Source organism: uncultured Paraglaciecola sp. (assembly GCF_943787955.1).
Taxonomy (GTDB): domain Bacteria; phylum Pseudomonadota; class Gammaproteobacteria; order Enterobacterales; family Alteromonadaceae; genus Paraglaciecola.
Window position 1 is genome coordinate 1 of the sequence record NZ_CALSOK010000013.1, and the last position, 115,343, is coordinate 115,343.

Consider the following 115,343-nt stretch of genomic DNA (forward strand, 5'->3'; position numbering starts at 1 on the left):
TACAAACAAAATACACATATACCAATATCACCTCAAAATGACGGATTACGAATACCCCTCCATGTTATTCACCATAGGCCAAACTACGGTTATTAATATGTGTTCCACACATATTTTTCAGCGGGAGTTTAAAGGAATTTAAGCGGGCCTTCCCAGGAAATTCGACTACTTAAAGGTTTTAGTCATCTTAGTCAAAAGTAGTCGATGCATCGCATGGTTCCCGTATTTAATGGCTTTTAAAATTTGCCTTAAAGCTAAGCGTTTATTTAACTTTAAGCTTATCGACTTGAGTGAATAAACTGTTTGGCGTGAACAATGAATTTATCCGTTTGTGACGCAGACGTTATATTGTAAGTGGGTGGTAATAGTAACGGGTTGTAGTGAGGTCGAGGACTAAATTCATCGGTGTTTAAAAATCCCAAAGCATAAATAGGTGCGAGTATCATGAAGGTAATCGAACATGCGATGATGTTACGCCTATGATTGGTTTGATGAAATGCAATAAATAGACTCAACCAGATGAAACTAGCAACAAGGGTGGCAAATATAACCAATTCAATCCACGTAAACCATGTCCCAGGATTGATATTAAAGATGGCTATCTTCTGTAATAAAATGAGCCCGTTGACGAGTAGAATAACCAATAACGTTAGACTGAATTGGCTAACAATATGGCTCTCTTTTTTGACGACTTTGGCTAAAATTGCAAAGGTTAATGGCCATAAACAAAAAACGGCCAATTGCCCTAGCTCAGAGGGAAGTGATTTAATCAAACTAAACTCTTGCACACTGCCCAAGTGTTTTGATAGTAATAAAAAGCTCAAACAAAAAAACGACAGACAAATAGCTAAAAAGCTTTGGTTTAACCAGCTAAGGTTGTCTTCCAATTCGCTTAAAGGTATAGCCTCAGCTAAAGGCACTTTAGTATCGATTATTCTTAAACGCGTGCGGCCAATTTTTATGATGTCGTGTGAGTTAAGTGTGGCTTGCCTGACAAATTTATTGTTCACTTTGATGCCATTGGTTGACTGACAGTCATTGACCATCAGCTTGCCCGTTTCAGGATCAATGGCTACCAACATGTGACTAGGACAAACATAAGGGTCGTCTAAACGTAAGTCATTATTAAAATCACGACCTACACACACATAGTCTTGCTCAAATTTGTAATGTTTAAGTGGAATGTTTTTTCGAGAAAGCAGTTCTAAAACTATTGCCATGCTATTGCGTCCATAAATTTCTGAGTGAATACCAAAGCAGACTCTTTGCTAACGCCAGCCAGCGTGAAATGGCTAATCAAACCTTGTTGGCTATGATCAAGTGTGGCTGCAACAAAAAGCACATCATAGAGTTTTTCAAAATCCTTGTAAGCCCTTAAACACATTACTGTTTTATTGGTCACAACATTGATGTTGGTCACTTTATCTTGTTCACAAATAAAATTGGTGACATCTGTTTTAGTCGCATTGTTGCCCGCACCAGCACCTGTGATGCTTTGTGAATAAAAATTATAGAAACGATGTTCGCCCAAGGATTTACCATCTAACCATTCAAATTCTACTTCAACCCCGCCAGTGCGTAACTCATGGTGCAAATATATTTGTTCATCTAACTGACAACGGTTTTCTACCGACAAATATAACGCCTCCTTATCGCTGGTATTAGAGCCACCCCAACATGAGATAAAGTCGGTTATCTTCGACGGGATTATCGCGTCACCTAATTCAGTTGTCTGCCAAGTCTGGTTATTTAACAAGGAAAATAGCTTATTCTGATTAGCTAGTAATTGTGTCTGGATGCGAGGTTTAAACTGCTCACTTTTTAACACTTGTGCATCTTGGCTTTTTAATAGCGCTTGAATTTTTTCCAATGGAATAAGGAAACCAATTTGGTTGCCTGCTGTTGCTACATTAACCCCCATCACCTCACCATTTTTATTAACCACTGGCCCACCACTCATTCCTGGATTAATTGAACCTGTAAAATGGATACGTTGATAAAAGCTACTTTTCTTCAATCCATTAAATGTACCTGGCACTACTATCATGCCTAAGTCATGAGGATTACCGAGAGAATAAATATCACTGCCTTGCAATGGGAGAGTCTGTGCAATAGGGAAAGCATTTTCTTGTTCAGATAGGTCAACTTTTCTGACTAAGGCTAAGTCATTCACTACATCTACATCGACGAGTTGCAATTGTCCTTGGGAACCATCATGTGCCAAATATTCAATTCTGAACTTATCAGGGTTATACACATATTTAGATACTACATGGTAATTTGTGACTATATTTCCTGATATGTCGATCTGAAAACCGGATCCAATAGATGATTTATTACCAGACTCTAGTTCTATTATTTTAATTTGATACAGGGCGGTACGATATTGTCCAAATAGGTTTTGGGCAATTTGTTGGCTATGCGCAAGCGAGCAGAACATAGAAAACACAACTAGTAAAATTCTCAAGGTTTTATTCCAGTCACAATTAAGATTAGTGGAGCCAAATTGGCGGGGCTACCTTGGTGAGGTTAGCGTAATCATTTAGAGAGTTAACATTTTGTTTACCCTCGACAAAATAGTCTACATGAGCGACCATTTGCCTAGTTTAAATTGCAAAAGCTAATAATGAAATGCTTGATAACGTAAATACTCCTATTCTTTGCGAACAAGTGCCCAGAATAGGTAATAAATTTAGCCAATGGTTGGGTACAACGGTATTAAAATTGATGGGATGGTCTTACAGCGGGACTTTTCCCTGTTGTTCAAAGATGATCCTTGCAGTTGCACCGCATACTTCTAACTGGGACTTTGTGCTGGGATTAGCTGTGGCTTTTAACTTGCGTTTAAAAATTTCTTTTTTTGGCAAACACAGTATTTTTATACCACCTTTTGAACGCATTTTGCATCGATTGGGTGGCATTCCTATTGAGCGAAGTACAAAACATGGTTTGGTTGATGCTATGGCAAGTAAAATGCGAGAAGCCGAAAGTATGGTTTTGTGCCTTTCTCCAGAAGGCACTCGCAGTCCGATATCACCTTGGAAAACCGGTTTTCTACATATTGCACACAAAGCCAACGTGCCCGTATTTTTGGTAGCTTTTAATTATAAGAAAAAACTTATCGAGTTTGGTCCTTTGCACGATATAGGCGACAATACCCAACATGAATTAAATAAGATTTATCTGCATTTCAAATATATACAAGGTAAGTATCCTGAAAAGATGATCACTAAAATTGTCCCCCTTGTGGAGAGAGAGATTGAAAAATAAAGGTTTTACTACCCGTTTGGTTCACGCAGACCGGTTGTTGAATACACCTGAAAGTGGTGCGGTGCATCAAGCCACAAATAACTCAGTGCTTTTTGAATATAAAGATGCACAATGTTTAGTGGATGTTTTTCAGGGAAAAAAAGCAGGGCATGTCTATTCTCGCTCGTCTTCAGGCTCCAATACTGCGCTGCAAAATATTCTTACACATTTAGAAGGGGGAATAGGCGCCATCACTTTTTCGACTGGCATGGCGGCCATCACTGCCACTATGTTGAGCTTGTTTAAAACGGGTGATCATCTGATTGTTAGCCATTTTTTGTTTGGTAATACCCGTAGTTTTGCCGAAACCTTACAATCTTTAGGCATTGAATTAAGTTTTGTTGATGTGACTGATGTTCAAAAAGTAAAAGCCGCTTTTAAACATAATACTAAAGCGGTTTACTTAGAAACGATTGCCAATCCGGTTACCCAAGTAGCAGATTTACGGGCAATTGGCCAACTATGTCAGTCTAAAAACACGCTGTTTTTGGTCGATAACACTATGACCCCAGCTAATATTTTTGATGCTAATTCAGTTTTGGCCTCACTAACGATTAGTTCTTTAACTAAATACATTGCAGGGCATGGCAACGTCTTAGGCGGAGCAGTAGTGGACACCGGACTGTTTGATTGGCGTGGCTTCGAGAACATTTTGCCTATTTACCGCGGCCCAGATGCAACACAATGGGGGCTCACACAGATTCGTAAAAGAGGCCTAAGAGATATGGGCGGGACGTTATCACCAGATTCTGCTCATGCTATTTCAATTGGCTTAGAGACCTTAGTGCTGCGAACTGACAAAGTATGTGAAAATGCGATGCGTTTGGCTTCTTATCTTCATAATCATGTCAAAGTATCGGCGGTTTATTATCCAGGCTTGGTGGATCATCCTCAGCACTTTTTAGCCAGAGAACATTTTACGGGTTATGGAGGGATATTGAGTTTAGATTTAGTGGATGATATCGACCCCATTCAATTTTTAAATACATTAAACTTAGTGATCTGCGCCACTCATTTAGGCGATACTCGCACCTTAGCTTTACCTGTGGCTTCGACCATCTATTTTGAGAGTACTGCCAAAGAAAGACAAGAGATGGGTGTAAATGACAATATGATCAGAATGTCGATTGGTATCGAAGATATAGACGATATAGTGGCGGATTTTGAACAGGCGTTTGCGAAGTTTTAGACATTTAATTATATAAGAACAGCATGCTCGAAAGCTTTCATAGGCTAACGTTGAACGCGGCGTTTTTTTAGCAGATAAAAACAAAATCATATGGATATCATGTTAATTTTTATTCAAGAAAAAACCTGAGTGTGACAGATGAATTATAGCTGCTTTGAAGCTTTTGTATTGCGGTTAAATTAGTATTGTTGGCTAGACAACAGTTTGTCTTTTTCTAGCCAGCGGTTGTTCAACCAGGTGTCCATGTCATCAATCTCTGCAAGGTTGTAATGTTCAAGGGTAATAGTGATTTTTGCAGGCTCAGCCCGAAGGCAATGCCAAATATGCACATTTTTTTGGTGATAGTCGATAGTAATATCGACTAAGTTGGTCTCTGCATTTGCGTGTTGCTTAATCATTTTTAACCCCCCTGTTTTGGGTTTCAAAAGGTGATGATAGGGCACTTTCTGATTTGCTTTTTTCGTCTCAGTGAAGCGGGTTCCTTCTGGAAAAATGAGCAATGCGCCAGATTCATTACCGTGGCCTTTTGATGCCTTTTGGATAATTGAAAAATCACTTTCGCCCGCGCCGTTGTTTTTACCCCGGCGTAACCGTGGAAAATTGAGCACCAAGCATATCCAACCAATAATAGGTATCCACACTATTTCTCGTTTAACTAAAAATTTTATTTTGGGCCCATTGCCAGTAATAACATGCTGTACCAGTGGAATGTCGAACCAGGATTGATGATTGCAGATCACCACAGGTGTTTGTTGAGTATTGACTTTACCTTTGATCACCAGCTCGATGCCTATTACCTGCTGCATCCAAAAAGTATCTAACTTTACGGCAATACGATAAATATGATCTGCTATAAAGGTGCAGCAGCGAGTAACTGCGGGCAAAGGGATTAGCCAACTGATTATTGAAATCGGGAGCAGTAAAGCAAAACCGAGCAAAAGATTGGTCGTTACCCACAGTGCAGACGAGAAGCTGATGAAATTTTTCATCATAATATTTGTGATAGGGTTAGACGCACTTTACTCAACTCCAAATTTTATCAATACCCACGATTAATAGACCAAGACCCGCTGTCCAGATCCCACAGGCCAGCAAGTCGTAAGCTGAGTATCTTAATCGTGTCATACCACTGACACCTGTTAATAGCGGCACAATACTGCGTATTGCAGTGATTAGCCTGCCAAATAATATTGCGAAGTTGCCGTATTTTAATATTCGTTTTTCAGTTTTTTCTAAGAACTCAATACGATTTTGTGCAAAGCGGGAGTGGTAGAATCGGGGGCCTAACCAGCGTCCTAAATAATAGCCGCTATGGTCGCCAAGTACAGCGCCGCAAAAAGCCAGCGATAGTATTTGAAATAAGGTAGCAATTTGTTCAACATACAAAATGGTACAGACTGATAAAAGGATCACGCCAGAAACAAACAAACCTACCCCAACACTGGCTTCCAGGAAAGCTATCAAAGGCACGATTATCAACGCATATTGCTGATGTTTGAGTAACCACGATGTTATGAATTGTTCGATTTTATTTACCTGTTATCTATATAGTATTGTCTATAGTTATCACCAAGTGTCTAAAAAATCTGATGCTCTAGCCAAGCCAATGCCTACTTTGCGCCTTGCGTTTAATGCCGAACTAGATACATAGACAGTTTGAGTGAAGGTGGCGTTATTTATTGACAGTCAACACAACTCACAAAAACACTGTGCAGCTCGAAGCTTAAGCTAACTCATAACTTGTGGTGATTTCAACGTTTCCTGTCATCATCAACATAACAGAACAATATTTATCAGCTGATAACTGTACTGCTTTGGCCACATCTTGTTCAGTTAAATCTTTACCTTTCACAATATAGTGAGCATGAATTGACGTAAAAATTCGCAGCGCCTCATCTGCTCTTTCTACATCAAGTCGACACACACAGTTATGCGCTGTTTTTGTCGACTTTTCAAGGATATATACCACATCAATAGACTAACAAGCCCCAACAGACAGTTAAACTAATTCCATAGGAGTCATAGTTTCACCATTACCGTCTAAGCCTAAGGTATGCTGTTTTACAGGTAAATCGTAGGTTATGTTACCAGCTAACAGTTGCTTTCATCGTTTCCGTTCTTTCTATTATTTCTTTCTCTTATCTTTCTATTATTTCTTTCTCTTATCTTTTTATTTTTTAACAAGCGTTATTTTAGTTTTGTCTAATAATATACGTTTTTGTCTAAATAAATTGCCAATGGCTTTTTTATAAACATTTTTGCTTACTTTAAAACGTTTTGAAATCTCATCTGGTGGGCTTTTATCGGTTAAAGTCGACAGGCCATCATGTGCAATTAAATCTTCCATTATCTGTTCTTCCAAGGAGTTGCGGGCAGTAGGATCATGAAACTGAAAACATAAATCAATTTTCCCATCTTCCCTAATGCGTTTGATGTAGGCCTTTAATGAGTGACCAATTTTTATTGGCTGGAAAACTTCATCTCTAAATATTAAGCCAAGGTGTGAGCCATTGATAATGGCTTTATAGCCCATGTCAGTCTGTCCACATATCAGCACTTCAACTTCTTGCTTAGCTTCGAACGTACCGCCTTCTTCACTCGACTCTTCATATAAGAAATCTTTGAGCTTGGTGGATGCGGCAAGTCGGCCCGTTTCTTCATCACAGAATACATAGAGCACATAAGATACGCCTTCAGACATCGGGTAGTCTTGTTCACTGAATGGCACTAATAAGTCTTTTTCTAATCCCCAGTCTACAAACACCCCCACTTTTGTGACACTGACCACTTTTAAATAGGCACAATGATCAACAAACACCTTGGGACGTTTGATGGTGGCGATAAGGCGATCATCGCTATCATGATAAATAAACGCATTCACCATATCTCCGAGCTTACAGCCCAAGGGCGCATTTTTAGTAGGGAGTAAAATTTGACCTTTATCGCCTGCGTCTAGGTAGAATCCAAAGGGCACTTGATTGACGACTTCTAGATTATTAAACTTTCCAACTTGCGACATGTTTTACAGATTATCTTTAACGAAATTATGCAGATATTGTAACTGACCAATACATTAAGAAATATAAAAACAATTTTTTTTTGCTTAATGGTTCGGCTATTCATGACATAATTAGAGTATTAGATAACCGTTTTTAATTTGGTACATCATGGCAGACGCTAACAATATTGTATTTTTAGATGGGCAGTTTATGCCTATGTCTGAAGCTAAAATATCGCCTATGGATCGCGGATTTCTGTTTGGGGACGGTATATATGAGGTGGTGCCATCTTATCAAGCCAAGTTAGTGGGTTTTGAGTTACATATTCAGCGCATGCAAATTGGCCTTGATGCAATTGGTATTGAATTAAAGATGGGCGTTAATGATTGGCGTGATATCGCCCAAAACTTAATTGAAAAAAATGGCAAGGGTGATCTTGGTTTGTATTTTCATGTTAGTCGTGGTGCTGATATGAAAAGATTTCATGCTTTCCCTGAAAATATCCAACCTACAGTGTTTGCTTATGCTTTCTCCATTCCAGCGGCAACTCTCGCCGATAAACAGAAGGTTAAACAATATCGGGTTACTAGCACCGAAGATTTGCGTTGGAAACGTTGCCAGATTAAATCCACCTCACTGTTAGGCAATGTGATGCATTTCCAACAAGGTCAGGAAGCGGGTGTTGATGAAACCATTTTGTATAATCAGCACAACGAGTTGACAGAAGCCAGCGCCTGCAATGTGTTTATTGTTAAAAATGAAGTGGTGTTAACCCCACCGCTAGATAACCAATTACTACCAGGCATTACCCGTAATATGTTGTTAGATATTTTACGTAAAGATGGCACCTTGCAAATACAAGAAAGAGTGATCAGTATGGCCGAAGTCCATGCTGCGGATGAGCTTTGGTTAACCAGCTCAAGCAAAGATATTGCACCTGTGGTTGAGCTAGACGGACAGCCAATAGGTGCCGGAAGCGTTGGTGATATTTGGCTGCTTGCCCAAACATTATATTGCGCCAATAAACACAATTATTAAACACACTTATTAAACACACTTTGACTAACAATAGCGGGAACTAAAATAAGCCATATGTCTAGACCTGCCAAAATCATTATTGACTTAGCTGCTATTCAGGCTAATTGCCGTTTAGCACAAACTTTCGCGCCTTATTCTAAAACAGTGGCCGTGATAAAAGCCGATGCCTATGGTCATGGAGCGGTAGAGGTGGCTCAAGCATTGGAGCCACTAGTGGAAATGTTCACTGTATCTTGTCTTGAAGAAGCCTTGGTTATGCGAGTAAACGGTTTAAGTAAACCGATTTTATTGCTTGAGGGATGTTTTGATGAAACCGAATTAGAGGTTGCAACAGACAATCAATGTGAGCTTGTTGTCCATAGTCGTTTGCAACTAGAACAACTGCTTAACACGACAATTGCAAGACCGCTAAATATTTGGCTGAAAATCGATACGGGTATGCACCGATTAGGCATTTTGCCCGAAGAGGTTGCAACGATATATGCCACGTTAGCTGCATCATCAAATGTTAATAATATCATTTTGATGACACACTTTGCCCATGCTGATGATGTGGGTGGGGCGCACACCGTCATGCAAATTAGTCGATTTGAAACCTGTATTGCGCCCATTGTTGACAATGCCAATCAAAAAGTGGAGCTGAGTATGGCGAATTCTGCTGCGATATTAGCTTGGCATCAAACTAGAGTGGATTGGCATCGTCCGGGTATTTTGTTGTATGGTTTGAGTCCTTTTGCTAAACCTATTGATGAAGCCTCAAAGCTTATCCCAGCCATGAACTTTGAGTCGCAGGTGATAGCCTTGCGTAAGATTTTAACTGGGGAGTCCGTAGGTTATGGTTGCACATGGACGGCACAGCGGCCCTCTGTAATCGCCACCATTGCAGTCGGTTACGGCGATGGTTATCCACGCAGCGCAAAGTCAGGTACACCTGTTCTCATAAATGGGCATCGGGCACCACTGGCGGGCAGAGTGTCGATGGATCTTATTTCGGTTGATGTGACTGATCTGGCTAATGTCCAAATTGGTGATAACGCTTTATTATGGGGTAAGGCATTGTCCGCAAACGAAGTGGCTGTATGGGCTGACACCATAGGGTACGAATTGGTCACTCGCATGCCAAAACGAGTCACCAGAGTTTTTGTGAATTAAACATTTTTATGCACCTTTTGTATATTTTTTTAGTTTTTTATATTGCATGTATTATACTATAAAATGTTTTTTATAAGTCCACTTCAAACCATTTCAATCGGAATGTTATGAAATATTAGCAGTTGTAAACATAAACAGTAATAAAGTGCGCATGTCTTTGTGAGCATTAATGGTGATGTAAGTTATAACCACTCGTGGGCGACCAGTATTTTATAAAGCAGGAAATTAGCAGTATGATTATAAACAACAGATTCCCTGTTTCTAAATTTAAACTGGTGAGCACAAAAAATTACAACAACCGCAAAAACCGGTTCATGCAATTCAAACGTATCGTTATAGTTTTTTTGTTAAGTACAATCGTGTCTGCTTGTGGCGCTGATAGCCAAAACCAACCGACCCTAGAACCAACACCCAATCCGACGTCGCCGACTGCGACTGCACCAAAAATCGTTGCTTTTGACTATGTACAAAAGGCCAAAAACAAGGCTTATAAGGCCACTCAAGTTCAATCAGCTTCGTTTTCCAACGCCACAGGCGTGTTTCGTTTACCTTTGGCTGACCAATCATTAACCGGTAATGTGACTATTTCAGTAGATTTAGAAGATCCAGACGGTATCAATAACGTTTATGTTGGGTTTGCAGGGGGCACTAAGGCACTGGAACTTTGCGCCACTGATTGTGGGGTAGCCTATCGCCGCACGGTCACCGGCATTAATCCGCTGGATTATGGCCAAAGCTCCGGACCACAACAACTACAGTTGTGGGTGCAAGACACGCAAGGCAACAAAACATTTTTGACTAACGTTAGTTTTATCTGGAACAAAACAGTTGTCACAGGGCTGAATGCGAAGCGTACTGTGGGCAATATCGAACTTTCTTGGAATGCCCTTAATAATTATTTGCGTTACAACGTTTATATTGCTTCGCAGGCCGGGGTAACTCACGAGAATTATCAAGCACTGGCAGATGGACAAGCATTTTTGGCACTTAGGGATCCACAAAAGGTTTTAAGCGGCAAAGAAGATGATAAGGCTTTTTTTACTGCGGTCACCGCAATAGACGGCTCTGGTGAAAGTGCTTTTAGCGAAACGTTGAAAGTTTCGGCGCTTAGTGGTGCAGAAGATTTTGCGCCAACCGCAGGCAACGATAACTACTTTATGGACGAAGATACTACCCTCATAGAAAACGTACTCACCAACGACAGCGATTTAGAAAGCCAAACACTGACCATTAGTACCGCCCCAATACGCCAACCTGAAAACGGCACCTTGACCATAAATGCTGATGGCACCATCAATTATATCCCAACCGCTGACTTTGTCGGACGCGATAATTTTAGCTATCGCATTAGTGACGGTCTGGGGCAAACAGCTGAGGCAGTGGTGATCATCACGGTCAACCAAGTCAATGATCCACCAGAGGCTTCTTTTAATAATTTTAACTTAATTGACCAGGCACGAGGCAAAAATCATAATGCCCCTGTTGGCTTATCAAATTCTCATACTCTTGCCCGGGCTCAAGCTCAAGCTCAAGCTCTGTTAGCGGTGGCTGCGCCGGGTTTGCTGATCAACGATTTGGACATCGACGGTAACAGCATCAGTGTCGTGACCACGCCAGTGGTTGAGCCAACTCAGGGCACTGTCACACTTAATGCCGATGGTAGCTTTGAATACACCAACAATCCCGGCAGTTCAGGCGAAGATAGCTTTTCGTACCACATCACCGATGGCACCACGGTATCTGATCCACCAACAGTTGTGCGAATTACCATCAACGGCGCGAGCTTTTTTCCTGTTGCCGCCAACGACCACTATACCCTCATCGAAAATCAGACTTTTGTCGCCGACAACAGCGCAGTAGGGCGCATGTCAATCCTTAACAACGACAGTGATTTAGACACTGGTGATGAGCTGAGCATCATCACCAATTTTGTCAGGTCTGTCGCCCACGGCACGCTCAATATGGGTGCTGATGGTACTTTTACCTACATCCCCACGCCCGGTTATTACGGCACCGACTCTTTCATTTACCAAATTACTGACTTGCAGGGCAATACCGCTCAGGCTGGTGGCACTTTCACTATTACTCGAAGCAATGAAGTCCCTATTGCTATTACCGATGACTATGCACTCACCGAAGACAGCCTATTTTCAGCGGATACAGCCAACGGCCTTTTGGGCAATGACTCTGATGTAGATTTAGATCCCATCACGGTAGATTCCACGCCCGCGCAGGCCCCAATTAATGGTCAATTAACGCTGGAGACTGACGGCAGCTTTGTTTATATTCCCAATGCCAATTTCGCTGGGAGCGACAGTTTTAGCTATCTGGTCAGTGATGATAGGGGGGGAGTATCCACCGGCACTGTGACCCTCACCATCATTAATGTTAACGACATTCCCATAGCTAATGACGACACCGTACAAACCATTTTAAATACCCCAATCACCATTAACGTTTTAAGCAACGACAGTGATATTGAAAATCAAGCATTAACCGTCACCAATGCCATCGTAACTGCGGGCACAGTGGCCATCAATGTCGACAATACTCTAACATACACCCCTACCACCGGCTTTTTAGGCAAAGCTGAAATTGATTACGCCATCACAGACGGCGCAGGTGGCAACACCACAGCCAAGGTGTTTGTTTCGGTAGATAACGTCAATCTAGCCCCGGTTGCAGCCAACGACGATTATGCTTTAAATGAAGATCAGGCGCTGAATGTCAACGGTAACAACCTGCCTTTGTTAACCGCCAATGACACAGATCCAAACGGCGATACATTAACGGTAAATACCACGGCGCAAACCAATCCAGCCAACGGCTCGGTGACACTGGCAGCCGATGGTACGTTTAGTTATCAACCCAACGCCAATTTTTTCGGCAGCGACAGTTTTACTTATCAAATATTGGATGGTCGGGGCGGTAGTGCCACCGCCACGGTTAATTTAACCATAGCATCGGTCAATGATGCGCCGCTCGCCAACCCTGACTCAATTGCAACCTCAGAAGAAACCCTGATCAACATTAACCCGCTGAGGAACGATAGCGATGTTGAAAACGACACCCTGACCCTAATCAATGCGGTCACAAACAACGGCACCGCCACGGTGCAAAGCAATAACACCCTGAATTACACACCAGTAATGAATTTTGTTGGCGTGGCGCAGGTCAGCTACTTGGTATCAGACAACAACGGCGGCACTGCCACTGGCATAATTAGTGTTACCGTGCTGAACATTAACGTTGCACCTGTAGCTCTTGATGACACTGCCAACACTCAAGAAAATACCGCCGTTAACATCAACGTGCTAGCCAACGACAGCGATATTGATGGCGATACATTGGTGGTGCTAAACGCCACGGTCAGTAACCCAACCAACGGAACGGTTTCGGCTAACGCCGACAACACTTTGCTGTTTACCCCCACCACTAATTTCAATGGCAATGCGTCAGTTAACTACACCATTAGCGATAACAATGGCGGCATAGCTTCGGCGACAGTCACTGTTAACGTTATTTCAGTCAACTCCACCCCGGTTGCTGTTAATGATTACGCCACCACAGACGAAGACACGCTAGTCACCATTAATGTGCTAGCCAACGACAGCGATGTAGATGGCGATGCTTTAATGGTTACCGATCCAACCGCCACCAACGGCACAGTCAGCGTCAGTCTCGACAGCTCGATCGACTACCTGCCAAACGCCAACTTTAATGGCAGTGATACCATCAGCTACAACGTTAACGATGGCAACGGCGCAACAGACTCCGCCACGGTTACAGTCACCATAACCGCAGTTAACGATGCCCCTATTGGAGTTGCAGACACTGCGGTAACCAACGAAGATAACGCTATTAATATCATCGTATTAGCCAACGACACCGATATCGACACCAATGCCACCGCGCTAACCGTCACAGCAGTTTTGGCAACCAATGGCACAACCACGGTACTGCCCAACCAAACCATCGACTATAACCCCACACTCAATTTCAACGGCGTCGATACCATCAGTTATACCGTCAATGACGACCTTGGCGGTTCTTCTTCAACCACAGTTTCTCTGACCATAGTCGCTCAAAATGATGCGCCAGTAGCGGTAGATGACACTAGCAGCACCGACGAAGATACTTTAGTCGCCATAAATGTGCTGGCCAACGATTCAGATATAGATGGCGATACACTATCAATCGACGCTGCACAGGCAAACAGCGGCACAGTTACCGTCAATGCCGACAATAGCCTGAGTTATACTCCAATCAGTAATTTCAACGGCGCCGACACCATCAGTTATACACTCATCGATGTTGGTGGATTAACCGTTTCGGCAAGCGTTGCAGTCACTGTCAACCCCGTTAATGACTCACCCATTGCATTATCAAGCACCGCCACCACAACAGAAGATGTCGCCATCAGCATCGTTGTGCTGGCCAATGATAGCGATATCGACGGTGATGCACTGACCGTCTCCACTGCTTCAGCTAACAATGGTAGTGTCACCGTAAATTCTGTTGATCAAAGCCTTAATTACAGCCCTAAGGCAAACTTTAACGGTGAGGATACCATCAACTACAGCATTGATGATGGCAATGGTGGTTCCGCCTCAGCATCAGTGTTGGTGACAGTCTTAGTGGTTAACGACGCACCGGTGATTAGTGGCACTCCGGCCACCGAGGTGGCAGAAGATGCTGGCTATAGTTTCACCCCGACCGTAAGCGATATCGATGCAATGGATACCGCGACGTTTAAGATTGTGAACCAACCCAGCTGGGCTAGTTTTGACACCGCAACGGGGGCCTTAACGGGTTCGCCAGAGAATAAAAATGTGGGCGCCACCTCTGATATTGTGATCACGGTGAGCGATAGTGCTGATGCAGAAGCCAGCTTGGCGGCCTTTAGCATCACGGTTAGCAATACTAACGATGCTCCAGTGGCAGTGGCTGATGCTTACAGTGTTGATGAAGGTAACACTCTTAATGTTAATGCCACTGCCAGTGTGCTTAATAACGATAGCGACATCGATGCTGATAGCGTGATAACCACAGTATTGGTTAATAATGTCAATAATGGCACTTTAACTCTTAATCTTGACGGCTCATTTGATTATATTCACGATGGCAGTGAAACCATCACCGATAGCTTTACTTACAAAGCCAATGATACCTTTCTAGACTCTAATGCGGTGACGGTTACTTTGACCATTAACCCCAAAAACGATGCGCCGCAAGCGAATGATGACGTGGTGATTGTTGATGAAGATGCCACAGTGCCAATAGATGTATTGGCCAACGACTTTGACAGCGAAGACTTTTTGTTACCCTCGAGCACCAGTGTAGTGACTGCTCCAAGCAATGGCGCGACCAGTATTAACACCAATAACGGTGTCATTACTTATACCCCAAGCGTCAACTTCAATGGCCCTGACAGCTTTACCTATCAGGTCAGTGACAGCCAGGATGGTACCTCAAATATCGCCACGGTAAGCATTAACGTGGAATCTGTGAACGATGCCCCTGTGATGGTTAATGATATACAAACCATCAACGAAGATGTTGCCATTTTAATTGATATATTAGCCAATGATACGGATGTCGACACGGACGACAAGGTAAGCACGATTAGCATTGATACCCAGCCAAGCAATGGTAGGGTGACGATAGTCGATGATAAAGTAAGGTACGAACCTACTAGTGATTTTAATGGCACTGATAACTTTACTTATCATGCCCAGGACAGCACGGGCACAATCGGCAATACTGCTACTGTGACTATCAACATCACCGGTGAAAACGACTTACCGTTTGCCGTTAACGATAGTGCCAACACGGATGAAGATACCCCGGTGACCATTGATGTGCTGGTTAACGACAGCGACGTTGACGGCGAAGATGACATCGACAGAGCCACCGTGAGTATGATGAGCGCGCCGGCTAAAGGTAGTTTAAGTATAGATAGTGACAATGGCGCAATCACCTACACGCCCAATGCTAATATCAACGGCGAAGACAGCTTCACTTATGTGGTAAAGGACACAGATGATGGTACTTCGAATGAGGCCACGGTTAACATCACTATTAATCCTATAAACGATGCCCCCGTGGCCAACAATGATATCGTCAGCAACGTGGTTGAAGACATTACCTATCCTATCAACGTGTTAGGTAACGACAGCGATATTGAAAACAGTATTAACAGTGCCACAGTGAGCATTGCCAGCGCTCCTGGTCAAGGTACGGTCAGCGTTGACCCAGCTACCGGAGTGATAAGTTACACGCCAGGAACGAACTACTTTGGTAACGACAGCTTCACCTATAGCGTCAGCGATAACGAAGGTGGTAGCAGCAACCCAGCGACCGTGACCATAACCGTGAGTAACGTCAACGATGCGCCCACCATAGACTCAAGTGCTATAAGCACTGTCGAGGAAGATGCCCTCTATGAATATCAAGTTGCCGCCAGCGATATAGACAATGGGGATAGCCTCACTATCAATAGTTCAACACCCTTACCAAGTTGGTTAATCCTAAGTGATAATGGAGATGGCAGTGCCAACCTAGTGGGAACGCCAGATAATGATGCAGTGGGCGAGTATGATATAAATTTAACGGTAACAGACGGCAGTGGCGCAAGTGATACGCAAGCCTTTACCCTTACAGTCATCAATGTTAACGATGTGCCCATCATCAACTCAAGTGTTATCAGCACAGTTGAGGAAGATACCCTCTATGAATATCAAGTTGCCGCTAGCGATATAGACAATGGGGATAGCCTCACTATCAGTAGTTCAACACCCTTACCAAGTTGGTTAATCCTAAGTGATAATGGAGATGGCAGCGCCAGCCTGATGGGGACGCCAGATAATAATGCAGTGGGCGAGTATGATATTAATTTAACGGTAACAGACGACAGTAGCGCAAGCGATTCGCAAGCCTTTACCCTTACAGTTATCAATGTTAACGATGCACCTATAGCGGAGAATGACAACGCCACCGCAACAGAAGACACACAACTGGTTTTTACTGTGCTAAACAATGACAGCGATCCTGATGGTGATACCTTGACCATTGCCACCGTTTCAGCCAACAATGGCACTGTTACCGTAAATTCTGCTGACCAAAGCCTAAACTACTCACCGAATGCTAATTTTAACGGCTCTGATACCATCAACTATACTATCAGTGACGGCAATGGTGGCACTGCGACAGCTTTAGTAATGGTTACCGTCAACGGGATTAATGATGCACCGGTTGCCAACGATGATAATGCTAGTGTCAATGAAGATAGCAACATCAATATTAGTGTCTTGGAAAACGATAATGATGTTGATGGCGATACGTTAACCATCACCACGGCGACTGCCACCAGTGGAGCCGTGACAATTGACAATGGTATTTCCCTTACCTATACGCCAAATGTTAATTTTAGTGGTACTGATACCATCAATTACACCATCAGTGATGGTCAAGGCGCCAGTGCCAGTAGCAGCGTTTCTGTCACCATCAGCGCAGTCAATGATATACCCATTGCTAACGCGGATATCGCCAGCACTAATGAAGACACGTCAGTCAATATCGATGTACTGGCTAATGACATTGATGTTGATGGCGATACGTTAACCATCACCACGGCGACTGCCACCAGTGGAGCCGTGACAATTGACAATGGTATTTCCCTTACCTATACGCCAAATGTTAATTTTAGTGGTACTGATACCATCAATTACACCATCAGTGATGGTCAAGGCGCCAGTGCCAGTAGCAGCGTTTCTGTCACCATCAGCGCAGTCAATGATATACCCATTGCTAACGCGGATATCGCCAGCACTAATGAAGACACGTCAGTCAATATCGATGTACTGGCTAATGACATTGATGTTGATGGCGATACGTTAACCATCACCACGGCGACTGCCACCAGTGGAGCCGTGACAATTGACAATGGTATTTCCCTTACCTATACGCCAAATGTTAATTTTAGTGGTACTGATACCGTCAGTTACACCATCAGTGATGGTCAAGGCGCCAGTGCCAGTAGCAGCGTTTCTGTCACCATCAGCGCAGTCAATGATATACCCATTGCTAACGCGGATATCGCCAGCACCAATGAAGACACGTCAGTCAATATCGATGTACTGGCTAATGACATTGATGTTGATGGCGATACGTTAACCATCACCGCGGCGACTGCCACCAGTGGAGCCGTGACAATTGACAATGGTATTTCCCTTACCTATACGCCAAATGTTAATTTTAGTGGTACTGATACCGTCAGTTACACCATCAGTGATGGTCAAGGCGCCAGTGCCAGTAGCAGCGTTTCTGTCACCATCAGCGCAGTCAATGATATACCCATTGCTAACGCGGATATCGCCAGCACCAATGAAGACACGTCAGTCAATATCGATGTACTGGCTAATGACATTGATGTTGATGGCGATACGTTAACCATCACCGCGGCGACTGCCACCAGTGGAGCCGTGACAATTGACAATGGTATTTCCCTTACCTATACGCCAAATGTTAACTTTAACGGCTCTGATACTATCGACTATACAATGAGTGATGACAATGGTGGCACCGCGACAGCGATAGTCACAGTCAGTGTGGTCAGTGTTAATGATGCCCCGACTTATACTGACGGCATCGCTTCAATTGCTGAAAACGTAGCCAACAACACTACCGTGTTGAGTATTTCAGCTGCAGACATTGATGGCGATAACCTGACATACAGCATTCAAAGTGGTAATACTGACGGAATTTTTGCCATAGAGCCCAACACTGGTGACGTTATCATCGCTGATAATTTACTATTGAATTACGAATTAGCCACTGAGCATGTAGTGACCTTTAAAGTTACCGATGACGGAGTTGGCAGTCTCTCTGCCACGGCAACCGGCACAATAACGGTCACCAATGTAGAAGAAAATGTCACCCCCACCTTGGATACTGCTTTCGGGACTTCGGGCACCGCTGGCTCCAACGCTTTTGCCGCAGGTCGGTTTGATCTCCCCAAGGCCAGCGTCATCGACGCCTCCGGCAAATTAGTAGTGGTCGGCAGAAATAACTATTCAGGCCCCTTAACCGAATTCTTTATTACCCGTTTTAACACCGATGGCACCTTGGACCGCAGCTTTGGTCATCAAGGTCTGGTTACCGAAGACTTTGGATTTCAAGTACAGCAAATGGAAGCTATTGGGGTGACCATTGATAGCTTTGGCAATATCATCATCATTGGCAACATCATCTTCGTAGCTAACGATTCCAGGAATCTGGTCTTTACTGCCCGTTATACCCATGCAGGTGTGCTGGATACCACCTTTCATAGCGGTTTCGGTTACCATTATTACAGCGAAATTACCGTGGAAACCACAGCCACCGATGCGGTACTTGATGCCGATAACAATATTCTCATCGCAGGGCATAACACCTTGGGTGATTTCAGCCTGATCAAGTTCTCCGCAGACGGCAACACTCATGTGGATACTACGCTTGATTTTTTTAACGGCACCGATATCGCTCATGCCATTGTGTTACAAAGCGATGGCAAGGCCTTGATTGTTGGCACTGTGAGAGAGCCTGCCTGTCAGGAAGGCTCTACGTTAGACGATTTTGGCATCGCCCGCTTCGATGTATCCTCTACACCTTTCCTCGATACATCTTATAATGCCACTGGAATGGCGTCCTTTGATTTTGGTAATAGTCAAGACGACTCCGCATTTGACGCTTATATCAATAATGCCGATGAAGTCGTCATGACAGGTGCTTCGGTGCATCCAACAGGCAACCAGACTGACTTTGCTGCCTTAAAAATTGATAGCAGTGGAACTCTGATAACCGGTTTTGGCACCAACGGTTTACTGGTGGTAGATATTGATGGTGATGGCACAGGCACCAGCAACCAGTCCACCGGCACAACCGTGGCCAGTGATAGCTCCAATAATTTGTATTTTGGCATCTACACAGGTATTTCCAATTTTGATACCGTAATTTACAAGACTGACGCCAATGGCAGCGTCGACAATACTTATGGTACCTCCGGTCAAGCCACCTTTGGTCTTAGCGACCAAGAGAATACAGCCGAAGACTTGCAGATTGATTCAAGTAACCGGGCAGTATTGCTCACCACCACAACCACCGTTGTCGAGCCTGACGTGGTGGTCGCCCGTTATACCAGTGCAGGTATATTGGATAGCAGCTTTAGTGTTGATGGTTTCAACACCCTAGATGCCACGTTTAGTGTTGATACCTTATCTGAGCTGATTGAGTTGTCCGTCGCACCACACGCTGGCAAATTCGTCGCAGTAGGCACCACTGTTGGAAGTAGTGGCAGTGTACTGATTGTCGCCCGCTACAACGCAGATGGCTCACAGGATGAAACCTTCGGTATCAACGGTTATTACGTGCATGTCAGTGTAGAATCCAACATTGTCGGTCAAGACATTGTAGAACTGAGTGACGGCAAACTGGTGGTCGTGGGCTCTTTTGATGAACAGGGGCTGGTAGTGATGCTCAAAACCGACGGCACCTTAGAGACCAGTTTCAACGAGACCAGTTTCAACCACCAGGGTTCTAAGCTATTGTCCAGTGGTTCCCAATTGTCGTTTAATGCCGTGGCAGTTGATTCTAACAATAAAATCGTTGTCGCTGGTACTGATGGCTACGATATCTACATAGCCAGAATGAGCGTTAGTGGCATACTAGACAGCAATTTTGGTGACAGTGGAGAGTTTAAATCAGACTTAAATGCTAATGAAACCGTCGAAGATATTGCAATTCAAAGCAACAATGCCATCGTAGCTGTCGGTCAAAAAGACAACAATGGCTTGGTATTTAGAGTACTCGATAATGGCACTTTGGATACTGAAAATTTTGCCTCTCCCAACAACGGTTATGCCACAATTGATTTAGACTCAGAGATTAATGGCGATGTTCATACACTGAGACGGATAAAAATCAAAAGTGACGGTAAAATCGTCACTGCTGGTAATTATACAATCGAGGCTCAACCTGCCAGCTTATTGGTACAATTAAATAGCGATGGTATTGTTACTACTAGCTATACTTATGGTGAAAGCGAGGCAAAAGCACTCGGTTTGGCTTTGGATGCCAGCGGCCGGATTTTAATCACCGGCTTCAATAGCAACGATACTAATCAAGATATTTTCATTGCCCGCATTGAAGCAACAGGGGTCTTAGACCAAATGTTTAATGGTACAGGTGGCATATTATTTGACTATAGTAGCAGCTCCGAGTCGGCCCAAGCAATACTGGTAAGGGACGATGGTAGCATCGTGATCGCAGGAGCAGATAAGCTCAACCTGTTCCCCACCAGTTTCTTTTTTATTCAGAAATTCATCTTGGTTGAACCTTAGATTTGAGTTGCGTCATAAGGGTTAATTATTATTTATGTAACTGATGGATTAAACAATTAAAACCCTCACAACAAGCAAGCATAAGCCAGCTTGTTGTGGTATTGATGGTGATTTATATAATCTATATTACACTACATTGTATATCATCTGGATGCTGATGCTCGGCAACGAGTTCGGTTTGGCCATAACATTATTGAGCAGAGCTATTACCCTTTAAAACTGATTTTTGTGGTGCCTAGACGCTAGAGTGTTTCGAGTGGGTAGCAGATTTTACAGCAAGTCGTTATTGCTAAGTTTTTTCTGAAACCCAAAAGCGCTGGATACTGATATTAACGCCTGCAAATTAGCCACTTTAGACTTTTATTTTACGACGGCTAACTGGTTTTTTATTGCGTCCATCGTTAAGTCGATAAGTTGCAGCGCTACCTTTACTCCTTGTAACTTGATATTTTAATTATTGCTTTACCAGAATATTGCTGGTGCATACAGAGTTTTATATTTGTAACGTCATTTAACATGGGCCGGTCATTAAAGAGGTCTTAGAAATAGTGCTTTTGCGTCTTGGAAAAGTGTAAAGGCAAAGTAGGGCTGGGTTTGTTCAGTTTTATATGCAGTAAACGTCAATTTGTTTGTCATTTCTTTACCATTCGAATACTTTTTCGCGTACCTTCCAAAACTTATGAACGAGTCTCGCGATGACAAATTTTGGCTTAGCAAATAGCATCTGGCATAAATAGACTTGCTCTAAAGATTGCACATCAAATGTTGGGCCGGCATTTTTGATATGTGAGCGAACAAAGTTGTGATAGAACGCTTGGCGTTTTGAATAACTGTTGAAATAAAAATACTCATTAAGAAACTCACCGTCAACATCATAATAGCGGACTTCTAGTCGCTCATTTCCTTTCTTATCCCAGTCTTTTTCAAATGTCATCGAATCGCAACGCAAGATATGTGCATCCTTTAAGCTCATCGCTTCTTTAAGCATCATATCAGGGTCTACTAGCAATTGATCGCAGGTAGCACAAACCCGTTTGGATATATCGTTTTCAGTTTGACAGCCTGGGCAGCGTTTAAATCGAAACAGAAAACCACACTTAACCATTTCTTTAGAATCGAGATCTTCATGTGCCCCTAAACATTTTCGGCCATAGTGCTCAATCACTTGGCCATCTGGATCTTTAATCCCCCAATATTCGTTCATATGGCCGCACTGAGGACAAGCCACTTCAACAGCGACGCTGTCTTTGTTTGGTTTTTTTTCCCCGATCTCCGGGGAAAACAAATCGTGGCCAAGTCCGGTATAGTCGAGAATAAGACAGTCCTTTTTGCCCTCTGAAATCCTAAGTCCACGACCAACGATTTGCTGATATAACGATACTGACTCTGTTGGTCGAAGCAATGCAATCAGATCCACATGTGGTGCATCGAATCCTGTTGTTAAAACCGAGACATTAACCAGATATTTTATTTTCCGCTTTTTAAACCGAGCAATAATGTCATCACGCTGAGCGCTGGGCGTGTCTCCAGTCACTAACATTGAGAACTCGCTTGGCAAGTAGGATAGTACTTCTCTAGCGTGTCTTACTGTTGATGTAAAAACCATCACACCCGCACGACCCTCAGATAAATCAACGATATGAGCAACAATCGACGGAGTAATTCTGGATTGATCTTGCAAAATGTTATCGATTTCAGGCGCAGAATGTTGCCCTTTATCGTTAAGCTCTAGGGAAGAGAAGTCATAACAAGCGACCGGTGAATCAATTAATACTGGGGGGGTTAAATACCCATTACTGATCATAAATCCTATCGGTAATTCATAGATACAATGAGAAAAAAAACGCTCATCATCTGTGCGCAATAACCCTTTATCGTGGTACTCGTAAATCCAGCCCATACCCACTCGGTATGGTGTGGCGGTTAAACCGAGTATACAAACGCCGTCATTACGTTCTTTGAGTATACTCAGTACTTGCTGGTACTGAGAGGATTCTTCTTGTGACACCCTATGACATTCATCGATAACGACAAGCGAAAAATCATCAAAAAAATCTTTCTCGGCTCTGGCAATGGATTGAATGCTACCAAAAATAACCTTGTGGTTAATATCCTTTCGATCAAGACCAGCTGAATATATACCTGCATTTAGGTCGTAGCTTTCAAATTTTTCATGATTTTGCTCTACCAACTCTTTGACATGTGCAAGCACAAGTACGCGACCATTAGCGATACGCGCTAATTCGGCAATCACCAAAGACTTTCCAGCCCCTGTAGGTAACACGATACAGGCAGGCTTTTTATGGTTTCGAAAATATCGAACCGTCGCATCAACAGCTTCTTGCTGGTAGGGCCTTAGGGAATACATGATTTACAATTTTTGCCGTCTGAATGCTTATAGGAAAGACCATCAATTAAGTGACTTAGTCTTTTTTAAAGAGACTACCAACAGGTCACCCAAAGGACTACCTATATTTTACATCTCTTTCTGACACATGCATATTACCTTTGAAACAAACCAAAATGAATGTACCGTAATTTTGCCGATGTCTGGGATGTGCTAATAGTTGAACCTGAAGAGCCTGCAAAAAAAATGCGCTGATAGAAGAGACGCATTGCAAATAACTGTCACTTTCAAAAAGAAAACTCTTTAACAAAGCCACCTGGATGAGATGAAGTATTGCAGGATGAAAGCGTCGAACCACGCCTTTCTACATCCAAGCTTACAAAGTATAGAATGACAATATATGCTCTCTCATATTTTACATGTTTAACTTTTTATTATGGCCTTGGGGGAGTGAAATTCGGCTATCCTACCATCAGCAATGATTATCGAATTACTGACTGTTTTCGCAGTATTAAATTATCAAGCAATAATGCCTAGGTATTATCTAGATTTATTTTTTTGGCTCTCATACTCTGCTTGCTTGATATTTAGCGCTATCAGCTTATCTCGTAGATATGGATTTTCTGCAACCGTTTTCTCTACATAAGCAAGCGACTCAGCTCGCTCCTCTTGAACAACAAAATTGATATCATCCCATGAAGGAAATGGTGCACCCGTCTGAAGCGCAGCCTGAGTTTCTTGTGCCATACGATCAAGTACAAACTGAGGATGGCAAACCTTGTGGCTAATATTACTTCCGGTAGTTTTTACACGGCGACACTGTACTTTAAATTTATTGTCATCAGCTAGTGCATTAAAAGCATCGTAAAAATCAAGCTCTGCCTTTTTCATTTGTCGAATAAAATAAATCAATGAGTATTTACCTACCACATTAATCACTTCGACATCATCAACTGGGGTAGTTGAGGTTTTATTGACTAGGCTTGTAGACATAAGAGTTTGTTCTTGATGGTCTGCAGGTATCGTTACTTCGGTCATTGCCCAGGACACGTTTACGGTTAAAATTGCCGAAAATAGCATTAATGCTTTCGTAAAGTGAGTTGATTTACTTTTCATGATTTCCACTTAGTTAAGGCTGAATTATCAGAAATAAAAGCATGTAATTACATTTTTCCATCGACTTTATAAAATTATTTCAAATCTGTTGTCAAAAGGATAGTAAGTTTAAAAAATTTTAATAAAAATCACGGTTATTAACATTTAAAGATCGTCTTGGGCATCGCAAAGGTATCTTATTATTTTCACTATTTAAGAACGTGTTAAAGACATTGATGCGTTATAAAATGAAAGGGTCGAGAATAAAAATTAAAGGGGGCACAGAGGCTGAGGTATCCCCACGAAATAAACGGTAAGTAATTTTAAAAGAGTTTGGAACATTCACGGTATTTGGTGATCAGATCAATCGCCAAACATCTCTAACCGGTAAATACCATGAATGCAATTGTTATTTTGAAGAAGTTCCTTACAACTGTCACGCCTAAAATGCATAAAGTTAGACGTGCGTCATTAACCAGCTGTGTGAGCAGTTTGCTAAATGGAGCCAAAGCCACTGTAACTGGTATAGGACGCGGCATATCATCTTCAGCATATGAAAAGCATCGCATCAAACAAGCCGACCGATTGTTGTCTAATAAACATATTATTAACGAACAATTACCTATCTATCAAGCAATCTACACGCAATATGCGAATGCTTCGTTACGTCCTATTATTCTGATTGACTGGTCGGATTTAGATACGCATAAAGGCTGCTTTTTGCTAAGGGCTTCAGTGGCTTTTAATGGTCGAGGAGTGGCTATTTATCAAGAAGTTCATGGTATGAACACGAAAGAGAAACGGTGTACACATAAGGCGTTCTTAGCAAAATTAAAGACGATTATCGATGACGATGCTAAACCGATAATTGTGACAGATGCCGGCTATAAAACGACCTGGTTTAGAGAAGTCATCGCATCTGGGGTGGGACTTTGCAGGAAGAGTCCGAAAGCCGATGATGTATGTTAATCAGAAAGAGGACTGGGAGCATACCTCTGAGCTATATAAACGAGCTACCAGTCAACCTATAGGGTTTACTAGCCATATTTGTCGCAGCCAACCTTTAGCATGCACCTTGGTGTTATTTAAAGGCAAAAACAAAGGGCGACATAGTTTAACGCGACACAACCTTACCCGACAATCTAAGTGTTCAAAGGTCCATGCAAGAGGCGCTACAGACCCTTGGTTGATTGCTACTTCACTTCCTCGAACCAAGAGTTTAGGTAAAAAGATAGTCGCTATTTATCGGCTGCGCATGCAAATTGAAGAAGAGTTTAGAGATATCAAAAGTAGCTTATTTGGGTTGGGGTTTGAACATCATAAAAGCCGATGTGTACACCGCATTGCAGTACTTATCCTCATCGCCACACTTGCCAGTATTCTAGCTAACATTATAGGTTTGGCCATGTTCATGGGCGGTTTGCACCGTCGTTATCAAGCAAACACAGTTAAGGTTAGACGAGTATTATCGTTTCACTATTTAGGATTGCGGGGCTTCGTAGATAAGCGTTTCAAATTGCTCTGCGAGCAATTTGAAACAGCGGTATTAAATCTAAGAACTATGATTGCAGGCAATTCTAATGATTGAATATTCGTGGGGCTCCCTCAGGCACAGAGGTTAAAAATGGATGTCGCTTATATTAACTATTAGGCAATTTTTGTCGTTAATCAATGCAATTAAGCTGTTTTGATAAACACCATATTTTAAACAGAATTACTATGATTTTAAATCTGCAAGTACAGATTTAATGACCAGTATTTTAGTGATTTAACACTCAGCCACTAAGACAGCCCGAAGCGGAGCAGGGTATCCCTCAATGGTTTTTGTTGGATTGTTCGGATCGAGAAAGTCTGCTAACGATTGGCTGTCCATCCATTCGGTTGCTCTTTGTTCTTGTAATGATGTGGGGGCAACATCCACAACACGTATGTGTTTAAAACCTACTTTTTGCATCCAAACAGTTAATGCGGCGGTACTCGGTAAATACCAAACATTACGCATTTGAGCATAACGTTCACCGGGCATAAAGACTGTTTGTTCGTCGCCTTCTACCACTAAGGTTTCAAGTACTAATTCCCCCCCTTTACGCAGCTGGTTTTTTAACTGGTATAAAAAGTCGATGGGGTTGCGTCTGTGATACAACACACCCATGGAAAATACGGTATCAAACGTTTTAAGTTCTGGTAATTGTTCCACACCTACAGGCAATAAATGAATGCGGGGGTCAGGATTGAAGTGTTTAATCGCTTGGAATTGCATTAAAAATAGTTGCGATGGATCAGCACCTACCACCATCTTTGCTTCTTCGCCAAGCATCCGCCACATATGATAACCACTGCCACAACCCACATCTAAAACATAACGATCTTTAAGGGGGTGTATATGCGGCTGTACTCTGTCCCATTTCCAGTCGGAGCGCCACTCGGTATCGATATGAATACCATGTAAATGAAACGGCCCTTTGCGCCAAGGCATAAATTGTTTGAGTAATCCAACTATCTGTTTTTGGGTGTAGTCATCGATATCACTTTTGTGACCAACCTCCACTCTGTCTAACAGGTTTATATCGCAGGGTGATGTTTTGGGCAGTTTATTGAGTAATTTTATCCACTTATTAAAATCACCGTGTAGTTGGTCTTTTTGCCAAGAAGCAATTTGAGCAGGCAGTACCTCTAACCAATGACTAAGAGGTGAGTCAGCGATAAATTTGTAAAAATCATTAAACCAAGTAACAGCCAAGTGGCCTCCTATAATAAAATTAGCTTCGCACTTCTAGCTTGACGAAAAAGATATCAAATCTGCACCCTTTTCAATAAAAAGCGCTGTTTTGAGTTGTGAGTAAAACTTACTCTGTATAAATATTTTGTAGATAGTCGCTTTTAGCCTTTTATCGCTACCATCGACGTAAAGTTATAACAAGTAAACCAGCGCACTAGATCTGTAAAGCCAACTTGTTCTAATCTATTTTTATGTTGTTCGAAGGTTTCAGTGCGCATGACATCTTCTAGGGCAGTGCGCTTTTGACTTATTTCTAGTTCGCTGTAACCGTTTCTGCGCTTAAATTCGTGGTGCAGGTCAATCAGTAAATCATTACCTTGTTGAGTATTATGGCTAAGCTTTTCAGATAACAGTAAAACACCACCTGAATTTAATCCTGCATAGATTTTATGCATGATATCGATACGCTGTTCAGGAGGTATAAATTGCAACGTGAAATTCATCACCACACAAGATGCATTTTTAATATCAATATTTTGTATATCATCACAAATAACACTTATAGGTGTGGCTGCCTTGAAAGCCTTCACATGTAACTCGCAACGTTGCGCCATGGCATGAGAGTTATCAATAGCTAGAATGTGGCAATTTTCAGTTTTTATGTATTTGCTAGCGGCTAAACTGACTGCTCCTAGTGAGCAACCTAAATCGTATATATTGCTTTGTGGTTGTGCATACCTAGCGCATATCTGACCCATTGTATCCACTATTGTGCTGTATCCGGGAACAGAGCGCTGGATCATGTCAGGAAAGACTTCCGCCACTGATTGGTCAAATCGAAAATCACTGACTTGTTGTGGTTGAGAATAAATCGTATCTTTGACGTCTTGCATAGTGGCGTGTTGACCTCAATAAAAATATTCTATAATTCTACATGTGCAAACTCATCCAAGCAATTTCCATTGCTACCAATTTACTAGCAACTGATGGAGAAGAAATACCGCAGGGTATTTCGCAAGCTTGTGACAAACGAATCTCATCAGTAAGGTATTATCAGGATGTGTACAGATAATTGCATAGCCGACTTGTTAATCAAAATTAGCTTAATAAATATACTATTATTCTAAAAAAGTAAATCGTGCTTAAGGATTAAGTTTAAAAGTGAATTATACCTTCATTAGTTGAGACTAAAGTATTAGTCTTCGTTAATTATAGTTAGTTTTGATAAGTGGGTTGTGTTTAGTGGCAAAGTTTTTAATAGCAGACGATCATCCTCTTTACAGAGAAGCATTGGTATCGGCACTGCAGTTATTGTTTGAGAACGTGGATGTGATTCAATCAGATGGCTTAGATTCGACACTCAATGCTTTGCAACAAAATTCAGGTTGTGATTTGGTTTTGCTAGATTTGAATATGCCAGGTTGTGATAATTTTTATGGTTTGATCCGCGTCACTCAAGATTTTCCACAGATACCTGTTGCTGTTGTATCCGCAAGTGACTCAGTTGAAGTCGTATCAAAAGTCATGAGCCTAGGCGCCAAAGGGTTTATACCAAAAGCTACAGCCACTCAAACTATTGCTAATGCTTTGCAACAAATAATGCATGGCAATAATTGGCTACCAGAAGGCATGCAATCGAGAATTGAAAATATTGAAAATATTGAACACATTAAGCCAACCATTGATGTTGCAAGGCGAGTAGGTGAATTAACGCCAAAACAATTCCAAGTATTAAAATTATTACAAAATGGTCTACTTAACAAACAAATCGCTTTTGATTTAAATATTACTGAGGCAACAGTCAAAGCACATATCAGTGGGGTTTTCAGAAAACTCAATGTTAATACTCGTACGCAAGCAGTATTGTTGTTGAAAAATTTGACCATTCCTGAATAGGTTATTTGTGATAGACACCGACTACCCTTTAACTGATTTACATCGACACCTCGATGGTAATATTCGGCCGTCAACCATTTGGCAGTTGGCTCAAGAATTTTCTATTCCACTTCAGCAGCAAAATGTAGAAGAGCTTATCCAAGCAACACAAGTCCAGGTTAAAACGACTGACCTTTTGGCTTTTTTACAGAAAATGGAACTGGGTGTTTCAGTGTTAGCCTCAGAACAAGCCTGCTATAGAGTGGCATATGAAAATGTCGAAGATGCCAAGCAGGCAGGGCTCACTTATGCAGAATTTCGCTTCTCGCCAGTTTTTATGGCACAGGCGCACAATCTAGCTATTGAACAAGTGGTAGATGCCGTGGTTGCTGGCTGCAAAGCAGGCACTAAAGAATACGGTCTGCATATCAATCTCATTGGCATATTAAGTCGCAGTTACGGAGAAGCAATGTGTCATCAAGAACTGCAGGCTTTGCTCAGGGCCAAAGACGATATTGTGGCGCTAGATTTGGCAGGTGACGAAAAAGGCTTTCCTGCCATTAGATTTAAACAACATTTTAAATTAGCCAGAGATATTGGTTGGAAAATTACCGTGCATGCAGGTGAAGCCGACGGGCCACACAGCATTTGGCAAGCAATTGATGCATTAGGCGCAACGCGAATTGGCCATGGTGGTGGCAGCACGTGAAGACGCTAATTTAATGGATTTTATGGCGAACAACGACATCAGCATTGAGTGTTGTTTAACCTCAAATTTTCAAACAGGTGCTTGCACTGATATCATTCAGCACCCCATTAAAACCTTTATTGAAAGAGGCATATTGGTGACCTTGAATACCGACGACCCTGGAGTCTCGGGAATTGAAATTGCTGATGAATATAAGTTGGCAAGGGAAGGTGGTAGGCTTGTCTGCAACGCAGCTTAAGCAGATACAGTTAAATGGGGTTGAGGTGGCGTTTGCGGAGGATAGTGTTAAGAATCAGTTGTTTAAAATCACTTCGCTGATTTTATTTCTTTTTACTATTAAAAACTTATGCTCTAACGAGCACTGACATACCTGAAATTTTTCTCACAGAAATCCTTCTGTGTAACTTACTTTTTCTCTGCAGCTCCAAAAAGTAAGCAAAAAGAGCCGCTCGTCAGTTATGTTCTTCATTCTATTATCAGTTAAGTTTTTACAATGTGCTTATTCTCAACCGATGCAAACACTTTAAATTAGTCAATCACACGTCCTTGATGATCGGCACCCAAGCTCGACGTTCTTGTCGAGTTGTTCAACTGGGCGAAGCTGTGCTTCTAAGGAATCCAGTTTCACCCTACGAAATCTCAAAAATAATTGGCAAACATAGATGCGAGGTTAAGGTAAAAGCACCAGCTATGCCGACAATTGACTTGGTGGTGTCGCCACCTGCTTTTCAGTCTTTAAAGCTTCATTGTGAAAATGGGTGTCCCAATTAGCGTATTTCAACGAACCTGATCCCTCAGGTTTATGATGTGAAAATAACTGTTTGCACATATATTTATAATATAAAAATCCAAATATGCAACCATTTAAATGGGCATAATAAGCCACTCAAAGCTTCAATTCTGCAGAAGCAATATCGTATACCACTGTTTCAGATGTGTTTTGTTTTTACCCCATGTATTTATCCAAACTTTTAAGTCTTGATAAATAGATGGCTTAGTTTGATCATAAAATATCAAATCTACATTATGCTTTTTAAACGTTTAATTTTATGAAATGTTGTAAAAAATTAACCGGAATGTCGAAGTGGATAAGAAAGCTGTATTTGTATTTATCCCGACTTTCGACTAATACACTGTTAGGTGTTCAAAAAGTCTTGCGTCTAGCCTTATTTAATCAAAAGGATATTGGAGAAAAGTGATATGTTAAATTCAATTATTATTGCTGTTGTAGCAGTATCAGCGGTTTGGGTTTACCTTGATGCTACAAAAAACAAAATTGGTAAAATCCCCGATGGGAAAGGCATGTTTAATATGTCTGCCGGTGCTTGGTGTGCCGTAACATTGGGGCTTTGGATAATTGGGTTTCCAGCGTATCTCATAAATCGAGGTGATATGATTGAAAAGACAAAAGAAACTCCAATTGTGGTAAAGGTCGTGGCGGGGAAGCCGCTGTATTGTCAATTATTGGAGGACTTTGGATTCTTATGTCTCTTGGTGGTGTTGCTCTTTCTTCTTTTCCCGGTTGTGATGGTACACATACAAAATCCCTTGTTGGTCAAATTGTCAATGACATACCGTTTTTAATAGCAGCCGGCACTAAATTTGTCTCCGTGGAAAATGTCGCAGAGGAAGGTTTCAATCAAGACGCTCAAATTCGCTAATGCTCTGGAACACTCGTTACTACTGCGGGTGAATATAGCCTTCAATATTTCATCAAATGGGGCAACAAAGATAAAGGTGAATTTTATATTGAAGCACAAATACAATAAAATCGCCTAACAAGACAAATTCACTCGGACGGTTAAAAGCGATGCAGCTTCCACTTCGCTTCAGCTTCATTATATTCACCATCCGGTGATTTGTGGCGTTAGGCATTTAAAGGAGATAGATTCATGAATAGAGTAAAAGCTACAATCTTAGCTAGTTTTTTGGGCATTTTATACGTGTACTTATCAATTTATATCATCGGTTTTGTTACGGCGATTGCCATTCCCACAAGTATTTTGGCTCCTGCTGCAAAAGCAGCCCCAACATTCGCATTTGCTACGGTAGATCTTATTACTATTGGTCTACCATTAATTGTCTCTTAATTCTTGTTTGTGATGGCTATTAAGTATTTCAATTCGAGTAGAAGCTTTTTTCCTTATTTGGCATTATTGCTTCCCTTTTGTATTCATCACATTTTATATTTTTGTAATTACGGGGGAACCTCAAGAGTGGGCATATACATTGGTCACAATAATGCCTAGATACATTGCAATCGTGTTTTTTGCATTATATTCCGTTAAACGGAAGGTTAGTGATGTTAAAGCCTAACAAGGGCTTCGACAGAAAAAATACAGTTGGGCTTTTTTCACTCTGTTCAACATTTTAGCCAACTATATTTTTACGCTTAGCAAGGCGTTATGTTGCTAGAGGATAATTCTGATCATGAGTATATTGATAATTTTTTTTGGGGTCTTAATATTTATGGCTGGAGTAACACTCATTGCTAATTCCGAAACTATATTTAAGGTACTTCGTAATAATTCCCAAAAGCTCTGGTTGCATATTGGTGCTGTTGTTGTGAGACTGTTGCTAGGCGCATTACTTATTTATCAGGCTAGTGTTTCAAAGTTCCCTTTATTAATAGAAGTAATTGGTTGGGATAGCAATTATCGCTGCTATAGTTTTTGCTTTCATAGGGCGTAATAAATTTCAACGCTTAATATCATGGGCATTTACTTTGCTTAAACCATTAGGTCGTTTTGCTGGTGTCCTGGCGATAAGCTTTGGAATTTTCCTAATTTATTCATTTATCTAGAGATTTTTTAGAGCAATATAGTAAGCCATTCAAGTAGGACTTTAAAAGTTGGGCTCCGCTTCCTCTTCATCTTTAATAAGAGAATCTCTTGATATTTATTTGTCTATATTACCAAGCCAGTTCAGTGAGACGCTTTTCGTATTTTTATACTAGGCATAGGTTGATTATCATCGTTATTTTAATTGGGCTCATTGATGACTCGGTCATCATGTTAAGCTTTGCCTTTTGGTGCATCTTTTAGATGTTTAAAACGGTTCCTAATTGTATTTTATGAATATTAACTATATTCACATGATGAACATACAACAGCAACAGCTGGTACTTTTGGTAAAGTGAAGGATGTACTTGATAACCAAAGTTGCTGGCGAAAGGAATACAGGTCAAAATCATCAGAAAGTTGGCGCGAAGGGTGTTTTTGGGTTTTTAATACACTAAAAAGCCCGCATTTAGCGGGCTTCAAATTCTTTAAAAGACTATACGTTAAACCTAAAGTGGATCACATCGCCATCTTTTACTATGTAGTCTTTGCCTTCTAAACGCCATTTACCGGCATCTTTGGCACCTTGTTCACCATTAAACTCAACAAAATTGTCATATCCAATGATTTCGGCACGGATAAAACCCTTTTCGAAATCGGTGTGGATGACGCCTGCGGTTTGTGGTGCGGTAGAGCCTTCTTTATAAGTCCAAGCTCGCACTTCTTGAACCCCAGCGGTAAAATATGTGTTTAGGGCAAGTAATTCATAACCACAACGGATCACGCGGTTTAACCCGGTTCTTCTAATCCCATATCTGCCATGAATTCGGCTTTTTCTTCGTCGTCTAGTTCGCCTATTTCAGATTCGATTTCAGCGCAAACTGGGACTACTACAGCGCCTTCGGCTGCAGCAATTTCGCGTACTTTGTCTAAATATGGATTGTTCTCGAATCCATCATCATTAACGTTAGCGATATACATAGTGGGTTTAAGGGTTAAGAAGTTCATGTAGCTGATTAGTTTTAATTCTTCTTTATCTAGCTCAACTGAACGTAATAATTCTCCTTCATCCAAATGAGGTTTGATTTTTTCTAATACTTTGAGTTCAGATTTCGCGTCAGCATCTCCACTTTTCGCTCTTTTTGCTACTCTGTGCAGTGCTTTTTCTGTTGTTTCTAAATCAGATAATGCCAATTCTGTATTAATAATCTCGATGTCGTCTTGAGGACTAATTTTGCCCGCCACATGTACAATGTTGTCATTATCAAAACAACGAACAACGTGGCCTATCGCATCGGTTTCACGAATATTAGCTAAAAACTTATTGCCTAAACCCTCACCCTTAGATGCACCTTCTACTAAACCTGCGATATCAACAAATTCCATAGTGGTAGGAATAGTGCGTTTAGGATTAACAATTGCAGCAAGTTTATCTAAGCGTAAATCGGGCACTGGAACCACACCCGTATTGGGTTCTATCGTACAAAATGGGAAGTTGCCGCTTCGATACCGGCTTTGGTTAACGCGTTAAAAAGTGTCGATTTGCCGACGTTTGGTAAACCGACTATGCCGCATTTAAAACCCATTTTGTTTTTCCTCTTAATTTTGTATTAATGATTTGACGAAGTCCGTCATGGTTAATTTTTTAATGAAATGTTATTCGGCCTTGAATGAATGCAGGCGGTTCATAGCTTTTTTTAGATCGTCTTTGACTAATATCTCGAGGCAACGTGTTGCTTCATCAATAGCATCTTCGATTTGTTGTTGTTCTTTTTGAGGGGCTTTACCTAACACATGACCCGTAACTCGGTTTTTATCTCCTGGGTGGCCGATGCCAATAGCGCAAGCCTCAGAAAATCCTTTCTGGTTGGCCATACTGCTGACAATATCCCGCACATGCCATTTTGGCTTGAGCTACCACCGGTTTTAAATTTTGACTACACCGGGTGGCAAGATCTAACTCGTCAAAGGCGACTAATAAACTCTGATAAGGGGACGCGGTAGAAAGTTCGCCATCGCTGCAACGGCTTGACCGCTTTTGTTCATAAAGGTGGTAGGAATGAGAAGTCGAACGTCTTGTCCACCAATCGTGACACGACCGGTGTAAGCCATAAAATTTGTTTTCTAGTTTCAACGTGCAGTTGTACGCTTTTGCTAGTGATTCGACGAACCATGCACCCGCATTATGCCGGGTATGCTGATATTCAGGGCCTGGATTACCCAGGCCCACAATTAGGCTAATGCGCGCTAATTGTTTATCAGTCAAGCAACTTATTCCGCAGGTGCTGCTTCTGCAGCATGCGCCTTCACTTTCGCCTTCAGTCTTCCAGCTTTAGGACCTTTAGCTAGTTTAACTGGTTACAACGGCCAAATCGTGCTCTTCGGCGCCTTTGTTTAGTTCTACCAAAGTATACGCCTTTTGGTAATACTAAATCAGTTAAGTGAACAGTTTGGTCTAGTGCAACGTTCAACAAATCAACTTCGATGTACTCTGGCAAGTCACCTGGTAAACAGCTCACTTCAACATCAATCATGTGATGCTCAGCGTGACCACCATTTAATTTAATAGAATCAGCTTTTTCTTCATTATGAAGTGTAAAGGTACATTAGTTTGTAGCGCTTTTTTCGCATCAATACGTAAAAAGTCAACATGCATAACAATGGGTTTAAAAGCATGACGTTGCATGTCTTTAACCAATACTTCTACTTTTTCTTCACCAATGTTCAACGTAAGAACATGAGAATAGAAAGCTTCGAAGCCTTGGGCTTGGAAAAGTTTGTTATGATTAAGCGTTAAAGAAACGGCTTCTTTATTTGCTCCGTATAAGACTGCAGGTACTTTACCAGCGTGACGTAGGCGGCGGCTCGCACCTTTCCCTAAATCAGTACGGATTTCTGCGTCTAGTGTGAAAATTCCATCAGACATGTGGTAACTCCAAATTATAGTAAGTGTGTGTAAATTTTTGCGACCAAAATTTACGTTTGTGTCGTTAGTTCTCTACCCGTAGACAGTGAAACAGCAACATCCCATAAAAAAGGGCGGCGAATGTTAACACCACAAAGAAGGGGAAACAATGAATTTGCGCGTTATTTAACAATAAAAAAGCGGCTGGTAAAAGCCGCTGCTCTAATCTTTAAATGAACCAGTCTTAATATTCAAACATCGCTGAAATAGACTCTTCGTTACTGACTCTTCGAATAGCTTCAGCAAGCATATTAGATAATGTAAGTTGTTTGACTTTAGGTATATTTTTTATCTCATCGCGAAGGGGGATGCTATCTGTAATGATAATTTCATCAATCACAGAGTCTCGTAAATTTTGTGCCGCATTACCCGAAAATATAGCATGTGTAGCGTAGGCATATACATTTCTGGCGCCGTGGGCTTTTAATGCTTCTGCCGCTTTTGCCAACGTACCACCCGTATCAATCATATCATCAACAATTATACAATCTCGGTCTTGAACATCACCGATAATATGCATAACCTGAGCAACATTAGCCTTGGGACGGCGTTTATCGATAATAGCTAAATCAGTATCGTTCATCAGTTTTGCTAATGCTCTGGCACGCACCACGCCACCAATATCCGGAGATACCACCACTGGGTTATGAAAATCACGTTGGCGAATATCTTCTAACAAAATGGGTGTACCAAAAGCGTTATCTACCGGCACATCGAAGAAACCTTGAATTTGTTCGGCGTGTAAGTCGATAGTCAAAACTCGATCAACTCCTACATTGGACAAAAAGTCTGCCACAACTTTAGCCGTGATAGGCACCCTAGCTGAACGCACTCGTCTGTCTTGTCGTGCATATCCAAAATAGGGGATAACCGCAGTAATTCGACCCGCTGATGCACGGCGAAACGCATCAATCATGACAATCAATTCCATTAAATTGTCGTTAGTTGGTGCACACGTAGATTGGATAATAAAGACATCTGAACCACGGACATTCTCGTGAATTTCTACACTGATTTCCCCATCACTAAAACGTCCAACACTTGCATGTCCTAGTTTGGTATAAAGCCTATCAGCTACTTTTTGGGCTAATTCAGGTACTGCATTTCCAGAGAAAATCTTCATATCCGGCACGGTAATATCCTCAGTGCTTATTAAATGGCTGTGGCAGTTTATCTTGCATCAACGAAATGGCGTAGAACAAAACTTACTTTCTCAGCAAGTATTAACAGAAAACTATCAGTTAACTGTTAAAAGAAAATTGGCTGGGGTAGCTGGACTTGAACCGACGATTAGTCGCGGATCAAAACCTGTTATCTCAGCACTTGCTTCTATTAAAATTGGCTGGGGTAGCTGGACTTGAACCAACGATTAGCCGCGGTTCAAAACTTGTTATCTCAGCACTTGCTTCTATTAAAATTGGCTGGGGTAACTGGACCTGAACCAACGATTAGTCGCGGATCAAAACCTGTTATCTCAGCATTTGCTTCTATTAAAACTGGCTGGGGTAGCTGGACCTGAACCAACGATTAGTCGCGGATCAAAACCTGTTATCTCAGCACTTGCTTACACTAAATTGGCTGGGGTAACTGGACTTGAACCAACGATTAGTCGCGGATCAAAACCTGTTATCTCAGCACTTGCATATACTAAATTGGCTGGGGTAGCTGGACCTGAACCAACGATTAGTCTCGGATCAAAACCTGTTATCTCAGCACTTGCTTCTATTAAAACTGGCTGGGGTAGCTGGACCTGAACCAACGATTAGTCTCGGATCAAAACCTGTTATCTCAGCATTTGCTTCTATTAAAACTGGCTGGGGTAACTGGACTTGAACCAACGATTAGTCGCGGATCAAAACCTGTTATCTCAGCACTTGCTTACACTAAATTGGCTGGGGTAACTGGACTTGAACCAACGATTAGTCGCGGATCAAAACTTGTTATCTCAGCACTTGCTTCTATTAAAATTGGCTGGGGTAGCTGGACTTGAACCAACGAATGACGGGATCAAAACCCGTTGCCTTACCACTTGGCTATACCCCATTAAAACTAGTAAATTGTGCTTGTATTTGACTATGTAAAAGGGATGTATTCACACCACTCGCAACAAAACTGCTGCTACCTTGTGGTAATAAAGTTTGAACATTTAACGCTTCCTGACGTTCATCAAACATTGCAAATACACATGAGCCTGTACCAGTCATTCTTGAAGGCGCGTATTCTAACAACCAGTGTAATGCTTTTGCAACATTCGGATCGCGTTCACAAACCAATTCTTGGCAATCATTGTGAGTATTTGTAAAACTATAATCACAAAAGTTAATTTTTGGAGTATTTCTGGGTAGATTTGGCAAGGAAAAGATATCAGCTGTGGATATATGGCTATCGGGAAATAATACTAAATATGTTTTTGTTGGGAGACTCACCTGCTGCAATTTTTCACCTACACCCTCAGCAAAAGCAGTTTTTCCATGAATAAAAATAGGTACATCTGCTCCAAGAGTTAAGCCTAGTGTGGCCAACTTGATCTGAGATAAATGGCAACCCCAAAGTTTATTTAGCACCAGCAGTGTCGTTGCGGCATTCGACGAACCTCCACCTATACCTCCGCCCATGGGCAGACATTTTCTAAGATGGATATTACAACCAAGACCTTTAGCAGCTGGCAAGCTTCGTTTTAATAATCGCGCCGCTTTAATAATTAAATTATCATCATCAGCGACACCGGCTATGGGGTCCGCTAAGGTGATTTTATCAGAGGTATTAATATCGAAGGCTAGCTCATCACCATAGTCGAGGATTTGAAATAAACTTTGTAATTGATGGTAACCATTTTCGTATCGGCCATTGATGTGTAAAAATAAATTAAGTTTTGCTGGGCTTGACCACCAGTTCAAGGAGGGCTTATTCATATAATTCCCATTTATTTACTCGGATTAACAGTTCACTATTGTTGAGTTTATTTTTTAACACCACCTTGTGGGGTAACCGAATATCAACTACCAATTTATAGTCATCATAATTAATTAACCAGTTTTCGCAATTATTGCAGATAGGCTGCAATTGGCTGACCCAGCCTTGTTCACTAGTTAGTACCTTATCGTTTTTCTGATGTTGCCCTTTTATCCAAAAGCGTAATTTTTCTAATGGTATCTGCCAACCGGTGACATGCCAAATTAAATCACTAGGGTTAGAATCTTGATAAGTCTCACCATTTGCTACCAACGTGACGCCCTTTTCATTGCCTTTCATATTCAGCAGTGATGTACCGATGATAGAAGTCATGTTGAGCTGGAATTGTTGTTGCCTTTGTTGCCACCTAAAGTTAGCACTTTGTTTTTTTTCTGGACTCTTAAAACCAAGCTTTCCCTTTATTAACCAATGTTCTTGTTGTTTTAAGGACAACTGGTGAACAGATGAATTCAAACTAAGTATTGGCTTTGGGGGAGTCGCACAACCAGCTAGAAAAAAAATAAGGGTAAGGACAGATAAAGTTTGTTTTCTACAGAGGCGGCTAATTAACACAGTTTGAATAACGCTCTTTAAATCAAAATTAGATTGATGCAATAGGAACATACAAGTGACATTGCTTTCAATAGTTTTACCTTTTGCGTACAATGCTGTCATCAAATAATCCTAACCTTTATTGTAGTTTATCTAATCATTCCATGACCCTAATTGCTTTTGGTATTAATCATAAAACTGCTCCGATTGAATTGCGTGAAAAAATAGCGTTTTCACCTGATGCAATTGTGCAGGCTCTAGCCTCTTTGCGGCAAAAAACTGGCGCGACAGAGTCTGTGATTTTGTCAACCTGCAATAGAACTGAAGTTTATGCGCAGCTTGATGATAAACAGATAAATACAATTTCTACTTGGTTAGCTGATTTTCATGGCGTGCAACCAAAAGAATTACAAGATAACAGTTACCTTCATGCTGAACATCAGGCCGCCATTCACATTATGCGCGTGGCCTGTGGACTAGACTCAATGATGTTAGGCGAGCCACAGATCTTAGGGCAAGTGAAACAAGCCTTTACTGAAGCCAAAAATTCTGGGGTGATTAAGGGAGATTTTGAACGACTGTTTCAGCATACTTTCTCGGTTGCAAAAAGGGTGCGCACTGAAACAGATATTGGTGCTAATGCAGTGTCTGTCGCATATGCTTCGGTGCAATTAGCTAAACATATATTTTCATCGCTGGAACAAAGTAGGGTGCTATTGATTGGTGCTGGCGAGACCATCGAACTAGTGGCTAAACATTTATTTGAACAAAATGTTAAATCATTAACTGTTGCCAACCGCACCATAGCAAGAGCTCAAGCCATCGCAGAACCATTAAATGCAACAGTTTTGACATTGGCGCAAATCCCACAACACTTAAAAGATGCTGATATCGTGATCAGTTCAACTGCCAGTCAATTACCAATTTTAGGCAAAGGCTTAGTACAAAATGCATTAAAGGAACGTAAACATAAGCCAATGTTTTTAGTCGATTTAGCTGTACCTCGTGATATTGAAGCAGAGGTAGGCGAACTGGACGATGCCTATTTATACACAGTGGATGATTTACAACAAATAGTAGAAAAAAACCTAGCCAATCGACAAGATGCAGCAGCTGTTGCAGATGAAATGGTGGTGCAGCAAGTACAACAATTTATGCGTTGGCAACAAAGTCAAACCTCGATTGATGTATTAAAAGGGTTTCGAGATCAAAGTGAGTTACAGCGTGATGCCTTAGTTAGTAAAGCACTAAATCAGCTTGCAGACGGCAAAGAAGCTGAACAAGTAATAATCGAACTCGCCAATAAATTAACCAATAGTCTTATTCATGCACCTACCAAAGCTTTAAAAAATGCGGCAAGTGAACAAAATTCACAGCAGCTTGAATTACTCATGGATGCATTAGATCTAAAAAAATCAGATAATTAGCGGCTAATGTAGTCCGCCTACGGAAATAAAATGAAAGAATCGGTTCAACGAAAACTAGAAGTATTGGATGAGCGGTATGAAGAGGTACAAGCCTTATTGAGTGAAGCTGAAGTCATTGCTGATCAAGATAGATATAGAGGCCTTACTAAAGAATACTCACAATTAGAAGGTGTAGTGAAGTGTTTTCGTGATTATCAGGGGGCTCAGAAAGACTTTGAATCTGCCCAAGAAATGATGCAAGAAGACGACGCAGAAATGCGTGAAATGGCACAAGAAGAATATAAATCAGCCAAACAAAGTATCGAAGAGTTTACTCAAGAATTACAAGTATTATTGCTGCCTAAAGATCCTAACGATGAAAGTAATTGTTTTGTTGAGATACGTGCTGGTGCAGGGGGCGACGAAGCCGCTATTTTTGCTGGTGACTTATTCCGTATGTATAGTCGTTATGCCGAAAAACAAGGCTGGAAAGTTGAACTCGTCACGGCTAACGAAGGTGATCATGGTGGGTACAAAGTCGTGATTGCAAATGTTTTAGGCGGGGGCTCCTATGGTATTATGAAATTTGAGTCAGGCGGGCATCGCGTGCAACGTGTACCTGATACTGAGTCACAAGGGCGCATTCATACTTCAGCTTGTACTGTAGTCGTTATGCCTGAAATACCTGAGTCAGAAGCTATTGAAATCAATAAAGCTGATTTGAAAATTGACACCTTTAGAGCATCTGGTGCAGGTGGTCAGCACGTCAATAAAACTGACTCTGCTATCCGTATTACCCACAATCCTTCGGGTATAGTAGTCGAGTGTCAGGATGAGCGTTCTCAGCACAAAAATCGTGCGAAAGCGATGGCTATATTGCAGTCCAGATTAACTCAATTAGAAGAAGATAAACGCCAAGCGGAAGAAACGTCTACTCGGAGAAACCTTGTAGCCAGTGGTGATCGTTCAGAGCGTATTCGTACTTATAATTTCCCTCAAGGACGTGTTACCGATCATCGTATTAATTTAACCTTATACTGTTTAGACGATGTCATCGCTGGTGAACTCAATGCGGTATTAGAGCCAATTAGACAAGAACATCAAGCCGATTTGTTATCTTCACTTTCTGACGAATAGGTTACATTGGATAATTTTTTATTCACCATTGCCCAAGCATTGTCTTGGGCTAGAGATGAACTTTATTCTCATAATATAAGTGATGACGGCCTGTATGATTCATCTGCGATTGACAGCAAGGTATTGTTATCAGTCTGTTTGCAGCGTGAAGTAGTTTACTTGCACACTTGGCCTGAAAAATTGTTAAATAAATTACAGATGAAATTATTTAAAGAGTACATTTCGCAACGATCTTTAGGCCATCCAGTAGCACATATTATTGGCTATAGAGATTTTTGGTCATTGCGACTCAAAGTTTCTCCCACAACTTTGATCCCGAGACCTGAAACCGAAATTTTGGTTGAAATTGCTCTAAACCTTAACTTAACTGAACATTCTAAAGCATTGGATTTAGGGACTGGCACGGGTGCTATCGCATTGGCGTTAGCAAGTGAAAACCCCAATTGGTTGGTAACAGGTTTAGATAAAAGCTCACCGGCGGTTACGTTAGCCAAAGATAACGCTCTCTTACATAAATTAGAACGGGTCAAATTTATTCAAAGTGATTGGTTTTCTGCTGTAGAGGATAGAAAATTTGATCTTATCGTGACGAATCCGCCTTATATTGAAGACAACAATCGCTATTTACAGCAAGGTGATGTGCGTTTTGAGCCCAAGAGTGCATTAACATCGGGTATCGATGGCCTTGATGACATACGTTCAATTGTTTCTCAAAGTAAGCATTTTCTGACTGATAACGGCTGGTTATTGATTGAACATGGTTATAAGCAAAGTCGTCAAGTGACAGATATTTTGAGAGCGCACAGTTTTAATCAAATCCGAAGCGAACGTGATCTGAATGGCTTACCTCGCGTTACCATGGGATGCAATGCGCTGTAAATTTTGTTTTATATGAGTATTTTTCTGTCATTTGTGTTGTTGTCATCAACAATAGTTAAGTTATCAACCGGTTTTAGCTGACTACTTCAAACTTTATGTTCTTATTAAGTTGTTGTTTTAGAGAGGGGATGTCTGATGAAATTTTATTTGCCGAAGATACAAATGATGAAATTGTGTTGCAAGGCAAGGCAAGGCAAGGCAAGGCAAGGCAAGGCAAGGCAAGAGTATTAATTGTTTATGACGAGCCTGAGGTGCATGCTGTAACCGTGTTAGCACTTAAAGATTTTGTATTCCAAGAAAAACATCTAGAGTTTATTAACACCTTTATCTGACTGCTACAGCATTAAGGGGGTGGTGTTTTAATCAATCATTGTGCAGATGCATGTGTTACTGAATTTATTAGCTTGGGTGATGTATATTCTTACGGTTACCTTAACGTTAAAATTAAGTCGTACTAGTTTCATATGAGGCTTCCGTCTCATTAGTGCGTTAAGTTGGATTGCTTATGCTGGAATCGTTGATGTGAATAAATACCCCATACTATTTAAACTACACTTCAGCCTGATATAAACACTTTTGTTTTAGCTTTTCACCTCTTTAGTGTGAATAAAATAAATATCACTGCATAGTCTGATTAAGCGTCTTCAATCAAATTTTTGAACGTATTGGTAAATTACTGGAACAACAAGTTGTTAGCATTTGACAGTGTCATCTATTGTGTTGACCTCTTTATACAAATCTGAGATTGTACTAATTAACAGCAATTTAGATTTATTTATGATTTTACTGCTCATTACGGTAAAGGTTACCCCACTTAAACCGATAAAAAGAAGTGTGTATATTTATTGGGGTAAAACATGTGAAAGAGATAAAGCAGGCTATCGCTAAGCGGGACTATCTGATGGCCAGTTTACAGTTAGCTAGGGTGTTTCAGCCTGACGTTTTTCAACCAGATGACTACCAACGCAAGGTAGACTTGTGGATTGAAGAAGCAAAAGCATTTATCGGTTCGACCGATACTACTCCATAAATTTTAAACGTTTTATTCATTTTTTTTATGTGAAACTCGCTTTTAGTGGTGATGAAAAAAATTATTTTTCTTGTCAATATAGTTTGCTAAATTATGTTCTTGATTACCGTACTGGGATCCCTGTAAGCCTTGCCATTATTTTTCAATCCATGGGGAAAATCCTGGGTTTTGATATATGTGGTGTAAATTTTCCTGGACATTTTTTGATCAAGTGTCGTTTTAGTTTTTGTCCAGACATTTATATAGATCCCTTAAATGGTAAACAGCTGAGTCGACAAGATTTGGAATCTCTATACTTTTCTATTTTACATAGAATAGAAGATGAAAAAATGCCAAAAGAAGCTTTGCACGAAGCAAGTTGTGATGAAACTATTGTTAGATTACTGCACGCTTTAAAAGCATCGCATATCAATGGTAAATTTTATTCAGAAGCGTTAGCAGCGGTAGAGTTACTCGTGAATTTGTGTCCTAACGATCCTTATGAAAGAAGAGACAGAGGGTTTTTATTACATCAGCTGGACTGCACGCAAGTAGCGATTGCAGACTATCAATATTTTATTCGTAAGTGTCCTAAAGATCCGGCCACACAGCTTCTACAAGCCCAATTACAACAACTGAGTGAACAAACCCCAGACGTTTTTCATTGAATATCATTTATCTAAGGACGTTGTAGATAGCTTGAGTTAATTGGTGAAGCTGCTGATGATCAATGATGTAAAGCAGCATAATATACACAAGCTTGGAACAATGATCTTAGCGGATAAGTTGGTGGCAATGGTGCCTCATCTTTAGACACCGGATACACTAATGCTCATTAATCTATTTTACATTGCAATCGGGTTGGTGCTCGAGCTAAGAACGTAAAAGATTTGCAAATTGCTGCATTGCATTGACAAAGGTTTGATTTGTCATCGCGAGGGCCTTTTCACCCACCACAAACTCCATGGCGCATCTGTTGGGTGATTCGTAATTCCAGAATCGGTCAGATAGCCAAATGCCCTGTTCTGTTGCAATTCTATTTCTTGCGTATGTTGCTTTATCAAAAGAAGTCTCAAGCAATATGTGAAATAAGTTTGTATGAGGAATAACAGGGTCAACTCGTAAATCAGAAATATGTTTAATCGCGCCAGCTATACCTTTTGCTTTTTCAATAAATGCAGGCATTTGTTTAATACGTTTATCAATTAAATGTAATGCATCGTATATGAGTGGCCAAGAACCAACCGAAAACCCACCTAAACGGGTCCGCCATTTTTGCGCTTCATCAATAAACTCCTGAGACCCAGCTAATACAGCACCTCCCATCGCACCAATATCTTTATAGAAGGATACATATACTGAGTCAAAGCCTGCAACAATATCAGCATAAGATCTGTTGTCGTAAAAAGGTCGGCAAGACCATAACCTAGCGCCATCCATGTGCAGCGGTATACCCAGTGTTTTGCAGCGGTTTTTGATCTTTTGCAATTCACTCCAGTTGGGTAATTTCCCACCACTATGACGTTGCGGAAGCTCGACAAAAGCACAGCCAGGATCGCCACTAATATCATCTGATGTGAGTGGCTCTCGCCATTTTCCTATTACCTTAGCAGAACATCCATGGGCATGACCATAGCCATGTTCCTCATGTAACAACAGATGCGAAGAAGGGTGTAGCAACAATTGGTCATTATTCATTTGCTGCCCATGTATTCTAGCAGCAATACCCTGTGCCAAGACCCCAGTGGGGAACCATAAAGCGGCTTCTGTACCTAATAATTTAGCCATTTTATCTTCAAGCAGGCGTGCACCGTGGTCGTTGCCTAATTCAGCGTCAATCTCTGTGCCATTTTCCTTTTGCTCATTCAAAAAAGAAGATAAACACGACAGCGACTGTGCTGGTGTTTTATGTTGATGATAAGGAAAACCTAGATTGATAGAGCAACTTGCTTTGAGTGACATAGGCATAAAGAAATAAGTGCTTTAATGTTTAGGAAAAGAATCATAAATTTTATTATGTATCGAATGTTAGAGCAAGCTCGCATGGAAGACCTGACAATATTTAATTAAATATAATGTGTGTTTATATCTATTTTTGCTCTAGCGAATTACGAACTTCAAAGGTTAGTACTTAAACGTATCATTCAGGCATTTCAATATCAGAAACTAACAGATTAACTGAATGATCATTGGAAGCTTGTTCACCCATATATGCCAGGTTACAGGTGTGGTGAATAATGTATCTTTTAACTTTTCTGAGGGTCAGCAAGCCTTATAGCTCGCAAAAGTTAGTAATTAATAGCCGAAGATTTTAAATTATCATGATATCCATGGTTTACCTGTCAGTACATGTTTTCATTTTCTATAACCCTGAAGAGAACTTGATCTCACACAGCGTCAATATAGTTTTTTCAAACTGCCCCTCTATCAAACTAACTTCTATAAAACAAATAAAAGTTAAAAAGGGATGCTCTATGGCAATACGTTTTGCTCACTTATTTGCCCATTTTAAATGAGATAATGATTTTTCCGACAAACTATTACTCAACCACTAGTTGCCATGGTTTACGCACTCCGATTGACCTACAAAATAAGCTGGTAATTGACGAGCCATGGGGCTAGATAAATCAAGAGAGTGGACTTCGCTTTCTGCGCATCGTCGACTAAAAAAAATAATTAAGTGTTCCAATAATTTGCGGAGCGCTGAAGACGAAAATGACAAAAAAAGCCTGATGGAGGATCAGGCTTAAAACAGAACACACATAAACTATACATTCAGAAGGTAAATAACAGGATAAGTTCAACTTTTTGATCAATATTTTTCGATTATAGTTGTTCAATTGCAGACTGCGCGTTTTAAGCTTATCTGCAGGACATAAGATATTAGGCTTGTTACTAAATTGAAGAGGAAAATTGGCAAAAAAAAAGCCTGATGGAGGATCAGGCTTAAAACAGAACACACATAAACTATATGTTCAGAAGGTAGATAACAGGATAAGTTCAATTTTTTGATCAATATTAATTAATAATAGTTGTTCAATCGCAGACAGAATGTTTTAACTTCAACTGAAGAAGTATATGGGGGGCTCTTAAAGCATTATGATCCAAAAGGGTGAGGGAGTTATCTCATCGCCATAAAATAAATACTGCTTATTTTTTTCAAAAGAAATTATTCCATTATAAGTACCAAAAAATTTAAGGTCCAAGCTTGAGCTCTTTGAACAAGGTAGTCACAAAACACACACGTTATAATCACTCAGTAGTTAGCTTTGATTAACAGGTAGTGGCCACCCAAAAGTCAGACGAGGTTACTGTTGTATTGAAACTTTTTGGGGCGTTCACGTCTGCTTTAAATCAAAACTATTTTCACAGTAAAATTTAATTATCCAAATACCCACTCAAATTTTGATTTGGGTGAATAATGCGTTGTGATGGACCCTCAAACACTACTCCATCCAATTCCCCTTTTAATAGAAGTGAATCACCTTGTAACAACAAAGCTCCCCCCTCACGAATTCCAATCACCGGCATTCCAGGATTTAAAATACAAAATTCCTCAATTCGCTGTGCGCGTGTTTCGCCGTTGTGCCCAGGGGCTTGATAGTCGGTGTAGTGGGGGTTGAGTTGAAATGGAACAAAATTGAGAGCTTCAAAACTAGGTGGTTGTATTATGGGCATGTCGTTGGTGGTGCGGATACTATTACCACAGATGTTTGAGCCTGCGCTCCAACCTACATAAGGTTTGCCTTTGTTGACTTGGTTTTTTATGTTGCCTAGCAAGTCTTGATGATACAATTCATTGAGTAAATTAAAGGTGTTACCGCCTCCAACTAATATAGCTTGTGCGTTTTCTAATGCTTGATGAGGATTTGCGAATTGATGAATACCTTTGACTTGATAATCGGCTAGGGCGTGTTGCACTTTAGTCGTATAATCGTCCCAGCCGAGATTTACGCCTGCAAAAGGAATAAAGAGTAGTTCTTCTATAATGGGTAAATGTTGATCAAGCATGGGTAACGCATGCTGTAGGTAATCTTCATCAGCCACTCTAGAACTGCTAAGCATGAGAACATTCATTTTAAATTAATCCGTATTACCACTAGACGCGCAATTATAGACCGCTAGAATACTTTTCATAGTAAAAATATTAGGAAAACCGATGGTAGGTGACACAACTTCAGTGCTTTTTGTTTGTTTGGGGAATATTTGTAGATCGCCCAGTGCTGAAGCCGTTTTTAAGAAAAAAGCAGCTGACATAGGGTTGATTATCGAAATTGATTCTGCTGGTACGGCTGGATATCACAAAGGAGCTGCGCCTGACAAACGTTCACAATCAGTGGCTATAGACAAAGGTTATGATTTTAAAGGCTTAAAATGCCGAAAAGTGGTGAAGCAAGATTTTAAAAAGTTTGATTATATTTTGGGAATGGATAATCAAAATATCACCAATTTGTTAGAAACTTGCCCTGTAGAGTTTCAACATAAGGTGTCATTACTATTAAGTTTTTGTGAATCTGAAGAACAAGAAGTGCCTGACCCTTATTACGGTGGCAAAGGCGGTTTTGAATATGTTTTAGATCTCATTGAACAAGGATCCGATGGCTTTATTGAGCATCTTACTGCTACTGGGTAATAAGTTAGCTATTTATATTTCATAAATAATTGCGTTTGTGATTGAAGTTTTTGCTCATACCCTCTAAATTCTCGACCCAGTTTGTCGGTTCAGTTTTTAATCGTCTACTTTACATCTATTTTACAAGGAAAAATCGTGAGTCATTGGCAACCAGACAGTTGGCGTTCTAAGCCCATTTTGCAACAACCTACCTATGAAGATAAACAACACCTTAAACAAGTTGAACATACTCTTGGTGGTTATCCTCCTTTAGTGTTTGCAGCTGAAACGCGTGAACTTTATAAACAGTTAGGTAATGTAGCAGAAGGTCACGGTTTCTTATTGCAGGGCGGCGATTGCGCTGAATCTTTTGATGAATTTAACGCACCAAAAATCCGCGACACTTTTAAAGTTATTTTACAAATGGCTATAGTGCTGACCTATGCGGGTCGTTGCCCAGTAATTAAAGTTGCTCGAATGGCTGGGCAGTATGCTAAGCCTCGTTCAGGTGATTTTGAAACCATTAATGGGGTGTCTTTACCTAGCTATCGTGGCGATATTATTAACAGCTTTGAATTTACTGAAGCATCACGTAGGCCCGATCCTCAGAGGATGATTGAAGCTTATCATCGTGGTGCCTCTACGCTAAACTTGCTCCGAGCTTTTGCACAAGGTGGTTTAGCTGATTTACATGAAGTGAATCGCTGGAATATGGCTTTTGTAGAAAATAATCCGTTAAAAAACCGTTATCATGACCTAGCTAAACGTATTCAAGATTCTCTCGAATTTATGAATGTTATGGGGATTAACTCCAGCAATACGCCTACCTTACATGAAACTAGCTTGTATACCTCTCATGAGGCCTTGTTACTTAATTATGAGCAAGCTTTGACTCGTGTCGATACCTTAACGGATAAGTGGTACAACTGTTCGGCACATATGTTGTGGATTGGTGAGCGTACTCGTCAACTCGATCATGCACACATGGAGTTTTTCCGTGGCATTCACAACCCTATAGGTGTGAAAGTTGGGCCGAGTATGCAAGAAGATGAATTAATTCAGCTTATTGATGCACTCAACCCAAATAACGATGCGGGTCGACTTACTTTGATCACCCGTATGGGCGCAGACAAGCTTGAGCATAACTTGCCTAAATTGTTACGCAGAGTTAAACAAGAAGGCCGCAAAGTGGTATGGAGCTCTGATCCTATGCACGGCAATACCTTTAAAGCCTCAAGTGGTTATAAAACTCGTAACTTTGATGCTATTTTGCGTGAAATCCAACAGTTTTTTGCTGCTCACAAAGCTGAAGGTACGCATGCAGGTGGTATTCACTTAGAGATGACAGGACAACATGTGACTGAGTGCACGGGCGGAGCTTACAAAATCAGTGATGACGATTTGGCACAAGCTTATAAAACGCAATGTGATCCTCGATTAAATGCTGACCAAGTATTAGAAATGGCGTTTCTTGTGGCTGACCATTTGCGTGAAGCATAAAAACACTTAAAACTTGCCACTTTGCGATGTGTTTTATTGCAAAGCGGCTGTTACAAGTATTGTAAATAATCATCATTTATATTGCATGCTCAGGTAATCATATGACCCCCTGAGAGATGAGAAAAAGTAACCTGCATTTGTTTTTATGGTTTCAGGCCATTCCCCACAAAGTGGTGATTTACAGTCATAATATTTGGCATTTAAGGCGCGGATGAAATTATAGCAGGATTAGCGCCCATATTCTGCAAGACGGTTTAGCTCTAGTGGCGCATGCATAGGTCTGATGTTGTTGTATCTGGTGGCACTGCAGTGCGTTGCCACAGTTACCACTATTGAAGGTGTAACAGCTAGTGGAAATATAGCCTGGGATTTATTTGCGGGTTACGGATTACTGGCTTACTTCATTGCATGGATTGCAGCCATTTTTATATAAATCATTGTAATAAATCAGACTCAATTTTAAAAAAGTCATCGGCCGCATTCACCAATGAAGAGGCGGTCAGTTGAGGTACGCCATAGACCTGAGTTTTGCAGCCATATTTTTCGCTCACTTTTTTGAGCAATAAATCAAAATCCCCATCACCTGATAATAAAACAATGGTATCTGCCTTTTCTGCGGCTTCTATTACATCTATTGCAATGCCCACATCCCAATCTCCTTTGGCTGAACCATCACTGCGTTGAATGTAAGGTTTTAACTTTATATCAAAGCCAATGTGTTTGAGTGCGCTTTGAAACTTTTGCTGTTGTTCATCACCTTTATCAATAGCATAAGCATTGGCCATGACGATGTCGCCTTGATGGTGAATATGTTGCCAGAATCGACGGTAATTAAATTGGCGAGAGTAAGCTTGGCGAGTGGTGTAATATATATTTTGTACGTCAACAAATATGGCAATTTTTTCCAAGGTAGATCACTCGCAACTAATAAATTGAACTAATGATAGCATCTTTAACAAAGTGAATTATGTGTCACGGGTAGACCATTTAGTCTAATTAGCAGTTGACTAATTGTACAAAAGTAAGTATGTTAAATTTAGGTTTGAATACTTTTATCAATACAAACCCCCAATGTTATGTCTTTCCTTGATCCAGTCAGCCAACATTAAAAACGTAATCTTTAGAAATCGCCAATTAGGTAAAGACCTAAAGAATTACATCATCAAGCTGAATTATCGTACGACGAATTAGTGGGTATTAAACATCGTAGCAAACAATATTTGCAGGTGTCTCATGGAACAGAAACTTAAGGTTTTAGTAGTATCGTCAAAACTGTAATGAGCTTATTTTTAGTTTTAGCTATTTATAGCTTCATTTATTGAAGTAAAAAATAGTCATATTTAATGAGTTTTATTATGTCTTATACATATAACGGAACACAGATTTCGGTAATGTGCCCAGTGCACAATATCTCTGTGAATAAACATAAAGTGGCGTTTGCCGACAAGTGTGGCCAGAAAATGGGCACCTTTTCTAACACCACCGAAGCAAAACAATTTGTCTCTTGGTTACTTAATATTAAGTAAAAAGTAGGCATTCAGAAAAAAACCGGAGAAATCCGGTTTTTTTTATTCTGAAATTTCTAAGTCAGTGGCTATTTTATACCCCTTGACTTGCCAGGTAACTCTCGTAGTCACCTTTGAAATCAATAATGCCACTTGGTTGTATATCGATAATACGCGTAGCTACAGTAGACACAAATTCTCTATCATGACTGACAAAAATCAAGGTACCTTTGTAATTTTCTAAGGCTAAGTTCAAAGACTCGATGGACTCCATATCTAAGTGGTTGGTAGGTTCATCCATCACTAATATATTGGGTTTTTGCAGCATTAACTTGCCAAACAACATTCGCCCTTGTTCACCACCTGAAATGACTTTGACTGATTTATTGATGTCATTTTGCGAGAATAACAATCTACCTAAAGTACCGCGCATAATCTGTTCGTCGTCACCTTCTTGGGCCCATTGGTACATCCAATCCATCAGTGTTTTGTCTTCTTTAAAATCAGCAGCATGATCCTGAGCATAATAACCAATATTGCTATTTTCAGACCATTTTACGCTACCGGCAGTTAAGTCAGTTTCACTCATTAAACATTTTAGTAAGGTTGTTTTACCCACACCGTTTGGACCAATAATAGCCACTCTTTCGCCTACCTCAATCATCAGATCCAAGTTTTTATATAGTTCTGTATCGTATGTCTTGGCTAAACCTTCTACTTCCACAGCCAAACGATGTAACTTTTTAGTTTCTTCAAAACGAATAAATGGGCTTTGACGACTGGAGGGCTTCACTTCATCCAATTGAATTTTATCAATCTGGCGAGCACGGGACGTGGCTTGTTTTGATTTTGATGCGTTTGCTGAGAAACGGCTCACAAACGCCTTGAGCTCAGAAATTTGCGCTTTTTTCTTGGCGTTGTCTGACAACAGTTGGTCACGAGATTGTGTAGCTGCTGTCATGTATTCATCGTAGTTGCCTGGAAATAAACGAATTTCGCCATAATCGATGTCTGCCATATGGCTACAAACTGAATTTAAAAAATGTCTGTCATGAGAAATAATTATCATGGTGCAATTACGTTCGTTCAGTACTGTTTCCAACCAGCGGATAGTATTAATATCCAAGTTGTTGGTAGGCTCATCCAGTAACATAATGTCAGGGTCAGAAAATAATACTTGGGCAAGTAACACCCTGAGTTTCCAACCCGGCGCAATTTCGCTCATAGGACCAAAATGTTGTTCAATGGGAATACCCACACCAATCAGTAACTCACCAGCTCTAGATTCAGCGGTGTAACCATCCATCTCGGCAAATTCAGACTCTAAATCGGCAACTCTGATACCGTCTTCTTCAGTCATATCAGGATTGGCATAAATAGCATCCCGTTCAATTTTAACTTTCCAAAGCTCACCATGCCCCATAACAACAGTATCAATCACGCTGCAATCTTCGTAGGCAAACTGGTCTTGTTTAAGTTTACCAACACGTTCGCCTGGGTCGACAGATACATTGCCACTAGAAGGCTCTAAGTCACCACCAATGATTTTCATAAAGGTTGACTTACCACAACCATTTGCGCCAATCAGGCCATATTTATTGCCATTGCCAAATTTTGCTGAGACATTTTCAAATAAAGGCTTTTCGCCAAATTGGATTGTAATATTTGCAGTTGTTAGCAAAGTCGGTACCCCAGTATTAATATTTAACTATTGCTTGCTACCACGTACCTTAAGTTAGTGAAGTATAAGGTAACAAAAATTCGGCGCGGATTATGCCACAAAAATAGCGGTATCGCTAAGGTGTGAAGGTTCTTTTTGTGGTTTTAAACATTGCTTCACAGCAACTCAGTTTTTAACAGGGCTTAAGGACGACGCATAATACGATGACATTGTTTGGCGCTCAGTAGTAATGTTTTATTATTTTGTTTGTTCTGGTAGGTTAATCGTAAATAGAGTTGGGGTAGTTGAGAAGATGGATCACTGACTTTATTTGAGTATTGTTCACTAATTTGTTGAGTAAAGCAGCTCTTCCTTGCCATTTAGCTCTTTGGGTTCCTACTTTTGCAAAGGCATTCAACGCTTTTCAATACAAACGTTGTGTTGTGCCAAGACGATTTTGTAACCTATGAGGAAGAAAAAATAAGCTCAGTATAAAGCGATAATTAATATTATCCCTACTCTTAAGATAGACAAACGTTCTGGGGTTAACTTGCCTAAAGTAGATTTGAATAGACCGCGTTGTTTTTCACTGTTAAATCCCAGTACTCATCGGCTCCAGTTATAATATATGTCTGCCAAAAGCAGTCTCATATTATTGAGCCAAGCTATATTGGTGAGTCTGGCTAGTGAAAAGGGAGAGCCAGCCAAAAATAACTTTATTCTTGCATCGCATGCTGTAAACCAAATTCTATTCTATCCGAGGATACAAGGTCTGTTGGGTCAATTCGTTGCCAACCTTAATCATCACTTCACGTCTCTCCCCATGCATGAGTATCGTATTGGTAGATACTCGAATAAGGTGATTTTCCAATTTATTCTACTCACTCAGCGCCTTGAAAGCTTTTCACTATGCGGGAGGTATATCACCTAATCTTAGTGCATAGGCTGTCAACAGGGTCTACCGACAGGAGTGCTTTATAGTCATAGCTAATTTGTTTTGTTGAAGAGGTAAAGGTACCCAGAATATTCAATAAATTGTGCGGATCAATATTTTAGCGCAAATTAGGCAAGTTTTTGGTGGTTTAGCTAATACTTGTGCATGAAATGTAATTAATCGATGAATTGATTGCGTCAATACGTATAATATTAGAAATGTGCCCGTTTAAAAAAAATCTCATGAAAAATATACAAATAGAAGAAGATCTTTACCACTTTATTGCTTCACAGACACAAGATATTGGTGAAAGTGCATCAGATATTTTACGTCGATTAGTCATGCCTGAATCGCTTCTTAATACAATGCCAGGAAGCCGTGCTATTAGTTCCAAGCCTATTAGCGTTGTTAATAATGAGGACGTTAAAGTGCAAAGTGCCAATCAAGTTTGTCAGGCATCGGCTGTGTTTAGCGAGCTTGAAGGGCAACATTTGCAAGCTATTCCTAAGATGGTGGAAAGATGGCTATTGGTATTATCGATTATCCACAAATATCATGCCCAACAATTCACTAAAGTGTTGGGAATGAGCGGACGTAATAGAACGTATTTTGCCACTGATAAGGACACACTGTTAGCGACTGGCAGTAGTACTAACCCTAAAAATGTACCTGGTTCAGAATATTGGGTGATAACCAATAATAATACTGTAAAGAAAATCAATATGCTCAAAGAAGTGGCTGAGCAGGTAGGCTTTAACCTATCCGAAATAGAACAACTGATTGCAACATTTTCCCCTGAACACGTTTAATAAAAAATAAGGATCATTATGGCTCTTCATCCGGAAGCAGGAAAACCCGCTAGAAAGGAACAGTTGGTCAACGTTGCTAAGTTGATTAGCGCCTATTATACCCATCAGCCCACAAAAGGTGATAGCACTCAAGCTGTCTCTTTTGGCACGTCAGGACATCGTGGTAGTTCACTTTTAAATACCTTTAACGAAATGCATATCGCTGCTATTTGTCAGGCGCTAGCTGAATTTAGACAGGATCAAAATATTACGGGGCCTCTGTATATGGGCATGGACACCCATGCTTTATCTGAAGCGGCATTTTCAACCGCTGTCGAAGTACTAGCAGCAAACGGGGTTTCTCTTGTAGTCCAAGAAAATCGTGGTTACACCCCTACACCTGTCATTTCCCATGCTATTTTGCAGCATAATGTCGACTCTTCAAAAAAACAAGCTGATGGTGTAGTGATCACTCCATCACATAACCCTCCAGAAGATGGCGGTTTTAAGTATAACCCTCCTCACGGTGGACCCGCTGATAGCGACGTGACTAACCTTATCCAGCAGCGTGCAAATGATATCATCAGTAATGATATGGCTGATGTGCAACGAATGAGTTTGTCTGCCGCCTATGACTCTGCTTATGTAACAGAAATTGATTTTTCTGAAAATTACATTGCGCAGCTTGACCAAGTAATTGATATGCAAGCTATTGCTAAAGCAGGGTTAGTCTTAGGTACTGATCCACTAGGTGGTGCTGGTTTACCTTACTGGGACAAAATTGCAGAGCGTTATGGATTAAATATCGAAGTGGTCAACCGTAATGTTGACCAGCAATTTGGTTTTATGCGCAGAGATAAAGACGGAAAAATCCGTATGGATTGCTCGTCGCCATATGCTATGGCTGGCTTGATCGATTTAAAAGATAAATTTGATGTGGCCTTTGGCAATGATCCTGATTTTGACCGTCACGGCATTGTTACCCCTAATGGTGGTTTAATGAATCCTAATCATTATTTAGCTGTGGCAATCCAATACTTATATCAACATAGAACAGATTGGCCACAAAATATCAAGGTCGGTAAAACTTTAGTGTCCAGTAGTATGATTGACCGTGTGGTGGAAGACCTCGGCCGTGAATTATCTGAAATGCCAGTAGGGTTTAAATGGTTTGTACAAGATTTATTAAATAGTGAAATCGGTTTTGCCGGTGAAGAAAGTGCAGGTGGTATATTTTTGCGTCGAAATGGCAAACCATGGGCAACTGATAAAGATGGGATCATCATGTGTTTGTTGGCCGCTGAAATTATTGCTGTAACAGGCAAAGATCCTAGTGAGCATTATCAAAATCTTACCGAACAGTTTTCATCACCTATTTATACTCGTATTGATGTAGCGGCAAATCATGCACAGAAGCAAGTGTTAAGTAAAATGGATAAAAGTGTCATTCAATCTACCAAGTTGGCAGGAGAAATTATCACTAATATTCAAACACATGCTCCGGGTAACAACGCGGCCATTGGTGGAGTGAAAGTCAGCACCAAAAATGGTTGGTTTGCAGCACGGCCATCTGGCACTGAAGATATCTATAAAATATACGCAGAAAGTTTCAATGGTACTGAACATCTCAATTTATTAGTTAAAGAGGCCAAAATTCTGGTCGAACAAGTATTTAAAACGGCAAGTGTTTAAATAATAAAGCTAATTTGAGGTGTAATATGACAGCAAAAAGGTCAGTTTCTAAAACGTCTTCTTTACCAAAGAAAACTATTAAAGATGCAATTGTTAGACATCTACATTGTTCATTAGGCACTGATGAAAATAAAGCAGACAACCATGCTTGGTGGAAAGCGACCTGCGCTTCAGTGCAAGAAAATGTGTTAGAGCAACTGCGTAAAACTCAAAAATCTCATTATTTAAACGATACTCGTGCCGTACATTATTTTTCTGCTGAGTTTTTAATGGGCCGTTTAATGTCTAACAACCTGCATAATTTAGGCTTATATGAACAGACTGATCAAGCCTTAAAAGAACTCGGTGTCAACCTCACCGATATTATGGAAGAAGAGCAGGATATGGCTTTGGGTAATGGAGGTTTGGGCCGATTAGCCGCATGCTTTATCGATTCGCTTGCAACACTTGATATGCCAGCTGTGGGTTATGGTTTACACTATGAACATGGTTTATTTCGTCAAGAAATCAAAAATGGTGAACAAATTGAGCGCCCAGACAGCTGGCGTGATTACGGGAACCCATGGGAAATATGCCGCCCTGAGTCAATTCAAGAAATTCCACTTTATGGTTATGTTGAAACTAAATATGCTGAGAGTGGCGAGATTAAAAAAGAATGGCACCCTGGACTAATTGTTAAAGGGTTACCTTGGGATATTCCGGTGGTGGGTTATGGTGGCAAAACCGTGAATGTTTTGCGTTTATGGCAAAGCCAAGCGTCTGGTTACTTCAATTGGGATGTGTTTAATGCTGGTGGATATGTTGATGCACAGAGAGAAAACGTACAAGCTGAGACGATTTCTAAAGTTTTGTATCCCAACGATGAAACCGAAGCGGGTAAAGAGCTACGTTTAATTCAACAGTATTTCTTTAGTGCCTGTTCGCTAAAAGATATTATTCGCCGTTACAAGAGAGCACATGGAGATGATTGGAGCCGTTTTTCCAGTCAAGTGGTGATCCAATTGAACGACACCCACCCAGCTATCGCCATACCTGAATTGATGCGGATTTTATTAGACAGGGCTGAGCTCGATTGGGATAGCGCATGGAAAATTTGTAGCAAAACGTTTGCCTACACTAACCATACATTATTACCCGAAGCATTAGAAAAATGGCCTGCTCGTATGTTCGAGAAGATTCTACCAAGGCATTTAGAGATCATTTACGAAATTAATCACCGCTTTATGAGTGAAGTGGAAAAAGTGTGGCCAGGTAACAATGCCATCAAGCAAAAGTTGTCCATCATAGAAGAAGGCAATGAAAAGATGATACGCATGGGTAACTTGTCGGTCATTGGGTCTTTTGCCGTTAACGGTGTGGCTGAAATTCATTCGTCTTTAGTGAAGAAAAATCTGTTTCCGGAATTTCACGAAATGTGGCCAAATAAGTTAACAAATGTCACCAACGGTATTACCCCGCGCCGCTGGTTGAAGGCTTGTAACCCTAAGTTATCTGCCTTGATAGATGAAAAGATTGGTAATGATTGGCCGTTGCACCTAGAAAAGCTAGAGCAACTGAGTCAGTTTGCCGACAATGCTAAGTTTCAAAAACAATTTATGAAAATAAAGCACGAAAATAAAGTCGCCTTGGCAAAAGAGGTATTAGCTCTAACAGGTGTAGAAATTAATCCTAAGGCTATTTTTGATGTGCAAATTAAACGCTTACATGAGTATAAACGCCAACATCTCAACCTTTTACATATTATGGCTCTTTATCGTCGATTGTTAGAAGACCCTTCTTACGACATGCAATCCAGAGTTTTCTTATTCGGCGCTAAAGCCGCCCCAGGTTATGAGTTAGCTAAGGACATTATTTATGCAATCAACCAAGTGGCTGAGAAAGTGAATAATGACAAACGCGTAAACGGCAAAATTAAAGTGGTGTTTTTACCTAATTATCGGGTCAGTTTGGCTGAGAAAATAATCCCCGCTGCTGATATCTCAGAACAAATTTCTACTGCGGGCTTAGAAGCTTCAGGTACTGGAAATATGAAGTTGTCATTAAACGGTGCATTAACAGTAGGCACCTTAGACGGTGCAAATATTGAAATCGCGGAAGAGGTCGGTGATGAAAATATCTTCATTTTTGGTTTGAACGTAGATGAAGTGCATGCACTTGACAAAGTAGGCTACAACCCATTTGACTTTTATTACAACAATAAAGAAATCAAAGTAGTTTTAGATTGGCTTGAAACTGATTATTTCACACCAGGTAAACCTGGTGCATTAGCATCCCTCAAACATAGTCTTTTAGAGGGGGGAGACCCTTACAAAGTTCTGGCCGATTTTGAGTCCTATTCAAATGCACAGCAAAAAGCTGATAAAGCTTATAGAGATAAATCTGGTTGGGCAAAAATGGCAATACTCAATACCGCACGTATGGGTAAATTCACCTCAGATCGATCCATTAAGGATTATGTAGATAAAATTTGGAAACTAGAGCCCTGTATAGTGGAGTAAACTTTATTCTTAGACCTAAATAAGATTAGATAATAGTTAGCCTAGCTCAACAAAAATTCAAACAAGTGTTTGAATTTTTGTTGTTATAAAGTCAGGACAAATAGCTTAACTGGCAAATCCTTGTTTGAGCTGGCCAATAAAGATTTAGCGGATAGCACGTCGATTGTACGTGATTATCAGACTGCTTAATTTACTCTTCTCAGATTTATTCTCAGTTATAAAAGAAGAGTTAATATTCAGATTAGCGTAATATTAATACTTTAGAAATCATATTTGCGAGTGATACCAACTCACTATGGAAACACAAATCGATACATCAATTCAAAACACCATTGAAACATTAAAGCAGCATGGCAATTTTCTCTCTTTATCACGCACCCAACCTTCACTTTTTAGTACTTCTTTCCAGTTTTTCATCGATGCACACACACAAGTTAATGTCTTAGCAGAGGGGATTATTAGCTTTGAAACTATTGCCGATAGTGATAAAGATATCGTACTCTCTTGTGGCATACACGGAAACGAAACAGCGCCCATAGAAATTTGTGATGATTTAGTCAAAAGTATTTTGCTTGGTAAAACAGTGATTAAACAACGGGTGTTATTTTTATTTGGTAATTTACCCGCTATGAATATTGCTCAACGCTTTATTGAAGAAAATATGAATCGTTTGTTTAGTGGCGAACATCAAAACTTGGCTGCGGGGCAACAGACGAATCATGAAAGACGCCGAGCCAAACAATTAGAAGATGTAGTCAAAAATTTCTATCTAGGAATAAATACTGTGCAGGGCAGGAGTCGTTTTCATTATGATTTACATACCGCTATACGCGCATCTAAAAATGACAAATTTGCTGTCTATCCTTTTCAAAATGGTAAAGCTTGGAACAAATATCAGCTACAAATTTTGTTAGCCTGTGGAGTGAACACTATTTTACTATCCGGCAGTCCGACGACGACTTTCAGTTATTATTCAGTCAATGAATTTAACGCCAATGCGTTCACTGTTGAATTGGGAAAAGTGATGCCATTTGGGCAAAACAATATGAATGCTTTTTGTGATGTAGTGACTACGTTGACCAAGTTGATTTGTGGTGTTGACCTGGCTCTTAAGCACTTCACCGACACAGATTTCTTGATCTACCAAGTGAATCAAGTGATCAACAAGCAACAAGATGATTTCACCCTCAATTTTCCACCAGACGCTCCTAATTTTAGTGCTTTTCCCAAAGACCACTTATTAGCCCATGAAACGGAATGCGAATATCGTACCCAATTTGAAGGTGAAGCCATTGTATTTCCTAACGCTGAGGTTGAAATTGGTCAACGGGCGTTGTTAACCGTTATATCTACTAATATTTAAGGTTTTGTATGGCTAATTTTATATTACATCCACAATTAGAGAAGGACAGTGTATTAGTCACTGAGTTAGTTTTATGTTCGGTACGCCTTATTAATGATGCCAACTATCCTTGGCTAATCTTAGTGCCACGAATAGCAAACATAAGTGACATAATTGACCTGAATGCTGCTCAGCAGCAAATGTTATGGCAAGAGTCTGCGCTGGTCAGTCGAGTACTTAAATATTTGTTTACACCTGATAAGTTGAATATTGCAGCCCTGGGTAATATGGTACCTCAGTTACACTTACATCATATTGCGCGTTACCAAAATGATGTGAGCTGGCCTAAACCTATATGGGGACAGGTGCCGTCTAAGGTTTATTCAGGTGAACAACTGATGCAACGAATTGAACTAATTAAAACTGAGATTGAAGCAAGGAGAGGCACATGATAGTAACCACCACTCATCAGCTAGAAGGCAAAAAAATTGAACAGTATTTAGGTATTGTTGTAGGTGAAGCGGTGATGGGAGCTAATATCTTTAAAGATATTTTTGCTTCAATCCGCGACATTGTGGGTGGCCGCTCAGGTGCTTACGAAGATGAACTCACTAAAGCAAGAAAAATTGGCTTTCAGGAACTAGAGCAGGAAGCCCGCTCTATCGGTGCTAATGCGGTTATTGGTGTTGATATTGACTATGAAGTAGTAGGCAAGGGTGGCAGTATGTTGATGGTGAGTATTAGTGGTACGGCAATTAGGTATGTTGATAAGTAGCATTTAATTGGGCTGTGTTTTGTTGACAGCTTCTTATTGACGCCCTTGTGGGCAGCGCCATCCCGCAAAGCGTGCTTTCACTTTTAATATTCTTATGTAACAAACGTAAAAGATGCTTTCAATAATAGCCTTTGGCGATATCAATCACATCTTGATATTCGTAAAGCTTGAGTCCTCTTTGATTGAATTCTTCAAGTTCTAGTTCACAGGGAAATGAAAAGTAGTTTCCCTTTGAATTGACAGAGTAACTTGAACATTTCCCTGTGGTTTCAATATCGTTGATGGCATTCACTACATCGTTAATACCCGTCTCGTAGAGCGATAAAGTGTTGTGAAGATAAGAACGCTGATAATCCAGCGTTTGCTTACTAATACTGATAATTTCACCGCTGTCTATGCCACTGTCATTAATATAATGAACAGTTGTGCCACATTCAGTATCCCCTTGTTGCATGGCTCTGAACGTTGCCATTACTCCCCGGTATGTGGGGAGTTCACCAGAGTGCAAATTGATTACGCCAAATTTGGGGATAGCAATTACCGCAGATTGTAGTATCAGACCAAAGCGAATTGAAACAATAAGGTCAGGTGCAAACTCATTGACTCTTTTAAGACCTGCCTGACAGTTTATTGAGTGGATGTCCGATACTTCTATGCCCAGTGCTTTAAATTCATTAAAACTGCGACGTCTCCCCGATATAGGCGAGGAATTGTTTTGCAGGGCAGGAAATAGTATTTGGTTAAATAAGCCTTGTTCAAAAAAAGCTAAGTCTAATAAGTTCTGTGGTTTGTTTTGTTTTTTATTTCCAACAGTTGAGGAGAGTAAAACTTGAAATTGATGTTGCCCTTGCATTGTTTGAAACAGAGTGTTCAAGGCAAAATTGCTAGCGATGTCTTTGTTAGCCAGAAGTAAAATTTTCATTCTTCAAACGCTTAATGACTGATGGTATGGGAGAGGTTAATCATCTTTGTCTTCAAAACGGTCATATGACGCATTATTATCTTTATTCACCTTTGGTAGTTTTTGATTGGCACTTTGTTTTAGCAATAATATGTTGCCGATAATCAGGCCTAATACCAAGGTAATAATCACTACCACTATCCAAATATTCATATTAATCCCCTGTTTAAAACAAAACGTTGATAAATGTCAGGCATGTTAGCGATTATGCTATCTAGACCCGGGATATCCGACTTCCTTAGATTATCGAGTAAGACTTGTTCATCCAACAGACCAAGCATTTTGTCTGCACTTGCTTGAAAACTTAGATGCCAAGGCTCTCGAGCAATGCCGCCGTTATATTCAGCGTAGGGCCGGTTAAAACCAAATTGACTGGCGTGTTCGCTTAGCCAGTTGTTAAGTTCGGTGCAGGGACCTTGTTCGTATTCTTTGCAAACTAACTTAAAGTCATGTTGGCTTTGTTCAACTGATTTTTTGTCATATACGTCTAGGTCAGTTCCCCAATGATGACGACTAGCCCCAGGCAACGCCGACCATGTGAGGATCGCGATTATCTTTTCTTGGTCAGACAGGGCAGTGGCATCTATGGTGTTTTCATTGACATCTAACAAGGTTACTTTACCTGACCATTTACTTTGCCAAATTTTCAATTGACGCTCAAAGCTTCTGTAACTGCTGACAATTTGTATATCAACATTATCTTGTGCTGCAGCCGCTTGCATTTTCTTGAATGCCCCACAGACTTTGGGTAAAAGTCGAAAGCCGTTTTGGCATTCGACTAATAGACTTTCATCTTTACCAAAGATGTGCGCTTGGTTTATCACGCTAACAACCGTTGCAATATATCTTGATAAATATCAGCAAGCGTATCGAGATCGTCAATTTTTACACATTCATCAATTTTGTGGATGGTGGCGTTAACAGGTCCAAGCTCAATGACTTGGGCTCCGGTTGGCGCAATAAAACGTCCGTCAGAAGTGCCTCCAGCGGTTGATAATAGAGTTTCTCGGCCTGTGCAGTGTTTGATGGCTTGTTGTGTGGCTTTAACCAGCTCGCCAGAGTCGGTTAAAAAAGGCTGGCCATTAAAGGTCCAATCAATGTCGTAATCGAGTTTATGGGCATCTAATACTTGGGTCGTTCTGGTGATTAACATCTGATCTGTCACTTCAGTAGAAAATCTAAAGTTAAAACAGATTTTTAATTCACCAGGAATAACATTACCGGCACCTGTGCCGCCATTGATATTAGATATTTGAAAACTAGTAGGCGGGAACGATTCATTGCCCCTGTCCCAAGTGGTATTCGCTAATTCTGCTAGTGCCAGCGTTGACTCGTGAATAGGGTTTCTGGCTAAGTGAGGGTAGGCGACATGGCCCTGGATACCCTTAACAAGTAAATCACCGGTGAGTGAACCTCTGCGTCCATTTTTGACAATATCACCGACTTCGCTCGTGCTTGATGGTTCGCCTACTAAACACCAAGTGATTTTTTCGTTTCTGGCTTCTAATGTATCTATGACCCTAGTAGTGCCATTAATAAAAGGCCCCTCTTCATCACTCGTGATTAAAAAAGCAATTGAGCCTTTATGCAGTGGATTGGCTTTTACAAAATTTTCAGTGGCCACTAACATTGCAGCCAAACTGCCTTTCATATCTGCTGCACCACGGCCATGAATATAGCCATCTTTTTCGGTAGCTTCAAAAGGTGGGGTTTGCCAATTCTGTTCTGGGCCTGTAGGTACAACATCTGTATGCCCAGCAAAACAAAATAGTGGTTCATTTGTTCCCTTGCGAGCCCAAATGTTTTTAGTGTCGGCAAAGGTTAAATCTTCGATTACAAAGCCTAAAGGTTTAAGGATATTAGCCATCATTTCCTGACAACCCGCATCTTCAGGAGTAACAGATTTTCTGTTGATTAAGTTTTTAGTCAAATCAAGTGTGTGGCTCATGAGAAAACCTCTGAAAATTGGTCTGCTTTAAAACCAATGAAATATTTATCTTTATGGATCAGTATGGGACGTTTTATCATAGCTGGATGTTCAAGCATTAGCGCCAAGGCAGAGGTTTTATCAAGCCCTTGTTTTTGCTCTTCACTTAACTGACGAAAAGTAGTTCCACGTTTGTTAAGCATGATTTCCCAGCCCAAGGTTTGTTCTGTTTGCTCAAGCCAATTGGTGTCGAGTCCGTCTTGTCTGTAATCGTGGAAAACATAGTTGATATTGTGTGAAGATAACCAAGCGCGTGCTTTTTTGATGGTATCGCAGTTTTTAATGCCGAACAGAGTGGTCATAGTGTCCTAATTTAGTTACTGATATCATTCGTGCACTGACTATAACGATAAAGGGTAAGGCAGGTAAAGGAACAAACCAATCCTTTTAGTTAACTGTTATTCCTAATTTATATGTAAACAGTTATCATTTTATCTTGTTAGCGATAACTTGAAAATAGTGCGCTTGAATGCATTTTATTTTATCGCTACTAAGAAAGGTGATAGAACATAAAATTCTGAGTAGTCGTCTTTTCATCTTAACCAGAAAAATTCGGCCAGTAGCTGTCTGTGCTCAACGTTTTTAGTTTGTTTAACGACGCTCTTAGATCCTTTCCCCAATATAAAGTGATAATCAATCCCTAGCTATATTTTTAGCTTTAAGCCATTTGCGTCTTTATTTTTAATTGATGAGCTTGTTCTGGGAATTACATCATAGTGCCAGCGAAAGGTGTTAATTCTTTGTGATCAGAAGGTTTGATAGCGATGCCTTCGCCAAAAAGTCTTTCAGTAAAAAGTGCATGTGGCACCTCATCGAATGGCAGCACTGTGCCCATTAACTGGCTGTAAGTGTTAATAGCTTTTTTATGACATGGCAGTGAACTAGCTTTACAAGGCGACTAAACAATCCCATCGTAATCATTATTCTTGAAACCAGCTGATAGGGCTTGTTAGTGTGTAGTCTGAAAACTAATCTTTAGCATAGCGAAATATTGCACTTCATTTTTTGGGTATGATAGCAAAACAGTCGTCCGTAATGATATCAAGTTGGGTTTATCCACTGTTCCTGTGGATAACTCTGTTGAGTACTGTTTATATGTCGGTTAATAAACTGATATATATAGAGAAATTTCTGTTGGTTGCAAAACACTCGATAGCTAAAAGCTTGATTGAAATTGCAGCATTTAATGGGGGATTATAAATAATAATCAGATAGGTATATTAAATTTTCTGATTTAGATGCATCTATTGCACAAGTTGTTAAACTTAAAAACAGTTTTTTAACTGCTATAAAAGACTCAGTGATAACAGTCATTACATCATTTTAAGAGATCCGTAAGTCACGGTATATGCCGTCTATGCTGGGATTATAATAAATACTAGCGTTTGAATAAAAGGAAGAGTATGCAGGTTTTGGATGTTTATGCTGGAAAAAATGCTCTAGCACGTATTAAAAAAGAGGGCTTTAGTGCTGATTTATTTGATTATATGTTGGGGGCATCTGGTGGGCCTAAGTGGTTTGTGTTGGCGGGTCTTGACCGTTATATATTCCCTGAATTTTTTGCTGGGCGAACTAGGCCTTTAAATATTATTGGTTCGTCAGCGGGGGCGTTTAGATTTGCCTGTTTCGCTCAAAATGACCCATTGTCTGCGATTAATCGCTTGGCAGAGCGCTATTCTCAGACTGTTTACTCTGATAAACCGACCGCTAAAGAAATCACTGCAAAAGGCACGGCACTGTTAAATTATGTACTAGGTGAAAATGGTTGCGATGAAATCATCAACAACCCAATCATTAAAGCGCATTTTATTGTGGCCAAGTGTAAAGGTTTAACTCAGTTCGAAGCAAAACCACTACAAATGACAGGTTTAATTGCCAGCGCTAGTGCTAATGCGATGAAGCGGAAATGGTTAGAAAAGTTTTACCAGCGTTATTTGTTTTCGTCGCCTAATTCTAATTTAAAGGTCAATGATCCTGTTAACATGACCTCATATTCTGTTCCTCTTACTGCTAAAAATTTACCGCAGGCCTTGATGGCATCAGGTTCTATTCCTATTGTGATTGAAGGTGTAAAAAATATTGATGGTGCACCACCTGGAATGTATAGAGATGGCGGTATTATTGATTATCACTTTGATTTAACCTTTGGACCGCAAAAAGGGCTAGTGCTTTATTCGCACTTTTACTCAAAACCTATACCTGGCTGGTTCGATAAGTCCCTTAAAAAGCGACTTCCACATGCAAACAGTTACAATGACGTGGTCATGTTGGTACCTTCTGACGAGTTTATATCTAGTTTACCTTATGGCAAAATTCCTGACAGAAAAGACTTTGAAGTCATGTCCTCAGCGCAACGTATTGAATATTGGCAAACCGTTATTGCTCAAAGTGACATTTTAGGGGAGGCGTTTAAGGATATGTGTGACAATCAAAAAATAGTCGACTATATTAAGCCTATTGAGTTTGGTTGAAACACAAGGGTTGATGTTAGTGACTTCGGGGTCAATCATTATGAGTAACAATTAAACTGAGTTTAGAATAATACCCTCTGATGAAATTAAAAATTTGTTATTTTGATTCATCTACACAAATTTGGCTTCTACCTGCATTTTTAGCTTTGTACAGAGCGACATCGGCTGAGTTTATTAGCTCATTTAGTTTTTGATGATGAGTTGAACTGGCCAATCCCGCACTAAAACTACAATTAAAAGATTGTTTATTAACGGTATAGTTAATGTGTAAAAAGGCGGTTAAAATCTCGTTTATTTTATTTTCGATAATTTTGGAGTTTGCGTTATTAAACACCACCATAAATTCTTCTCCTCCATAGCGGCCTACATGGTCGGTATATCGCACCGACTGAAGTAATAATTGTCCTAAAGAAATCAGTACCTTATCTCCATTCACATGACCGTATTTATCGTTTACTTCTTTGAAATGATCTAAATCAATCATCACGATCACAGTAGGTGTTTGTTGGCGCGAAGTCAGTCTCATGGAATGAGCTGCGGCTTCCATGATTTGTCCATGGTTAAGTACGCCTGTTAAACTATCCCTAGATGCAAGGTACCGAATTTCTTGTCCCCTTTGAATACGGCTATCAACCTGCTGTACGATAAGGTTAGGAGGGGTATTTTTGGAGATGACATCATCAGCACCACACTCTAATACTTCAAGTTTGGTTTTGATACCATCGTCAGAAGTGAGGAAAATGATCGGTACATAATCGTATTTAGCTTGTTGGCGAAGAACCATTGCTACTTCCAGACCACTTATGTTTGGCATGTGAATATCTAACAAAAACACATCCGGATGGAAAGATTCTAATTCTGTCATGATTGAATTGGCTTGAGATATTGCCAGAACTTCTACATGTTCGTCCTCTAGCAACGTTTTATAAAAACTACCCTCTAAGGCTTGGTCATCTAAGAGTAAAATTCTATAGGGCCGGATTATATCTATCTTGAAATTTTTACGAATTTTGGATACTAAAGTAGTGATATTAACTGGTTTTAAAAGATATTCTTTTACTTTGGATCTTACTGCTGAAAGTCTATTTTCAAAGGAACTTGAGGAAGATAAAACAAATACGTCGGTATCGAATGTTTTGAGTTTGGCAGCAAAGTCAAATATTTTTTCAGAGAGGTTAATCGAGTTATCAGTATCAATAAGCACTAAATTAAATCTATTTTGTTTAAACACTTCTTCGAACTGTTCAATTGAATTGAACTGGTTGATTGTAAACCCAAATTCAGTAAGAAGTTTAGCGTTAACCACTGATGTGTTTTTATTGTCATCAATTAAGGCAATCTTTATATCACGATAAGACGGTGAATTAATTTCTTCTTTGATTTTTTGTGGCTCGCGTAATTTACTTAAAGTAGACGTTGCTTCTTTTAATAAAAGTAATGGATTAGGGTTGTTTTTTGTTGCTTCAATCATCGTATTCATATGACGATCAATAAAAGGTATAACACTATTTAAAGTGTTGATTTTTTCTTCACAGGGGGCCACCTCTTCTTCAATCAAGCAGAGCAGGTCACTCAAAGCTAAAAAGTTGAGTGATGCACTAGAGCCTCTGATGCTGTGTACTTCAAACCTAAATTTTTTGACTGCGTCCAGAGTTTTAGACGTTCTAGCGTTTAACCATAACTTAGTCAACATTGCTAGCTTGTCACTATACTCAGCAATAAAAGTGATTCGAAACTCTGCTAGTTTCTGTTCCATCTTAGAACTCATGAGGACCCTTTCTGTTTTTAAAAGACGATTATCAATGATATTCCCTAAATATCTTTATAACCTACTGATTTATAGTTTATGTGTACAGGAAATAGAGAAAGCACACAGGCTTAAATAACGTATTTTCGCAAAATACATGAACTTATATGATAGTTCAATTCTAAATATTAAATTCTAACCAACCTAATTAGATTTAAATCAAATACGGATTAATGTTATTTAGCCTGTGAATCGACAGTTTGATATAGATCAATGTTACCTAGTGTCTTTGAGTCTAAATAAAGTAAGCAAGTTAAAAACACTCCTAATTAAAGCTAGAGTTTCGTTTAACAGGTAAATTAAATATGGATAGTTATCAAAACATTTTAGTTGCATTAGATCTTTTTTTTGAGCACAAACCTGTATTAGATCGAGCGCTGGATATTGCACAAAATCCGTCGCAAATTAGTCTTATTTACGTGACTTTTCCACAGATTTACTTCGATTCATATGGGCTTGGTATAGGTTCAGATTTTGTGAACGATAATCAAGAAACTGCAAAAGCAACACTATTAGAACTGGCCAAAACGCACTGTATCCCAGACAAACAAGTATATGCACCTATTGGTTCAGCAGTTAATGAAATTCATTTGTTGTCCGAAAGTGTCAAGGCTGATTTGATTGTTATGGGTACTCATGGCCAAAGTGGTTTGAAGTTATTACTAGGCTCCACTGCCAATGGTGTATTGCATGGTGTGAAGTGTGATGTGTTGGCAATTAAAATTTGAGCAGAAATTATCAGTAATACTAACATTAGGTAATCATTATGATCTCCTCCAACTCACGTTACGTTAGTCAGATCACACGAGATACATTAGCCTTGATCCTTGCAGGAGGTAAAGGCAGTCGATTGTGTGAATTAACTCAATATCAGGCTAAACCTGCAATTCATTTTGGTGGGAAATTCAGAGTAATTGACTTTCCCTTGTCGAATTGTATTAATTCAGGGATTAGGCAGATTGGGGTCATGACCCAATACAAAGCTTATTCGTTAATACGTCACTTGTCGCGAGGATGGGGGCATTTAAACCGAGAGTTAGGTGAATATGTTGAGCTCTTACCTGCGTCCCAGCAATATTCTCCCAGTTGGTATGAAGGTACGGCGGATGCGCTGTATCAAAATATTGAGTTTATTCGTGAGCATGCACCTAAGTATGTTGTTGTGCTGGCAGGTGATCATATTTATAAAATGGATTATGGAGATATGCTAGTCCAACATGTTGAAAGTGCAGCAGATATGACGATATCTTGCATCGAGGTGCCAGTGATCGATGCGGCGGGTGCCTTCGGTGTGATGTGCGTGGATGAACACAACCGGATCACGAATTTTCATGATAAACCTGATAAACCTTGTCCCCTTGAAGACAAACCTGAATACACGCTGGCATCCATGGGAAATTATGTGTTCAATACTGAATTTCTTATTCAGCAACTAATTGCGGATGCTAAAAACATAGACTCGCTGCATGATTTTGGTAGAGATATTATTCCTGCTGCAATTAATACTAATCATGTGATGGCGTTTAGATTCTGTTCTGATGATGGACAATCTGCTCCGTATTGGCGCGATGTGGGAACCTTAGATGCATTTTGGCAGGCCAATATGGACCTTGTTGCAATCACTCCAGAACTAAATATCTATGATCAAGATTGGCCTATTTGGACACATCAGAAACAATCACCTCCAGCTAAATTTATTTTTAATGATTATGGCCGTCGTGGTTATGCAGTGGACTCGATTGTGTCAGGTGGTTGTATTGTTTCTGGTGCTGAAATTAGTCAATCATTGTTATTTTCAGATGTGCATGTTCACTCATATAGTAAAATTGAAAAATCAGTGATCCTGCCTCAAGTTGATATTGCTCAGCATGTTAAAATTAATCGCTCAATTATTGATACAGGCTGCCAAATACCTGAAGGAATGAGTATTGGGATAAACAAAGCACATGACATTGCACGGGGTTTTCGTATCAGCCAAGATGGTATTGTATTAGTGACCAAAGACATGCTTAACAAAGGAGATAACCAGCAAGGTTGTTAAGACAGTGATACATAACTTAGGACCTCAGCACAGAAGTCGGTGTGTTTATATAAGTACTTACCGAAGTAAATTACGCAGAATAGCGAATACCCCAGCTTTCAACTAATCTTTATTATTTAACCTTGATTTATATCAATGGCAAGGAAATTAGCCTTTGACCTACCTTCAAGGATTGTAAAATGCCTATAAATAAAACCCAACAACCTTCACTTTGCCAATACTGTAACATGCCTGGCATATGCTTTAGTTTAGTTGATAAAACTAAAGCAGAGCCAAAAGTAAGTTCTCATAAGGTATATCATAAGTCAGACGAACTATTTGCGTCTGGCCAGACATTTGAAGCTATTTTTATCTTGCGTAGCGGGTCAGCAAAATCTTCAGTGTCAGATAATAGTGGTCATGAACAAATTAGCCGTTTTCATTATCCCGGTGATTTGCTTGGTCTAGATGGTTTTGATAATGGCTCCCATGCTCAATCGATAAAGTTCTTGGAAACCAGCAGTGTGTGTCGTATCGGCTTAGGGGAGTTGGATAAGGCTATGGCGAATTCAGCAAGCATCAGACTTAACTTGCTGCAGGGCATGAGTCATGCCCTCAATAATGAAGACAAGTTTTTACTTAGTTTAAACAACATGAACTCTGCACAGCGACTCATCTCATTTCTATTGGACTTGTCTTCACAATTTGAAAAGAGAGGGTTATCTGGCAAGGTGTTTGACTTGAGCATGACTCGAGTGGATATCGCCAATTATTTAGGCATGGCGATTGAGACTGTTAGTCGGTTACTCACTCAGTTACACAATGAACATATAATTGAGGTAGAAAAACGCCGCGTCAAGTTTGTAGATTTTAGAAAACTGCATCAGTATCTGCTACTTGAACGTGTACCTCATAATTTACTTGGAGCAAAAATTCGTCAACTCAACTGCATACAGTCTGCGGTTGCCTGAACTATTTGCGACAGAGTTAAATAGGTGGATTTTGTTTTTGCTCAAACTCATTCAGGGCTTCTAAAGCTTCACAGCCATAGACCATGGACGGTCCGCCCCCCATTAAAATAGCTACACCAATTGCTTCTAATGTCTCTTGCCTACTTGCTCCTGCTTTTAATGCATCATGAACATGAAAAGCAATACACCCATCACAATGCACTGCTATGGCAATACCCAGAGCAATCAATTCCTTTGATTTTGTATCCAGTGCACCTTTTGAAACTGCTGAAGAATGTAATGCTCCAAAGCCAGTCATAACCTCCGGTATTTCTGATATGAGGTTCGCACTGAGCACTTTTAGTTGTTCATACCGTTGAACATGTTTGGTCGTTGTCATAATCGTCTCCAATAAGCTGAAGTTGAGTATGCTTTTTACTGGCTAGTTTATATTGATACTAATCAGTTAACGTTAAATCTCAAAGCACCGCATTTTGAGCGCTACCATCTTGTTCGAATTGACTGATATTCGAAAGGGTAGTTTGCGCGATATTGAGCATCGCTTCTTGAGTAAAAAATCCTTGATGACTGGTAACAATGACATTTGGGAAGGTTGTTAATCTGGCTAACAAGTCGTCTTGTATACCTTGGGCAGAAAAGTCTTCAAAAAACAACGCTTCTTCTTCTTCGTAGACGTCTAGACCCAATAAACCTACTTTACCCGATTTAAGTCCATTTATGATGGCTTTGGTATCAACTAGTTTGCCTCTACTGGTATTAATTATAGTGACTCCATCCATCATTTTTGCCAACGCTTTTTGATCGATCAAATGATAAGTGTCAGGGGTAAGTGGGCAATGAAGTGAAATAACATCAGCATGACTAAGCAGGTTGTCGAGGGAGGTATATTTAACTCCAGACTCAATGCACTGTTCATTGTGAAGCAAATCATAAGCAATCACATTGCAGCCAAAACCCAGCATGATGTTAGTAAAAGCTTGACCAATTTTCCCTGTGCCTATTACCCCAACTGTTTTACCATGTAAGTCGAAGCCCATTAAATTACGCAATGAAAAGTCCCCTTCACGTATGCGATTATGTGCACGGTGAATGCCTCGATTTAAACATAACAACAAACCCACCGCATGCTCTGCCACAGCATAAGGTGAGTACGCAGGAACGCGCACTACATGCATTGAAAGTTGTTGCGCACAGGCCATATCTACATGATTAAACCCCGCTGAGCGAAGAGCAATAAGCTCAATCCCTTTATCCTTCAACTTATGTAACACCTGCGCATTTAAATTATCGTTAATAAAAGCGCACACCACTTTTTCATCACTGATAAGCGAAGTGGATTCTAAATCTAAGTGTGAGGAGAAATAACGTATCTGGTGAGTACCATCAAAGTTTACACGGTCAAAGTATTCCTGATCATAAGGTTTAGTATTAAAAAAAGCTATTTTCACAGGTCGACCTTACACATATCAGAGTTAGCGTGATGATCACAATATTTCTGATCATAGGACTTAATATCATTCTAAAAAAATACACTAACTTGCTCATTGACCTTGATCAATTAATTTAACAGTTAAGCTGATATCGTTGTTTTGACTAAAATGTATATTGTAGTTAATAAAGGTGAAAAGATGCACGTTAGAAAGGTTTTGCTTATTGAAGGGAGTGCAAATGCACTGATCACTGCGAGCAAAATGACGGTTGGGCTGATGACAGGTTCAGCAGCAGTGATAGCCGATGCGGTGCACTCCCTTACTGATTTGGCAAATAATCTTTTTGCTTGGTTAGTAGTAAAAATAGCTGAATCACCTGCCGACAGTTCTCATCCATATGGTCATCAAAAATTTGAACAATTAGCCGTGTTTGGCCTCGCGTCTTTGTTAACCATAGTAGCGTTTGAAGTGATCGTGAATGCTGTCGAACGTTTTGGGCAGCCAGTTGAGCAAAGTATGCTGGGGTTGGTTATATTAATTTGTTCGCTGGTAATCAATATAGCTTTGACGTTTTGGGAACGTTATTGGGCTAAACGGTTAGTTTCAGAAATATTACTTGCAGATGCCACTCATACCTTTAGTGATGTGTTGACCAGCGCAGTGGTGATTGTCGGATGGCAATTAGCGGCACGTGGATACTATTGGATAGATACTTTATTCGCATTAATTGTATCTAGCATCATCTTTTATTTAGCGTTCAAACTTTTTCAAAGGGCAATACCTGTGTTGGTTGATTGCAGTAGTTATCCGCCAGAAGCATTAAAAGCCGCTGTAAACAATATTCCAGATGTAATAAATGTGGGTAATATTCGTTCTAGAGATACAGGGAAAGAACAGGTAGCTGATGTCACTGTGACTGTTTGCTCCAATCTTAGTACCTTCGAATCTCACCAAATAGCCGATAAAATTGAGAGTGTGTTAGCTGATAAGTTTGATATTCATGACGTAGTGGTTCACATCGAACCTGATGTGGATCAATAACTAATAGTTCAAAATAGTTAGTATTGAGACTACCAAATTTTCATGTGACAGGACAATATTATGCTTACTTCAGAATTCGCTAGTTTTTTTGCATGGTGCACACTGATTAACTATTCGATGTTGTTGATATGGTTTGTTGTTTTCAGTTTAGGTCACAATTGGTTGCATTTGATGCATGGAAAATGGTTTGAGCTAACCGAACAACAGTTCGACGTGATCAACTATTGTGGCATGGGGTTTTTTAAGTTATTTATCTTTGTATTTAATTTAGCACCATTTATAGCGCTAAGTATTATCGATTGATTACATTCTCTAATCGATTGGATGATCACTCAATGAAACGGTGCTTCGAAGTCTTTGGGTTTAACCGCCAACAAGTCACAGTCAACTGATTCGATGAGCCTTTGTGCTGTGCTGCCCAGTAAACCCGTTCTATAGGTGGTACCTAATACTAAAATGCCAGCGTCAAGTTGCCTTAATGTTTGTGGCATTACACGGTCTATGTCACCGGAAACAATATGCTGATTTTCACTGTTAGGCACATATTCAGAGCATTCTTCGGCAAATTTAATATTATGTTGATACCTTAATTGTTCAAGTACCATGGATTCATTATGATGTTCGTCAATAGAAAATACATCTGCCCACATGCCACTTTTATTCAATGCTTCAAGTAAGATGTCCCAATAACTGGGATCAAAGCAGTGCAGGGCATGCAAAGGCATATCCAGACTGGAGGACATGGAAAAGCCTGCTTTTAGAACACTCTTGTCTAATTCACTTTTTTTGTTTAAATGATGTTCAGGATCTATCGCCGCTACTACAGAAGTGTTTTTAGTCCATTTATGATTTTTAACTAACAAAATCGGAACTGGGCAGGCTTTAAGCAAATACCAATCTGTCGGTGTAAACAGTCGCCTTGCTATGACCTTATGTTGATGAGTCGCCTTTATCACTAATTCAGGTTTGAAGCTGTCTACTACTTTTAATATGCTTTGATAAATGGGTGAATGCCAGATCACTTCAGTCTCATAAGTCACATTTTTTTGAGAGTGCTGCGTAATTAATTTGTTGAGTCTGAGCTGATTAATTTGGATAATCACAGCCTGGGTTTTCTCTCGTTGTTTTGGGGTCAGAAAATGACTGGCCAGTACAGAGGGATAATACAGACAGCTTAATAACTTAATAATAATAGGTTGTTGTTTAGCAAAGTGTAATGCTTTGCTAAGTGCAGGTTGATCTTGTTTATCAGGGTCAATATCAACCAGAATTTTTTTTATGGTTTGCATTTTTATGCCTTAATGCTAGTTATACGTTTGGTTTTAGGGTCAATATATCGCAGCTCATATTCGCTAAAACATGCTCCGCTGTATTACCGATGAATGCCCCTGATAAACCGGTTCTGCCAACCGTGCCTAAAATAAGCAATTGTGCATCAATTTTCTTTGCAATTTTAGGTATGGCGATGTCCGCTCGGCCCTCTAACACGTGGTAGGGGCACGTAAACAAATCATGTTCTTTAAGCAAGGTTTCCATTTTGTTTTTATGAACTTTAGTGGTCTCAACTTTAATGCTCTCAAAATCGATATTAGACCAACCTACATCCATAGAGGGCGCCATATTGGGCGTCTCAAAGGCGCTGACGCTGTGTAATTGAGTTTTAGTCACATCTGCAAGCATTTTCGAATATTCGAGTATGTTGTGATTGAGTGCGATGTGCTTTTGGTCTAGGACAGTGGGGTCTATGGCTGCCAGTAGCGGTTTGTTCACCCAATTTGAGTTTCTCACGAGCAAAAGAGGGGCTTTGCAATAACGCAGCAAATGTCTATCAACTGGCATGGTAAAAGGATTGATATTAGATGCGTCGGCCGAAATTCGTTTGATGACTAAATCGGGTTCAAGCTCATCAACTATTTCTTCTATAGCTTCATGTAACTCTCTATGCCAAGCGACATTCACACTGCAACTGATACCTTTTTGATCCAAATTTTCGGCAATAGTATCCATATATAAATACCTATCTGCCATATATTGGCTTTTCATTTCTTTACGATGTTCACTGGACAATACATCGGTTAATTCCATGACCGGTTCGTAAATTGAGTTAAATAAATGGATATGAACGTTATCAAATTCGGCAAATTTTAGTGCCCGCTCTAAGGCTGGGTGTTCAGTATGTCGGCCACTTATCACCACTAATATTCGTTTAGGTGTTTTCATTGTTACCCTCCCAAGAATTTAACTTCTTGAATTATAATCAGCACTAATCTGAGTCCCTTGATACATAAAGATACCCGTGTCACAACATTCTATATTGGCCATAATGTGTGTAAGTAATTGGTTTAACCTCATACTTAGGTTGCAAAAATGCGACTAAATCAATCAGTTCCTGCACTGTCATAACGTCATTAAATAACCGCATCTTTGAACTCCCATCATCATTAATGAGTTTTTCTTCAATAGACTTGTTTCTGGGTGCAAATTTATGGGAAGGGTTAATGACAGACGTCACTAACTGAGCGTAGGTTTTGATTATAGCGGAGGTGCCACCTAATGGGACTAGCGTATCAAACTCTTTGATTAGCGATTCATCTTCATAGCCTTTTAAAGCATGGCAAGCCTGACATTTATATTGCATAAACACCTTTTCACCCTTTGCGATATCTCCTTCTGGTAAACTAAAGCCTTTAGGGGAATCAGGGCCATAACTACAAGAAGCCATAACAAAAAGTAAAATAATTGAGGTAAACAAAATTAACGTTTTCATGTTGATGCCTTATCTTTTTTGCTATTAGACTAGGCATTAACATAAGGGAAAAGTCAGGTGAAGTGGATAAGGGGTCGTGTTGTTTATTGATAGGGATCAAAATTGTTGATAAAAGCCATAAACACCAATGTCTTAATGCTTGCCATCAGTGAGACCGGTTTGCTGACAATCAAATAAAAAATAGATAGCAACCACTAAGCGTACTTTTAAGTATATTCGTTTGCAATTTTTTGAGCTAATCGGTTTTTGGTTTAGCTTGAGTATCAGCCTTTTCTTCAGCGTATTTAACTCTAATTTTGTTAGCACCTAACATACTGTCATTAAGATTTTTTACGGCGACCTTTGCTTCGCCAGCTTTAGGCATTTCTATAAATCCAAATCCTTTAGATAAACCATTAGATTTTTCTTTGACTATATCGCTAGATTGCACTTTACCATGTGCTTCAAAAGCAGTTTTTAGTTCTTGCTCAGTGGTTTCTCTATCAAGATTTCGGATTAATATTTTCATTTAGCTTGTCACTTATGGGTAATAATTATTATTAGAACACGATGATAACAGCTAAATGTTCACCAAACGATCTGATTTAAAAAACTGATTACCTCATGTGGAATAACAATATGCTATCAATACGTATGCAACCTAGTGTTAGCCAACTGTACTTAGGGGTAGGATTTAGCGAGCGTTATCGATGGAATTATTTAAATATTTTAAACAAATTTAGCAAAGTGGGATAACAATATTTTGTCTATTGTTATCTGGGTAACTGATATTGCATGTTAATCTGTGCTTAAAAAAGAACCATCAACATTAACAGATGCACAGTTTAATGGTTCACCAGCCAAATGGGCCGGTCATGCATATTTTCTAATCCCACTTCATTTCAATGATCGGCACGAAAATGTTAAAGTGGATTATGGCGTTAAGCCTCGTGATAGTTATGTCTTTGTAAATGTACCAGAGTAATATTTACAACTTGGCATTCAACAACATCTAGTATTTTTTTTGTATTAAAGTCAAATTTAAAGGTGCCAGACTCTTAGTATATATTCTGAGATATTGCACTTTATGTGTTAGAAAAAGGCTTAGATGGGTTTTGCTATCAAATTTAAGAAAATCATTAAAATACTGGGCAACGTATGTTGCATTATTTTGAAGGTTACGCAGACCAGCGCATAATCAATCTTGCTATTGAGTTAACTGCTGCAACGCTTGGCAGATTAAAATTAACTACAAGGGATATTTAGGCGTGGATTTATTAATTGGGACACAGATAAACCTGATAGTTGAGTTAGAATTAGGCGAAATGGCGTTAAGTGAAGTGCTGATGCAATCTGTGGTGATGCAGTTATGAGTAAGAAGCTAATTATAAGAAGCATATTATTAATCTTCGCTTTGTTTTTGTGCGCTTGCGGTGAGCCGGAAAAAACCTCCACCTCGACTGGCAATGTTCAAGTGTTGCCTTACCAATTTATCATGCCAGAACTAGATAGACAGCGCATTATTCGATTGTATTTACCACCCAGTTATCAAGATTCAGACAAACGTTACCCTGTCATTTATATGCATGATGGGCAAAACTTATTTGATGATATGACTGCACTGGCAGGGGAGTGGGGAGTAGATGAGTCACTCAACCAACTTGCTGCAAAAATGGGATTTGAGGTAATAGTTATAGGAATTGATAATGCTGCAAAATTCCGTATGACTGAACTTTCACCATGGGAAAATAAACGTTTTGGCGAAGCACAAGGTAAGCAATATATGAACTTTATTGTAGAAGTCGTTAAACCTTATATAGACACCAATTTTCGTACTAAAGCAGACCGGTTACACACTGCTATTATGGGTAGCTCTATGGGCGGATTGATCTCACACTACGGGGTTCATGCTTATCCAGAAGTTTTCAGTAAAGCGGGTATCTTCTCGCCATCTTATTGGTATTCGCAAGATGTGTTTGCTTTCACTCAATTTCAAAAAGTCCGATTGGATGCTCGTTTATACGTAATGTATGGCGACAATGAAGGGAATGGCATGATAGCTGATACCCATAAAATGCAGCGGCAACTCAGACATCAAGGTCATCCTCGGCAAAATACCCTGTTTAAACGTGTGCCTAATGGCGAACACAACGAACAACTCTGGCGCACAGAATTTACTGAAGCCGTTCAATGGTTATTTCAACAAGAGCCTGCCTTCTAAATTATCAACCCAAAATAACAAACAATGCTCTTCTTTTACTGTTGCTGATAAGCAATACTCAATCAAATTGAATAGGCGAATATCACTTTTAATACTCAGTGAGTCTAAGCTTTGAATACGCCTATTTTTTGAATGATTAAGGTTAAGGATTACCTAAGTCTTGAGCACTTTCTTGGATCATATGTATATCCCGTTGCGGGAATGGAATAGTCAAACCTGCGTCTTCAACTGCAGCCTTAAGTGCTGGACGTATATCAAAGAATAAATCCCAATAGTCATCGGTTTTTGCGAAAGCTCTGACTAAAAAGTCAACTGAGCTGGTACCTAAATCAACTACAGCGACTACATTGCCTTCGTCTTGTAATACTCTTGAGTCCGCTTTTAAGAGCGCTTCCATTGCTGCCTTGTCTTTTGCGATATCATCAGAGTAAGAAATACCAATGGATATCTCAACCGCCCTGACATCACTTGCTGTGTAATTAATGATGTTGCCATTTGCTAAAGGGCCATTGGGGACTATGATAATGCGTTTGTCGAAGGTCATAAAGGTAGTGACGAAAATACCAATGTCCGTAACTACACCTTCTAAACCTTGTGCTCCTAAGTAGTCGCCTACTTTGAATGGCCGGAATATTAAGATCATCACAGCACCCGCAAAATTTGACAGACTGCCCTGAAAAGCAAGCCCCACGGCCAAACCTGCGGCACCTAAAATAGCGATAAACGATGTAGTTTGAATACCGATCATCGATGCGACGCTGATCACCAATAATAATTTTAGTACCACTTCAAAAATATTGGTTAGAAATTTTGCTAAGGTTTCGTCTGGTAAACCTTTCACTGCACTACGTCTAACACCATTACTCAATTTACCTATTACCCACAAGCCAACCACCAGTAAGACTATCGCAAGTATGAATTGGGTGGAGTATTCTGTGCCTAAAGTAATTGCTTTGTCATAGAAGGTTTGTAATTGCGTTTCAACGGAGTCCATAGTGTTCCCTTAAAGGTGTGGATTAATTCTTATAAACTGTGGTTCGAATATTGGTATTGGACAAATATATTTTTGTTTTTTTTTAATGTAGATATGTATTAAGAAAGAATTCTGACTAATTATCAGATGATTAGATGTAAAAAGGGCTAGCTATAAGTAGTCAGCCCATTTAAATATTATAGAGTTAAGGTGTTTAAGCCTTTCATTAATTGCTCTTTGATTTTTTGACCCTTATCTGTATGTAAGTATGCTTTGGCACCATTTACAACTTGCATGATCATTTCTGGGCTTAACCCTAATGCTTCGAATTGCTTTTTTAAGTCGTTGACTGCTTTTAACGAAGTATTGTAATTGGCTGCTTTGTCCATCAATCCGCCTAATCCACCTTCAGGCGTCATACCGCTGATATCTGGTACTGCACCCAATAAGGAGTCGAGGCCAGGAAGTGAATCACTTAAACCGCTGAATTGTTCAGCAGAGATGTTTTCTTTAGCATAATTAAAGACAGACGCTAAACTGCCTTTTGCTTGAGATTCATCGATGCCGACAGATTCGCTGACCGAGCTAATCATATCTGTTATGTTTGGTATGGCAGGTGTTTCTGCTTGGATACCAAACATACTCTTAATAGAATCGAGCCAACCTTCGGCGTGACTTGGTGGTGAAAAGGCAAAGGCGGATACAACGATAAGTAAATAAGAGAGTTTCATCATTAATTTTCAACTTAGTAAGTGAATAACTTCAATAATAATAAACCCAAATACATGATCACGTTAATAGATTTTAAAGAAAGACCAAAATCTTAGTATCTCGACTGACTAAATGATCATCATTTTATCGCCGACTTTTATCCTTCCATCGGCAATGACGCGACAACAAACACCGCCGCGCCAATCAGGTACGAGGGCTTGGGTTAACCCTTGATGTTGGGCATCCATTTTTGGGCAAGGGTCAGTCTCACCAGTGACGTACAAAATACATTGACCAATCTTGATTTGTTGACCGACCATAGTTGCATCAAAACTAACGCCGTCGACCAATAAATTAGCTCGCCTGACTGTCCATGGAAGTGTGGTAGCTACTTCATCACAAGCAAGTTTCCACTGTTCAATACTCATTACCGTCACCTGACGTTTGCCTGGCTTACCTCTAAAGTCACCATCTATGCCCGCCACTTTGCTTACCATAGTCTCTACCTTCCTTTGCATCGGGGCTCTAGATTTAGGGCGAAATGCGATATCCAATAACTGCATACTGTTTCCTATTTAAAGGTTAATGGGCTGGAATGGTCTTTTTTGAATATACCTGAGCCGTAGCCCTAAGGTTACCGCTGCGGTACTTAAACCACATATAAAGCCTATCCAAAAACCTGCGGCAGCCATTTTAGGCACTATCCAATCAGTTAACCCCAACACACACCCGATTGTCATACCGACTACCCAATAAGATATAAAGCTTAAATAGAACATAGCTGTTGTGTCTTTGTAACCGCGCAGCGCAGTGCCTGATATAACTTGAATTGCGTCTGAAAATTGAAACATAGCAGCCAACAATAAAAGACCTGATGCCAACTCAATCACAGGTGGGTCAATACTGTATAACTTAGCGATAAACTCACGGCCAATAACAGTTAGGCAGGCGGTGAAAACAGCAATGCTGATACCCAAAAAGAAAGCACATTTTGTCGCGATTTTTGCCTGTTGAGGATCTTGCTCACCAAGTAAATGCCCAATACGAATACTGGTTGCCATTCCAATACTTAGGGGGATCATAAACATCAATGCAGAAAAATTGAGTGCCACTTGATGGGATGCCACCGCAATGGCACCAAAAGGCGCAAGTAAAATGGCCACTGCTGCAAATAAGGTGACTTCAAATAGTATGGTCATAGCGATGGGTAATCCCAATTTCATACATTCCATCATGTTTTGATAATGTGGGCGATATAGCTTGGTATACAAGTCATACTTTGCCAACTTTTTGGACTTGAGTGTGTATAACCAAGTAGCAATAAACATGGCCACAAACACTAAGGCTGTGGCCACACCACAACCGGCACCGCCCATTTCTGGGAGGCCAAACTTTCCATAAATTAATACATAGTTAGCCGGTATATTGACCAATAAACCAATACCCATAATGAGCATGCTAGGTTTAGTAATAGACAATCCTTCGCAGTAATTTCTGAGTACTTGATACAAAGCAAAGGCAGGCATCGAGTACAAAATATAATGAATGTAGTCAATGGTAATACGCCGTAAATCCTCATCCATTTGGATGTATTGCATCAAAGGTTCAAATACAAAACCAAATAACACGGCAAGAATAGAAAAAGCCAAGGCTAGCCACACCATTTGATGAGTATAGTTAGCCACTTTATCAAACTGTTTTGAGCCATTAAAACGAGAGATGATGGCTGGCAGTGCAAGGGTGATACCCTGAATAAACACGATTATCGGCAGAGTAAAACCAAACCCTATTGCCACCGCTGCCATATCGGTTGCTGAATAACGGCCTGCCATAATTGTATCTGACACCCCCATCAAGGTCTGGGTGATTTGCGCGACCAGCAAAGGCCACGCTAGATGACAAATTGTTCTTAATTCTTTCTTAAATGCCACAAATCTTACTTCTTATTGTTGTTGAAAACGAAAGTTTTTCTAATTACAGAGAATACTGTGTGCCGCGCGCAATAGTTACGGAAGAAAGAGAACAGAGCGTTTAATTTTTTATTATTTTATGTGAAGAAATATGCTCTTAGTTTGTTCGTCTATCTTGTCTAGTGGCAACTGGCTCAAAACGGCTGTATGTTAACTGCCTCACCTTCTTGAACGTCTCCTGTATCTTGTTCTAGTATCATATAACAATTGGCATGGGCGATGGAACTCATGATACCGGAACCTTGTTTGCCATTGGGCTTCACCAAAAGTTCACCTTGTTCGTCACGGTAGAATAACCCCCTTTGATAATCGGTTCGTCCCGGGCGTTTACGAATAAGACTGGCGGCTTTGGCAACAAAATGTGGTGCAGGTAAATATGTTTGACCACTTAATTTTTGTAATACCGGTTTAACTAGCTGCTCAAATGTCACATAAGACGACACAGGGTTACCGGGCAACCCGCAAAAGAAAGCGTTACCCAATTGTCCAAAAGCAAAAGGTTTGCCAGGTTTAATCGCCACCTTCCAAAAATTAATAGAGCCCAGCTCATCCAAAATTTCTTTTACGAAATCGGCATCACCAACCGATACCCCACCGCAAGACAACACTAAATCACAATGATTACCCGCTTTTTCAAAAGCGGCTTTGAGGTCGTCTTTGTCATCTTTGACAATGCCAAGATCAAACAGAACAACGGGAAATGTTGTGAGTAATGCGCTAAGTGCATAACGATTACTCTCGAAGATAGCGCCATCGGTAAGAGGGTGACCAGGGTGCGTTAATTCATCACCCGTAGCAATTAGACCTACTTTGATATGACGAATGACTGATATTTCAGCTATACCCACAGAAGCAATTAATGCTAAATAGGCTGGGGTGAGCTTAGTGCCTTTGGTTACCACAACGCTGCCTTGCTGAATATCCTCTCCCGCTTTTCGAACGCTGTTACCCCATTTAGGTATTTGTTTGAAAATAACTAAACCGTCTTGAGTTTCTGTGTTTTCTTGCATTACCACAGAATCAGCCCCTTGCGGGATAACGGCACCTGTCATGATCCTGATACATTGGCCAGCTAACACTTTATGTTTAAAAGGTGCACCAGCCAAAGCTGTGCCCACTAATTGTAGTGGGTTGTTACCTATCAGATCCTCGCAGCGCATAGCATAACCATCCATGGCTGAATTATCATTGGGTGGCACATTAATGTTGGACACCACATTCATGGCTAACACTCTGCCCAATGCATTTTCCAATTCTATTTGCTCACTTTCTAAAACTGGAATAACTTGGTTTAGCATAGTGGAAATCGCAGATTGAATAGGTAAGAGTCCGGGGCTATCGCAGGTTTCGATCATAGGTTTCGTTATTGTCAGTATTGTCAAATCAATAGGTGATTATCGCAAAAAAAACGATAGAGGGTGAGCAAATTTAAAAAGACAGGTATAAATGTCCAGTATTTTGATTACCGTTTAAATTTTTTAGATTTTGTAGCCTTTAGCTTTGAGTTTTGCTAATACACTATTAGGCCCTGAAAGATGCAATGCGCCAACCAATATAAATTCTGTGGGGTGGTAATCGAGCATGTTCACAATCTTAGGTAACCAATTGTTGTTGGGTGTTACCAGCAAGTTTTGATAAATAATGGGGTAGTCAGCTTTAAAAGGTGTGATGCCTACATCGGCCATATCTTGCATATCACCTGTAAGCCAAGTCGAATGTAACTTCGCAAACATCTCCGGCATTTTTTTTATATCTTTTAAGGTGTATTGAATCATGGCATTAGGATCGTCACTGCTAAATTTAGCGATAAACGCCAGTTGTTCATCAGGTGTTTCTAGCCAGCCATGTTCGATAAACCCAAAGGTTAGCCAATATTAATTAAAAGTTGATTCGACTGCTAGGGCTTCAGCTCATTTTTATAGGGTGAAAGTAATGAACTGGTTGTATCCAAATCATTAACAATATGCTTATCCACCGACTTGTTATCATCTTTATCCATAACAACCACAACGTGATTGTTTGAATGTATATCAATGCCGGAGTAATATGACATCTCAGCCTCCTAGTTTAATTTCCACTTATGCTGTAAGTATTTTAACCAAACTAAAACAGGAGGCTGGCTAGAGGATTAACAGCTCCAAATTAAAGGCTAAAATTAATTGAAACTCATCAACTAAGTCATTATGCCAAGAGACTCGGTGGTGGATGTGCCGGAACACGTTATTCAACGAATTAACAACCGGCAAGTGATCTTTGTTGATGATGGTGCTATGAAAACCTGTATCACATGGTTGAAGGAGTATACCGATAAATTCTATTTTGCTATTCATGCTAGAGTTTTAATGACTAACCCCGTTCACATTCTGTGTTCGCCAGATCGTCAATTCTCGGTTTCGAAAACGATATTGGGACCTAGTCTGTAATACGTTCAGTACTTTAACCGTCGTTATAATCGTTTGGGTACCTTGTAGGAAGGACTATTTAGGTCATGCTTAGTGCAACCAGAAACCTACATAATCGAGCTGTAACGTTATATTGAAATGAATCCCTGTCTGGGCTAGTAAAGTTCAGGACCCAGCGGATTATTCCTAGTCCAGTTATCAATGTAATGCATTAGGCAAAACACAGGAGATATTATTTTACCAAGCTTTGTTTAATTATTATGTTGTAAGTAAAATTTTGGAGATTATCAGACAAGCGAATATTAAGGGGGTGGTATTAGGTCATAAATAGTGTTATGTAAGAAGATATATAATATTTAAGAATATAAAAAAGAGTTAAGGCTCTAGGATGTAGAAAACCAATTGGGAAAAGCTGGTTAATTAGCTTTATTTGACACTAACCTATTTAATTTTTTAGTACTATGATTATAAAAAATATACCCATCAAAAAAATACTCAGTTTATTATTTATAAATATTGTTATCGCAGCTTGTGGCAGCGAAAACAATAATAATGACCAACTTGTTAACATTCCTACTGCAGAGCTTACTGCATCTGAAATATTGAAAAAAACGATTGTTGAAGAGTCGTCAGGTTTAGGCTTGAGTGCTTTTATCCTTCCAGATAGCGACGATTTTGATAATATTCCTCAAGATATGAGTAATCCACTTACTGCAGAAAAAATAGCTCTTGGTCAAATGCTTTATCATGAAACAGCTTTGGCAACTGAAGGAGTAAATGAGAGCCGTTCTGGTACCTGGTCTTGTGCAAGTTGCCATCATGCAGCATCAGGGTTTAAAGCGGGTATCCCTCAAGGTATAGGTGAAGGTGGAGAGGGTTTTGGGTTAACAGGAGAAGGTCGCGTCTTTGCAGACGGTTTTGATAAATCGTCTGAAGACCCAAAATTTATTCCAGATGTTCAGCCATTAACGTCCCCAGCAGTTCTCAATGTGGCGTTCCAAGATGTTATGTTATGGAATGGTCAATTTGGGAATGCTCTTGATGGTATTGTTAATGCCGCTATTGCTGTTGAAATACTTTCTACCCAAGGTACCCCAAAAGCAGTCAATACACGTCAATTATCAGGTGTCGAGAGCCAAGCTATTGCCGGCACAGGTGTGCACAGATTAAAAACCAGTGATGACTCTATCGTTCAAACCAATCCTGAATATATAGCCCTATTTGAAGCCGCTTTTCCTCAAGGAACCGATGATGCGACAGTAGATGCCGGTAAAGCTATCGCAGCGTTTGAGCGTACAATTTTAGCAAATCAATCACCTTTTCAGATGTATTTAAAAGGTGATGAAGAAAAAATGAATTTAGAAGAAATTAAGGGTGCTACACTTTTCTTTGGTAAAGCAGGTTGCGTTGGATGCCATAAAGGTCCGGGACTCAGCTCAGATGTAAGAGCAACCGAGGAAGAGATGTTTTTCTCGGTTGGCTTTGCCGATTTTGATCCTAACAACCCACAAATAACGGGCACAGTGGCAGATGCTGATAGTCGTGGACGCGGAGGGTTTACCGGTGAAGAAGCAGATGATTATAAATTCAAAGTGCCACAACTATACAATTTAGCTGACACTAATGTGTTTGGTCATGGAGCATCTTTCAATTCAATACATGACGTAATAGCTTATAAAAATACCGCTGTTGCACAAAAAGTTTTGCCTGCTGGCACCTTAGACCCCCGGTTTGTGGCTATTGGCTTGACCGATGAAGAAATTGATAAGCTAACAATTTTTCTGGAAACTGGATTATATGATCCAAATTTAAATCGATATGTTCCTAGCGCTTTGCCTTCTGGTAATTGTTCTGTAGTAAATGATAATGTTGCTAAGATAGATTTAGGGTGTTAAATCAGTTATTCGCTTTGAAATTTTGAAATGAAGAGGGTGAAAATGTTAAACAAACCTTCAGCCAATTCTTTATTAGCCTTGCTTGAGAATAAAATTAATAAAAGGGGGCAGAACCAAATTACACATCAACCAGACACCTATAATAACGAGTAGCCCAAAAACTGTTTTCGATTGATTATGATGAGTATATTTGTGACTTGAAACTGACTGGCTGTCGATGTTTTACTTCAAATGTAATGTCTTTTTTTACTTTGTTATTGTATGATTTTTCTCATGATTTTTATATTTTTGATGCGATATTACAAGCTGTTATAGTTTTATCAAATTTAGAAATTAATTCAAACTCATCGCAATTAAAGGAGAAAATAGATGAGTAAAGTAGCAGTGGGAAATAGCCCTGCAACGAAAGGGGCTGCCAAAATAGTTTACATACTTTATTTGGTTAGCTTACTTTTTGGTATAACTGGGATCATTGGCGTTGTGATGGCCTATATCAATTAAGACGATGCACCTGAATGGGTACAAACACATTATCAATTTCAAATTAGAACTTTTTGGATTGGCGCTCTTTTTATTTTTTTGGTTCAATTTTATCTGTAATCTTAATTGGTTGGTTTTTGCTTCTGCTTTGGGTGGTTTGGCTAATAGTTCGTTCAGTCAAAGGCATGAAAGCTCTTGACGAGGAAAAGGCTATTGATAATCCAACTAGTTGGTTTTTTTAAAAGCCAAATAATTTGCTCAAGCAGGAAAAATAACAATTGGCCATCGCTTCACGATTATAGCCGACTATTATTTACCACCTAGTGAGGCGTTATATACTGTTCTTTGAATGGAGATATTTATGAATAAATTATTCTTGGGAATTAAGAGTCATGTTGTTTGTATAAATAAGAAAGATGGTGAACAACTTTGGGCAACCAAATTGAAAAGTTCAACTATTACGAATGTGTATTATGAAGATGAAAAGGTATTCGCATATTCAGGCGGACACCTTTTTTGCTTAAATTCTTTAGACGGTTTGATTGTATGGGAAAATACTTTGAAGGGTTTTGGGTATAGCACTTGTATAATAGCCAGCGAAAATCAAAATGGTGCAGTCATAGCAAATCAAATTGCAGCCCAGCAAGCGATTGTGGCAACAGGTGTCATTGCAGCAGGCACAACAAGTCAGAATGTTTAGTCTACATATAACAAGTTAGTTAAACGCACACAAACAGATGGCTTTGCTCGTTCATCGTTATTGTAGCTAGTCATTTTTTAGCGCTTAGTAAAGCGTTATACTGACTGCGATTTGTGTTGAGAGTATGCGGCAGGGCAGGTTAAAGGCTTGTATTTTTAACAATTTGAATAATGTGTTAAAAATGATAGCTATTCAATCTTATGGTGTTTTTTTCGATATTATATTATGGAGTTAGATATGGATGTTTATAGTGTTTTAAATTGGGGGTCACCACTTGGACTCGCATTGTTTTTTTTCTTTTCTTGTTCAGGTGCCGGTATTTTATTTTGGGGAATATCCCATTTAATAAAAAGCAATAAAGGTGATGTTTAAGGCAACAAAGCCAGCATAACAAGCTGTTTAACTGGGATAAACTCAAGTAGGCTTTTGCTCCTTGGCCACTCATTTTAGCCAACTATATTTTGCCCCTAAAATAGGTGATGTATTTATGTCAATAATTAACAATGGCGAAGCTATTCAATATTACTTCGCCATTTCAATTAGGGGATCTGGGATTTGTTAGTTTTATTACTTACCACACTCGAAAGCGCGCAAAACAAGACTTGCAGCTCAGACACCAAATCGGACGTTTGATCAAGAGTATTGTGAATCAAGCCAGTTGATCCCTCTGCATACTTCCTTTCTTAGTCGCCGCACATCATTCAACTCATCGCTGAACTAAAATACCCTTCGCGGTGTATTTTTAAACTATCTGTTAACGACGGAATGTAAAGTGAACAATATTATTACTCTAGATAAAACTATTGAAGTGACACGCAAGCTCCATGAGGTATTTATCTACGTGAGTGAGTTCTCACGTATTGAGCAATGGGATCCTGCTGTAGCTAAAGCTTCGAAGCTATCTAGTGGGAAACCCGGCGTTGGCAGTCGCTATCAGATCGACATGAAAGCAGGCTTTAGTCTGTACTACGAAATTATTGAATTTGAAGCTAATAAGCGCCTGCTAATGTCGGTCGATTCAAAACTATTTACAGCCGTAGAAGAAATTGTATTTACTACTACCGATACCGGTACCAAGGTGCGTTATATCGCTAATTTTAGCTTCCCAGCGCCCGTAGCGATTATCAGTCGATTAAATCCTGGGGTAATGGATAGGGTTGGCAACACTGCGCTTGAAGGCTTAAGAAAAGCGTTAGAAGACAATTTCACTGCTCCCAAGGCGTCAAAAGTTCTGGCAGTCGCCGACAAGCTAATACTGCCAGGCGTCTGGCGATTTACTCGCTTGGGTTATACAACATCTCGTAAGCGCTGGAGCGCACTGTCGGCTTATATGAATGATCGCCATGCAGTCATAACAGGTGCCACTTCTGGTATTGGTCTGGCAGCTGCGAAACAATTGGCTGAACTTGGCGCAGAGTTAACATTGGTAGTACGTGATAAAAACAAAGCTCAACAAGTTGTCCGTGAATTAATAGAGCAAACTGGTAATACTCGGATCAATATAGAGTTTGCCGATATGTCGCTAATGAAAGATGTACATGCGTTGGCAGACCGTTTACTTAAAGCAGGTAAACCGGTTGATATATTAATTAATAATGCCGGCGCTTTGTTTAATCCTCGCCAACAAACCACTGAAGGTTTAGAGCAGAGTTTTGCCTTGTTGCTACTTGGGCCTTATATCCTTAGTGAACGATTGCATCCATTACTGGCAAAGTCTGAGTCAGCAAGAGTTGTTAATGTACTGTCGGGCGGAATGTACTCGCAAAAAATTCAGGTCAACGACTTACAAAGCCAGCGCGGTGAATACTCAGGCTCTACTGCATATGCAAGAGCAAAACGCGGCTTAATGATTTTGACCGAAGAATGGGCTAAGCGCTGGCAAGGTGATGATATAAGCGTCAATGCAATGCATCCTGGCTGGGTAGACACGCCTGGGGTTGTCAATGCTTTGCCAGAGTTTTATAAAGTGACTAAGTGTTTACTGCGTACGCCTGAGCAAGGCGCGGATACTATTACTTGGCTAGCCGCTGCTACAGAAGCGAGTCAAGTCTCTGGTAAGTTTTGGCTAGATCGAGAGCAGCACCCTAGTCATCTTTCAAAACGTACAGTTGAAACTGCCGCTCAGAGAAACCAGTTACTAGTGGCGCTGGAAAAATTAGAAAAAATAACCGTAGCGACTTAATGAAAACGACGCACATAAAGCGCACGGTTCAGAATAAAATGATGAAGAATGTTTTTTACGAGATGTTACAACGAGTGGTGCCAGCATGACTCGCTGCGGGGCAGCTAAGACAGCACTAGCATAAAAGTCTGTTAAGGCAAATTTGACCATGAATCACCCCAACCAATAAGTCGGGGTTAATGCAAATAACTTTCTAAATTTTACCAGTGGTATGTGGCACTAATGGTGTATTGTTCTCCTCGGCCCGGAGTGCCAGGGATCTCCTCAAAAGATTCATCCCAAAGATTGTCTGCTGCAAGCATAATATCTAGTCCCTTAAACTGCGATGGCATTATCTTTAACGTAAGGTGTGTGAATAAAGCATCGTCTGGCCCGTTTCGTAACGTATTTTCTTCTTGTTTACGCCACTCGTTATCAATGCGGACTTCAACCATGTCGCTAGGGCGCCATACAACGCCTAATGTGACGCGATGATCTGGGTAGTTCAATGCATAAAAGCTAGCATCGATATCAGCAGTGCCATAATCTTCAGATTTTTTAAGAAAGGTATAACTAGTAATGATTTCTGTGTTGTCTAAACGCTTTATGGCAAGTAACTCAAGACCAAACGTTTTGATGTCCACTGGATTTGCTGAACGCGCAGAAGTTGAATTTAAACTATAAGTCCAATCGGTTAAATCGTCATCTTGTCGATAAAAAATAGCAGAATCAAGACGCCATGTGTCTTGGTCTAATGCCAAGCCTAATTCAATGTTTTTAGTCGTTTCGCGCTCAAGTTCATAGTTACTTCTGAATAACCCTCCGGTGTTACTGCCACCGATAGCCGTATAACCCGCGACTTGACTTGCTTGGGCATAAGAAAGGTAAACAGTGTGAGAGGTATCGTCAGCATTTATGGTGTTCAACGTGATATCCCCAATCAGGGATGTTTTGGAGCTATCTCGATTAGTGTCGTCAAAAGTAGCGCCGAGGCGATACGTTAACTGTTGATTATTTTTTAGGTCTATTTGGTATTCAGGCAATACACTGAGCTTGTAATAATGACGAGAGGTAAAGTTATTTTCAAGGGTAGTTGACTCAATACCATCTGCCATAAATTGAGCTGAATAATTCAATGCAAAGCTTGCTGTTTTTGCATGGCGACCGGAAAGTGCTATCGAGGTAACATCCGTTTCATGAAATGCCTGGAATATATCAGGATTTTCACGGGAAAAAATATAAAGGTCGTTATGACGACGATAGTAAGTTGACACTTCAAATGTGCTGTCTTGAGCATAATGTTGTTTATGATTAAATATTAATAGCCGCGCTCTAAGATCTTCCGTTTCATTGACATTAAAGGGAGTGTACATATTTGGCCACCCAAAGAACTTTTCTTGAACACCTAAAAATAGGTCGGTTTGTGATGACGGCCCAACTAACTGAATTCGACCAGAGACGCGCTGAAATTGGTGATCGCCATTTTCTATCGTTCCGTCACTTTCAGAGCGAGAAAATTCACCTTCAAAACCCAGAGTCCAATCTTTAACGTCATCCAGTGCCAACGTCATACCACTGTGAATACGTTGTAGGTTTGCGTTGTTATTACCTGCGCCAATAGAAACGCTACCTGACGTATTTATGCGGGACCAGTAGCGAGAAACAGTACCTACTGAGCTATTAACACCGAGGTGCGCATTGTCGACCCCAGTCAGCACACTGGCGTCACTTAACATTTCTTGAGCGATAGGAATTTCCGCAAAATAATGCCCCGTTTGCGGATCAAATAATGTGGCGCTGCCTACTCTAAAGCCGGTATTTTCAAAAATACCGCCACGGATCGTCACATCAGCTTGAGCTTCTGCCATATTGCGAGACTGAAGATCAACACGTGGATCATATTCCAGGTTTGAAATGGGTGAGCCAAATGTGCCCACTGGTATTTTATTCGCCGTTGCTGATCCCTCAACCGTAATTTTCTCAATATATTTTACTTCATTGCTATTGTCGGTGTTGTCGGATTGTGATGAAAAAGCCGATACGTTAAATAACAAAGCAGGCAAAGCAACTCGTGCTCCCAGATTCATGTTAATACCCTCTATTACAGTGTTAGAACTATTGGTACAAACGATTATTTTTCTACTACCTCACACAACAGTATGAGCCACTAGGAGAATGAATTATTCTGCCTACTAATGGCATTCAACGGACTTTAATATTGGAAAAACCAAACAAGAATGTCGTGAGATAATGCTGAGGTTAAGTTGAAAGGTAATAATCGTTTCGCTTATAAACATTATATCGCAGCGGTTAACATATAAAAACAGAAAAGAGGGTAGATCCAAATTAAAAGGGGAAAGTGTTAATTTAAATAATAGCTTTCTCGCCAATATGTGAGACTTTGATATGTTTGAAACGATGTTACTTATGTTAGCTATCTGGAAATTATTGGTGTTAACCAATACAATTCAACGGTGATGATGAACCTTCACTTGCTGGTCGTAATTAAGGGGGCAGGTCTTGAACTTTGCACAAAATACAAAGGCTGGCTCACTCTTCATGAACCCATTCTTCTCAAGCGCTTTTATACCCAAGTGAGCTGGATCTGCATTTTCAGCACACTGATAACAGGTCGAATTGCACTATGCCTAAGTTATATACTGAGGCCTCTTGCTTATACATGCATTCATGAGTGATTGGGTATTCGCCAGGTAGTTGAGCAGAAAGGGCTAATTATAAGTGCTCATTAAAAATGTCTACCTTGGTTATTTAAAATTAATGACTTGCCGTCAAATCTCATCCCCTGTTCTGGTCAATGCAACGTTATACTTAGATAAAGTGGAGGCGTTGCTATGACAAGAAGAAAAAAGATTTACTACAATGCACAATAAAGAACATTAATATGGGATCGATACCAGCAAGGCGATTCCTTGCATGACATTGGAAAGATGTTTGATCGATTTCATACCGGTGTACAAGGAATTATTTCGAGGGAAGGCGGAATAAGGCCTCGCCAAACAACAAGATCCGCGTCACATTTAACACCTCAAGAAAGAGAAGAAATATCTCGCGGTTTGTGATCAAAATTATCAATTCGTGAAATAGCCAAACAGCTAAATCGAGCACCTTCCACTGTATCTAGAGAGGTGCATCGAAATGGTGGGCGTGGAACATATCGAGCGAATAAAGCCGACACGGCCGCATGGGAGCGCGCGAAAAGGCCAAAGCCATGCAAACTCCTTTTAAACAAAGTCTTAGCACGGTTGGTTGCGATGAAGTTACATCGAACTTGGTCTCCGCAGCAAATCGCGGGTTGGCTCATGCACACCTACTCTGATAAGGACTTACATGTGTCTCATGAAACAATATACAAACGCTATATATCCAAACAAGAGGGGCTTTAAAGAAAGAGCTATTAAAACATTTGAGGTCTCAACGCGTCATGAGACGCTCTAAACATGCCACCTTAAAAGGTAAAGGTTTAGGTAAAATAGTAGACGCAGTTAATATCAGTGAAAGACCGCCTGAAGTAGAAGATAGAGCTGTTCCAGCGCACTGGGAGGGTGATTTGATAGCAGGCTCAGGAAATAGTTATATAGCGACTCTAGTCGAACGTCACTCCCAATATGTAATGTTAGCCAAGGTTTCAAGTAATAAAACCGCCGCCGTAATTGACGCGCTAATCAAGCAATCCAAAAAATTACCAAGCGAGTTATATAAGACATTAACTTGGGATAGAGGGTGCGAAATGTCTAATCATAAAAGGTTCACACTCGCTACCGATATTCAAGTGTACTTCTGCGATCCAAAGTCGCCGTGGCAGCGAGGCTCGAATGAAAATACCAACCGTTTACTGCGTCAATACTTCCCAAAAGGAACAGACTTAAATGAGCATTCTCAACAGAAATTAAGCCAAGTCGCCAGACAACTAAACGAAAGACCAAGAAAGACGTTAGAGTATGAGACACCAGCAGAGCGATTTAACCAGTGTGTTGCATTGACCAGTTGAACTCACAAGGGAAAGAGGTCCTAAACTGAAAGAGAGTCACAATTTCCCATATTAATAGGTAGAACAAAACATCATTTTTCATAAAATAAAAATACATGATGCTTAACATTTTCCATATTTACCTCTCTTTTATATCCTTGATGGAGTGAAAATCGGCTATTTTTCGTCAATTAATCAACTATTTCTACTTAATTCAGAATTCAAGACAAGCGCCTCCCGCTGTTGTGCAAACCAGTTTTGCTTATGATGATGAACGGTTTTATTCAAACAGAATTATCTGAGGCGGTGCTCAACTTTGTGGGGATAATAGCTCGATGACATCATCATTATTCGTATTCAGGTGGTGGAGTATCTTTTGGATCACCAATGGATGTGCATTAGGCACATCCCTGTGCCATAACCTTGCGGGCAGCATGCGCTGCTTGCTGTTAGGGGCCAGTACTCCATGGTACCGCGTCAAATTTGCGCGTGGCTTCGGCACTAAGGCAGCCAATTTAGCCATGAGGTCAACGGCTCGAAGATAACGTGAGTTGTGCCGTTTCTGTAGGGCGTCTTTAACTGATACCTGACATTTCCCTGTGATGTCAGGTATCAGTCGTTCTTCTGATGCCGCCGGGCGGGAGATATAGCGACACAACCGTTCCAGCTTTTTGCGTTCTCGTGTCTTTGTCGCCATTCCGGCATGCAAGGGGAAACAGCAGTTAGGGTGCTCTCTTGGCGCGATGAAACTCTGGCCGTTAGAGGCCAGCCCTATGGACTATTTTGCAAACAAAGTTTCTTGGTGGCCGTCTTAAAAAAATCGAGCAACTCTTTCGGAGCATCAACGCCGGAAAGGATAATTTTTTCAAACCTATCAATCGGCAGACCGTGTAATAGTATGTCGTCCAAGGTGCAGTAGATTTCAGCCATTACCACCGTTCTCTGACGCAGTGCGCATTTGACAGTTTCCCACGGGGTCTCATCTTCTACAGAAAATTGAACTGGTCCAATAGTAAAGCTCCGTCCAGCAATTTTCGCTACTCCTGGTTTCCCAGACTTCACAATGCTTTGGTGGCCGAGGGCCTGCGAAGATATGTACAATTCAACCGGAATACGGCCAGGATGCTCCCCCAATACTAGCCCGCCGATTTTCTCAGGGGACCAACCCGCCGCAATTACAACATCCAGGCCTGGTGTAGTATTCATCTCGATAAACGCCCCGGCAGTTTCCCAGGGGGGACGGCTGATATCAGTTGTCATGTAGTCAAAACCAGCCACATCCAGCCCAAGGGTCACAGCGGCATTTATTGCCATATCAATCAACGAAGGATGGATATTTTCTGTTACGTCGATACATATACCACCTGCGGACAAATTTGAAACACTGCGAAGCGAAATACGCTGGCCTTTGGCAAGAACTGTCGTCAGGCTTACCCCTTGTCTCTTGATATGCTCTTGGAAAATCCTATCCATTTCGATTGGACGCAGGTAGTGACTCTTTACGATGTCGTCACTCCGACCAGCATTGATTTCGGCAATCAGGTTCTCTAACCGCCTCACCCCGTCTCCGATCGCCTGCGAAGGTTCTCGACGGATAGCCGCTACAAAAGCACCGCCAATGACCATCAACCGGTAATCGCTGCCGGGTACAAATTCCTCCAGCATGATCGGACCCGTCGTCACCCCCTGGGCTATTTCAATTGCAGCAATCAATTGCTGCTCGTTTTCAATCCCTGCTGTAATCCCTCGCCCCCCTCCCTGATCCAATGGTTTGACGACACAAGGATATCCAGATGGCGGTAGTATGTTCTCAATTTCTCTCCGAGAGTTGAGTAGCGTATGTTTTGGTGTTGGCAATCCAAGTGCCCCAAATGCCGACTTGCTGATAGATTTATTACCTGCAAGAATTCCCCCGATGAGGCCATCCGACGAAGACATAGATTCAAAGAATTGGCGTGATCGTAAGCCCCACCCGAATTGCCAATACCGGGATTTATTGATGAAAGATAACGCTGGAATGTCCCTGTGCCGGGCAGCTGTAAGAAGAATTCTTGCCTGATAATCGGGATGATGGTGTCTGCATTGAACCCAGATTTTTCTGAGAGCAGTTTCAAATTTCTTCCGGTCTATGCCAACCGCTAGTTGTGATAAACCAAAACGTACCACTTCAAGAGATATATCGGGCTTATGGAATCCAACCCAGAATACGAGGTTTTCACGCACTTGCCTCGCCCCGCAACTATGCAGATAGCCTCGCTTGAAGTTGAGTACATCCAAAGCCCATTTTGCGATACATGAAGCCTTTCCAAGAGCGTTTTTCTGTTCTAGTTCATTTTGCGAGGCCCCGAAAATCTGTTTTGAAAGCGCTGTAAATTCGAGCAGATTTTCTGCTTCTATCAGCTTGTCAAAAGGCTCCGCATCAACCGTAAACAGAATAATTTTTTCCTTGGAATACAGACTGGGGCCGTAAAATATGCTGGTCGATAGTCTTAGAGGTACCATTTTATTTCTCGTTAACCGAGCGCTGAAGAATTGCTAAAATCAAAACTTCAGTTTTCTTAAAGTCAAAATATATGATGCCTCATATTTACCATATTGACATCTATTTTATATTCTTAAGGGAGTGAAGGCCGGTTATTTTTGGTCTATTAATCAACTGTTTTTACATAATTCAGAATTTAGAACAAGCGCTTCCCGCTGTTTTGTAAACCAGCTCTGTATATTGCTTATGATGATAAACGGCTTTTATTCAAACAGACTTATCTGAGGCGGTGTTAGATTCTCGTCGTTAATTACTTGCTTACCGCTTATAATTGGTACTTAACCGATTGAAAAGCTAATCCCCCCTGCGTCTGCAGGTCGCTCAATCTAGGATCAATCTTTTTTACTCACCTTCATAAATTCAAAATATTATTCACGTGCGTACAAAGCAATGTTATCTACATCCATTGTAAAAAAGACCCGTGTTATGTTCTCATTAGAAGATTAATCATCATGGTAACTTTAATCTTGGACAAAAAAGGATTGTATTAATCCTTTCATATCAAAGCTAATCAATAGGATAATGATGTCATTGATATACAAGTATTAACGAGTCACTTTAAGCTTTATTTTTTTTGAGGGAATAAATATGAGTAAAAAAGCATTTCAAGATTGTTACCCTGACGAGCTAAGTCATTGCTATGGTTGTGGCAAACACAATCATCAAGGTCATCAATTAAAAAGTTATTGGCATGGTCAGCAGACTATCGCTCATTTCACTCCCGAGTCTTTCCATACTGCTATCCCAGGTTTTGTTTATGGTGGTCTGATTGCTTCATTAATTGATTGTCATGGCACGGGTAGCGCTGCAGCAGTGGCCTTTCGTAATGAAGACAGAGCCATGGCAACTCTGCCAGCTATACGCTTTGTGACAGGCGCCTTGAATGTTAATTACCTAGCTCCCACCCCGCAAGGAGTTGAGTTAGAATTAATTGGTTTTTTTTCCGAGATCAAAGAACGTAAAATCATTGTTGATATTGTCGTTTCAGCCAATGGTGTTGTATGTGCCAAAGGTGCTGTCATTGCGGTGAAAATGCCTCAAAGTATGACAATAAGATAATCAATATTGTAAAACTGTTTATTGTCATAAGATATTGTTTTTGTCGAATATTTTTACAGGTCTTTGTGTATGTTTTAATTGTATTTGAGTAGCAGTCGATGTGAATGAGAGTTATGACATTACATTCCAAAACTGTTATCTAACGAGTCGTTTTTTAGTAACCCAATTATTATGATTTCAACCTATAACGCTGTCTTTGTGGGCATTTTGCAGCCATATGCAAAAGTAGGAAGTAGCAATGAGTAAAGATCTTTTTGAACATAAAACGGATATGTATGATGGGATGGTCATCGCGTTTCAAATATCGAAAATATCGAAAATATGGTTAATGCTATAGTGGGAAGTGTCAGTCTTAATTCCAATCATAAAATGCATGTCATGCGTTTTATACATACCTTAAAAGGTGAGGGGACCCCGATGCTCAGTGAAGAAATTTTACTTGTACATGATGGTGAATGCTGTTCTGGTCAAGTCCAACCGGACACTTTTCTAAAGGAGTTTTCAAATTCAATTGGCGATTGATCCAAATTAGCTGAATGTAGTCGCTCAACATTATAATATTTCATGTACCTAGCAACATCTTCTCGCATATGTGTTCGAGTGGGCTGCGGTACTTTAAACAACCAATCATGCTTTAAACTTCCAAAGAAGCGCTCCACAACAGCATTATCCCAGCAAGCTCCAACATCTCCCATACTAGCTCGACACTCTAATCGCGACAGTAGATTTCTAAAGCCTTTACTCGTGTACTGAGAGCCTCTGTCACTGTGAAACACCAAACCTTTTGGTGGTTTGCGTAAATTATGAGCCTTTGTCAGTGCTTGCTCGACCAAATCACGCGTCATGCGTTTTGATATATGCCAACCTACAATCCGGCGTGAATACAAATCCATGACAATGGCTAAGTACAACCAGCCCTCACCAGTCTTTAAATAGGACACATCACCCGCCCAAATTTGATTGGGTCCAACAGGATTGAAATTCATATTTAGCAAGTTGTCAGCCACAGCATCACTGTGTTTGCGCTTGGTTGTCACTTTATAAGCTATTCGCTGAGTCACAACTAATTTAAGCCGTTCCATTAACTTAATGGCGCGATACCGCGTTATTTCAAAGCCTTCTTTGCGTAGTGCTTTAGCAAGCTCTCTGCTGCCTAAACTGTTTCGACTTGCCTTGAATAATGCTTTGGCTCGTCGATACAGTCTTAGCATTTGAGCGCTAATGAGTTCACCAGGTTTTTTTTAGCCATGCGTAGTATGCTGACGAACTCACTTCCATCACTTTACAAGCAACTGACACCGGATACTTCGCATCAAGCTCACTTATAAAAGAATATCTTACTTCATTTCTTTCGCGAAGAAGGCACTGGCCTTTTTTAGGATTTCACGCTCCATTTGTAGACGTTTACTATCTTTCCTGAGCTGAATTAACTCTGCCCGTTCATCACCAGATAATGCATCACCTAGTGCCTGTTTCTTATGCTTAGCTACCCAGTTGTAAAGTAGCAATGAGTAAAGATCTTTTTGAACATAAAACGGATATGTATGATGGGATGGTCATCGCGTTTCAAATATCGAAAATATCGAAAATATGGTTAATGCTATAGTGGGAAGTGTCAGTCTTAATTCCAATCATAAAATGCATGTCATGCGTTTTATACATACCTTAAAAGGTGAGGGGACCCCGATGCTCAGTGAAGAAATTTTACTTGTACATGATGGTGAATGCCCTGCTTGCCACGCTTATTGCCAAGTAGTGAGGATCAAAGAATGTGAGGGTGATTTACGTATTGTGGATGCAAGGGAAAACAGCGAAGTGATGAATGAAATCAGCGCACAAGGTCTCGACATTGACCAAGGAATGGTTTTGAAGGTGGGTGGGCAGTTTTATTACGGCTCCGATGCGATACATAGGCTTGCTTTGATTAGCAGTCGTCGGGGAATATTTAATCGTATTAATTATTGTATATTTAAATCAAAAACCGTTTCAAACATTCTTTATCCGCCCCTCAGATTTTTTAGAAACCTGTTATTGAAAATGCTAGGGAAAACCAAAATCGATAATCTGAAGAAAAAAGAGGATGATACATGCTAACTATCTCATGAAACTTAACAGACAGCATAACGGGTCACCCATAGTCAATTTATCACATGCTTTTATATATTTGATTGAATGACAATGGGGGGTTGCGTTATTCACTTAAAATAAAATCACCGAAGTGCTTTTTTATCAATCTTACCGACTGCTGTTAGTGGTATCGTGTCAATAAAGTGAATATGTTTTGGCGTTTTAAAGGCAGCCATAGTTTCATGGCAAAAAGTTAATATTTTTTCTTTTACTGCGTGTTCATCAGCATCGATATGTTGGGCAGATAACTCAACATACAAATTGACTACATCGTTGCCCGGACGGGCTTTATCTTCAGTGCCAATGATTGCGCAAGCTGCAATTTCAGGCATAGCGGAAAGCTTATCTTCTACTTCGACTGAAAACACTTTGAAACCGCCCACAATCAGCATATCTTTGGCGCGATCACAAAGAAAAATATACCCTTCTTCGTCCATGTATCCTACATCGCCAGAAAACATCCAGCGCTCGCCATCAATCTCTCGCAGAGCTTTGGCCGACTCGTTAGGTAAATTTAAATAGCCTTTCATTACCTGGGGACCGGAACAAATAATCTCTCCTGGTTCGCCATAGGGCATGTCTTGTTCACCTGTTTCAACGTCGCGAATTCGTACCCTTGCATTAGGGACAGGAAAACCTATTGACCCAAGTTTATATCGCTTAGGTGGATTTGCAGTATAACAAGGCGCTGTTTCAGTCATGCCAAAAGCATCAGATATCTTATTGTCACCAATAATAGCTGCAAGCGCGTCGTAACTTCCGCGAGTGAGAGGGGCTGCGCCTGATACCGCTACTCTGAGTTTAGAAAAATCGAGGAATGAAAAGGCAGGATTAGCAACCATCATGTCATATAACGCTGGGACCCCAATGATAACGTTTGCAGGGTTCATTTGAAGTTGCTCACAAATAAAATCTGTATCCCGTGGGTTGGGTACGAGGATCATCTTGCCACCATAAATTGCCGAGGCAATCGCATTGGCTAGCCCTGCAATGTGAAACATTGGAAACGCGCTTAATAGCGTTTCTTGGCTTTCATTAAAAGGGTTCACTGCCATTGATTGCGCTGTGTTATGCATGACATTACGTTGCGACAACATCGCACCTTTAGGCTTGCCTGTGGTGCCGCCGGTATATTGGATCATGAAGGTATCATTCCAATGGACATCAATTTGAGTATATTCAGTTGATGCCGATTGTGTAAGACTTAAATACCAGAACACCCCACAATTTTTAATGTCTGGGAGATCAAAATCTATCGGCGCTAGTAGGTCTGCCGCACCTGTTACAATTGTATATTTTAGGCAGTCTGGCGTTTCAGGCATGGCTGCGAAGACTGGTGCCAGTTCACTTAGCGTGATAACGACTTTAATGCCTGCGTCTTGAATTTGATATGCTACTTCTGGTGGGGCTAATAGCGGCGAAATGCCTGAACCGATTGCGCCTATCTTGCTGATTGCGGCTAACATTATTGGATATTGTGGAATATTAGGCAAGTGAATGCCAACAACATCGCCTTTATTAATCCCCAAGGTTATCAAAGCATTGGCTAAGCGATTGGCTTGTTCATTGTACTCTGCATAGCTAATTCCGCGGGCTACATACCACATAGCCATCGCTTCTGGCTGAATACGGGCATGTTCCTCAATAAAACTACCAAAGGGCCTATCCTCAAACTCTGGAATGATAATCCCTAAAGATCCGTAGTGAGCTAACCATGGTAAATTCATTATGCGTTCCTTTTCTGTTTAATCATTAATAAAGACGACGCTAAATCACTAGACAGTCAATATTTAAAAAACGATATATAAGGTTTCAATAAATTGTAAATGTAATGTGTCAGGTTATGTACAATGCGTCTAGTGCTTTCATTTCCCCAATGAAAGATTTTTCATAACGTGCATAAGTAACATTTAACCAACAAACTCTAGTCATGTGCACTTCAACCCATAGCGTTAAAACCACTTTACAATAAAGGATCACCAAGCCAGACAATGTAAATATGTTCAAATAATTTTAAATATCTGATTATGTTTAGACGAGCCCCTGTATGCTTGATTGTTTTAAAATATATAAGGATCAGATTTTTCTGATATTTACTTTGTGTTGTTAAGGATTTATATGCGTGATGTATTGTTAAGCAGTATTTTAGTGTTAGGTTTGAGTGCTTGTACACAACCAAGAACAGTGGTTGCAGAGCCATCTGAACTAAAACAAAACAATACTAAACAAGTTTTGAGTGAAAATTGTGAAGATGCTAAATATCAACTTGATAAAACGGTTGAAGAAGGTCAGTTATTTGATTTGGGAGATTTAAAACGCAACATTGAATTGTACTGCGTTTGGCTCAGGAATTAGTATTCCACACAACGAACTGGGTATCGTTAAAAAGGGGGGATGTATTATGTTTTAATTTGAGTAAGCCCGCGTTGAGTTGCAAGGTTATTAACACACAGAGCATCTTTTGCTGGGTATCACTACAACGCACTGAGAATGCAGAGGTAAAAATAACCTCAAGGCTTTTATTGTTAATATCCTCAAATAATTCTAAATATTTGGTTAAATTACGTTGCTAGGGGACATTAGGTCTTTATGCTTTTGGCATAAAACAGTTTAAAAGCTCCGCATTTGTAGGATATTTTTCAAGTAACTCAGCTAGTTTTCTCGCGCCCTCTAAGGGTTTAAGGTGCGAAAGTGCCCTACGCAAAACGATTACTTTTTCAAGATCTTTCGGATTTAAAAGTAGTTCCTCACGGCGCGTACTACTTTTTGCAACATCTAGTGCAGGAAAAACCCGCTGGTCTGCAATCTTCCGTGATAAAACGATTTCCATATTTCCAGTGCCTTTGAATTCTTCAAAGATCACCTGATCCATCTGACTACCGGTATCAACGAGTATGGTAGCTAGAATTGTGAGGGACCCACCGTTTTCGATTTTTCTGGCGGAGCCAAAAAGTTTTCGTGGTACTTCCAATGCTCTAGCATCAAGTCCACCTGACATTGTGCGACCGCTGCTTTTACGACTTGCATTATGAACTCGAGAGAGTCTCGTAAGAGAATCGATGACAATCATAACATCATGTCCTTCTCCTGCTTGCTTGCGAGCGGTGTTAAGCAGTTGATTCGCTACGCGCACATGTTGCTCATAGCTTGAATCTGTGGATGAGGCGTGCACTTGTGCCGGCACACTGCGCTTAAAATCTGTCACTTCTTCTGGGCGCTCATCTATGAGTAACGCATAAAGCTTTATTTCGGGATAGGCTTTTCCTACTGCCTGACAAATGTGTTTTAAAATAGTGGTTTTTCCACAGCCCGGTGGAGCAACAATTAAACCTCGCTGGCCCATTCCGATTGGCGTGATCAAATCCATAGCCCGGGTGGTGAATTCTTCAGAACCTAATTCTAATTGAATACACTGAGTTGGATTGATGGCTACGCCATTTAAAAAACGTTTTTGTGGGTCATCGTGTTGTAAATCTTTGACAACTTCATCAACTTGTTTAGGTTCTTCATTTCTTTTCACTTTCAAAGATAAAATTTTTCTTGTCATGATATCGCTTTATAACTTTTGATAACTGGTGTTTTCGAGGTGTTAGAGTCAATTATTCTAGGTGTCTCTTTAATTGTTTTTATCAACAAATAACCTATTAACAAGACTCATATGGACACTCCTGTGAGGACTTCACACTAGTGCACTTTTTTGCGGCGCAGCAACATAAAGCTCTGTTTTGCCAATTTCAGCTTGCCTGATGTTGAGACGTTAAGTTTAAAAATTAACTAATTTTATATTATAAATAATTTTACGGCACTATACCAATTTGATTCAATTGCATTGTGTGAATCAGTGATTTCTACTATTTACTACTTATGGTGCGTTTTAAAGTCGTCGCTAAAATGAATCTTGTTTTTAACTCGTGTAGCTAAAATTATGTGGGCTGTCATAGTTGATAACACCATATCAACACCTTCAATTATGTATTGTTAGCCATTTGTAAATAGGCCGCACATTACCTACAACAAACCAGAACAATATTATTTTCAATCACGCTAAACAAATGATAAAAAGACATATATATTTTACTGGGACTACCTTGTGCCTATATATTATTACTAAGGTCACGCATGCAATGGTATGTGACCTTGCATGATACTTATTTGGATAAATCTGCTTCGCGGCTAGTTTTAAAATCTGAGTCCATTTTCCACTTTGGCCAGTCTCTAGAGTTGGTTAATGTTTGGATAATATCAACCATCAATTCAATGTCTTGCTCAACACCTCCTAGTGACCAAGTAGGGGAAAAGTCATCTTCAGCTTTGTGATATTTGTTAGCAATATATTCAGGGTCTGTGTCTCCAAGACTCATAAATAATAAGCTTGGCACACCTTGTTTGGCTAAAGAAAAATGATCTGAGCGAAAAAATAAACCATTTTGCGGTCGAGGATCGAGTTTCACCCTTCGCTGTTGGGCTAAAGTGGCCCGGACTAAGTAATCTTCCATCTCGGATAAACCATCACCGTATTGCAAGATATAGTCTACTTTGTCCAATACATTCATGCCGTCAATATTAACCAAGGCAACCATGTTTTTGGTTGGAATAATGTCTCCTTTTGAGAATTGCTCAGAGCCTATCAATCCTGTTTCTTCAGCCGTAAAGTTGATGAATAAAATAGAACGTTCAAAAGGCTTAATTTTGTGCTTAGCCATTAATATTCGGGCTATTTCTAAGGTTCCCGCTGTGCCTGAAGCGTTATCAACAGCACCGTTGTAAACAATACTACCTTTAGAGGTTTTGTTGGTCCCAAAATGATCCCAGTGAGCACCTGCCAACACGTATTCATTGGGGTATGTATTGCCTTCAATTTTCGCGATAACATTATGCGATATAGCGTGGCTTATAATATTTTTTAGGGTTAAATTTGCACTTTGCTTTAACCTCACAGGTTTAAAATCAGCTTGTAAGGCACGCTGTTTAAGCTCTTGGTAATTAAGTCCAGATTGTTTGAAAATTTGTTCGGTAGCGGCTAATTTTAGCCAGCCCATAATAGGCAGTTTGGAGGTATTTTGTTGGCTGTCAACTAGCGTATATTTACTGCCTGTATTTGAGCTTTCTACCACACTCCAAGGATATGCGGCTGGCGCAGTTTCGTGCACCACCAACACCGCTTTTGCCCCTTGACGCGCTGCTTCTTCGTATTTATAAGTCCAGCGTCCATAGTAGGTCATGGCGTTACCGGTGAATATCTCAGGGTTTTGGGTTGCAAATCCTGGATCATTTACCAGTACGATGACAGTTTTGCCTATTACATCAATATCAGCATAGTCGTTCCACTGATACTCAGGGGCATTAATGCCGTAACCCACAAACACTAGGGAAGAATCATTTAATGTTATTTGGTTGTTAATATGTTCGGTGCGCGCGGTGAAGTCTTTACCTGACGTAAAAGACAAGTCACCAATTACCAGTTTCATGTTTTGGTCTGGAATAATTCGCGCAATTGGCACCGCTTGAAAATATTGCCCTAGTGGTGATGAACCCACACTGTTGGGGTTAGCACCTTTTAATCCCAGTTTTTTATATTGCTGGGCTAAGTATTCAATGGTGAGTTGTTCGCCTTGAGTAAGCGGGCCGCGACCTTCAAATGCATCTGATGCCAAAATCTTAATGTTCTGCGCCACACTAGATAAATCAACGGTTTGGTTTTTAGGATCTGCAAATGCCATTAAATTGAACATACTAAGGGCTGCAAAAGCGCACCCATTGATATAATTGAAAAATTGATGACGTAAACTGGATCTAGGCATAGTTGAGGTCTCGAAATAGGTATGGGTTTAGTCTATCTTACTTAAGCTTGTTATTTCTTGAAGATTATTAACCCAAACATACATTGTCAACGCCCCAAAATCTCTGTAAATATTTGATTGAGTTGTAATGCATGTTTCAGTCCATTTCTATCGATATTAATGATTCAAAAACAAGTACTTGTGGCTGTAAAGAAAATTGGCGATGCACAAAACTCTGTTTTTAAAGCTTTAAAACACTCAGGCATAATAGAAGATGCCAGGAACTTTGAGACATGTGTCTCACCACATATCTATAATAATGGGAATGACATCGCGTATTCAATTGATTGATAAATAAAGCCAATTAATTCGATGGAGGCTATTTCATTTGCCTCAAAATATATACTGACAGGCATTATTTGCTCACCAATACACCCTTTTGCTAGCTAGCGCTTAATATATTATTTTTATCTAGAGAGTTACAACATACAGTATTTATGTACTATTTACAGCATGACCTGCTCTAAGGAAAAAGCTGCACTATGCCGCTTTTGCCATCCCAGTCACCTACAATCCAGATTTGTACAAAGGGATGGGCAGAGGGAATAGAGATGCAATGTTGCAGAGCTAAAATTTGATTTTTCCCCCAAGCCGGGTGAGCATTTTGGATAACTAACCAAACCCGCTTAGTTTTATAACGCTTAAAGGATTTATTGAACAGAATTCGATTTAGAGCGGTTAAGAGACGCGCATGAGGCTCAGTGTTTCTTTCTAATTCTTGGAGTGCTTTACGGGTCTTGTCGCTAAGTTCTCGCTTCAATATTTGCATGGCTTCCTGCTCACCACCATATAGATGAGCCACTTCCAAATCCAATCTGTCTCCCTCAAAACGACAAGATACATCTGGTTTGGCGGGACGGTTGTGCCAAAGGTGGCGAATCGGATTGCCCGTCTCGTGCTCATACCAGCGCATAAAAAGTTTTGCAGCCTGATGCTCCAGCAGTAATTTTTCAGGTTTTGATGTTATTAAGTTCAGACACCACAGTTACCTCCAGCCCAATTAACAATAAAACTATCATCAAAAGTGAATAAAAGTGTTAATTTATTCAACTCATTGTTATCTGCTGACCGTCAGGACTAGTTTGAACTAGTTGACTCGAAGTGCCGGTTCAAGTTTTAGATGCTGTAGGTTAATTTTTAACGCAAGATTTCAGGCGTAATCAGTCTTTATTTGATTAAATGACCAAGCCTTAGTGATTTATCTCTGAGTCATTTTTAAAAAACAGTCATTCCCACTCATTCTTGCTTGTATGTTTATATCAACCATCTTGATGATTCACCTTGTTTTTTTGATTATAGTATCATGCTGTGAACTGTTTATTATTGCGGAGATATGACTCTATGTTATCCATCACTTCCAGTTTTTCTCTTACCCGTTTGGAGCGTAAAATGCGCCACGCCGACAACTATGCTGATTGGAAAAATGCTGCCCTTGAGCATGACGCCAAGTCTGGTTTCGAGGCATGGAAAAGCAAAGAGGAGTCGAAAAGTTATGATTATGTGAACATTCGTACCAGAATCGATGCACTTAAAGAGTACAGACGTCAGGAAGATGACATTGGACTGTTATTTGCGCTGAATGAGGGAATTCATGGTAATCAGGGAGGCATGGGTAAATCAATTCTCTATGAAAAAGCTAAATTGGGTACAAAACATCTAATTGAAGAGTATGTTGATGAAATAGTGAGTGCCCTTGATTATATCTCCACTATTCCAGAATCAAGTGAGATCACTAAAGAAGATAAGCTTGATTTTTTTGAACGTGCCAGTCACTGTTTTGGCCGTTCAGCTTTGATGTTAAGTGGTGCAGGCTCCCTTGGACATTTTCACCGTGGTGTCATCAAAACATTATTTGAACATAAAGTCTTGCCCACTGTTATTTCGGGCTCAAGCGCGGGAGCGATCTCTGCAGCAATACTTGGCACATATTCTGATGATGAATTACCCTGTGTATTGCAAGGTAATAAGGTGCTGGATCCGCTACAAATTGAAATTGATAACCGTCCAAAAAGCCTTATCCGTAGGCAATCTGACTCAGCATCATTAAAAATAATGTTAGATGCTATTATTCCTGACATGACCTTCCAGGAAGCCTATGAAAAAACAGGTCGAATGATTAGTATTACTATCGCACCTGCTGAGGAACATCAAACATCAAGATTAATGAATGCAATCACTTCGCCTAATGTTTATGTGCGAACGGCAGTCATGGCTTCCTGTGCGGTACCCGGTGTATATCCTCCTGTTATGTTGATGGCTAAGAATGTATATGGTGAGGCCCAGCCCCATTTACCGGAGCGTCGTTGGGTCGATGGGGCAGTCACTGACGATTTACCAGCCAAAAGACTCGCTAGACTCTATGGGGTTAATCATTATATTGTTAGTCAGGCTAATCCTTTAGCACTGGCCATTATCAAGGGTGAACAATATATGCCTGTGTCTGAAGGGGCAAAAAAGGTCTTACGATTATCCACCCATGAAATTTTAAAAAGTGGCGAGAAATTTAGCCGACGTTTTTTACGTAAAATTCCCGATGTAGGTAAGACCATGAGTATGTTCTATTCGGTTATGGCACAAGATTACAAAGGTGATGTGAATATCGTACCTCACTTTAATTTTGTTGATCCTCAAAAGTTGCTGGGACAACTCACCTCTGCTGAAATAGATGAATTGGTTGTTGAAGGTGAACGCTCAACCTGGCCTCAATTAGAACAAATTAAGATATGTTCTAAAATTGGCCATAAACTAGATGAAATACTAGATCATCATTTGGAACACAATATTCAACGCTTTTACAAAACACGCCGCTGAATTGAAATGAATAATGTGAGAGGACTAGAAGAACAACTGGATATGACACTGTTGTTTACAAAGTCGAATCAGAGTTGAGGGGGGGGATTGGGCAGTTCTACTCACAAGCCACAGCAGACTGTTGGTTTTTACTATCTAAAACAGAAAAATAAGGACACTAATGACACAATCAACCACATTAATCGATGGTCTTTATTTTGGGGAAAGCCCACGTTGGCGAAATGGCCGCCTATGGTACAGCGATTTTTACGACCATGCAGTTAAGTCAGTTAACCTGCGAGGTGAGGCTAGATTGGAATTACAATTAGATGAGCAGCCCTCAGGTTTAGGTTGGCTGCCAGACGGTCGATTACTGGTGGTATGCATGGAATCACTCACGTTAAAGCGACTTGAAAAAAACGGTTTGGTTTTACACGCTGACTTATCTCAATATTCAACGCATCTATGCAATGACATGGTGGTTGATAAACAAGGTAATGCCTACGTCGGTAATTTTGGGTTTAACCTTGACGAAGAAATGCAAACACGGGGTGCAGAGTCAGTGATGGCAGATCACCCCAAAGCCAATATTGTGAAAGTCACACCACAGGGAGATGTGAGTGTTGCAGCCGGTGGCATGAGTTTCCCCAATGGATCTGTTATTACTTCCGATGGCAAAACGTTCATTGTCGCAGAAACTTTGGGTCTGTGTTTAACCGCGTTTGATATTGATGAAAACAGTGCTCTGAGTAATCGAAGACAGTGGGCAGCTACCGGTTCACGACTGCCCGATGGAATATGTATGAATGCCGATGGTAATATATGGATCGCAAACGCAGTCAGTAACGAATGTGTCCTTTTTGCAAAAGGCGGAGAGGTATTAGAGGTCGTGAATACCAGTCAAAATTGTTATGCCTGTATGTTAGGCGGGGATGATGGTAAAACCTTATTTATGCTAACAGCCCAGAGCTCACAAGCACGGATAGTGAGCGTAAATAGAACCGGGAAAATTGAAATGGCTAAAGTCGCATCAACCAGAGCGGGTTGCCCTTAAATCTTTTTTTGACCTATTTTGCGTTATAGAGATAGGTTTTCAGTGACGAATGATGTTGCAAATTTATCTCTGACTTAACGTTTCTATACCCACCTTATAGAAAGAACAGCTGAAACAGGTTCCCTTTTTAATTAATACAGCTCTTACCCAATGAAAGCAAAGCTATAACTGTCAACTTTCATTAATAGTGATATCGAAATAGGAGCTTGTTTTTTTCCAAAAGAGTGTGTCAGCAAACCTGAAAGTAAAAATAATTTAAACTAATGCACATTGATGTAGAAAAGATGAATTATCAGATTCAAATAAGGTTAAATCATCGGTGACATACTTCCCTTAGAAACCAAACGTAGTATAAAATATTTAAGAGTTTTCGTCATCTTTAAAGGGCATAAATGCTCTTATACCATCATCATTTATAGTGTTTATCCTCACTGTTGTTTAACCACTAAAGCCATTAGGCTGGACGTTTTAAAATGACGCCCAGCCTTGATCTTTCTTCCCTTAGTTCAATGAGTCAAGTGCTTGGCTAACATCTGCAATAATGTCATCAATATTTTCGATACCGACAGATATTCTGACTAGATCTTCACTGACCCCCGCATTTGCTAATTCTTCTGGATTGAGTTGCCTATGTGTAGTAGAAGCAGGGTGGCAAGCTAAGGATTTTGCATCGCCTATGTTTACCAGTCTCAAAATCATTTGTAAGGCATCGATAAACTGACCACCCGCGACTTTGTTTGAAGACCCAGCGGTGGATTTTATACCAAAGCTTAAAATACCTGATGCTTTACCATCAGTAATTTTCTGACAAGTTACCTGATAAGGACTATCGGCTAATGCAGCATAGTTTACCCAACTTACTTTTGGATGCTTAGACAAATATGCGGCTAATTTTTCAGCATTTTCGCAATGGCGTTCCATACGAAGACCTAACGTTTCAAGACCCATTAAAATATTGAACGAATTCGTTGGCGATATAGCTGCGCCAGTGTTGCGAAGAGGAGCAACACGGCAGCGACCGATATAAGCAGCCGCACCGAGTGCTTCAGTATAAACAACTCCGTGATAAGACGGGTCAGGTTGATTTAAAATTGGAAAACGCTCTTTGTTAGCTACCCAGTCAAACTTTCCTGAGTCTACAATAATGCCACCTATAGAAGTGCCATGGCCGCCAATGTATTTGGTTAATGAATGAATAACAATGGCTGCGCCATGTTCAAAGGGGCGACATAAAAAAGGTGTGGCGACCGTGTTATCAACAATTAAAGGTACACCATGCTTAGCGCCAATGGCTGCTAGCTTTTGTATATCTACAACATTGCCTGCAGGGTTACCAATTGATTCACAAAAAATCGCTTTGGTATTTTCATCAATGGCTGCTTCAAAAGCCGCATAGTCGTCACCGGGGATCATGCGTGCTTCTATACCTTGATTAGGTAGTGCATGAGCAAATAAATTGTAAGTCCCACCATATAACTGACTGGTACTGATAATATTGTCACCTACAGTACAAATACATTGAATAGCGTAAGTGATAGCAGCCATGCCAGATGCCACAGCTAAAGCAGCTATTCCACCTTCCATAGCCGCCACTCGTTCTTCAAGAACAGCCGTAGTTGGGTTCATGATCCGCGTGTAAATATTACCTGGTACTTTCAGGTCAAACAAATCTGCGCCATGCTGAGTGTTGTCAAAAGTATATGATGTGGTTTGGTATATAGGTACAGCAGCTGCTTTGGTGGTTGCTTCTGAAGTATAACCATGGTGTAAGGCTAAGGATTCTAGTTTCATGTTGAGCGTATTCCGTAATCATGAGATTTATAATTTATTAACTTTAGCCCGTTGTGTATTGAGAGTTCAAACAGAAGTGTTTAAATTATCGGGCTAAATTGGAATAAGGTATGCGCCTAATCGTAAAGCTCGGCTGGAACGTCGAACAGACCTAAAGAAGGGTCAAGTGCGCCTTACCTGCAATATAGGCTTTTTTGAATTGGTGAAAATATTCACCAAGGGCTTCTGCAGCATGATTATCATCTGTCATTTTTAATACCTCAATGGCTACTTCTGCGGTACACAGTTGATGCTCATGTGCGGCTTCACGTAGTTGATAAGACGAGGCTTTTTTAGGCTGGATACTCAAGACCGGTAATGGTGCAAAAGATGGGCTTTTAAACATTTTACTCGCTTCACGCCATGTACCATCTAACATCACAAATAGGGGCGTTTTACCTTGTTTTATCTCGACTAGATCTTTGGGAGAGTCAATACATCTTTCTGCTTCGGCATATTGTTGAGGAAATACCAATATAGGGACGTACTTTGGATTTTGTAGTAACTCGATGAGTGCAGGATCGGGGGCGACTCTGTCCCATCTAAATGCATAGTTGTCGGGTATGACATCTGCGATGAGTTTACCGGTATTGGTTGGTTTGTAATATTCATTTTTATACATCACCAAACAAAATGCGCTGTGACTGTAAATTGAAGGGCGCTGTGAACAAATACACTTTTTTTCTGGGATTAAACAATCCTCGCAGCGTTTAACTTTATAACCTCTAGCCCTAAATTCCTTAGTCGATAATGCTAGCTGCTGCTTGCGCAAAATGTGTACTGTATTGATATGTGCCAAAAAAATCCCGTGAACAAATAGCAGTTTATGTAATATCATCGCTTTTTTTAAAGATTTTACATAGTTAAAGTATGAAACTTCAGATTGATAACGATATTCACATCGAGCTTTTAGTGCCCGCATTTGCCGAGCGTTTATATGGTTTGACTAACAAGAACCGAGCCTATTTAAAAAAATGGTTATCCTGGTTAGACTTAGTGAAAACCTTTGAAGACACCGAAACCTTTATCGAAACTGCTGTTCATCAACACAACAATAATCAGGCCACTACTTTTGCTATCTTGCATCGCGGTGATTTAGTGGGTGTTGCGGGGTTTAATTATATTGATTATCAACACAAGTGGGGAGCAATTGGCTATTGGCTTTGTGCTTATTACACTGGCTCCGGTGTGATGACGAAAGTGGTACAAAAATTATTGGAGTATGGCTTTGTTGAGGCCAGTCTGAACAAAATCGAAATACGCTGTGCTGATAAAAATTACAAGAGCAGAGCTATTCCTGAACGTTTAGGTTTTTCCTATGAAGCAACCTTGCGTCAATGTGAATGGTTGTATGACCAGCATGTCGATCATGCTATTTATTCTATGTTAGCCAGTGAATATCAGGTTAGCAAGATTAGTTAACCTGATGTGATAGTCAGCCTCAAGTTCAGATTACTGCTAAATTACTAAGGATGATTATGGCGAAGAGCCTGATTTACCTCACATAAACCTATAATAGGTAAGTAAGGTAGTTCGTCCATTTGTGAGTCGATAGTAATGTGTGATTGTTAACTTATACCCAATTTCATCAGTACATGTTTTTAGGGAATTGAGGTTTTAGTTAAATTAATTTGAAAATTCATACGAGACGAGATGAAAGTAGTGATCGATGTATTTACTAGACGTATTAAGTAAACTTCAATACCCAAAACCTAAGATAATGATAATAGCGACCAGCAAGTAAATCCACGTTTTACTTTTTTGAGCCTGGGTGCGATATGAGGTAGTCTGCAACACTGTTTTGGTGGATATATGAATTTTTTTTTGCATAAATTTAATTAAGGTTGTCATTGGCTGAAAATCAAATGTGACGCTTAAAAAATGTATGTTTTATGGAAATGTAAATTAGGATATTGATATGAATAAAATTTCACAGGAAAAGTTTCTTGCTTTGAGTAAAATGTTACCCGAGCTGCGCTTTGAATATGCATTGGCACAGATGATCGAAATGCAAAACCTTTGGGGATTGTATGGTGAAAGTGGTTGGGTGATGCTCAAGGCTGATGAGGATGCCTGTATACCTATTTGGCCACACAAAGAGTTTGCTGAGGCTTGGGTAAAAGATGAGTTTCCTAATTGTCAGCCTAAACAAATTGATTTTGTGGAATGGATCGACACATGGTTGCCGGGAATGAAAAACAACAATACTTTAGTCTTGGTTTTTCCATTAAGTGGCGATGAAGAAGGTATTATGCTTGAGGCTGAAGAAATGATCAGTTGTATTGAAGAAGATTTAAAAGGGCTTGCGGCAAACGATCTTAGCTAAATGCCGATAAGTGCCTCGTTATCTGGACTGGGCGATCAATACGCTGAATTCAATGTGTATATTGGCAATATCCCGACGTTTTCTGAATATTCAAGTAACGGCGGGATTAAGCCGTTATCAACAGGGGAAATCAATGCTATTGGTTTGGCTTGTGGTAACGGTTGGCGAAAAGTATTTAACGTATATGCCAAGCTGCTATTTGCGCTTAATGCTGAAAACATTGTTTCGTTGCAAGGAGCTAAAAGTTGGCAAGATTTTCGTGAGCATGTTTTATTACAAAATTCGTCAAACACGAGTTTATTGTTTTTACCACCACAACTTAATAATATTAAACAGCAAAATAACAATGTGGTGCACATCATTATGGGCAAGACATATGCTAAATCACTAACTTTGCCCCACTTATTGACATGGTTAGATCACGAATTTTCGATAAATATCCATAACAAACTGGTGGTTTGTCCTTATTTTGATTATCGCCAATTATCGAATATTAAAATAATGCGGCTTGTAAAATTGATAAAACAACTGCGGGAGACATAATTTACTTTGCACAAAATGCACTAAGTTGGTGCGCTTGCATTTATTTGGACTTTAAATAAACAAGTTATTTGCAATTTTATTATTAACTTATTGATATCTATGGTCATTAAATTTGGCTTATGGCTTGCTAAGCACAGTTATGAAAGATCATTATTACATCTCGGAAAGATAGCTTGCAAGATACAGCTTTATCTAAAGCACAAAATACTGTGATTCCAAAATTGCGTATTTTGTTGATTGACGAAAACCGCCAAAGAGCCGAGTCTTTAGCGTGGGCTCTAAATAACTCTCGTTACAAAATTAGTCACCTAGCCAATCCACACATGTCACTATTAAAACAGGTGGATGAGATCCAGCCAGATATTATTGTGATTGATATAGAGTCTCCCAGCCGTGATATTTTAGAAAGTTTAAGTACCATTTCTCATTACAATCCCAAACCCGTAGTGATGTTTTCTGGCGAAAAAGATACTGACACCATTAATCAATATATTGAATCTGGGGTTAGCGCTTATGTAGTCGGTGATTTGCAAGCTGAAAGGGTTAAACCAATTTTGGATGCGGCTGTGGCTCGATTTCGTGAATTTCAAAAATTAAAAGTAGAATTAAGTGAAACCAAACATCAACTAGCCTCGCGTAATCTGATTGATCAAGCTAAACGATTATTAATGAAGAAAAAGAATCTATCAGAAGATGACGCTTTTAAAGCCATGCGAAAGACTGCTATGGATACAGGACAAAAGTTGGATGATGTGGCAAAAACACTCATTTCTTTTCTGAACACTATTTAAGATACTAGGTCAAAAGTATGATTGAACCTGAACAAACAGATTTAACCTTAGGATTTGTACCACTGACAGACTCTGCACCATTAATTGTGGCTAAAGAAATGGGTTTTTTTAGCCAGTGGGGGCTGAATGTGAAATTGCAAAAACAGAATTCTTGGGCAACGCTCAGAGATAAATTACACGCTGGATTATTAGATGCAGCTCAAATGCTAGCCCCCATGCCATTAGCCAGTTCACTAGGCTTAGGTTGTGCAAAGGTAAAAGTGATTACTCCTTTAGTACTTAGCTTAAATGGTAACGCTATTACTTTGTCTGAAAAATTACACCAAGAGATTTTAAAAGAAAACAATATTGTTCATGTGACATTGCCTCTTGCTGCATACCTATTGCAGAAAGTCATTCGCGTGCGTAAAAATCAAAACCGTCCAAAGTTAAGGTTTGCGACTGTATTTCCTTACAGTTGTCATTATTATCAGCTTAGAGATTGGTTAGCCTCTGCCCAAATTTCAGAAGCAGACTTGGACATAGTGGTTGTGCCACCGGTAAATATGGTGGCATTTTTACAAAGCGGTGAAATTGACGGATGTTGTGTTGGTGGACCTTGGAATGCCAAAGCTGTTAGAGCAGGTATTGGTTTAACTGCTCTGACATCATTTGATATATGGCAAGACAGCCCTGAGAAAGTCCTAGGATTATTAGCTAGTTTTCAGCTG

Annotated in this window: 96 protein-coding genes, 1 tRNA gene and 7 pseudogenes (1 of these 104 running past the window's edge); 52 read left to right on the top strand and 52 right to left on the bottom strand. The window is 40.2% G+C overall.

Annotated features, from left to right (window positions below; all coding sequences use genetic code 11):
* Window positions 1-278: 278 nt before the first annotated feature.
* Together Q0Y52_RS12040 and Q0Y52_RS12045 are read right to left on the bottom strand one after the other, a co-directional pair.
* A complete protein-coding gene (locus Q0Y52_RS12040) occupies window positions 279-1,220 on the bottom strand; it encodes an FHA domain-containing protein (protein ID WP_297821869.1) in 942 nt (313 codons plus the stop codon).
* Window positions 1,211-2,467, bottom strand: coding sequence for a serine protease (locus tag Q0Y52_RS12045; protein ID WP_297821871.1), 1,257 nt, complete (start codon window positions 2,465-2,467; stop codon window positions 1,211-1,213). The genes Q0Y52_RS12040 and Q0Y52_RS12045 overlap by 10 nt, the downstream gene beginning before the upstream one ends.
* A gap of 164 nt (window positions 2,468-2,631) precedes the next feature.
* On the opposite strand from Q0Y52_RS12045, the gene Q0Y52_RS12050 reads away from it, so the two are divergent.
* Window positions 2,632-3,270, top strand: a complete 639-nt coding sequence (locus tag Q0Y52_RS12050; protein WP_297821873.1) for a 1-acyl-sn-glycerol-3-phosphate acyltransferase — start codon at window positions 2,632-2,634, stop codon at window positions 3,268-3,270.
* Window positions 3,260-4,498: a cystathionine gamma-synthase family protein gene (locus Q0Y52_RS12055; RefSeq protein ID WP_297821875.1), complete on the top strand. Its 1,239-nt coding sequence runs from the start codon at window positions 3,260-3,262 to the stop codon at window positions 4,496-4,498. Before Q0Y52_RS12050 ends, Q0Y52_RS12055 begins: the two co-directional genes overlap by 11 nt.
* Window positions 4,499-4,677: 179 nt before the next feature.
* Here the strand turns inward: Q0Y52_RS12055 and Q0Y52_RS12060 are convergent, their stop codons facing one another.
* The 4 genes from Q0Y52_RS12060 to Q0Y52_RS12075 all read right to left on the bottom strand — a co-directional run bounded on the left by Q0Y52_RS12060 (window position 4,678) and on the right by Q0Y52_RS12075 (window position 7,517).
* Window positions 4,678-5,382, bottom strand: a complete 705-nt coding sequence (locus Q0Y52_RS12060; RefSeq protein WP_297821877.1) for a 1-acyl-sn-glycerol-3-phosphate acyltransferase — start codon at window positions 5,380-5,382, stop codon at window positions 4,678-4,680.
* 139 nt (window positions 5,383-5,521) lie between these two features.
* A complete protein-coding gene (locus Q0Y52_RS12065) occupies window positions 5,522-5,968 on the bottom strand; it encodes a VTT domain-containing protein (protein WP_297822406.1) in 447 nt (148 codons plus the stop codon).
* A gap of 253 nt (window positions 5,969-6,221) precedes the next feature.
* Window positions 6,222-6,422 carry an OsmC family protein gene (locus tag Q0Y52_RS19540; RefSeq protein ID WP_366939289.1) on the bottom strand — a complete coding sequence of 67 codons (201 nt, stop codon included), beginning with the start codon at window positions 6,420-6,422 and terminating at the stop codon, window positions 6,222-6,224.
* Between the two features lie 246 nt (window positions 6,423-6,668).
* Window positions 6,669-7,517, bottom strand: a complete 849-nt coding sequence (locus Q0Y52_RS12075; protein WP_297821879.1) for a S1-like domain-containing RNA-binding protein — start codon at window positions 7,515-7,517, stop codon at window positions 6,669-6,671.
* Window positions 7,518-7,665: 148 nt separating this feature from the next.
* Between Q0Y52_RS12075 and Q0Y52_RS12080 the strand changes: the two genes are divergently transcribed.
* The 3 genes from Q0Y52_RS12080 (at window position 7,666) to Q0Y52_RS12090 (ending at window position 21,065) form a co-directional block, all read left to right on the top strand.
* Window positions 7,666-8,535 (top strand): aminotransferase class IV, encoded by an 870-nt coding sequence (locus Q0Y52_RS12080; RefSeq protein ID WP_297821881.1) that lies wholly within the window; start codon window positions 7,666-7,668, stop codon window positions 8,533-8,535.
* Window positions 8,536-8,589: 54 nt separating this feature from the next.
* The gene (gene alr, locus Q0Y52_RS12085) at window positions 8,590-9,687 is read left to right on the top strand and encodes an alanine racemase (RefSeq protein WP_297821883.1); all 1,098 of its coding nucleotides are present in this window, start codon (window positions 8,590-8,592) and stop codon (window positions 9,685-9,687) included.
* Window positions 9,688-9,920: 233 nt separating this feature from the next.
* Window positions 9,921-21,065, top strand: coding sequence for an Ig-like domain-containing protein (locus Q0Y52_RS12090; protein ID WP_297821885.1), 11,145 nt, complete (start codon window positions 9,921-9,923; stop codon window positions 21,063-21,065).
* Window positions 21,066-21,705: 640 nt separating this feature from the next.
* Here Q0Y52_RS12090 and Q0Y52_RS12095 read toward each other — a convergent pair.
* Window positions 21,706-23,433: a DEAD/DEAH box helicase gene (locus Q0Y52_RS12095; RefSeq protein ID WP_297821887.1), complete on the bottom strand. Its 1,728-nt coding sequence runs from the start codon at window positions 23,431-23,433 to the stop codon at window positions 21,706-21,708.
* 519 nt (window positions 23,434-23,952) lie between these two features.
* A complete protein-coding gene (locus tag Q0Y52_RS12100) occupies window positions 23,953-24,528 on the bottom strand; it encodes a hypothetical protein (RefSeq protein WP_297821889.1) in 576 nt (191 codons plus the stop codon).
* 375 nt (window positions 24,529-24,903) lie between these two features.
* Here Q0Y52_RS12100 and Q0Y52_RS12105 point away from each other — a divergent pair, with 375 nt between their 5' ends.
* Both Q0Y52_RS12105 and Q0Y52_RS12110 read left to right on the top strand, forming a co-directional pair.
* Window positions 24,904-25,476 (top strand): hypothetical protein, encoded by a 573-nt coding sequence (locus Q0Y52_RS12105; protein WP_297821892.1) that lies wholly within the window; start codon window positions 24,904-24,906, stop codon window positions 25,474-25,476.
* Window positions 25,463-26,095, top strand: a complete 633-nt coding sequence (locus Q0Y52_RS12110) for a transposase (RefSeq protein WP_297821894.1) — start codon at window positions 25,463-25,465, stop codon at window positions 26,093-26,095. Before Q0Y52_RS12105 ends, Q0Y52_RS12110 begins: the two co-directional genes overlap by 14 nt.
* 180 nt (window positions 26,096-26,275) lie before the next feature.
* Here the strand turns inward: Q0Y52_RS12110 and cmoB are convergent, their stop codons facing one another.
* Together cmoB and cmoA are read right to left on the bottom strand one after the other, a co-directional pair.
* Entirely contained in the window at window positions 26,276-27,247 is a 972-nt protein-coding gene (gene cmoB / locus Q0Y52_RS12115; protein ID WP_297821896.1) for a tRNA 5-methoxyuridine(34)/uridine 5-oxyacetic acid(34) synthase CmoB, read from the bottom strand.
* Window positions 27,248-27,387: 140 nt separating this feature from the next.
* Window positions 27,388-28,119 carry a carboxy-S-adenosyl-L-methionine synthase CmoA gene (gene cmoA, locus Q0Y52_RS12120; protein WP_297821898.1) on the bottom strand — a complete coding sequence of 244 codons (732 nt, stop codon included), beginning with the start codon at window positions 28,117-28,119 and terminating at the stop codon, window positions 27,388-27,390.
* A 349-nt stretch (window positions 28,120-28,468) separates the two neighbouring features.
* Here cmoA and Q0Y52_RS12125 point away from each other — a divergent pair, with 349 nt between their 5' ends.
* From Q0Y52_RS12125 to Q0Y52_RS12140, 4 genes and pseudogenes are all read left to right on the top strand, one after another.
* A complete protein-coding gene (locus tag Q0Y52_RS12125) occupies window positions 28,469-29,122 on the top strand; it encodes a response regulator transcription factor (protein WP_297821900.1) in 654 nt (217 codons plus the stop codon).
* Window positions 29,123-29,129: 7 nt separating this feature from the next.
* A pseudogene (add, locus tag Q0Y52_RS12130) lies at window positions 29,130-30,175 on the top strand (adenosine deaminase).
* Window positions 30,176-31,010: 835 nt separating this feature from the next.
* Window positions 31,011-31,394, top strand: a complete 384-nt coding sequence (locus Q0Y52_RS12135; protein WP_297821902.1) for a hypothetical protein — start codon at window positions 31,011-31,013, stop codon at window positions 31,392-31,394.
* Window positions 31,395-31,702: 308 nt separating this feature from the next.
* Window positions 31,703-31,900, top strand: coding sequence for a hypothetical protein (locus tag Q0Y52_RS12140; protein ID WP_297821904.1), 198 nt, complete (start codon window positions 31,703-31,705; stop codon window positions 31,898-31,900).
* 1,186 nt (window positions 31,901-33,086) lie between these two features.
* On the opposite strand, the pseudogene ychF reads toward Q0Y52_RS12140, so the two are convergent.
* The 4 genes and pseudogenes from ychF to Q0Y52_RS12160 form a co-directional block, all read right to left on the bottom strand.
* Window positions 33,087-34,176: pseudogene (gene ychF / locus Q0Y52_RS12145) on the bottom strand (redox-regulated ATPase YchF).
* Window positions 34,177-34,246: 70 nt separating this feature from the next.
* Window positions 34,247-34,832, bottom strand: a pseudogene (gene pth, locus Q0Y52_RS12150) (aminoacyl-tRNA hydrolase).
* A gap of 29 nt (window positions 34,833-34,861) precedes the next feature.
* Window positions 34,862-35,516: pseudogene (locus Q0Y52_RS12155) on the bottom strand (50S ribosomal protein L25/general stress protein Ctc).
* Window positions 35,517-35,739: 223 nt separating this feature from the next.
* Window positions 35,740-36,687 carry a ribose-phosphate pyrophosphokinase gene (locus tag Q0Y52_RS12160; RefSeq protein WP_297821906.1) on the bottom strand — a complete coding sequence of 316 codons (948 nt, stop codon included), beginning with the start codon at window positions 36,685-36,687 and terminating at the stop codon, window positions 35,740-35,742.
* 43 nt (window positions 36,688-36,730) lie between these two features.
* Here Q0Y52_RS12160 and Q0Y52_RS12165 point away from each other — a divergent pair, with 43 nt between their 5' ends.
* Window positions 36,731-36,916, top strand: coding sequence for a hypothetical protein (locus Q0Y52_RS12165; protein ID WP_297821908.1), 186 nt, complete (start codon window positions 36,731-36,733; stop codon window positions 36,914-36,916).
* Window positions 36,913-37,074 carry a hypothetical protein gene (locus Q0Y52_RS12170; RefSeq protein WP_297821910.1) on the top strand — a complete coding sequence of 54 codons (162 nt, stop codon included), beginning with the start codon at window positions 36,913-36,915 and terminating at the stop codon, window positions 37,072-37,074. Before Q0Y52_RS12165 ends, Q0Y52_RS12170 begins: the two co-directional genes overlap by 4 nt.
* A 449-nt stretch (window positions 37,075-37,523) precedes the next feature.
* On the opposite strand, the gene Q0Y52_RS12175 is transcribed toward Q0Y52_RS12170, so the two are convergent.
* From Q0Y52_RS12175 to lolB, 3 genes are all read right to left on the bottom strand, one after another.
* Window positions 37,524-37,598: transfer RNA gene (locus Q0Y52_RS12175), tRNA-Gln, on the bottom strand.
* Window positions 37,589-38,467: a 4-(cytidine 5'-diphospho)-2-C-methyl-D-erythritol kinase gene (ispE, locus tag Q0Y52_RS12180; protein WP_297821912.1), complete on the bottom strand. Its 879-nt coding sequence runs from the start codon at window positions 38,465-38,467 to the stop codon at window positions 37,589-37,591. The genes Q0Y52_RS12175 and ispE overlap by 10 nt, the downstream gene beginning before the upstream one ends.
* Complete coding sequence (gene lolB / locus Q0Y52_RS12185; protein WP_297821914.1) at window positions 38,460-39,182, bottom strand: lipoprotein insertase outer membrane protein LolB; 723 nt, start codon at window positions 39,180-39,182, stop codon at window positions 38,460-38,462. The genes ispE and lolB overlap by 8 nt, the downstream gene beginning before the upstream one ends.
* 41 nt (window positions 39,183-39,223) lie before the next feature.
* Here lolB and hemA point away from each other — a divergent pair, with 41 nt between their 5' ends.
* The 6 genes from hemA (at window position 39,224) to Q0Y52_RS12215 (ending at window position 44,158) form a co-directional block, all read left to right on the top strand.
* Complete coding sequence (hemA, locus tag Q0Y52_RS12190) at window positions 39,224-40,486, top strand: glutamyl-tRNA reductase (RefSeq protein WP_297821916.1); 1,263 nt, start codon at window positions 39,224-39,226, stop codon at window positions 40,484-40,486.
* 30 nt (window positions 40,487-40,516) lie between these two features.
* A complete protein-coding gene (prfA, locus tag Q0Y52_RS12195) occupies window positions 40,517-41,602 on the top strand; it encodes a peptide chain release factor 1 (RefSeq protein WP_297821918.1) in 1,086 nt (361 codons plus the stop codon).
* A 6-nt stretch (window positions 41,603-41,608) separates the two neighbouring features.
* On the top strand, window positions 41,609-42,481 hold the full coding sequence (gene prmC / locus Q0Y52_RS12200) for a peptide chain release factor N(5)-glutamine methyltransferase (protein WP_297821920.1): 873 nt from the start codon (window positions 41,609-41,611) through the stop codon (window positions 42,479-42,481).
* A gap of 128 nt (window positions 42,482-42,609) precedes the next feature.
* Window positions 42,610-42,813, top strand: a complete 204-nt coding sequence (locus tag Q0Y52_RS12205; protein ID WP_366939290.1) for a hypothetical protein — start codon at window positions 42,610-42,612, stop codon at window positions 42,811-42,813.
* A gap of 527 nt (window positions 42,814-43,340) precedes the next feature.
* Window positions 43,341-43,511 carry a hypothetical protein gene (locus Q0Y52_RS12210; protein ID WP_297821922.1) on the top strand — a complete coding sequence of 57 codons (171 nt, stop codon included), beginning with the start codon at window positions 43,341-43,343 and terminating at the stop codon, window positions 43,509-43,511.
* A gap of 29 nt (window positions 43,512-43,540) precedes the next feature.
* Window positions 43,541-44,158 (top strand): tetratricopeptide repeat protein, encoded by a 618-nt coding sequence (locus Q0Y52_RS12215; protein ID WP_297821924.1) that lies wholly within the window; start codon window positions 43,541-43,543, stop codon window positions 44,156-44,158.
* Window positions 44,159-44,363: 205 nt separating this feature from the next.
* Here the strand turns inward: Q0Y52_RS12215 and Q0Y52_RS12220 are convergent, their stop codons facing one another.
* Both Q0Y52_RS12220 and pepE read right to left on the bottom strand, forming a co-directional pair.
* On the bottom strand, window positions 44,364-45,458 hold the full coding sequence (locus Q0Y52_RS12220) for a low specificity L-threonine aldolase (RefSeq protein WP_297821926.1): 1,095 nt from the start codon (window positions 45,456-45,458) through the stop codon (window positions 44,364-44,366).
* 1,410 nt (window positions 45,459-46,868) lie between these two features.
* Window positions 46,869-47,567: a dipeptidase PepE gene (gene pepE / locus Q0Y52_RS12225; RefSeq protein WP_297821928.1), complete on the bottom strand. Its 699-nt coding sequence runs from the start codon at window positions 47,565-47,567 to the stop codon at window positions 46,869-46,871.
* A gap of 82 nt (window positions 47,568-47,649) precedes the next feature.
* On the opposite strand from pepE, the gene Q0Y52_RS12230 reads away from it, so the two are divergent.
* From Q0Y52_RS12230 to Q0Y52_RS12240, 3 genes and pseudogenes are all read left to right on the top strand, one after another.
* The gene (locus Q0Y52_RS12230) at window positions 47,650-48,123 is read left to right on the top strand and encodes a low molecular weight protein-tyrosine-phosphatase (protein WP_297821931.1); all 474 of its coding nucleotides are present in this window, start codon (window positions 47,650-47,652) and stop codon (window positions 48,121-48,123) included.
* Between the two features lie 135 nt (window positions 48,124-48,258).
* Window positions 48,259-49,602 carry a class II 3-deoxy-7-phosphoheptulonate synthase gene (locus Q0Y52_RS12235; RefSeq protein WP_297821933.1) on the top strand — a complete coding sequence of 448 codons (1,344 nt, stop codon included), beginning with the start codon at window positions 48,259-48,261 and terminating at the stop codon, window positions 49,600-49,602.
* A gap of 192 nt (window positions 49,603-49,794) precedes the next feature.
* Window positions 49,795-50,035, top strand: a pseudogene (locus tag Q0Y52_RS12240) (ferrous iron transporter B); the annotation flags it as partial.
* A gap of 1 nt (window position 50,036) precedes the next feature.
* On the opposite strand, the gene Q0Y52_RS12245 reads toward Q0Y52_RS12240, so the two are convergent.
* Entirely contained in the window at window positions 50,037-50,510 is a 474-nt protein-coding gene (locus Q0Y52_RS12245; RefSeq protein ID WP_297821935.1) for an NYN domain-containing protein, read from the bottom strand.
* Window positions 50,511-50,957: 447 nt separating this feature from the next.
* On the opposite strand from Q0Y52_RS12245, the gene Q0Y52_RS12250 reads away from it, so the two are divergent.
* The gene (locus Q0Y52_RS12250) at window positions 50,958-51,128 is read left to right on the top strand and encodes a hypothetical protein (protein ID WP_297821938.1); all 171 of its coding nucleotides are present in this window, start codon (window positions 50,958-50,960) and stop codon (window positions 51,126-51,128) included.
* Window positions 51,129-51,201: 73 nt separating this feature from the next.
* On the opposite strand, the gene Q0Y52_RS12255 is transcribed toward Q0Y52_RS12250, so the two are convergent.
* Together Q0Y52_RS12255 and Q0Y52_RS12260 are read right to left on the bottom strand one after the other, a co-directional pair.
* Window positions 51,202-52,788 (bottom strand): ABC-F family ATPase, encoded by a 1,587-nt coding sequence (locus Q0Y52_RS12255; RefSeq protein WP_297821940.1) that lies wholly within the window; start codon window positions 52,786-52,788, stop codon window positions 51,202-51,204.
* Window positions 52,789-52,970: 182 nt separating this feature from the next.
* Window positions 52,971-53,147, bottom strand: a complete 177-nt coding sequence (locus Q0Y52_RS12260; RefSeq protein WP_297821942.1) for a hypothetical protein — start codon at window positions 53,145-53,147, stop codon at window positions 52,971-52,973.
* 796 nt (window positions 53,148-53,943) lie between these two features.
* Between Q0Y52_RS12260 and Q0Y52_RS12265 the strand changes: the two genes are divergently transcribed.
* The 6 genes from Q0Y52_RS12265 (at window position 53,944) to Q0Y52_RS12290 (ending at window position 60,796) form a co-directional block, all read left to right on the top strand.
* Window positions 53,944-54,510 (top strand): Negative modulator of initiation of replication, encoded by a 567-nt coding sequence (locus Q0Y52_RS12265; protein WP_297821944.1) that lies wholly within the window; start codon window positions 53,944-53,946, stop codon window positions 54,508-54,510.
* An 18-nt stretch (window positions 54,511-54,528) separates the two neighbouring features.
* Entirely contained in the window at window positions 54,529-56,181 is a 1,653-nt protein-coding gene (gene pgm / locus Q0Y52_RS12270) for a phosphoglucomutase (alpha-D-glucose-1,6-bisphosphate-dependent) (RefSeq protein WP_297821946.1), read from the top strand.
* Window positions 56,182-56,207: 26 nt separating this feature from the next.
* The gene (locus Q0Y52_RS12275) at window positions 56,208-58,679 is read left to right on the top strand and encodes a glycogen/starch/alpha-glucan phosphorylase (RefSeq protein WP_297821948.1); all 2,472 of its coding nucleotides are present in this window, start codon (window positions 56,208-56,210) and stop codon (window positions 58,677-58,679) included.
* Between the two features lie 295 nt (window positions 58,680-58,974).
* Window positions 58,975-60,042 (top strand): succinylglutamate desuccinylase, encoded by a 1,068-nt coding sequence (gene astE / locus Q0Y52_RS12280; RefSeq protein ID WP_297821951.1) that lies wholly within the window; start codon window positions 58,975-58,977, stop codon window positions 60,040-60,042.
* 8 nt (window positions 60,043-60,050) lie between these two features.
* Window positions 60,051-60,473, top strand: coding sequence for an HIT family protein (locus tag Q0Y52_RS12285; protein ID WP_297821953.1), 423 nt, complete (start codon window positions 60,051-60,053; stop codon window positions 60,471-60,473).
* The gene (locus Q0Y52_RS12290; RefSeq protein ID WP_297821955.1) at window positions 60,470-60,796 is read left to right on the top strand and encodes a heavy metal-binding domain-containing protein; all 327 of its coding nucleotides are present in this window, start codon (window positions 60,470-60,472) and stop codon (window positions 60,794-60,796) included. The genes Q0Y52_RS12285 and Q0Y52_RS12290 overlap by 4 nt, the downstream gene beginning before the upstream one ends.
* A 118-nt stretch (window positions 60,797-60,914) precedes the next feature.
* Here Q0Y52_RS12290 and Q0Y52_RS12295 read toward each other — a convergent pair whose 3' ends face one another.
* The 6 genes from Q0Y52_RS12295 to Q0Y52_RS12320 all read right to left on the bottom strand — a co-directional run bounded on the left by Q0Y52_RS12295 (window position 60,915) and on the right by Q0Y52_RS12320 (window position 64,579).
* Window positions 60,915-61,718 (bottom strand): formyl transferase, encoded by an 804-nt coding sequence (locus Q0Y52_RS12295; protein WP_297821957.1) that lies wholly within the window; start codon window positions 61,716-61,718, stop codon window positions 60,915-60,917.
* A gap of 36 nt (window positions 61,719-61,754) precedes the next feature.
* The gene (locus Q0Y52_RS12300; RefSeq protein WP_297821960.1) at window positions 61,755-61,910 is read right to left on the bottom strand and encodes a DUF2897 family protein; all 156 of its coding nucleotides are present in this window, start codon (window positions 61,908-61,910) and stop codon (window positions 61,755-61,757) included.
* Entirely contained in the window at window positions 61,907-62,581 is a 675-nt protein-coding gene (locus Q0Y52_RS12305; protein ID WP_297821962.1) for a M15 family metallopeptidase, read from the bottom strand. Before Q0Y52_RS12305 ends, Q0Y52_RS12300 begins: the two co-directional genes overlap by 4 nt.
* Window positions 62,578-63,705, bottom strand: coding sequence for a succinyl-diaminopimelate desuccinylase (dapE, locus tag Q0Y52_RS12310; protein ID WP_297821964.1), 1,128 nt, complete (start codon window positions 63,703-63,705; stop codon window positions 62,578-62,580). The genes Q0Y52_RS12305 and dapE overlap by 4 nt, the downstream gene beginning before the upstream one ends.
* Entirely contained in the window at window positions 63,702-64,046 is a 345-nt protein-coding gene (locus Q0Y52_RS12315; RefSeq protein ID WP_297821967.1) for an ArsC family reductase, read from the bottom strand. Before Q0Y52_RS12315 ends, dapE begins: the two co-directional genes overlap by 4 nt.
* 404 nt (window positions 64,047-64,450) lie before the next feature.
* The gene (locus Q0Y52_RS12320) at window positions 64,451-64,579 is read right to left on the bottom strand and encodes a PTS glucose transporter subunit IIA (protein ID WP_297821969.1); all 129 of its coding nucleotides are present in this window, start codon (window positions 64,577-64,579) and stop codon (window positions 64,451-64,453) included.
* A gap of 568 nt (window positions 64,580-65,147) precedes the next feature.
* On the opposite strand from Q0Y52_RS12320, the gene Q0Y52_RS12325 reads away from it, so the two are divergent.
* Complete coding sequence (locus Q0Y52_RS12325) at window positions 65,148-66,215, top strand: patatin-like phospholipase family protein (RefSeq protein ID WP_297821971.1); 1,068 nt, start codon at window positions 65,148-65,150, stop codon at window positions 66,213-66,215.
* Between the two features lie 97 nt (window positions 66,216-66,312).
* Here the strand turns inward: Q0Y52_RS12325 and Q0Y52_RS12330 are convergent, their stop codons facing one another.
* Window positions 66,313-67,971: a diguanylate cyclase gene (locus Q0Y52_RS12330; RefSeq protein ID WP_297821973.1), complete on the bottom strand. Its 1,659-nt coding sequence runs from the start codon at window positions 67,969-67,971 to the stop codon at window positions 66,313-66,315.
* Between the two features lie 356 nt (window positions 67,972-68,327).
* Here Q0Y52_RS12330 and Q0Y52_RS12335 point away from each other — a divergent pair, with 356 nt between their 5' ends.
* The 3 genes from Q0Y52_RS12335 to Q0Y52_RS12345 all read left to right on the top strand — a co-directional run bounded on the left by Q0Y52_RS12335 (window position 68,328) and on the right by Q0Y52_RS12345 (window position 71,013).
* Window positions 68,328-68,750 (top strand): universal stress protein, encoded by a 423-nt coding sequence (locus tag Q0Y52_RS12335; protein ID WP_297821975.1) that lies wholly within the window; start codon window positions 68,328-68,330, stop codon window positions 68,748-68,750.
* A 38-nt stretch (window positions 68,751-68,788) separates the two neighbouring features.
* Entirely contained in the window at window positions 68,789-70,063 is a 1,275-nt protein-coding gene (gene glgC / locus Q0Y52_RS12340) for a glucose-1-phosphate adenylyltransferase (RefSeq protein ID WP_297821977.1), read from the top strand.
* 179 nt (window positions 70,064-70,242) lie between these two features.
* A complete protein-coding gene (locus Q0Y52_RS12345; protein ID WP_297821979.1) occupies window positions 70,243-71,013 on the top strand; it encodes a helix-turn-helix domain-containing protein in 771 nt (256 codons plus the stop codon).
* 16 nt (window positions 71,014-71,029) lie between these two features.
* Here the strand turns inward: Q0Y52_RS12345 and Q0Y52_RS12350 are convergent, their stop codons facing one another.
* The gene (locus Q0Y52_RS12350; RefSeq protein WP_297821981.1) at window positions 71,030-71,392 is read right to left on the bottom strand and encodes a carboxymuconolactone decarboxylase family protein; all 363 of its coding nucleotides are present in this window, start codon (window positions 71,390-71,392) and stop codon (window positions 71,030-71,032) included.
* A 79-nt stretch (window positions 71,393-71,471) separates the two neighbouring features.
* Window positions 71,472-72,461: a 2-hydroxyacid dehydrogenase gene (locus Q0Y52_RS12355; protein ID WP_297821983.1), complete on the bottom strand. Its 990-nt coding sequence runs from the start codon at window positions 72,459-72,461 to the stop codon at window positions 71,472-71,474.
* Window positions 72,462-72,641: 180 nt separating this feature from the next.
* Between Q0Y52_RS12355 and Q0Y52_RS12360 the strand changes: the two genes are divergently transcribed.
* Window positions 72,642-73,484, top strand: coding sequence for a cation diffusion facilitator family transporter (locus Q0Y52_RS12360; protein ID WP_297821985.1), 843 nt, complete (start codon window positions 72,642-72,644; stop codon window positions 73,482-73,484).
* 60 nt (window positions 73,485-73,544) lie between these two features.
* Complete coding sequence (locus Q0Y52_RS12365) at window positions 73,545-73,787, top strand: DUF6868 family protein (protein WP_297821987.1); 243 nt, start codon at window positions 73,545-73,547, stop codon at window positions 73,785-73,787.
* A 29-nt stretch (window positions 73,788-73,816) separates the two neighbouring features.
* Here Q0Y52_RS12365 and Q0Y52_RS12370 read toward each other — a convergent pair whose 3' ends face one another.
* The 4 genes from Q0Y52_RS12370 to Q0Y52_RS12385 all read right to left on the bottom strand — a co-directional run bounded on the left by Q0Y52_RS12370 (window position 73,817) and on the right by Q0Y52_RS12385 (window position 76,759).
* A complete protein-coding gene (locus Q0Y52_RS12370) occupies window positions 73,817-74,773 on the bottom strand; it encodes a universal stress protein (protein ID WP_297821989.1) in 957 nt (318 codons plus the stop codon).
* A 19-nt stretch (window positions 74,774-74,792) separates the two neighbouring features.
* Complete coding sequence (locus Q0Y52_RS12375) at window positions 74,793-75,704, bottom strand: universal stress protein (protein ID WP_297821991.1); 912 nt, start codon at window positions 75,702-75,704, stop codon at window positions 74,793-74,795.
* A 79-nt stretch (window positions 75,705-75,783) separates the two neighbouring features.
* Window positions 75,784-76,251, bottom strand: a complete 468-nt coding sequence (locus tag Q0Y52_RS12380) for a c-type cytochrome (protein ID WP_297821994.1) — start codon at window positions 76,249-76,251, stop codon at window positions 75,784-75,786.
* A gap of 235 nt (window positions 76,252-76,486) precedes the next feature.
* Window positions 76,487-76,759 (bottom strand): RNA-binding protein, encoded by a 273-nt coding sequence (locus Q0Y52_RS12385; protein ID WP_297821996.1) that lies wholly within the window; start codon window positions 76,757-76,759, stop codon window positions 76,487-76,489.
* Between the two features lie 840 nt (window positions 76,760-77,599).
* On the opposite strand from Q0Y52_RS12385, the gene Q0Y52_RS12390 reads away from it, so the two are divergent.
* On the top strand, window positions 77,600-78,451 hold the full coding sequence (locus tag Q0Y52_RS12390; RefSeq protein WP_297821999.1) for an alpha/beta hydrolase-fold protein: 852 nt from the start codon (window positions 77,600-77,602) through the stop codon (window positions 78,449-78,451).
* A 142-nt stretch (window positions 78,452-78,593) separates the two neighbouring features.
* Here the strand turns inward: Q0Y52_RS12390 and Q0Y52_RS12395 are convergent, their stop codons facing one another.
* From Q0Y52_RS12395 to Q0Y52_RS12425, 7 genes are all read right to left on the bottom strand, one after another.
* Window positions 78,594-79,445, bottom strand: coding sequence for a mechanosensitive ion channel domain-containing protein (locus Q0Y52_RS12395; RefSeq protein ID WP_297822001.1), 852 nt, complete (start codon window positions 79,443-79,445; stop codon window positions 78,594-78,596).
* A gap of 176 nt (window positions 79,446-79,621) precedes the next feature.
* Entirely contained in the window at window positions 79,622-80,158 is a 537-nt protein-coding gene (locus tag Q0Y52_RS12400) for a DUF2780 domain-containing protein (protein ID WP_297822003.1), read from the bottom strand.
* A 105-nt stretch (window positions 80,159-80,263) separates the two neighbouring features.
* Window positions 80,264-80,698, bottom strand: a complete 435-nt coding sequence (locus Q0Y52_RS12405; protein ID WP_297822005.1) for an MOSC domain-containing protein — start codon at window positions 80,696-80,698, stop codon at window positions 80,264-80,266.
* Between the two features lie 12 nt (window positions 80,699-80,710).
* A complete protein-coding gene (locus tag Q0Y52_RS12410; protein WP_297822007.1) occupies window positions 80,711-82,066 on the bottom strand; it encodes an MATE family efflux transporter in 1,356 nt (451 codons plus the stop codon).
* A 173-nt stretch (window positions 82,067-82,239) separates the two neighbouring features.
* The gene (moeA, locus tag Q0Y52_RS12415) at window positions 82,240-83,460 is read right to left on the bottom strand and encodes a molybdopterin molybdotransferase MoeA (protein WP_297822009.1); all 1,221 of its coding nucleotides are present in this window, start codon (window positions 83,458-83,460) and stop codon (window positions 82,240-82,242) included.
* 123 nt (window positions 83,461-83,583) lie between these two features.
* Window positions 83,584-83,958, bottom strand: coding sequence for a TraB/GumN family protein (locus tag Q0Y52_RS12420; RefSeq protein ID WP_297822408.1), 375 nt, complete (start codon window positions 83,956-83,958; stop codon window positions 83,584-83,586).
* A gap of 44 nt (window positions 83,959-84,002) precedes the next feature.
* Window positions 84,003-84,158: a hypothetical protein gene (locus Q0Y52_RS12425; RefSeq protein WP_297822011.1), complete on the bottom strand. Its 156-nt coding sequence runs from the start codon at window positions 84,156-84,158 to the stop codon at window positions 84,003-84,005.
* Window positions 84,159-84,288: 130 nt separating this feature from the next.
* On the opposite strand from Q0Y52_RS12425, the gene Q0Y52_RS12430 reads away from it, so the two are divergent.
* From Q0Y52_RS12430 to Q0Y52_RS12450, 5 genes are all read left to right on the top strand, one after another.
* Window positions 84,289-84,528: a transposase gene (locus Q0Y52_RS12430; protein ID WP_297822014.1), complete on the top strand. Its 240-nt coding sequence runs from the start codon at window positions 84,289-84,291 to the stop codon at window positions 84,526-84,528.
* A 440-nt stretch (window positions 84,529-84,968) separates the two neighbouring features.
* Complete coding sequence (locus tag Q0Y52_RS12435; RefSeq protein ID WP_297822016.1) at window positions 84,969-86,402, top strand: cytochrome c peroxidase; 1,434 nt, start codon at window positions 84,969-84,971, stop codon at window positions 86,400-86,402.
* Window positions 86,403-86,771: 369 nt separating this feature from the next.
* Window positions 86,772-86,903: a hypothetical protein gene (locus tag Q0Y52_RS12440; protein ID WP_297822019.1), complete on the top strand. Its 132-nt coding sequence runs from the start codon at window positions 86,772-86,774 to the stop codon at window positions 86,901-86,903.
* Between the two features lie 340 nt (window positions 86,904-87,243).
* Window positions 87,244-87,582 carry a PQQ-binding-like beta-propeller repeat protein gene (locus Q0Y52_RS12445; RefSeq protein WP_271863599.1) on the top strand — a complete coding sequence of 113 codons (339 nt, stop codon included), beginning with the start codon at window positions 87,244-87,246 and terminating at the stop codon, window positions 87,580-87,582.
* 772 nt (window positions 87,583-88,354) lie between these two features.
* Complete coding sequence (locus Q0Y52_RS12450; protein WP_297822022.1) at window positions 88,355-89,764, top strand: SDR family NAD(P)-dependent oxidoreductase; 1,410 nt, start codon at window positions 88,355-88,357, stop codon at window positions 89,762-89,764.
* Window positions 89,765-89,964: 200 nt separating this feature from the next.
* On the opposite strand, the gene Q0Y52_RS12455 is transcribed toward Q0Y52_RS12450, so the two are convergent.
* Window positions 89,965-91,830, bottom strand: coding sequence for a TonB-dependent receptor (locus tag Q0Y52_RS12455; protein WP_297822024.1), 1,866 nt, complete (start codon window positions 91,828-91,830; stop codon window positions 89,965-89,967).
* Between the two features lie 813 nt (window positions 91,831-92,643).
* On the opposite strand from Q0Y52_RS12455, the pseudogene Q0Y52_RS12460 reads away from it, so the two are divergent.
* A pseudogene (locus Q0Y52_RS12460) lies at window positions 92,644-93,752 on the top strand (IS30 family transposase).
* 289 nt (window positions 93,753-94,041) lie between these two features.
* Here Q0Y52_RS12460 and Q0Y52_RS12465 read toward each other — a convergent pair.
* Together Q0Y52_RS12465 and Q0Y52_RS12470 are read right to left on the bottom strand one after the other, a co-directional pair.
* Window positions 94,042-94,506, bottom strand: a complete 465-nt coding sequence (locus Q0Y52_RS12465; RefSeq protein WP_366939295.1) for a transposase — start codon at window positions 94,504-94,506, stop codon at window positions 94,042-94,044.
* The gene (locus tag Q0Y52_RS12470; RefSeq protein WP_297822027.1) at window positions 94,503-96,233 is read right to left on the bottom strand and encodes a hypothetical protein; all 1,731 of its coding nucleotides are present in this window, start codon (window positions 96,231-96,233) and stop codon (window positions 94,503-94,505) included. Before Q0Y52_RS12470 ends, Q0Y52_RS12465 begins: the two co-directional genes overlap by 4 nt.
* Window positions 96,234-96,861: 628 nt before the next feature.
* Here Q0Y52_RS12470 and Q0Y52_RS12475 point away from each other — a divergent pair.
* The gene (locus Q0Y52_RS12475) at window positions 96,862-97,332 is read left to right on the top strand and encodes a PaaI family thioesterase (RefSeq protein ID WP_297822029.1); all 471 of its coding nucleotides are present in this window, start codon (window positions 96,862-96,864) and stop codon (window positions 97,330-97,332) included.
* A gap of 467 nt (window positions 97,333-97,799) precedes the next feature.
* Here the strand turns inward: Q0Y52_RS12475 and Q0Y52_RS12480 are convergent.
* Window positions 97,800-98,774, bottom strand: a pseudogene (locus tag Q0Y52_RS12480) (IS3 family transposase); the annotation flags it as partial.
* Window positions 98,775-99,018: 244 nt separating this feature from the next.
* On the opposite strand from Q0Y52_RS12480, the gene Q0Y52_RS12485 reads away from it, so the two are divergent.
* Window positions 99,019-99,426 carry a DCC1-like thiol-disulfide oxidoreductase family protein gene (locus Q0Y52_RS12485; RefSeq protein ID WP_297822030.1) on the top strand — a complete coding sequence of 136 codons (408 nt, stop codon included), beginning with the start codon at window positions 99,019-99,021 and terminating at the stop codon, window positions 99,424-99,426.
* A gap of 116 nt (window positions 99,427-99,542) precedes the next feature.
* On the opposite strand, the gene Q0Y52_RS12490 is transcribed toward Q0Y52_RS12485, so the two are convergent.
* The gene (locus Q0Y52_RS12490) at window positions 99,543-101,186 is read right to left on the bottom strand and encodes a class I adenylate-forming enzyme family protein (protein ID WP_297822031.1); all 1,644 of its coding nucleotides are present in this window, start codon (window positions 101,184-101,186) and stop codon (window positions 99,543-99,545) included.
* A 391-nt stretch (window positions 101,187-101,577) separates the two neighbouring features.
* Here Q0Y52_RS12490 and Q0Y52_RS12495 point away from each other — a divergent pair, with 391 nt between their 5' ends.
* Complete coding sequence (locus Q0Y52_RS12495; protein WP_297822032.1) at window positions 101,578-101,814, top strand: hypothetical protein; 237 nt, start codon at window positions 101,578-101,580, stop codon at window positions 101,812-101,814.
* Between the two features lie 232 nt (window positions 101,815-102,046).
* Here Q0Y52_RS12495 and rho read toward each other — a convergent pair whose 3' ends face one another.
* The 3 genes from rho to Q0Y52_RS12510 form a co-directional block, all read right to left on the bottom strand.
* Window positions 102,047-103,006, bottom strand: coding sequence for a transcription termination factor Rho (rho, locus tag Q0Y52_RS12500; protein WP_297822034.1), 960 nt, complete (start codon window positions 103,004-103,006; stop codon window positions 102,047-102,049).
* 601 nt (window positions 103,007-103,607) lie between these two features.
* Window positions 103,608-105,260 (bottom strand): M28 family metallopeptidase, encoded by a 1,653-nt coding sequence (locus tag Q0Y52_RS12505; protein WP_297822036.1) that lies wholly within the window; start codon window positions 105,258-105,260, stop codon window positions 103,608-103,610.
* 502 nt (window positions 105,261-105,762) lie between these two features.
* Window positions 105,763-106,212: a hypothetical protein gene (locus Q0Y52_RS12510; protein ID WP_297822038.1), complete on the bottom strand. Its 450-nt coding sequence runs from the start codon at window positions 106,210-106,212 to the stop codon at window positions 105,763-105,765.
* Window positions 106,213-106,640: 428 nt separating this feature from the next.
* On the opposite strand from Q0Y52_RS12510, the gene Q0Y52_RS12515 reads away from it, so the two are divergent.
* Together Q0Y52_RS12515 and Q0Y52_RS12520 are read left to right on the top strand one after the other, a co-directional pair.
* The gene (locus tag Q0Y52_RS12515) at window positions 106,641-108,110 is read left to right on the top strand and encodes a DUF3336 domain-containing protein (RefSeq protein ID WP_297822041.1); all 1,470 of its coding nucleotides are present in this window, start codon (window positions 106,641-106,643) and stop codon (window positions 108,108-108,110) included.
* A gap of 160 nt (window positions 108,111-108,270) precedes the next feature.
* Entirely contained in the window at window positions 108,271-109,143 is an 873-nt protein-coding gene (locus Q0Y52_RS12520) for an SMP-30/gluconolactonase/LRE family protein (RefSeq protein ID WP_297822043.1), read from the top strand.
* Between the two features lie 501 nt (window positions 109,144-109,644).
* On the opposite strand, the gene Q0Y52_RS12525 is transcribed toward Q0Y52_RS12520, so the two are convergent.
* Together Q0Y52_RS12525 and Q0Y52_RS12530 are read right to left on the bottom strand one after the other, a co-directional pair.
* Window positions 109,645-110,934: an aminotransferase class I/II-fold pyridoxal phosphate-dependent enzyme gene (locus Q0Y52_RS12525; protein WP_297822045.1), complete on the bottom strand. Its 1,290-nt coding sequence runs from the start codon at window positions 110,932-110,934 to the stop codon at window positions 109,645-109,647.
* A gap of 151 nt (window positions 110,935-111,085) precedes the next feature.
* Window positions 111,086-111,772: a tRNA-uridine aminocarboxypropyltransferase gene (locus tag Q0Y52_RS12530; protein ID WP_297822048.1), complete on the bottom strand. Its 687-nt coding sequence runs from the start codon at window positions 111,770-111,772 to the stop codon at window positions 111,086-111,088.
* Between the two features lie 71 nt (window positions 111,773-111,843).
* Here Q0Y52_RS12530 and Q0Y52_RS12535 point away from each other — a divergent pair, with 71 nt between their 5' ends.
* The 5 genes from Q0Y52_RS12535 to Q0Y52_RS12555 all read left to right on the top strand — a co-directional run.
* Window positions 111,844-112,395, top strand: a complete 552-nt coding sequence (locus Q0Y52_RS12535) for a GNAT family protein (RefSeq protein WP_297822051.1) — start codon at window positions 111,844-111,846, stop codon at window positions 112,393-112,395.
* A gap of 496 nt (window positions 112,396-112,891) precedes the next feature.
* On the top strand, window positions 112,892-113,299 hold the full coding sequence (locus Q0Y52_RS12540) for a DUF2750 domain-containing protein (RefSeq protein WP_297822053.1): 408 nt from the start codon (window positions 112,892-112,894) through the stop codon (window positions 113,297-113,299).
* Window positions 113,300-113,842, top strand: coding sequence for a hypothetical protein (locus tag Q0Y52_RS12545; RefSeq protein ID WP_297822055.1), 543 nt, complete (start codon window positions 113,300-113,302; stop codon window positions 113,840-113,842).
* A 173-nt stretch (window positions 113,843-114,015) separates the two neighbouring features.
* Window positions 114,016-114,633 carry an ANTAR domain-containing protein gene (locus tag Q0Y52_RS12550; RefSeq protein WP_297822057.1) on the top strand — a complete coding sequence of 206 codons (618 nt, stop codon included), beginning with the start codon at window positions 114,016-114,018 and terminating at the stop codon, window positions 114,631-114,633.
* A gap of 17 nt (window positions 114,634-114,650) precedes the next feature.
* Window positions 114,651-115,343 carry the 5' portion of a CmpA/NrtA family ABC transporter substrate-binding protein gene (locus Q0Y52_RS12555; protein ID WP_297822059.1) on the top strand. 417 nt of this gene lie beyond the right edge of the window, so 693 of the gene's 1,110 nt are visible here — the first part of the coding sequence; the start codon lies at window positions 114,651-114,653; its stop codon lies beyond the right edge, outside the window.

Excerpts from the sequence above, each read along its gene's own strand:
- Q0Y52_RS12140 (WP_297821904.1), top strand. The coding sequence starts at position 31,703 with ATGAATAGAGTAAAAGCTACAATCTTAGCTAGTTTTTTGGGCATTTTA.
- Q0Y52_RS12495 (WP_297822032.1), top strand. The coding sequence starts at position 101,578 with ATGCGTGATGTATTGTTAAGCAGTATTTTAGTGTTAGGTTTGAGTGCT.
- Q0Y52_RS12250 (WP_297821938.1), top strand. The coding sequence starts at position 50,958 with ATGTCTTATACATATAACGGAACACAGATTTCGGTAATGTGCCCAGTG.
- Q0Y52_RS12295 (WP_297821957.1), bottom strand. The coding sequence starts at position 61,718 with ATGAAAATTTTACTTCTGGCTAACAAAGACATCGCTAGCAATTTTGCC.
- Q0Y52_RS12400 (WP_297822003.1), bottom strand. The coding sequence starts at position 80,158 with ATGATGAAACTCTCTTATTTACTTATCGTTGTATCCGCCTTTGCCTTT.
- pepE (WP_297821928.1), bottom strand. The coding sequence starts at position 47,567 with ATGAATGTTCTCATGCTTAGCAGTTCTAGAGTGGCTGATGAAGATTAC.
- Q0Y52_RS12430 (WP_297822014.1), top strand. The coding sequence starts at position 84,289 with ATGCCAAGAGACTCGGTGGTGGATGTGCCGGAACACGTTATTCAACGA.
- Q0Y52_RS12505 (WP_297822036.1), bottom strand. The coding sequence starts at position 105,260 with ATGCCTAGATCCAGTTTACGTCATCAATTTTTCAATTATATCAATGGG.
- Q0Y52_RS12435 (WP_297822016.1), top strand. The coding sequence starts at position 84,969 with ATGATTATAAAAAATATACCCATCAAAAAAATACTCAGTTTATTATTT.
- Q0Y52_RS12325 (WP_297821971.1), top strand. The coding sequence starts at position 65,148 with ATGCAGGTTTTGGATGTTTATGCTGGAAAAAATGCTCTAGCACGTATT.
- Q0Y52_RS12205 (WP_366939290.1), top strand. The coding sequence starts at position 42,610 with ATGTCTGATGAAATTTTATTTGCCGAAGATACAAATGATGAAATTGTG.
- Q0Y52_RS12100 (WP_297821889.1), bottom strand. The coding sequence starts at position 24,528 with ATGAAAAGTAAATCAACTCACTTTACGAAAGCATTAATGCTATTTTCG.
- Q0Y52_RS12040 (WP_297821869.1), bottom strand. The coding sequence starts at position 1,220 with ATGGCAATAGTTTTAGAACTGCTTTCTCGAAAAAACATTCCACTTAAA.
- Q0Y52_RS12510 (WP_297822038.1), bottom strand. The coding sequence starts at position 106,212 with ATGCGCTGGTATGAGCACGAGACGGGCAATCCGATTCGCCACCTTTGG.
- Q0Y52_RS12380 (WP_297821994.1), bottom strand. The coding sequence starts at position 76,251 with ATGAAAACGTTAATTTTGTTTACCTCAATTATTTTACTTTTTGTTATG.
- Q0Y52_RS12110 (WP_297821894.1), top strand. The coding sequence starts at position 25,463 with ATGATGTATGTTAATCAGAAAGAGGACTGGGAGCATACCTCTGAGCTA.
- Q0Y52_RS12440 (WP_297822019.1), top strand. The coding sequence starts at position 86,772 with ATGAGTAAAGTAGCAGTGGGAAATAGCCCTGCAACGAAAGGGGCTGCC.
- astE (WP_297821951.1), top strand. The coding sequence starts at position 58,975 with ATGGAAACACAAATCGATACATCAATTCAAAACACCATTGAAACATTA.
- Q0Y52_RS12370 (WP_297821989.1), bottom strand. The coding sequence starts at position 74,773 with ATGCAAACCATAAAAAAAATTCTGGTTGATATTGACCCTGATAAACAA.
- Q0Y52_RS12330 (WP_297821973.1), bottom strand. The coding sequence starts at position 67,971 with ATGGAACAGAAACTAGCAGAGTTTCGAATCACTTTTATTGCTGAGTAT.
- Q0Y52_RS12050 (WP_297821873.1), top strand. The coding sequence starts at position 2,632 with ATGCTTGATAACGTAAATACTCCTATTCTTTGCGAACAAGTGCCCAGA.
- Q0Y52_RS12545 (WP_297822055.1), top strand. The coding sequence starts at position 113,300 with ATGCCGATAAGTGCCTCGTTATCTGGACTGGGCGATCAATACGCTGAA.
- dapE (WP_297821964.1), bottom strand. The coding sequence starts at position 63,705 with ATGAGCCACACACTTGATTTGACTAAAAACTTAATCAACAGAAAATCT.
- Q0Y52_RS12220 (WP_297821926.1), bottom strand. The coding sequence starts at position 45,458 with ATGCCTATGTCACTCAAAGCAAGTTGCTCTATCAATCTAGGTTTTCCT.
- Q0Y52_RS12365 (WP_297821987.1), top strand. The coding sequence starts at position 73,545 with ATGCTTACTTCAGAATTCGCTAGTTTTTTTGCATGGTGCACACTGATT.
- Q0Y52_RS12485 (WP_297822030.1), top strand. The coding sequence starts at position 99,019 with ATGCTCAGTGAAGAAATTTTACTTGTACATGATGGTGAATGCCCTGCT.
- Q0Y52_RS12425 (WP_297822011.1), bottom strand. The coding sequence starts at position 84,158 with ATGTCATATTACTCCGGCATTGATATACATTCAAACAATCACGTTGTG.
- Q0Y52_RS12260 (WP_297821942.1), bottom strand. The coding sequence starts at position 53,147 with ATGGCAAGGAAGAGCTGCTTTACTCAACAAATTAGTGAACAATACTCA.
- pgm (WP_297821946.1), top strand. The coding sequence starts at position 54,529 with ATGGCTCTTCATCCGGAAGCAGGAAAACCCGCTAGAAAGGAACAGTTG.
- Q0Y52_RS12490 (WP_297822031.1), bottom strand. The coding sequence starts at position 101,186 with ATGAATTTACCATGGTTAGCTCACTACGGATCTTTAGGGATTATCATT.
- Q0Y52_RS12075 (WP_297821879.1), bottom strand. The coding sequence starts at position 7,517 with ATGTCGCAAGTTGGAAAGTTTAATAATCTAGAAGTCGTCAATCAAGTG.
- Q0Y52_RS12285 (WP_297821953.1), top strand. The coding sequence starts at position 60,051 with ATGGCTAATTTTATATTACATCCACAATTAGAGAAGGACAGTGTATTA.
- Q0Y52_RS12475 (WP_297822029.1), top strand. The coding sequence starts at position 96,862 with ATGAGTAAAAAAGCATTTCAAGATTGTTACCCTGACGAGCTAAGTCAT.
- cmoA (WP_297821898.1), bottom strand. The coding sequence starts at position 28,119 with ATGCAAGACGTCAAAGATACGATTTATTCTCAACCACAACAAGTCAGT.
- Q0Y52_RS12535 (WP_297822051.1), top strand. The coding sequence starts at position 111,844 with ATGAAACTTCAGATTGATAACGATATTCACATCGAGCTTTTAGTGCCC.
- glgC (WP_297821977.1), top strand. The coding sequence starts at position 68,789 with ATGATCTCCTCCAACTCACGTTACGTTAGTCAGATCACACGAGATACA.
- Q0Y52_RS12080 (WP_297821881.1), top strand. The coding sequence starts at position 7,666 with ATGGCAGACGCTAACAATATTGTATTTTTAGATGGGCAGTTTATGCCT.
- Q0Y52_RS12290 (WP_297821955.1), top strand. The coding sequence starts at position 60,470 with ATGATAGTAACCACCACTCATCAGCTAGAAGGCAAAAAAATTGAACAG.
- Q0Y52_RS12455 (WP_297822024.1), bottom strand. The coding sequence starts at position 91,830 with ATGAATCTGGGAGCACGAGTTGCTTTGCCTGCTTTGTTATTTAACGTA.
- Q0Y52_RS12320 (WP_297821969.1), bottom strand. The coding sequence starts at position 64,579 with ATGGGCACAGTGCTGCCATTCGATGAGGTGCCACATGCACTTTTTACT.
- rho (WP_297822034.1), bottom strand. The coding sequence starts at position 103,006 with ATGACAAGAAAAATTTTATCTTTGAAAGTGAAAAGAAATGAAGAACCT.
- Q0Y52_RS12335 (WP_297821975.1), top strand. The coding sequence starts at position 68,328 with ATGGATAGTTATCAAAACATTTTAGTTGCATTAGATCTTTTTTTTGAG.
- ispE (WP_297821912.1), bottom strand. The coding sequence starts at position 38,467 with ATGAATAAGCCCTCCTTGAACTGGTGGTCAAGCCCAGCAAAACTTAAT.
- Q0Y52_RS12470 (WP_297822027.1), bottom strand. The coding sequence starts at position 96,233 with ATGGTACCTCTAAGACTATCGACCAGCATATTTTACGGCCCCAGTCTG.
- Q0Y52_RS12395 (WP_297822001.1), bottom strand. The coding sequence starts at position 79,445 with ATGGACTCCGTTGAAACGCAATTACAAACCTTCTATGACAAAGCAATT.
- Q0Y52_RS12105 (WP_297821892.1), top strand. The coding sequence starts at position 24,904 with ATGAATGCAATTGTTATTTTGAAGAAGTTCCTTACAACTGTCACGCCT.
- Q0Y52_RS12090 (WP_297821885.1), top strand. The coding sequence starts at position 9,921 with ATGATTATAAACAACAGATTCCCTGTTTCTAAATTTAAACTGGTGAGC.
- alr (WP_297821883.1), top strand. The coding sequence starts at position 8,590 with ATGTCTAGACCTGCCAAAATCATTATTGACTTAGCTGCTATTCAGGCT.
- lolB (WP_297821914.1), bottom strand. The coding sequence starts at position 39,182 with ATGACAGCATTGTACGCAAAAGGTAAAACTATTGAAAGCAATGTCACT.
- Q0Y52_RS12230 (WP_297821931.1), top strand. The coding sequence starts at position 47,650 with ATGGTAGGTGACACAACTTCAGTGCTTTTTGTTTGTTTGGGGAATATT.
- Q0Y52_RS12405 (WP_297822005.1), bottom strand. The coding sequence starts at position 80,698 with ATGCAGTTATTGGATATCGCATTTCGCCCTAAATCTAGAGCCCCGATG.
- Q0Y52_RS12375 (WP_297821991.1), bottom strand. The coding sequence starts at position 75,704 with ATGAAAACACCTAAACGAATATTAGTGGTGATAAGTGGCCGACATACT.
- Q0Y52_RS12135 (WP_297821902.1), top strand. The coding sequence starts at position 31,011 with ATGTTAAATTCAATTATTATTGCTGTTGTAGCAGTATCAGCGGTTTGG.
- Q0Y52_RS12445 (WP_271863599.1), top strand. The coding sequence starts at position 87,244 with ATGAATAAATTATTCTTGGGAATTAAGAGTCATGTTGTTTGTATAAAT.
- moeA (WP_297822009.1), bottom strand. The coding sequence starts at position 83,460 with ATGATCGAAACCTGCGATAGCCCCGGACTCTTACCTATTCAATCTGCG.
- prfA (WP_297821918.1), top strand. The coding sequence starts at position 40,517 with ATGAAAGAATCGGTTCAACGAAAACTAGAAGTATTGGATGAGCGGTAT.
- Q0Y52_RS12390 (WP_297821999.1), top strand. The coding sequence starts at position 77,600 with ATGAGTAAGAAGCTAATTATAAGAAGCATATTATTAATCTTCGCTTTG.
- Q0Y52_RS12515 (WP_297822041.1), top strand. The coding sequence starts at position 106,641 with ATGTTATCCATCACTTCCAGTTTTTCTCTTACCCGTTTGGAGCGTAAA.
- Q0Y52_RS12095 (WP_297821887.1), bottom strand. The coding sequence starts at position 23,433 with ATGTATTCCCTAAGGCCCTACCAGCAAGAAGCTGTTGATGCGACGGTT.
- Q0Y52_RS12350 (WP_297821981.1), bottom strand. The coding sequence starts at position 71,392 with ATGACAACGACCAAACATGTTCAACGGTATGAACAACTAAAAGTGCTC.
- Q0Y52_RS12520 (WP_297822043.1), top strand. The coding sequence starts at position 108,271 with ATGACACAATCAACCACATTAATCGATGGTCTTTATTTTGGGGAAAGC.
- Q0Y52_RS12385 (WP_297821996.1), bottom strand. The coding sequence starts at position 76,759 with ATGAAAATATTAATCCGAAATCTTGATAGAGAAACCACTGAGCAAGAA.
- Q0Y52_RS12300 (WP_297821960.1), bottom strand. The coding sequence starts at position 61,910 with ATGAATATTTGGATAGTGGTAGTGATTATTACCTTGGTATTAGGCCTG.
- Q0Y52_RS12345 (WP_297821979.1), top strand. The coding sequence starts at position 70,243 with ATGCCTATAAATAAAACCCAACAACCTTCACTTTGCCAATACTGTAAC.
- Q0Y52_RS12275 (WP_297821948.1), top strand. The coding sequence starts at position 56,208 with ATGACAGCAAAAAGGTCAGTTTCTAAAACGTCTTCTTTACCAAAGAAA.
- hemA (WP_297821916.1), top strand. The coding sequence starts at position 39,224 with ATGACCCTAATTGCTTTTGGTATTAATCATAAAACTGCTCCGATTGAA.
- Q0Y52_RS12315 (WP_297821967.1), bottom strand. The coding sequence starts at position 64,046 with ATGACCACTCTGTTCGGCATTAAAAACTGCGATACCATCAAAAAAGCA.
- Q0Y52_RS12360 (WP_297821985.1), top strand. The coding sequence starts at position 72,642 with ATGCACGTTAGAAAGGTTTTGCTTATTGAAGGGAGTGCAAATGCACTG.
- Q0Y52_RS12540 (WP_297822053.1), top strand. The coding sequence starts at position 112,892 with ATGAATAAAATTTCACAGGAAAAGTTTCTTGCTTTGAGTAAAATGTTA.
- Q0Y52_RS12525 (WP_297822045.1), bottom strand. The coding sequence starts at position 110,934 with ATGAAACTAGAATCCTTAGCCTTACACCATGGTTATACTTCAGAAGCA.
- Q0Y52_RS12265 (WP_297821944.1), top strand. The coding sequence starts at position 53,944 with ATGAAAAATATACAAATAGAAGAAGATCTTTACCACTTTATTGCTTCA.